The following is a 101,099-nucleotide window of genomic DNA, read 5'->3' on the forward strand; positions in this document are numbered from 1 at the left end:
AGTCCTTGAACTCGCCACCGAAACGCTCCGCGCCCACCTTGGTCAGCGCCGCCGTCAGCGTCGTCTTGCCGTGGTCCACGTGACCGATGGTGCCCACGTTCACGTGGGGCTTGGTGCGTTCGAACTTACCCTTAGCCATGGCTGCGTCTCGTTGGAGTTGCCCACCGGAGCGGGCGTGATTTTCGAAGATGGTGCTCACGAAAGGAATCGAACCTTCGACCTCCTCCTTACCAAGGAGGTGCTCTACCGACTGAGCTACGTGAGCAGATTTTGCAGCAGGACCTGTTGCGCAATGGTGGAGCGGGAGACGGGAATCGAACCCGCGCTAGTAGCTTGGAAGGCTACAGTTCTACCATTGAACTACTCCCGCACCGGGAGCCCTGCCTTGTTGCACCCTCGGCTGGTAAGGCCGACGGCTTGACTCTTCAACTTGTCGACTCCGCAAGCGGATTCGAATGGTGGAGGGAGGTGGATTCGAACCACCGAAGGCGTAAGCCAGCAGATTTACAGTCTGCCCCCGTTGGCCGCTTGGGTATCCCTCCAGTTTTCCAAGAGAGTTCATGCCGACCCCTCAAAGAGCCCGTTATTTTGGGCGTCACCTACCCGCTTGTCAACGGGCTCGGCCACATATTTTTCAAAAGCCTGTCGCCACGCTCCGCACCGGGCCCGATGCCATCAGACGTTGAAGCGGAAATGCAGGATGTCGCCTTCCTGCACGCGGTACTCCTTGCCTTCCAGCCGCAACCGGCCGGCATCGCGCGCGCCCGCTTCGCCACGATACTTGATGAAGTCCTCAAAGCCGATGGTTTCGGCACGGATGAAGCCCTTTTCGAAGTCGGTATGAATGACTGCCGCCGCCTGCGGCGCGGTGGCGCCCGCCTTCACAGTCCACGCACGCACCTCCTTCACCCCGGCGGTGAAATAGGTCTGCAGACCCAGCAGCTCGTAGGCCGCCCGGATCACCCGGTTCAGGCCCGGCTCCTCCAGCCCGAGATCGGCCAGGAAGACATCGCGGTCGGCATCCTCGAGCTGGCTCAACTCCTCCTCGATGGCCGCACACACCGGCACCACCTTGGCACCCTCGCCGCGTGCGCGGGCGCGCACGGCATCCAGGTGCGGGTTGCCTTCGAAGCCGTCTTCCAGCACGTTGGCCACGTACATCACCGGCTTGAGGGTGAGCAGGAACAGCTCGCGGATGGCCAGCTTTTCCTCATCGTCCAGCGCCACCGTGCGCGCAGCCTTGCCCTCGTCCAGCGCAGCGCGCAGCTTGCCCAGCGCCGCGATCTTCGCCTTGGCGTCCTTGTCCCCGCCCTTGGCCACGCGCTCGTAGCGGGCGATCGCCTTGTCCACCGACTCCAGGTCGGCCAGCGCCAACTCGGTGTCGATGGTCTCGATGTCGGCGATCGGGTCGATCCTGTTGTTGACGTGGATGACGTCGTCGTTTTCGAAACAGCGCACCACATGGCAGATCGCGTCGACCTCGCGGATATGGGCCAGGAACTTGTTGCCCAGGCCCTCGCCGCTGGCGGCACCGGCCACCAGCCCGGCGATGTCGACGAATTCGACCGCCGTGGGGATGCACTTCTGCGGCTTGACGATCTCCGCCAGCGCATTCAGGCGCGGATCCGGCACCGGCACCACGCCCACGTTCGGCTCGATGGTGCAGAACGGGAAGTTGGCCGCGGCGATGCCGGCCTTGGTCAGCGCGTTGAACAGGGTGGACTTGCCGACGTTCGGCAGTCCGACGATGCCGCATTTGATGCCCATGTCGCGTGTTGCTCCGTTGCCGCGCCGGCAGGCTGCCGGCACGATGAATTCATTGCGTGCGCGGGGTGTGCAGCCGCGTCATCGCATCCGGGAAATTGCCCTGCACTGCCAGCGGCAGCACGTCCTGCGCGGCCCCGACGGCCCGCAGGATCGCCTCTTCGTCGTCGCGCCCGGGTCGGCCCAGCACCCACGGCGTGACCTGATCCTTGTGACCGGGATGGCCGATGCCGATGCGCAAGCGGTGGAACTTGCCGTGTCCGAGCAAGCGGATGGTGTCGCGCAGGCCGTTCTGGCCGCCGTGGCCACCGTCGAACTTGAGCCGCGCCACGCCGGGCGCAAGATCCAGCTCGTCGTGGACCACCAGCATCTCCTCCGGCGCGATCTTGTAGTAGCGCAGCGCCGCCATGACGGACTTGCCCGAGGCATTCATGAACGTGGCCGGCCGCAGCAACCACACCGGCTGCCCGGCAATCACCAGCTTGGCGGTTTCGCCAAACAGCTTGCTCTCGAGCCCGAAACGCGCACCCGCATCCAGCGCCAGCGCGTCAATAAACCAGAACCCGGCGTTGTGCCGGGTTCTGGCGTATTCGGCACCGGGATTCCCCAGCCCGACGATGAGGCGAAGACCTGACATCGGCATGCTTCCAACCCCCAACCATCATCCCCGCACGGGCGGAGATGATGGCAAAGGCGGTTACTTCGCGTCCTTCTTGGCCGCCTTGGTGGCCGGCACTTCCGCCGTTGCCGGCGCGGCGGCATCCACCACCTCTTCCTTGCCGTGCTTGGCCACCACGACGGCGACGTCGTGTTCCTTGCCCAGCTTCAGTGCCGGGATTTCCACGCCGGCCGGCAGCGTCAGGCCGGACAGGTGCACCACGCCACCGATGGCCAGGTCGGACAGGTCGACTTCGATCGCCGCCGGCAGGTCCTTCGGCAAGCAGCTGATTTCGATTTCGGTCAGCTCGTGCATGATGACCACGCCACCGGTCTTGCCCGCCGGAGACTTGTCCTGGTTCTTGAAGTGCAACTGCACCTTGGTGCGCAGGGCTTGGTTGGCGTCCACGCGCTGGAAGTCCAGATGCATGATCAGCTGCTTGTACGGGTGGCGCTGCATGTCGCGCAGGAGCACCTGCTCGACCTTGCCGTCGACATCCAGGTTCAGCAGCGACGAGTAGAACCACTCGTGCTGGCTGGCCAGCCAGATGGCTTCATGCTCGATCTGGATGGCCTGCGGGGCGGCGTTTGCGCCGTAGACGATGGCCGGCAACTGGGCGGCACGACGCAGGCGGCGGCTCGCACCCTTCCCCTCGACGTTGCGGCCGGTGGCCTTGATGGTGTGTTCGGACATGGCAATGACTCACTTCTGTTGCGATGAAGCCGCCTCGCGGCGGCGAAAACACTCACCCGCGACCAGGTGAGTGGGGTGCGCCGCCGGCAAGCCGGCGGCGCGAATGTGGCATCAGTCGACGTACAGCGAACTGACCGACTCGCCGAACGCCATCCGGCGGATGGTTTCGGCCAGCAACTCGGCCACGCTGAGCTGGCGGATCTTGCCGCAGGCGCGCGCAGCCGGCGACAGCGCGATGGTGTCGGTGACCACCAGTTCGTCCAGCGACGACTTGTTGAGGTTGTCCAGTGCCGCACCCGACAGCACCGGGTGCACGCAATAGGCCACCACCTTCACCGCACCGCGCTCCTTCAGCGCATTGGCGGCCGCGCACAGGGTGCCGGCGGTATCGACGATGTCGTCCACCAGCACGCAGGTCTTGCCCTCGACGTCGCCGATGATGTTCATCACGGTGGCGACGTTGGCCTTCGGACGGCGCTTGTCGATGATGGCCAGTTCGGCGTCATCCAGCCGCTTGGCGATCGCGCGCGCGCGCACCACGCCACCGACGTCCGGCGACACCACGATCACGTTGTCGGTGCCATGCACGCGCCAGATGTCGGCCAGCAGTAGCGGCGAGGCATAGACGTTGTCGACGGGGATGTCGAAGAACCCCTGGATCTGGTCGGCGTGCAGGTCCACGGTGAGCACCCGGTCGGTGTCCACCGCGCTGAACATCTTGGCCGCCACCTTGGCGGTGATCGGCACGCGCGCCGAACGCGGGCGGCGATCCTGGCGGGCATAACCGAAATACGGCACCACCGCGGTGACGCTGGAGGCCGATGCGCGCTTGAGCGCGTCGATCAGCACCAGCAACTCCATGAAGTTCTCGGCACTCGGCGCGTTGGTGGGCTGGAGGACGAACACCTCCTGCCCGCGCACGCTCTCCTCGATCTCGACCTGCACCTCGCCGTCGGAGAAACGGCTGACCAGCGCCTTGCCCTGGCGCACGCCCAGTTCGCGGCAGACGGCATCGGCCAGCGCCCGGTTGGCATTGCCCGAAAACACCAGCATGTTGGAGTTGTCTTGCATCGCGATGGCCATGGTTGGGTGGCGGTGGACGCTGCGTGAACGCGCAGGGAATGGCAGGGGCGGAAGGATTCGAACCTACGCATGCCGGGATCAAAACCCGGTGCCTTAACCGCTTGGCGACGCCCCTAGGTGTAGTGCTCCACTGCCTCCAGCAGCGGCGACCTTTCCGCACCGCGTGCCAGCCAGGCATGGATGCCTGGCGGCAACGCCACCAGTGCCGCCTCGGCGGATTCGCGCGTGGCGAACTCCACGAAACAGCCACTGCCCGAACCCGTCAAACGCGGTTGGCCGATGCGCGACAGCGCCTTGAACACGGCCTCGATGGCCGGTTCGCGACGCCGCAGCACCGGCTCGAACGCATTGTCGCGCACGATCCCGGAAAGGAAGCCCGCTATTGTCACGGGCGCGGCATCCCGAGTCAAATCCGGGGACTGGAACATTGCCGCAGTGGCCGCATGGACCGGCGGCGACACCAGGACGTACCAGGCCGGCGGCAGCGCCAGTGGCTGCAACTGCTCGCCCACGCCTTCGGCCCAGGCATTGCGCCCGTGCACGAAGACCGGGACATCGGCCCCCAGGCGCACCCCCAGGCGGGCCAGCCGATCCCGCCCCAGGTGCAGCCCCCACAACCGATCCAGCGCCACCAGCACGGTCGCCGCATCGGACGATCCGCCACCGAATCCACCCCCCATCGGAATACGTTTTTCTATACCGATGTCAGCGCCTTGCGCCGTTTTTGCCTCCATTTGCAGAAGTTTCGCTGCCTTGATCAGCAAATCATCGGCCTCGGCCACGCCCATCGCACCCGCCCCTTGGCGGTGGATGCCGGCATCCTGGCGCAGCCGCACATGAACGGTATCGCCCCAGTCCAGCAGACGGAATACGGTTTGCAGCGCGTGGTAGCCGTCGGGGCGACGGCCGGTGATGCGCAGGAACAGGTTCAATTTGGCCGGTGCCGGCCATGCCTGCCACCCCTCGCCGGGGGGAAACGCTTGCGTCATTCCCGCCCCCAGCGGTCCACCACCAGCCGCACGCGGTCATCACCCCGGCGCGCTTCCACCCGGGTCGGCAGCGACTGTCCACTGGCCGCATCCACGGCCCACCCGTCGTACTCCACGACCCAGCCCCCCTGCTCCAGCCGCACCGGCAACTGGTGCGGGCCGTAGGCCAGCACGGCCGGCCCGACGCTGGCCGGTGCCGCCACCGCCCGCAGCCAGCAGCCCAATGCCGCCAGCGGAATGTCCCAGCCGGTGGCGTCGCGCAGCAACCGGGTGGCGTCCGTGCCGCTGCGCGGCCCGCCCTCCAGCCCGGACAAGGTGGCTCCGGCGGCATCCACGTCCAGTTGCCACCCCTGCCGGGTCACCGGGGCGGTCAGCAGCAGGCGCAGGTGACCTGCCGCCTGCGCCCATTCCAGCCGCCCGCTGCCGCCCTCGCGGCCATTGGCCAACGCCACCCGTCCGGACAGCGCCCAGTCGGGGGCGGCGCAATCGCCTCCGGCCAGCCCTAGCGCCGTTGCACGGGCCTGCTGGGCCGCTGCGGCAGCCACCGGGTCGATTGTGGCGGGCGGCGGCAGGCTGGCGCACCCGGCCAGCAGCACCGACGCGATCGCCGCCAGCCTCGCACCGGTCACGCGCCGGTGTCCTGCAAGGCACGTTGCAGCGAGCGATTGCCCGGTTCGAGCTTGCGCGCTTCCTCGAAGTATCTGCGTGCCTCCTCCCGCTGCCCCAGCACCCACAGCACCTGGCCCAGATGGCTGGCGATGTCCGGGTCTTTTTGCTGGGCATAGGCACGCCGCAACTGTTCCAGCGCCGCGCGCGTCTTGCCCAGCCGGAACAGCACCCAGCCATAGCTGTCGATGATCGCCGCGTTGCCCGGCTCGGCCACGCGGGCGCGGTCGATCAGCTCCAGCGCCTCGCGATAACGGCGGGTGCGGTCGGCCAGGGTATAACCCAGCGCATTGAGTGCGGCCACGTTGTCGGGCGCAATCACCAGGATGCGGCGCAAATCGGCTTCGGCACGGGCGATGTCGTCGGTACGCTCCCACATCAGTGCGCGTGCGTAGAGCAGGTCGATGTTGTCGGGCTGTGCCGCCAGGCCGCGCGCGAAGGCATCGCGTTCGGCATCGACCTGCTTGTCCTTGGCATGCAACTCGGCCTCCAGCATGTAGGCATCGCGGCGCGCGTCCTCATCCAGTGCCGCATCGGCCTGCAACGCGCGCAATTCGGCATAGGCCTGCGGCGGCCGCCCCATGGCATGCAGGACATTGGCGCTGCGCAGGCGGGCAATGCCCTGGGCGCGCTGGCCGGGGGCGCTGGCGTACCAGGCCAGGGCCTCGTCGTAGCGCTCCAGCAATTCCGCCACCTGCCCCAGCAGCAGGCGTCGCACCGGGTTGGGATCGGTGGCGTCGCGCTTGAGTTCGGCGTACAGCGCGTCCAGTCCGGCCTTGTCGCCGGCCTTGTCCAACAAGGCCGCGCGCTGGGCGAAACTGGTTTCGTCCTGGGCACCGGTGGCCAGCACCTGCGCCGCCTTGCCGGTGTCGCCCAATGCTTCGTATTCGCCCGCCAGCGCCCAGCGCAAGGAGGGGGACAGCCGCGCCGGGGCTTCCAGCGGCGGCAGCACCGCACGCGCTTCATCCAGATTGCCCGCCTCACGCGACAGCTGCGCGCGCAGCAACGCCACCCGCGGCTCGCCGGGGAAACGCGCCACCACTTGCCGCATGATGCGTTCGACCACGTCCGGACGCTCCAGCCGCTGCGCCAGCCCGCCGAACCCCAGCCATGCCGGCAATTCGTCCGGCAGCGCACCGGCATCGATGAGCTCCCCCAGCATGTCGCCCACCAGTACCGGCTGCTTGCCCACCGCGCCCAGCAATGCAGCCAGACTGGCCTGCCAGCCACCCGTCCCCGCCAGCAGGGCTTGCAGCTCGCGCCGCGCCAGCCGTTTGTGGCCGCCACGCAACGCCAGGCTGGTGGCCACCATCTGCTGTTCCGGGGTGGCGACCGGTGCCAGTGCGTGCCAGACCGCCCAGGCGTCGCGGGCCAGTGCATCCTCATCCGCCAGCAGGGCGATGCGGGTGGCACGTGCGGCCAAGACCGGGTCGCGCGCGGCGCGCGCGGCGGCCAGATAGGCGCGTGCCGCATCCGGCAATTTCCCGCCTTGCAGGGCGAATTCGCCGGCCAGGCTGGCTTCCAGCGGGTCGACCGGGGGTGCGGCCGCGGCCGATCGCGTGGCTGCGGCCACGCTTCCGCCGATCGCCAAGGCCACCAGCAGGAGCAAGCTTCGCGACAGCAGATGCGGGTTGGGCATGGACAGACCGGTACAATGACGGGTTGGGCCCGCAGCTTAGCGCAGGCACCTGAACGATTCCGCCCCGCTTCCGCTGCCACCACGCATGAGCTTGCACGTCCTCGGCATCAACCACCAGACCGCGCCGGTTGCCCTGCGCGAGAAGGTGGCGTTCGGCCCGGAGGCACTGCCCCCCGCGCTGGCGGCACTGCGCGGGCTGCCCGGCGTGCACGAGGCGGTGCTGCTGTCCACCTGCAACCGCACCGAGCTGTACGCACATGCCGATGGCGACGGCCAGGCGCTGGCCGACTGGTTGGCCGCGCACCCCGAGGCCGGCCCCGACCTGCACGCCTACCTGTACCGCCACCACGATGCCGACACCGTGCGCCACCTGTTCCGGGTCGCCAGCGGGCTGGATTCGCTGGTGCTGGGCGAACCGCAGATCCTCGGCCAGGTGAAGCAGGCGTGGGCGGCCTCGCGCGCGGCCGGCACCCTGGGCGGCCCGCTGGACCGCCTGTTCCAGCAGGCCTTCACCACCGCCAAACGCGCCCGCACCGACACCCGCATCGGCGCCAACCCGGTGTCGGTGGCGTCCATCGCGGTGCGGCTGGCACAGGACAGCTTCGCCCGCCTGGACGCGTCCACCGTGCTGCTGATCGGTGCCGGTGAAACCATCGAACTGGCCGCGCGCCACTTGGTGGAAGCCCGCGTGCAACGGCTGCTGATCGCCAACCGCACCCTCGCCCACGCGCAGGAGCTGGCCAGCCGCCATGGCGGCATCGCGCTGCCGCTGGGTGAGCTGGACAAACACCTGGCCGAGGCCGACATCGTGATTTCCGCCACTGCCGCACGCACGCCGGTCCTGCACCGTCAGGAAGTCGAGCACGCACTGCGCGCGCGTCGGCACCGGCCCATGCTGCTGCTGGACCTGGCCGTCCCGCGCGACATCGCGCAAGACGTGTCCGGCCTGCGCGACGTGTTCCTCTACACCGTCGACGACCTGGAACGGGCGCTCGAAGACAACCGGCGCAGCCGCCGCGAGGCCGCGCAGCAGGCCGAGGCCATCATCGAACTGCAAACCGCACGCTTCGTCGAACACTGGCAGGCCAGTGGCCGCCAGCAGACGCTGCTGCAACTGCGCGCGCATGGCGAGACGGCGCGCATGGAGGCACTGGCCAAGGCCCGCCAGCAACTGGCCGCCGGGATGCCGGCCGAACAAGCGCTGGAACTGCTGGCGCACACGCTGACCAACCGCCTGCTGCACGCCCCCACGGTGGCGCTGCGCGAAGCCGCCCGCAGCGGCGACGCCGAGCTGGCACGCGCCGCCGAACGCCTGTTCCCGGGCCCCGATGCGGGCAACGACGGCCCATGACCCCCGCCCTGCGCCGCAAACTGGAAGCGCTGCTGGAGCGGCGCGAGGAAGTGGAGCGCCTGCTGGCCGATCCGGCGGTAGCCGCCGACCAGGCGCGCTTCCGCAATCTTTCGCGCGAATTCGCCAGCCTGCAGCCGGTGGCCGACGCGCTGGCCGCGGAGGCACAGGCCCGCGAGGACCTGGCTGCCGCGCAGGCGATGCGCGACGACCCGGAATTGCGCGAGCTGGCCGACGACGAGATCGAAACCGCCACTGCCCGCCTGGTCCAGCTGGAAGGCGAACTGCTGGCGCAGCTGGTACCGAAGGACGCGCGCGACGATGGCGGCCTGTATCTGGAAGTGCGCGCCGGCGCCGGCGGCGACGAGGCGGCGATCTTCGCCGGCGACCTGTTCCGCATGTACGCGCGCTACGCGGAAACGCGCGGCTGGCGGGTCGAGGTGGAGTCGGCCAATCCGGGCGAACACGGTGGCTACAAGGAAATCGTCGCCCGCATCGAAGGCGCTGGCGCCTACGCGCAGCTGAAGTACGAATCCGGCACCCACCGCGTGCAGCGGGTGCCCGCCACCGAGTCACAGGGCCGCATCCACACCTCGGCGGCGACGGTGGCGATCATCGCGCTGGAAAGCGACGGCGACACCGAGATCACCCTCAATCCCGCCGACCTGAAGGTGGACACCTTCCGCAGCTCCGGCGCCGGCGGCCAGCACGTCAACAAGACCGAATCGGCGATCCGCATCACCCACCTGCCCACCGGCGTGGTGGTGGAATCGCAGACCGAGCGCAGCCAGCACGCCAACCGCGACAAGGCGATGAAGCGCCTGCAGGCGATGCTGGTGGAAGCCGAGCTGGAAAAGCGCGCCGCCGCCACCGCCGCCGACCGCAAGCTGCAGGTGGGCAGTGGCGACCGCAGCCAGCGCATCCGCACCTACAACTTTCCGCAGGGCCGGATCACCGACCACCGCGTGGAAGGCCTGACCCTGTACGACCTGCCCCACATCCTCGAAGGCGACCTCGGCCCGCTGGTGCAACGCCTGCAGCAGGAGCAGCAGGCGGAAGCACTGGCTCGACTGGCGCGCGAGGCGTGATGCCCGCCGTCCCTTGCCGTTGCCCCGCACCGCCCTCGAGACACCCCAAGCCCACCTGCGTGGGCGTGCCGCACAAGGAGCTTCCATGACCCTGTCCATCACCCGCGCCGGCCCTGCCGAGCTGGACGCACTGAGCCAATTGTTCGATGCCTATCGCCAGTTCTACGGCCAGCCTTCGGATCTCGCCCGGGCACGCCAATGGCTGCGCGAGCGCTTGCGCTTCGGCGAATCGGTGGTGCTGGTGGCGCGTCGCGGGGTTGCCCTGATCGGCTTTGCCCAGCTGTACCCGATGTTTTCGTCGGTGCGTACCGCCAGGACGTGGATCCTGAACGATCTGTACGTGGATGCCGGCGCACGCCGCAGCGGCGTCGGCCATGCCCTGCTGGAGGCCGCCGCCGCCTTCGCCCGTGCCGACGGTGCCGCCGGCATCGCACTGGAAACCGCGCAGGACAACGCCGCCGCGCGCGCCCTGTACCGCGCCGCCGGCTGGCAGGAAGACACCAGCCAGTGGTATTCGTTGGCATTCTGAGGGGAGCGGCCAGCCAAGCCTCCCGGCCGCGGGCGCTTGGCCTGCCCGCAGCGTTCCGCAACCGATCTACACTCGACGTTCGTCCGCCCGCCAAGGAACGCCGATGTCCATCGCCACCACATTGCGCATGCTCAGCAAGGCCAGCGGCCTGTCGGTCGCCGACATCGCCACCGCGATCCCGCGTGCCGGCATCGGCACCGTCAATGCCTGGCTGAAGGGCGAAAAGGTCCCCGGAAAGGACCAGATCAACGCCCTGGCACGGACTTTCGGCGTGCCCGCAGGCGCGTTGCTGGCGGAAATCGCCACCACCCTCGACCCCGCCCGCAGCAAGGGTGAACACGAACTGCTGGCGGTCTATCGCAGCCTCAACAAGCGCCAGCAGGGCGCGCTGCTGGAAGTGGTACGCAGCATGCAGCCGCGGGCCGCCGGCAAATGAGCAAACTCAAACGCAGCGAATACGAAGCCCTGCTGCAACCGATGCAGGTGGAACTGGCGCTGGCGGCGCGCTGGGTGCAGCACACCGGGCAGCGCCTGCTGGTGATCGTCGAAGGCCGCGACACCGCCGGCAAGGGCGGTGCCATCGACGCCATCCGCGAGCACCTGAATCCGCGCCAGTGCCGGGTGGTGGCGCTGCCCAAACCCACCGAGCGCGAAGCCAGCCAGTGGTACTTCCAGCGCTACGTCACGCATTTGCCGGCGGCCGGCGAAATCGTGCTGTTCGACCGCAGTTGGTACAACCGCGCCGGTGTCGAGCAGGTCATGGGGTTCGCCAGCAAGTCGCAGGTGGAGGCCTTCCTGCATGCCACCCCGCAGTTCGAGAAGCAGTTGGTCGAAGATGGCATCCTGCTGTTCAAGTACTGGCTGTGCTGCGACCAGGAAAAACAGGAAAAGCGTTTCGCCGAGCGGCTGTCGGACCCGCTCAAGGGCTGGAAGCTCTCGCCCATCGACCTGGAGGCACGCAGTCGCTACCGCGCCTATACAGAGGCCCGCGAAGCGATGCTCAAGGCCACCCACACCCGCCACGCACCGTGGACGCTGGTGGATTTCAACGACCAGAAGCTGGGCCGGCTGACCCTGTTGCGCGACCTGCTGGACCGGTTGCCGGAAACGCGGGTGGAGGTGCCGGCCATCGCCTTCCCGCCGCTGTCGGCGGCACCGGCGAAAGAGCACTACGGCGTGCTGGAGCCGATCGAAGCCTTCAAGGTACCGGCGTCGCCGTAGCCGCCGGCCACGGCAGGCCGGCCTGCCGGGCCAGCGCTGCGTAACGCGGGTCCGCGCGGTAACGCAGCAGCAGCGCGTCATACAGCAGTGACTGCATGCCGGGGTCACGCGCCTGCCAGGCCCGGTCCAGCCACTGGAACATCGCATCCGGGTCGCCACGCAGCGCCTGCACCTGCGCAATCTGGAATACCCAGCCCTCGGCATGTTGGCCGATGCAATCTTGCAGACGCCGGTCGGCCTCGGCGCGGTCCGGCCCGATCTGCGCCGCCAGTGCCTGCGCGAAATCCTGCCACGGCCCGGGCGGCTCGGCATCGGCCGCCCGGCGTGCGGCCACCGCATCCTTGCGCAGCACTTCGATGATCGCCAGCAGGTGGTGGTTGTAGATGGCGCGCGGCTCCAGTTCGATGGCCTTGCCGATCGCCTGCCGCGCTTCGTCCAGCTTGCCCTGCGGCATCAGATAGGCCACCAGCCAGCGGTACCAGTTGGCATTCAAGGGGTCCAGCCTGAGTGCCTGGCGGGTCAGTTCCACCGCCTGCGGCAGGTCGCCCTGGCTGGCCCGCGCCACCCCGAGCTGGTAGAGCGCGTCGCCGTCTTCCGGTGCCAGCTCCACCGCCTTGCGCAGTTCCGCTTCACCGTTCTTCCAATCGAAATCACGCAGCATCAGCAACCAGCCGCGGGCGATGTGGGTGGCTGCCTGCCCGGGGGCCAGCCGGATCGCCTGCTGCACGGCGGCATCGGCGTCCTTGAAGGCAGCGGCGGCCTGCTGCCCGCTCAAGCCGCCGGACACCACATCGATCAGGGTGCGCGCCTTCATCGCATAGGCCAGGCCATAGCCGGGGTCGAGTTCGATGGCGCGGTCATACGACTGCAACGCCACTTCCGCGTCGGTGCTGGAGTGCGCTTGCAGGTAGGCGTTGTAGGCATCGAGGCTGCCGCTGGGCGGGCGGTCGGTCTGGCGCACGCGCGCGGGGGTGGGCTGCAGGCGCGCCTTCAGCGCCTCCGCCACCAACCCCACGATCTGGTCCTGCAACGCAAACAGATCCTTGTACGGGCGATCGAAACTGTCGGCCCACAGCGTGCTGCCATCGGCTGCACGGATCAGGCTGGCACGAATGCGCACGGTGTCACCGGCACGCTGCACGCTGCCTTCCAGCAGGTTGGCCACGCCGAGGCGGGCGGCGATGGCGGCATCGTCTTCACGGCTGTCGCGAAACAGGAAGGCCGACTTGCGGTTGATGACCCGCAAGCCTTCGATGCGGCTCAGGGCGATGATGAAGCCTTCCGACAGGCCATCGGAAAAATACTGCTGGTCCTTGTCGCCACTGCCGTTTTCGAACGGCAGCACGGCGATGGAATTGGCCGTTGCGGTGATCGCAGGCGCGGGCCGTGCCGGCTCACCCACCAGCCGATCGGTGAGCAGCAGCACCACCGCCACCACGAGGACGCCGATGATGGCCAGATCCACCTTGCGGTGGGATTGCCCGGCCTTGGCTTCCGCGGTGATTTCGCTCTCGCGCTTGAGCCCTTCCGAGGTGAGTTCGAAGAACCAGGAGAAGGCAAGCCAGAACGGGAAACCGATGGCGCTGGCGATCAGGAACCAGCGGGTCGCAGCCTCGGGTGCACCCAATTCCGGGCCCAGTTGGGCGATGCCTTGCGCCAGCGCCCACACCGCGCCGATGTAGAGCACCGCCGCGCGCAGCACGTTGCGCCGTTTCAGCTCTCCGATGAACTTGCCGATCATGCCGTGTCCGTTTGCATCCCCTGTGGCGATTCTGGCATGACATGCCTCGCGTCTTCCCGGAAGTCACGCAAACCGAACCGGGGGGCGGACACCGCACCCGCGTCAGCCCGGCTTCGGCCCGCCCAACCGGGCGATGTCGTCCTCCAGCATGCGGGCGGTCAGCGGGCCGCTGTACTTGCGCACCAGGCGGCCATCGGGGGCGATCAGCCAGGTGGCCGGCAGCACGTTCGGCGCACCGAAGTCCCGGGGCGGTTCGTACATGTCGATGCGGGCGACCGGATACGCCACCGGGTGCTGCTTGAGAAAAGCGCGCAACTCGTCGGGGCTGGCTTCGTCGTAGGCCAGCCCGATCACCGCGATGTGCTCGCGCATCGCCGCCAAGGCCGACAGCTCCGGCATTTCCTCGATGCACGGCCCGCACCAGGTGGCCCAATAATTGACCACCACCCATTTGCCGCGCAGATCGGTCAGGGCCAACGCCTTGCCTTCCAGCGTCCGTACTTGCAGCGTCGGCACAGCGCCTTCGGCAACCGGCCCTGCCGTTGCCGCTGCCGCCGCTGCGGGCGGGTTGCCGGTGGCCGGCGTCGGTGCCTGCTTGTCGCCCGGCCCGCAGGCCGCCAGCAGCAATGACAAGCACGGAACCATCAGACAGGCGCGCTTCCACATCATGCGTCCGGCACTCCCTCGAAAATCTTCTCCACACTCTGCTGCAACGGCTCGCGCAGCGGTGTGCGCAAGTTCGCCAGCACGGCTTGCGCGGCAAGGCCCAGCGGGTCGATGGCGGGTGCAGCCGCCTCGGCCAGCGGCACCCGCAGGTGGGCCGCCTCGTACAACTCCGCCAGCGGCACGTCATCCAGATCCCGCGCCAGCAACCACTCCCCGCTCTCGGCCCGCTGCAGCACGTTGATCTCGTCCATCCGTCCCAGCAGTTCCTGCAGCATGGTGTCGGTCAGGCCGGGTTCGAGTTGCAGCAGTTGCTCGCTGGACAGTCCCTCGCCGCGCGCGCGCGCGGCCCGGAAACGACCCAGCATCCGCAACAATCCGTACAGTTCCTGCCCGTGCGGCAGGCGCAGGTCGCGTGGCTGGTAGCGGAATGCCGACAACGAGGACGCGAACGACGCGCCGAACAGGATCGACACCCAGCTCAGGTAGATCCACAGCATCACGATCGGCAGCAGCGCCACGGCACCGTAGAGTTTCTGGTAGGAGTCGAAGCTGGACAGGTACAGCCCCAGCCCCCACTTCACCCCTTCGAACAGCAGCATCGACAACGCCGCACCGGCGAAGGCATGCCGCCAGGCCACGCTGCGGTGCGGCACCACCTTGAACACCGCAGCGAACGCCAGCAACTCGATCACCATCGGTGCCGCCCGCAGCAAGATCGCCTCCAGCCAGCGCCCCGGCAGGGTTTCGAAAATCGCCAGCGCGAAGAACCGGGTGGATAGCGCCAAGCTCGCCGCCGCCACCAGCGTGCCCAACGTCAACACCGTCCAGTAGACGAGGAAGCGACTGAGCTTGGGGCGCGCGGTGGGCACCCGCCAGATCCGGTTGAACACCGCTTCCACGCTGCGCAAAGTGAGCAGCAAGGACACCACCAGCGCCAGCGCACCGGCCACGGTCATCGACTGGGTCTTGCTGGAAAAATCGGTGAGGTAGCCGGACACCGCACGCGCCGCGCTGGGCACGAAGTTGGCGAAGATGTAGTCGGTGAGGCGCGCGCTCCAGGCATCGAACACCGGTGACACCGACAGCGCGCCGAACACCACCACCGACAGCGGCACCAGCGCGAAGGCGGTGGTGAAGGCCAGCGCACCGGCGGATTCGAACAGGCGGTCGCCCAGGTAGCGCTTGAGCACGAAGCGTCCGAAGCTGCCGAGGCGGGCGGGTTCGCACAGGCGCTCGCATCCGCGCCGGAAGGATTCCATGAGCTGCATCCTGGCAAGACTAACCGATGCCATGCGGGCACCGCATGCCCTATCCTGCGTCTTTCCCGAACAGCCCCGCGCCCATGCCGGAAATCCTTGTCCTGTACTACAGCCGCGGCGGCTCGGTGGCGCGGCTGGCCCGCCAGATCGCGCGCGGCATTGGCGAAGTGGAAGGCATGCAGGCCCGCCTGCGCACGCTGCCACCGGTCGCCGCCGTCACCCAGACCGCGCAGCCGCCGGAGCCGGAAGCCGGGGCGCCCTATGTCGAAAAGAGCGACCTGGCCGAATGCGCCGGCCTGCTGCTGGGCAGCCCCACCCGCTTCGGCAACATGGCCGCGCCGGTCAAGCATTTCCTCGACACCCTCGGTGCGGAATGGGCCAGCGGCACCCTGGTGGGCAAGCCGGCCGCCGTCTTCACGTCCACCGCGACGATGCACGGCGGGCAGGAATCCACCCTGCTGACGATGCTGGTGCCGCTGCTGCACCACGGCTGCGTGATCGCCGGCATCCCGTTCACCGAGCCCGCCCTCGGCACCACCCGCAGCGGCGGCACCCCGTACGGCGCCAGCCATGTCGCCGGTGCCCACGACCACCCGGAACCCAGCGACGACGAGACCCAGCTGGCCCGTGCGCTGGGGCGGCGCGTGGCCGATCTTGCCCGGCGCCTGCACCCATGACGCAGCGCTATCTGGCGGCCACCCTGTTCGCGCTGGCGGCACTGTTCTGCGGGTGGTCGTGGCAGCACACGCAGCCACTGGCGGGCTTGCTGGCGTTTGCCTTGCCGCCGGCCGTGTTGGGCCTGGGCGCACTGCGCCAGTGGCCGCGCATCGGCTTTTTCGCCGCCATTTTCGCCCTGTTGTGGTTCAGCCACGGGGTGATGCTGCTGTGGTCCGAACCGACCCTGCGCGGCTGGGCCGCCACGGAAACCATGCTGTCGCTGCTGGTGATCCACGCCACCTGCCTGCCCGGCTACCGCGCCCGCCGTGCCAGGCAACGGGGGCCAGGATGACGCAGGATCCGCGCATGGCCGGGCTGGCCCCGGAACTCATCGCCCAGGTGCACGCCGGTGCCCGCGCGCTGCGCGATGGCGATCCGCGGCGTGCGGAAAGATTGTTGCTGCAGGCCTGCGCGCAAGCCCCCGCCCATCCCGAACCGCTGCGCTACCTGGCCATCGTGCAACTGCAGACACGCCGCGTGCCGCAGGCGCTGGCGACCTTGCAGCAGGCCTTGCAGCGGGCCCCGACCGATGCCCAACTGCACAGCGACCTGGGCACCGCGCAGGCGGCCCACGGTGATCCGGAGGCGGCGATGGCCAGCTGGCGGCACGCACTCACGCTGGACCCGGGCCACGTCATGGCGTGGTTCAACCTGGGCCGCAACCACCAGTTGGCCGGCAACACCGAGGCCGCCATCGCCGCATTGCGCCAAGGCATCGCCCTGGCCCCGCAGGCGCTGCCGCCGAAGATCCTGCTGGGCGACGCGCTGGCGCACGCCGGCCGCTTCGAGGAGGCCGCCGCGCACTATCGGGCGGCACTGCGCCTGCACCCGGCCTGCGGTGACGCCTGGCGCGGGCTGTCCAACATCAAGACCGTGGCATTGGGCGACGCCGACGCCGATGCACTTCGCGCCCAACTGCAACGCCGCGACATCGCCGACAGCGACCGCGTGGCGATGGGCCACGCGCTGGGCAAACTGGAGGAAGACCACGGTCGGCACGAGGCTGCGTTCACCGCATTTGCCGCCGCCAACGCCCTGCAGCAACGGCTGACACCGTGGCGTGCCGAGGCCTTCGACACCTTCGTCGAACAGGCACTGCACGCCAGCCGAAGCCTGCCGACGCCACGGGACCCCGCACTGGGGCAGGAGGTCATCTTCATCGTCGGCCTGCCGCGCTCCGGCTCGACCCTGTTCGAACAGATCCTCGCCGCCCATCCCGAGGTGGAAGGGGCCAGCGAACTACCCGACCTCGGCAACGTGCTGCAGGAAGAGTCCCGCCGCCGTGGCCTGTCCTATCCGCAATGGGTCCCGCAGGCCAGCGCACAGGATTGGCACCGGCTCGGGCAGGCCTACCTGCAACGCACCGCGCACTGGCGCACGACGCGGCCGCGCAGCACCGACAAGCAACCGGACAACTGGAAACACGTCGGCATCCTGCGCGCGATGCTGCCGGGTGCCACCGTGATCGAAACCCGCCGCGACCCGCTGGAAACCGCGTGGTCCTGCTACAAGCAGCAGTTCTACAGCCAGCCGCATTTCGCCAACGACCTCGCCCACATCGCCTGCTACATGCGCGGCTGCGAGCGCGCGATGGAGACCTGGCGCGGGCAGGCCCCCGCACGCATCCACCTGCACCGCTACGAAGACCTGCTGGCCGCACCGGAGGCCCGCATCCGCCAACTGCTGGACGACTGCGGCCTGGCCTTCGATGCGGCCTGCCTGTCCGCGCATACCGCCACCCGCAGCGTGCGCACCGCCAGCGCCGCGCAGGTGCGGCAGCCCTTGCGCGCCCTGCCGGCGCGAGCCTTGGCCTATGGCGCGCTGCTGCAACCGTTATGCCTGCTGCTGGGGCTGCCCGCGCTCTGAACCCGGCCCCACGGGGGTGCCCTGCGCCGCGTTTTGACGGACAATGCCGGCATGGACACTCTGCTCATCGTCACCACCGGCGGCACCATCGACAAGATCTACTTCGACGACAAGTCGGACTACCAGATCGGCGAGCCGCAGATCGGCATGATCCTGCGCGAACTGGGGGTGACCTTCCAGTTCAACGTGATCCCGATCCTGCGCAAGGATTCGCTGCACATCACCGATGCCGACCGCGAACTGATCCGCGCCACCATTGCCGCCCAGCCCACCCGCCACGTGCTGGTGACCCACGGCACCGACTCGATGGTGGCCACCGGCAAGGTGCTGCAGAGCATCCCCGGCAAGACCATCGTGATGACCGGCGCGCTCAGCCCGGCGCGCTTCCGCGGCTCCGACGCCGAGTTCAACATCGGCTGCGCGATCGGTGCGGTGCAGTCGCTGCCGGAGGGCGTGTACATCGCCATGAACGGCCGCATCTGGAACCCGCTGATGGTGCGCAAGAACGTGGCTGCCAACCGTTTCGAAGCCATCGACTGACGCGCCCACCCGGAAGCCAGCCACGCCAACGGCGAAATCAGGATCTCCCCTATCTCGGGAGGAAAACAAAAAAAAAGACCCCGGCCGAAGCCGGGGTCGAGGTCTAGCAAGAAGCCGATCAGGTTCAGTTGGTGCCGTAGCTCAACGTGACGCCCGAGAAGGCCGAGTACGCGTTCACCTTGATGTAGTAGGTGGTGGCGGTGGTCGGGGTCAGGCTGCAGGACTCGGTGTTGCCGGTCTTGTAGGGACGGCAGGTGTAGCTGCTGGTGGTCGGCGCACTGCCGGCACGCACGTACAGGTCGGCATCACCGGTGCCACCGGCGATGCTGATCGTCGCGGTCTTGCCTGCCGCCACCGCCAACGAGTAGGTGCTGGACCAGCTGCCCTTGGCCACCGACGGCAGGTTCACCGTGGTGGTGCTGCCACCACCGCCACCACCGCCACCGGTGCTGTAGTCACCCAGCAGGCTGACGCCGGAGAACGCCGAGTAGGCCTTCATGCGCACGTAGTAGGTGCCCGCGGACGGCGCGGCGATCGTGCAGCTCTCGGCATTGCCGGACAGGTACGGACGGCAGTCGTAGGAGCTGTCGGTCGGGGTGCTGCCGAACTTCACGTACATGTCGGCATCGCCGGTACCGCCGGACATGGTGAACTTCAGGTTGGTCGAGCCCGAGGGCACGGCCAGCGTGTACACCACTTCGCCGCCGGTCGCGGCCGACAGGCCGGTCACGGTCACGCCCTTGGTCAGGGTGCCGCCGGTGCTGCCACCGCCGCCGCCGCCCGAGCACGACACGCCCACCGCGGTGAACGCGGAGGTCACGTCGGCCTTGGTGTAGCCCAGGTCGGTGGCCGCCGTTTCCACGCCGCAAGCGCCCTGGTTGAAGGTGCTGCTGGCGGTCCAGTAGTTGGCATTGGCGCGCGCGAACACCTGGAAGGCCTTCTTGGTATCCCAGCCGGTCTTCTTGGCCAGGGTGCAGAACGCCTTGTTGTACACGCCCGAGGTGTAGTGCACGTCCATGCTGCTGGTGTAGTTGGCGGCGTTGTCGATCGAGCCACCGTCCTGGGTCGGGTTGCACATGTAGCGCAGCGCGCCGGTGCCCTTGAAGATTTCCGCACCCACCAGGAAGTCATTGCTGCCGCGGCTGTAGAACTCGGCCGCTTCGCCGGCCATGTCGGAGAAGGCTTCGTTCATGCCGCCGGACATGCCGGAGTAGGTCAGGTTGGAATGCTGCTCGGTGAAGCCGTGCGAGATTTCATGGCCGGACACGTCGAGGCTGACCAGCGGATAGAACGTGCTGGCGCCATCGCCGTAGGTCATGGCGGTGCCATCCCAGTAGGCGTTCTCGTAACCGGTCTTGTAGTGCACCTTCATGACCAGCTGGAAGGTCAGCGGGTTCATGTTCATGTACGCGTTGTACATGTTGAAGATCACGCTGCCGAAGTAGTGCGCGTCATTCAGCGGCGAGTAGGCGCCGTTGATGGCCTTCACCGTGTTGCGCGGGCAGGTATAGGAGAACGCGGTGGTGCTGGTATTGGTGCTGGCGTTGTTCAGGTTGACCGTCTTCACCTGCGCGTTGTTCATGGTGCAGGTGCTGCCGCTCTGGGTGACGTCCAGATAGCCGTAGTTGGTGCCGTACTCGTACTGGCCGGTCTTCTGGTTGCCGCCGGGGCCGGTACCGACCAGCGCATGCTGGAGGTTCTCCCACTTCTTGATGACCTGGCCGCTGAGCGCGTCGATCATCACCACCGGACGGGTCGGGTTGCCACCCACCATCGAATCGGCATAGAAGGTCACCGCATAGGCCAGGTGGCCCTTGCCGGCGTCGTCGATGAAGATCACCAGGTCCGACTTCTCATTGCGGGTCTGCATGCCGGCCAGGCCGTTGCCCAGTGCCGCACGCTTGCCGGCCACCAGCGCCGCAGCGCGGTTCAGCTTGGGGGTGGTGGAGGCGATGTCCTGCTCCAGCCCGGACACCTTGGTGCCGAACATGCCGCGCACGTTGCCGGCGCCGTCTTCGCTGACCACGATGCCCTGGCCGTACACCGGAATGCCCTTCCAGGCCTGGTTGTAACGGTAGTTGCGCACGCCGCGGTCGGCGCGGCTGGCTTGCATCAGCAGGGTGTTGCTGGCATCGAGGCGCATGAACTGCTCATGGCGACGGTGCGCCATGCTGCCAGCGGTGCTGCCGGCGGTGAGGGACTGGTACTGCTGGCGCAGCTGCGAGATGTTGCTCTGGTGCAAATCGGCCCGGTTGGCCGCCTGCGCGCCGGTAGTGGCGAGCGCAAGCAGAATGGCGCTACCGAGAACGTGCGTGGTACGGAAACGAATCACTGGCATTACCCCTGGGTTGTTGGTTGAGGTGTCGCCCGGATGGCGACTGACGAACAACGGTACCGCCCGCCTGCCCGCCCCCGGCGTGGATCGCCGTGTGATTGCCGTGACAGACCTCGCCCGAAACTGAACCGTTCCGTAGCGATCGCGAACATTTGTCCTGTCCCCCATCGCCTGTCAAGAACCGATGGACATATCCACATAACCAAATTGCATGAATCGTTGCAAATGCAACTACAGCAAGCCTTTCCGGCGGAACAGGGGCGGCTGGCCAGGACCCGCGACGGGCGCGGCAAGTGTTCGGATGCTGAAAATTTCCGCAACGCAACATACGAATGCGCTGACAATTCACGTCAGTTTGTGACATTCGCGGGCTGGGCTTTTGGTCATGGCTCTGTGTCGGAGCGCACACGAGCACCGTGACTCGTGCCGGCGGGCCATGTGAACCGACTTCGGCAGGATGGCCGCAGGCGCACGCGATCCCGACGCGCCCGCCCGCGCCGGCAGGGTCAGAACATGCCGGTTTCCAGCCTGGCCACGTCGGACATCAGGCTCTGGTTCCACGGCGGGTCGAACACCAGTTCGATGTCGGTATCCACCACCGTCGGAATCTTGGTCAGCTTGCTGCGCACGTCGTCGATCAGGATGTCACCCATGCCGCAGCCCGGTGCCGTCAAGGTCATGCGCACGCGCACGCCACGCCCGCCACCTTCCGGCGCATAGAGCTCGGCCAGGTAGACCAGCCCGAGGTCGACGATGTTGACCGGGATCTCGGGGTCGAAGCAGGTGCGCAGCTGCTCCCACACCACCTGCTCGACATCGGCGTCGGTGGCGCCTTCGGGCAATGCCAGCGGCTCGGCCGGCTGCTTGCCGATGGCATCGCCATCCTCGCCGGCAATGCGCATCAGGTTGCCTTCGACGAACACCGTCCAGCTGCCACCCAGTGCCTGGGTGATGTAGCCCACCGTGCCAACCGGCAGGACGACTTCATCCCCTTGGGGAACGAGAACGGCATTGCAGTCGCGTTCGAAACGGACGGGTTCACTGCTGCGTGAATACATGGGCGGGGGCGGGGAAGGTCACTTAATCCGTACCATTCTAGTCCCAATCGCATTGCCCGTCTGCCACCGCAATGGGATCATCGCCGCTCCCTTGACTTCGATCAGCCCGACCGATGCCACTTCCCCCGGTTTCCAGGCCGCGCTGGTTCGCATTGCCCCTGCTTGCCCTTGGTGCCGCCGGCTTCGCGGCGGCCTGGATGCTGTTGGCGCTGCTGCTGGGCCGCCAATGCGCCTGGCTGGCCCCGCTGGCGGCGCTGGACATGGCGCTGCTGTTGAAGATCGGCAAATGGCCCGCCGGCACCACGCGCGCCGGCTGGGCGGTGGTGGCCACCGCGGGCGTCATTGCCGCGGCCAATTTCCTGATCGTGGCCGGGCAGGTCGGGCAGAACTTCGGCATCCGCCCGTGGGTGTCGGCCTTGCAGATCGGGCCGCATTACGCCTGGCTGCTGGCCACCCTGGCCACCGCCCGCGGCGACCTGGCCCTGTACGCCGTCGGCCTGCTGCTGGCGGCGTGGCTGGGCCTCAGTGGCCGCCGTCCAGCGCCTTCAGCTCGCTGACCAGCGCGTTCGCCATCTCGCTGCCGTCGCCGTACAGCATGCGGGTGTTGTCGGCGTAGAACAGCGCGTTTTCGATGCCGGCAAACCCGGTGCCCTTGCCTCGCTTGATGACGATGGTGTTCTTCGAATTGACCACATCAAGGATCGGCATGCCGTAGATCGGCGATGCCGGGTCGGTCTTGGCGACGGGGTTCACCACGTCGTTGGCGCCGATCACCAGCGATACATCGGTCTGCGCGAACTCGGGGTTGATGTCGTCCATGTCGGCGATCAGGTCATACGGCACGCCCGCCTCGGCCAGCAGCACGTTCATGTGCCCGGGCATGCGCCCGGCGACCGGGTGGATGGCGAATTTCACTTTCACCCCGCGTTCGATCAGGCGCTGGGTCAGCTCCCAGATCTTGTGCTGCGCCTGTGCCACCGCCAGGCCGTAGCCGGGCACGATCACCACGCGCTCGGCATAGGCCATCATCGCCGCCACGTCGGCGGCCTCGATCGGCTTCATTGCTCCACCGATGGCCTGCATCTGCGCCGAGCCGCCGCCGAAATCGGAGAACAGCACGTTGCCGATCTTGCGGTTCATCGCCTTCGCCATCAGCCGCGTGAGCAGCATGCCGGCCGCGCCGACCATGGTGCCGGCGATGATCAGCGCCTCGTTGCCCAGCACGTAGCCCTCGAACGCCACCGCCAGGCCGGTGAAGGCGTTGTACAGCGAGATCACCACCGGCATGTCGGCACCGCCGATGGGCAGCGTCATCAGCACGCCCAGCAGCAAGGCCAGCACGAAGAAGGCGAGGATCCACGGCAGCGACAGGGTGACCAGCGCCATCCCTCCGCAGGCCACCGCCGCCAGCGCCACCAATGCATTGAAATACTGCTGGCCGGGGAAGGTGTAGCGCTTGTCCATGCGGCCGTCGAGCTTGGCCCAGGCGATGGCGGAACCCGTCAGCGACACCGCGCCGATCAACGCGCCGGTCACCGCCAGCGGCAAGGCGACGTTGAGCTGCATCGTGGTGACATCGTTGGTGGTCGTCATCACGAACCCCACCACATCATGCGCGCCCGGCTTGCCGGCCAGCTTGACCAGCTCCACCGCACCGATCGCCGCCGCGCTGCCGCCGCCCATGCCGTTGAACAACGCCACCATCTGCGGCATGTCGGTGATCGCCACCTTCTTGCCCCAGACCCAGTTCAGGCCCACGCCAATGGCGATCGCCGCCACCATCAGCCCGATGTTGTGCAGCCCGGGCAGGAAGAAGGTGGCGAAAGTCGCGATCAGCATGCCCACGCCCGCCCATTGAATGCCGCTGCGCGCGGTCTTGGGGCTGGCCATGCGTTGCAGGCCCAGCAGGAACAGGGTGGCGGCAACGAAATAACTCAGTTTGACCAGCAGCGCGCTCATGCCGCGCCCCCGGGCTTCTTGGAGGCCTTGAACATCTCCAGCATCCGTTCGGTGACGACGTAGCCGCCGGCGGCATTGCCCGCGCCCAGCAGCACCGCGACGAAACCCAGCGCTTGCTCCAGCGGGGTTTGCGCTTCGCCCAGTACCACCATCGCACCGATCAGCACGATGCCATGGATGAAGTTGGAACCCGACATCAGTGGCGTGTGCAGGATCACCGGCACCCGCGAAATGATGACGTGGCCGGCGATCGCCGCCAGCATGAAGATATACAGCGCCACGAAACCGTCGCCCACGATGCCCCTCCCCGGTTGCCTGCCTGCATCATTAACACGGCTTGCGCGCGGATGCCATGTCAACCAAGGCGTGTGCCATGCGTTTTCCGCATGACCATCCCCATTCCGTCCGGCACGAGGCCTGCAACCCCATGCTGCTGCTGTCCACCGCTAAGCTTGGCCCGGTGAACACCGGACCGCGCCCGCAGGAAGCCCGCCCGCCGGCCACGCTGGAGGAATTCCTGCGCGGCATCGAGGCCCGCGCCTTCCGCTTCGCCGAACTGGGCCTGCGCCAGCGCGAGGACGCACTGGACGCGGTGCAGGAGGCGATGCTGAAGATGCTGGGGTATCACGCGCACCCGGCATCGGAATGGGGCCCGCTGTTCTGGAGCATCCTGCGCAACAAGATCACCGACATGCAGCGGCGCAGCCTGTTCCGCTTGCGCTGGCTGCTGCCGGGCAGCACCGGCAAGGACGGCGAGCCCATGGACTGGGCCGACGACGCACCCGATCCATCGCGCAGCCACGACGGCCGCGAAGCCTGGCAGCAAATCAGCGCCGCCCTGCGCGCACTGCCGGCACGCCAACGCGAAGCCTTCACCCTGCGCGTGCTGGAAGAACTCGACGTGGCCGACACCGCCCGCGTCATGGGGTGCAGCGAAGGCTCGGTGAAAACGCACTTGTCGCGCGCGCGCGAGGCGCTGCAAAAACAACTGGAGGACTTCCGATGAACGGGAACCCGGACAATTTCGATACCCGCATCCGCAGCCACCATGCCGCCGCACTGGCGCATGTGTCGCCGCAGGTGCAGGCGCAACTGGTGCAACGCCGCAATGCCGCCCTGCGCGGCCAGCCGCAGCGCCGCAGCCACGGCCTGCGCTATGCCGCCGCCAGCTTCGCCACCCTGGGGGCCCTGGCCATCGGTCTGCGCCTGTATTCGCCGTCCACCACGCCGACGGCCGTACCGGCAACCGGCCACGCAGCGTTGGCGGCAACGGCACCCGCAGCGGCCGCTGCGCGTTCCGTCCCCGCTCCAGCCACGAGCAGCAACCCGATGCTGGAAGAAGACCCTTCGTTCTACGCCTGGCTGGGCACGTCCGACGTGCGCCAGCTGGCAATGGAGTAACCCCCCATGACCCACCGCATTCCCCCCGTCCTGGGTCTGCTGGCCCTGCTGGCGCGGGCCCCCTGCGCCCGGGCGCAGGACGCCAAACCCGCAGCGCCGCTTCCCGCATGGGAACAACTCACCCCGGCACAACGCGATCTGCTGATCGCCCCCGTGCGCGACCGCTGGAATCGCGAGCCCGAGCGCCGGCAGAAATTCATGGAATACGCAAAGCGCTGGAAGGACATGCCGCCGCCGGACCGCGACCACGCCCGCCAAGGCATGGAGCGCTGGGAGGGAATGACTCCGGAGCAACGCGACCAAGCCCGCGCCGTCTTCCACGCCGTGCGCGGACTGGACAAGGCGGCCCGCCACGACTTCATGGAGAAATGGCGGCAGATGGGCCCGCAACAGCGCGCCGACTGGGCCAAGGCGCATCCGGCCCCGCCGCAACCCAACGGGTCGCCGCCGCATTGAGCATGGCTCAGCCGGGTGCCCGCTCCGGCCACACCGTCTTTGCCAGCAATTCGTCATTCCAGTCGAAGTGCAGGGCACCGTCCTTCAACAGCAGGCTGACGAAGTTGAAGACGTTGCGGGCATACATTTCGCTGGCGTGCTGCGCCCCCATGGAGGCCAGGTTCAGCGGGCCGGCGATGACCACGCCGCCGCTTTCCACGTGCTCGCCGGGCCGGGTCAGTGCGCAGTTGCCGCCGGTTTCGGCAGCCAGATCCACGAGCACGCTGCCGGGCTTCATGCCGGCCACCATCTCGGCACTGATGATCTTGGGTGCGGGCCGGCCCGGTACGGCGGCGGTGCAGACCACCACGTCGATCCCCTTGAGATGGTCGGCCAGCCGCTGCTGTTGCAGCGCGCGCTCCTCGTCGGTCAGCGCACGCGCATAGCCGCCTTCGCCAGCGGCACTGACGCCGAGGTCGAGGAACTTGCCACCCAGCGACTCGATCTGCTCGCGGGTTTCCGGACGCACGTCGAAGCCTTCCACCGCCGCACCCAGCCGCTTGGCTGTTGCGATGGCTTGCAGGCCTGCCACGCCGGCCCCCACGACCAGCACTTTCGAAGGCCGGATGGTACCGGCGGCGGTGGTCAGCATCGGGAAGAACCGCGGCGCCAGCTGCGCGGCGATCAACACCGCCTTGTAGCCGGCCATGCCGGCCTGCGAGCTGAGCACGTCCATCGCCTGCGCGCGGGTGGTGCGCGGCAGTCGCTCCAGCGGGAAGGCCTGGAGGCCACGGGCAGCAATCGCCTCGCCACGCTGCGCATCGGCCTGCGGATGCAGGCTGCCCACCAGCACCGCGCCCTGTTTCAGCGCGGCGATGGCCGCATTCGACGGCGGCTGCACGCAGACCACCAGGTCGGCATCGGCCAGTGCATTTTCGTCCAGCTGCGCACCTGCAGCGGCATAGGCGGCATCGGGGAAGTACGCGCCCGCACCGATGCCCGGCTGGATGCGCACGGTGGCACCCAACGCCACCAGCTTCTTGCAGGTTTCCGGGCTCAACGCCACCCGCCGCTCACCGGTCGCCGTCTCGCGTGCCACGCCCACGATCACCGCCATCGCGCATTCCCCGTGTCGATTCGATCCCTGCATCCTACCGCTACCATGGCCACTCCCCGCAATGACGTTCGCTGATGTTGACCCTCCAAGCCCTGCTGACCCGCCATTCCACCCCCACCCGCCAATTGGCTGCACCCGGCCCCGGCGATGCGCAATTGCTGGCAATGCTGCAAACCGCGGTGCACGTGCCCGACCACGGCAAGCGGGTGCCGTTTCGTTTCCTGCGCATCGCCGGCGATGCCCGCCAGCGGCTGGCCGATGCCGCCGAGGCCCGGTTGCGGGTGCTGGAGCCGGCCACCGGCGATGCCGTGATGGAGAAACTGCGCATCCGGTTCACCCTGCCCCCGGTCACCATCGCGGTCATTGCCAAGCTGGGCGATGACGAAAAAATCCCGGCGTCCGAGCGTTTCTCCAGTGCCTGCTGCGTGGCATTCCAGTTGCTGCTGGCCGCCCAGGCGGAAGGCTTCGGTGCGCAATGGTTGACCGGCTGGCCGGCCCATGACCGCGGGTTCCTTGAACACACGCTGGGGCTGACCAGCGACGAACAGCTGGTGGGCACGATTGCCATCGGCACCGCCACGCTGGCGGTGCCGGAGCGCGAGCGCCCGCAGGCAGGGGCATTGCTGGCGGATTGGCCGCCGACGCCATGACCGCACCCACCCTGCACCTGGTCGATGCCTCGCTGTACGTGTTCCGCGCCTGGCATTCGATGCCGGACGAATTCCACGACGCCGACGGCTGGCCCACCAACGCGGTCCACGGCTTCGCGCGCTTCCTGCTGGAACTTCTGGAACGCGAGCGCCCGCAGCACATCGCCATCGCCTTCGACGAGGCGCTGGACTCCTGCTTCCGCAACGCGCTGTATCCGGCCTACAAGGCCAACCGCGACCCCGCGCCGCCCGAACTCAAGCGCCAGTTCGCATGGTGCAAGGCGCTGTGCCAGGCACTGGGGCTGGCCACGCTGGCGCACGGCGATTACGAAGCCGACGACCTGATCGGCAGCGCGGCGCACCGCGCGCGGGGCCAGGGCTTCCGCAGCGTCATCGTGTCCGCCGACAAGGACCTCTCGCAGTTGCTGCAAACCCTCGACGAGCAGTACGACTACGCCAAACGCGAGCGCTGGGGCGCCGACGGCGTGAAGGCACGCCACGGCGTGCACGCGCATCAAATCGCCGACTATCTGGCGTTGACCGGCGATGCGGTGGACAACATCCCCGGCGTCACCGGCATCGGCCCGAAATCGGCGGCGGTGCTGCTGGCCCACTTCGGCACCCTGGATGCGCTGCTGGCCCGCATCGACGAGGTGCCCTACTTGCGCCTGCGCGGTGCCGCCACGCTGGCCACGCGCCTGCGCGAACAACGCGACGCCGCCCTGCTGTGGCGGCAGCTCACCACCATCGCGCTGGATGCACCGCTCCCGGAAGGCGATTTCCGCCGCCGCCCGGGCGATGCCGACGAATTGGCCGCGCTCGCCGAATGGGTGAACTTCGGGCCAATGACGCGCAAGCGGCTGGCCGACGCGGCGGGTTCATAGCCTGGCAATGGCGCCAGCCGGCGGGGGCACGTTCGCCGCTTGGGCTACGCATCCAGCTCCGATGCGCGGCCGCGCGCCATCCATGGCGCGCTCGAACGTACCCCTGCCGGCTGGCGCCATTGCTTCGATTTTCCTGATATGCGTCTGCGTTAGCATCGGCGCATGACCAACCTCAAACAGACCCTGTACGAAGGCCAGTGGCTGCGGCTGGTGAAGATCGGCCATTGGGAATCCTGCGAACGTACCCACGGCCAGGGCATGGCGGTGATCGTGATCGCGGTGACGCCGGCGGACGAGGTGCTGTTCGTCGAGCAATACCGCATCCCGCTGGGTGCACGCACCATCGAGATGCCGGCCGGACTGGTGGGCGACGACCACGCGCAGGACACCCTGATCGACGCCGCGCGCCGCGAGTTGATCGAGGAAACCGGCTGGTCGCCCGGCAAGGTGGAGGTGCTGCTCACCGGCCCCACCAGCTCCGGCATGAGCAACGAACGCATCGCCTTCGTGCGCGCCCGCGCGCTGACGCGCGTCGGCGCAGGCGGCGGCGTGGACGACGAAGACATCACCGTCCACGCGGTGCCGCGCGCACAGGCACCGGCGTGGCTGATGCAGAAGCAGGCCGAAGGCTTCGAACTGGATCTCAAGCTGTGGGCCGGGCTGTGGATGATCGACCACAACCCGGATGGCTCGCCGGCGGAATGAGCCGCGGGCCGGGAATCAGGCGAAGCGGTCGGATGCCCGCACCAGCGCATCCACGTTCTCCGCCTCGAAGGCGGAGTGGCCCGAGGTCGGGCTGACCATCAGCTCGGACGCCGGCCAGGCGGCGTGCAGGTCGAATGCATTCTGGACGGGGCAGACCACGTCGTAGCGGCCATGCACGATCACGCCGGGGATGTCGGCAATCTTGTGCGCGTCACGCAACAACTGGTCTTCCACCTCGAAAAAGCCGCCATTCACGAAGTAATGGTTTTCGATTCGCGCAAACGCCAGCGCGAACTCGGCATCGCCATGCGTGTCGGCGTAGTCCGCGGGAATCCGCAAATAACTGGTTCCCCCCTCCCAGATGCTCCAAGCCCGCGCCGCGTCCAGCCGCACCTGCGCATCTTCCGATGTCAGGCGGCGGTGATAGGCGGCGATCAGGTCGCCTCGCTCCGCTGCGGGGATCGCATCGAGATAGTGCTGCCACGCATCCGGGAACAGGCGTGACGCGCCTTCCTGATAGAACCATTCCAGCTCCCAGCGGCGCAGCATGAAAATGCCGCGCAGCACCAGCTCGGTGACCCGCTGCGGGTGGGCCTCGGCATAGGCCAGTGCCAAAGTGGAACCCCAGCTGCCACCCCAGACTTGCCAGCGCTCGATGCCCAGATGCCCGCGCAGCGTCTCGATGTCGGCCACGAGGTCCCATGTGGTGTTGTCCACCAAATCCGCATGCGGCGTGCTGCGGCCGGCTCCGCGTTGGTCGAACAGGATGATGCGGTACTTGGCCGGGTCATGGAAACGCCGCATGTTGGCGGTGCAGCCACCGCCCGGCCCCCCATGCAGCAACACCACCGGCTTGCCTTCGGGGTTGCCGCACTGCTCCCAGTACAGGGTGTGGCGGTCATCCACCTGCAAAGTGCCGGTCTGGTAGGGCGTGATTTCGGGGTACAACGTGCGCATGGCGGACATCCGTGCGATGTGGGAACACGCATTGTAGAGCGGAGCCTGCACCGCCGGCCCGCGCAGCGTTCTACGGACGACGCCCAAGGGTGATGCGCTCGCGGCCTTCGAGGTCACGCGCGGTGGCGGCATCGACGAAGCCGGCTTCCACCAGCAGCGCGCGCACCGCATCGCCCTGCTCCCAACCATGCTCCAGCAGCAGCCAGCCACCGGGGCACAGGCAGGCAGGCGCATCGCGCACGATGGTGCGAATGGCGTCCAGGCCGTCGGCACCACTGGACAATGCCGCCGCCGGCTCGAAACGCAAATCACCCTGGCTCAGATGCGGGTCGCCCTCGGCGATGTAGGGCGGGTTGCTGGCGATCAGGCCGAACACCTCGCCGGCCAGCGGTTGCAGCCAGCTTCCGCAGCGGAATTCAACGTTGCCCACGTGGTTGCGGCGGGCATTGGCACGCGCCACGTCCAACGCCTCCGGGCTGGCATCGGTGGCCACCACCTGCACCTGCGGGCGCTCCTTGGCCAAGGCCAGCGCGATGGCACCGCTGCCGGTGCCGAGGTCGGCGATGCGCAATGGTTGCCCCGCCGGCAGCCGTGCCAACGCCTGCTCCACCAGCAATTCGGTGTCCGGGCGCGGGATCAGGGTGGCGGGCCCGACCGCCAGGTCCAGTGTCCAGAAGCCGCGGCTGCCCACCAGGTAGGCCACCGGCTCACCCGCCTCGCGGCGGGCCAGCAAGGCCTCGAAGCACGCGGCGGCGGCGGCATCCACCGTGTCCGTGGCATGCGCGAACAGCCAGCTGCGCGACTTGCCCAGCGCGTGCGCCAGCAGCAGGTCGGCGTCGACGGGGTCGATCCGGGTACGGGCGCGGGCCGCCAAGGCGGCAACGGTGACGGCGGGGATTGGCATGGCGGGATGGTAGGCGTCGGTTTGCATTCCGCCAAACACGCCCTATCTCAATAGCTGGTTACTATCGATAGTATTTTTACAATCAATTTCCAGTATCCATTATCCCGACCTATGCTGGCCCCGTTCCAACCCCACCCGCATCTCTTCAGGAGGAAACCCCGTGTCCCTCATCAATACCCAGGTCCAACCGTTCAAGGCCAACGCATTCCACAACGGCAAGTTCATCGAAGTCACCGACGCCAGCCTGAAAGGCAAGTGGTCGGTGGTGATCTTCATGCCGGCCGCCTTCACCTTCAATTGCCCCACCGAAATCGAAGACGCCGCCGAGCATTACGCCGAATTCCAGAAGGCCGGCGCCGAGGTCTACATCGTCACCACCGATACCCATTTCAGCCACAAGGTGTGGCACGAAACCTCCCCGGCGGTGGGCAAGGCGCAGTTCCCGCTGGTCGGTGACCCCACCCACCAGCTGACCCGCGCCTTCGGCGTGCACATCGACGAGGAAGGCCTGGCCCTGCGCGGCACCTTCGTGATCAACCCCGACGGCGTGATCAAGACGATGGAAGTGCACGACAACGCGATTGCGCGTGACGTGTCGGAAACCGTGCGCAAGTTGCAGGCCGCGCAATACGTGGCCAACCACAGCGGCGAAGTGTGCCCCGCGAAGTGGAAGGAAGGCGCCAAGACCATCGCGCCGTCGCTGGACCTGGTCGGCAAGATCTGAGTTCCACCCTCCCCCCTCCCCCTCTCCCGCTTGCGGGAGAGGGGCCATGCCAGGAGTCCCCCATGTTGGATGCCACCCTCAAGACCCAGCTCGCCGCCTATCTGGAGAAGTTGCAGCAGCCGATCGAACTGGTCGCCTCGCTGGATGACTCCGAGGCCGCGCGCGAACTCGACGCACTGCTGGGCGAAATCGCCGCGCTGTCGCCGAAGATCACCCGCGCCAGCGGCGATGCTGCGCGCAAGCCCTCGTTCCTGATCCGCCGCGCCGGCAGCGACACCGCGGTGGCCTTCGCCGGGATTCCACTGGGCCATGAATTCACCTCGCTGGTGCTGGCCCTGCTGCAAGTGGGCGGCCACCCGGTGAAGATCGATGACGCGCTGGCCGCGCAGGTGCGCGCACTCGATGGCGATTTCGCTTTCGAAACCTACATGTCGCTGCACTGCCAAAGCTGCCCGGACACGGTGCAGGCGCTGAACGCGATGAGCGTGCTCAATCCACGCATCCGCCACATCGCCATCGACGGCGCGCTGTTCCAGTCCGAAGTGGAGGCCCGCGGGGTGATGTCGGTGCCGGCCGTGTATCTGAACGGAGCACCGTTCGACGGCGGTCGCATGAGCATCGAGCAGATCCTTGCCAAACTGGACACCGGCACCGCGGCGCGGGCGGCACAAGCGTTGAACGCGCGCGCCCCGTATGACGTGCTGATCGTCGGCGGCGGTCCGGCCGGCGCGGCGGCGGCGATCTACGCCGCACGCAAGGGCATCCGCACCGGCCTGCTGGCCGAGCGCTTCGGCGGCCAGGTGCTGGACACGCTGGCGATCGAAAACCTGCCATCCGTTGAATACACCGAAGGCCCGCGACTGGCCGCCCAGCTGGAAGCGCACGTACGCAGCTACGGCGTCGATGTCATCACCGCGCAACGCGCCACCGCACTGCACCCGGCGGCGCAGGAAGGCGGCATGGCCGCGCTGCAACTCGAAAGCGGCGCGATGCTGCACGCCAGAACCGTGATCCTCGCTCCCGGCGCACGCTGGCGCACCACCGGCGTGCCCGGCGAAGACGAACATCGCAACAAGGGCGTGGCGTTCTGCCCGCACTGCGATGGCCCGCTGTTCAAGGGCAAGCCGGTGGCGGTGATCGGCGGCGGCAACTCCGGCGTGGAAGCGGCAATCGACCTGGCCGGCATCGCCTCGCACGTCACCGTACTGGAGTTCGACGCCAGGCTGCGCGCCGACGACGTGCTGCAACGCAAACTGCGCAGCCTGCCCAACGTCGAAGTGCACGTGAACGCACTCACCACCGCGATGCGCGGCGACGGCAGCAAGCTGCACGCGCTGGACTACACCGACCGCAGCAGTGGCGAAGCCCGCAGCGTGCCACTGGCGGGCGTGTTCGTGCAGATCGGCTTGATGCCCAACACCGAATGGCTGAAGGGCGCGCTGGAACTCACCCCGCGCGGCGAAATCGTGACCGACCCGCGCGGCCAGACCAGCCTGCCCGGCGTGTTCGCCGCCGGCGACGCCACCACCCAGGCCTACAAGCAGATCGCCATCGCGATGGGGGCCGGCTCCACCGCCGCGCTGTCGGCGTTCGATTTCCTGATCCGCCATTCGGCCCCCGTCGAGGCCAAGGCCGCATGAACCTGCGTGACCTCAAATATCTGGTCGCCCTTGCCGACCTGCGCCATTTCGGCAAGGCGGCCGAAGCCTGCTTCGTCAGCCAGCCCACGCTGTCCACCCAGATCATGAAGCTCGAGGAGGAGCTGGGTGTAGCCCTGTTCGAACGCGCCCCGCGCAAGGTGATGCTGACCGCCGTCGGGCAGGACGTGGTGCAGCGCACACGCCGCATCCTGGCCGACGTGGAGGACATGAAGGAGGCCGCGCTCCGCAGCCGCGACCCGGCATCGGGCACGCTGCGGCTGGGCGTGTTCCCCACCCTGGCGCCATACCTGTTGCCGCATGTGGTCCCGGCCCTGCGCCAGCAGTTCCCGCAACTGGAACTGTTGCTGGTGGAGGAAAAAAGCGACGTGCTGCTGCAACGTCTGCACGAAGGCAAGCTGGATGCCGCCCTGCTGGCGCTGCCGATCCACGACGAGCAGTTGCATGCGCAGCCGTTGTTCGAGGAGCCCTTCCTGCTGGCAGCGCCCGCCGGCCACCCGCTGGCGCAGAAGAAGGTGCTCTCCGGCAGCGATCTCGACCACGAAACCCTGCTGCTGCTGGAAGACGGCCACTGCCTGCGCGATCAGGCGCTGGATGTGTGCCGCCTGTCCGGGGCACAGGAAAAATCCGGCTTCCGCGCCACCAGCCTGGAAACCCTGCGGCAGATGGTGGCCGCCGGCGTGGGCGTGACCTTGCTGCCGCAACTGGCCACCCACCCGTCCATCGCCCAGCCTGCGGGCATGGTGCTGGTGCCTTTCCACAGCCCCGCGCCCAGCCGCCGGATCGCGCTGGCATGGCGCAAATCCTCCGCCCGGGACAGCTTCCTCACCGCCATGGCCGCTGTGCTGGCCGAGTGCGCGCAGGCACAATTGGCCACCCCCTGATCCTGGAGTCCCATGCGCGGACACGGTGGCATCGTGCTGGCCTGTGCCGCCTGCCTGCTGCTGGCCTGGTGGCTGGCGCATCCACGCAGCACCCTGCCCACGCCTGCGCCGGGCCACGTGGCGGCCTGCCCGCTGCCACCGCGCGTACCGGCCGGCGCGCCACCGTTGCAGACCACCGTGCCCGCCGGCCTGGCGCTGCCCGCCATCGCCGACGCCACGCTGACGCCGCTGGCCGGCTTCAGCGTGACCGCGCGGGTACTGGGACGCGAAAACTACCGGTTCGATGCCGGCGCCACGTATTCGCCGATGGATCTGGCGCTGGGCTGGGGGCGGATGAACGACGATACGGTACTGTCGCGCCTGTCGATCAGCCAGGGCGGCCGCTGGTACCGCTACCGCTGGCAGCAGCAACCGCCGATTCCGGTGGACGAAATCGTGCGCAGCAGCGCCAACATGCACATGCTGCCGGCCGATGCCGACGTTGCCCGCGCGCTCGATCGCGTGCATGCGGGCGACCACGTGCGCATCGATGGCTGGCTGGTGCGCATCGACGCCCGCGACGGCTGGCACTGGGTCAGCTCGTTGCGCCGCGACGACAGCGGCGACGGGGCCTGCGAACTGGTGTTCGTCTGCGCGGTGGAGTCACCCTGAGCGGCGCGCAGGCCGCTTGCGAATGCGCCATGATGCGCCGATGAAACGCCTGCTGCCCCTGTTGCTGTGCCCCGCGCTGGCCGCCGCCGCGCCGGCCACCCCGCCCACGCGCGAAGTCTCGCTGGCCTTCGTCGGCGATGTCATGGTGGCCGAACGCCCCGGCGAGCTGATCGCCGCCGGAACCGACCCATTGGCCCCGTTCCAGCCGCTGCTGGACCGCCACGACCTGCGCATCGGCAATCTGGAGTGCGTGGTGGCCACCGGCGGCAACGCGCTGGCCAAGCCGTTCACCTTCCGCGCCAGCCCGCAGGTCCTGCCGGTGCTCAAGCGCCATTTCGACGCGCTGTCGCTGGCCAACAACCATTCCGGCGATTTCGGCAAGGCCGCCTTCGCCGAGCAATTGGGCCTGATGCGTGCCGCGCAACTGCCGTACTTCGGCGGCGGCCACGATCTGGCCGAAGCGCACGCGCCACTGATCCTGGAGCGCAACGGCCTGCGCATCGCCTTGCTGGCCTACGTGGAATTCAAGCCGCGCGCGTTCGAGGCCGGCGCCGGCACGCCCGGCGTGGCCTGGAGTGGCGAGGACGAGCAGGTGCTGCAGGACGTGATCGACGCCCGTCGCGTCCACCACGCCGACATCGTGATCCCGTTCATGCACTGGGGCTGGGAAGAAGAGCCGCAACCCAGCCCGCGCCTGCGCGCGTTTGCAAGACGCCTGATCGATGCCGGTGCCGACATGGTGGTGGGCGGGCATCCGCACGTCACCCAGGGTGCCGACATCTACAAGGGCAAGCCGATCATCTACAGCCTCGGCAACTTCCTGTTCAACAGCTTCGAGACCGAGGCCACCACCACCGGCTGGGTACTCTCGGCCGACATCGGCGCGGACGGCGTGCGCAGTTGGCGCACCTACGTGGCGCGGCTGGACAAGGACGGCGTGCCGCATCCCGCCTTCGCCGCCAGCAGCCCCTGCGGCCGCGCCGGCGACACCATCGTTCGCCAATGCACGGGGGCCCCATGAACCTGCACCATTCCGCCGCCGTGGCGGCCCTGCTGTGCATGGCCAGCGCCGCCCACGCCGACACCGCGCGCTGCCACGTCATCTACGGCGGCGAGGAATGGGTCGTCGACGCGCAGCCCACCGCGCAGCCCTACCGCGTGGCCAGCCGCAAGATCGGCCGTTATTTCGAATTCAAGCTGGTGTACGCCGATCTTCCGGATCAGGGCAAATTCGTGCGCACCTATGCTTATGGCACCAGCGGTGACACCCCGGTACTGATCCAGCAGGCCAGCTACCGCCCCCTGTTCGACCCGCGCGCCGACGGCTGGGGTTTCACCGGTTTCCAGTACGTCTACGAACCCAGCAAGGGCAGCGAGTTGCAGTACTGGTGCCAGTGGCTGCCGTGAGGACGGCTCAGGCCTCCTGCGCGGCATGGTCCTGCCGGCTTTTCATCCCGGCCACGAAGATCCCGGCCAGGCTGACCGCCAGCCCCGCCCACTGCCGCGGCGAGATGCTGATGTCGAGGAACACCACGTCGAGCAGGTAGGCCACGATCGGCTGCGCCAGCAGCAGCAGGCCGGCCAGCGCCACCGGCAGCACGCCCATCGCGCGCGAGATCAGCACCCAGCTCAGGCAGTGGCCGACCGCCGCCAGCGCCAGCAGCACGCCCCAGCTGCGCCACGACGGCGGCGCGAACGCCTCGCCCTCGGCCCAGCCGATCAACCCCAGGCACAGCGCGCTGCCGAACGCGGCGTAGCACAGCACCTGCTCCACCGGCACCCGCGCGCGGCCAATGCCGGCCTCCGCCTGCGAACGCTTGATGCCGACGTTGTAGGCGGCGTAGCACACGCCCGCGCCCAGCCCCAGCCACACCCCCCAGCGGTACTGCGCCGGCAAGGTGGCCCAGTCGGCGCCCAGCAGCAGCCACAGGCCGAAGAACGCCAGCAGCACGCCGGCGACGAAGCGCGCGTGCAGCCGCTCGCCGAACAGCAGCACCCCAGCGATGGCCATGAAGAACACCTGCGCATTGGCCAGCAGGGTGGACAGCCCCGGCCCCACCAGCAGGATGCTCTTGTGCCACATCCACAGGTCGACCGCGAAGGCGACCACCGGCACCACCAGCCACCGCCACGCCTTGCGCGGCAGTGGCTGCCAGCCGTGGCGCGCGCTCACCAGCGCGGCCAGCAGCACGCCCGCCAGCAGCATCCGCCAGAACGCCACCACGGTCGGCGGCATCGCCGCCAGCCGCACCATCAGGCCGTTGCTGCCGATGATGGCGGCCCCCAGCAGCAATTCCAGGCCGGCCGCGCGCTGCGGATGCACGGCACTCATGCGGGCTGCGCACCGGCACATTCTTCATCGTCGTCGGCCAGCGCCTGCTCGCCCAGATGCAGTGCCAGCACCACATCGCGGGCCTGCGGCCAGGCGGCGTCGGGCACCATCACCCCCACCAGCCCGAACACACCCAGCTCGCCGATCCCGCCGGTCAGCGCCTCGCCACGCACGAATGCGGGAATGCCCTCGGCTTCCAGTGCCTGCTTCACCAGATGGGCATCGATCAGGTTTCCGGCTTGATAGACATCGCGCATGGCGCGCAGATTACGCCGCTTCGGCCCATCCGGGCAGGCTCGGCTAAACTTGCAGGCTACCCACGCCGCGCCAGACTCCCGTGTCCTCAGACCAGCCCACGCCCGCCGCCGACGCCCCCGTCCGCACCGACTTCATCCGCCAGATCGTCAAGGACGACCTCGCCTCCGGCAAGCACAGCGCGATCAAGACGCGCTTCCCGCCGGAACCCAACGGTTACCTGCACATCGGCCACGCCAAGGCGATCTGCCTGGACTTCGGCGTCGCGCAGGAGTTCGGCGGCGTCTGCAACCTGCGCCTGGACGACACCAATCCGGCGCGCGAAGACCCCGAATACGTGCGCGCCATCCAGGACGACGTGCGCTGGCTGGGCTTCGACTGGCACAGCCTGCGCCATGCCTCGGACTACTTCGGCGTGTACTACCTCGCCGCCGAGAAGCTGATCCGCGACGGCAAGGCCTTCGTCTGCGACCTGTCCGCCGAACAGGTGCGCGAATACCGCGGCAGCCTGGTCGAGCCGGGCCGCAATTCGCCGTTCCGCGAACGCAGCGTCGAGGAGAACCTGGACCTGTTCCGGCGCATGCGCGCGGGCGAGTTCCCGGACGGTGCGCGCACCCTGCGCGCGAAGATCGACATGGCCAGTGGCAACATCAACCTGCGCGACCCGGCGCTGTACCGGATCAAGCACGTGGAGCACCAGAACACCGGCAACGAATGGCCGATCTACCCGATGTACGACTTCGCCCACGCGCTGGGCGATGCCGTCGAGGGCATCACCCATTCGCTGTGCACGCTGGAGTTCGAGGATCATCGCCCGCTGTATGACTGGTGCGTGGACCACGTGGACCTGGCCGGCCACCCCGAGCTGCTGGAGCCGCTGCTGGCCAAGGGCCTGCCGAAGGAAGCCGGCAAGCCCCGCCAGATCGAATTCTCGCGGCTGAACTTCAACTACCTGGTGATGAGCAAGCGCAAGCTGATGGCGCTGGTCACCGACAGGCTGGTGGATGGCTGGGACGACCCGCGCATGCCCACCCTGCAGGGCATCCGCCGCCGCGGCTACACGCCGTCCGCGCTGAAGCTGATGGTGGAGCGCGTGGGCATCAGCAAGCAGAACTCGCTGCTGGACATCTCCATCCTCGAAGGCGCGCTGCGCGACGACCTCGATGCGCACGCGCCGCGGCGGATGGCGGTGATCGATCCGCTGAAGGTCGTGCTGACCAACCTCGACGCCGGCCATGAGGAGACGTTGACGTTCCCCAACCACCCGAAGGACGCGGCGCTGGGCGAGCGCGGCATCCCGTTCTCGCGCGAGCTGTGGATCGAGCGCGAGGACTTCGAGGAAGTGCCGCCGAAGGGTTTCAAGCGCCTCACCCTGGGCGGCGAAGTGCGCCTGCGCGGGGCCGGCATCGTCCGCTGCGATGAGGCCATCAAGGACGCCGATGGCCACGTGGTGGAACTGCGCTGCACGCTGGACCCGGAATCGCGTCCCGGCATGGAAGGCGCCAACCGCAAGGTCAAGGGCACCATCCACTGGGTCAGCGCGAAGCACGCGGTGGCGGCGGAAGTGCGCCTGTACGATCGCCTGTTCACCGTCGCCGATCCCGACAATGAAGAGAGCAGCGGCAAGACCTACGTCGATTACCTCAACCCCGATTCGCGCAAGGTGGTGACGGGTTACGTGGAGCCGGCGGCGGCGCAGGCGGCAAACGAGCAGGGGTTCCAGTTCGAGCGGCTGGGCTACTTCGTCGCCGACCGCTACGACCACAAGGCCGACGCGCCGGTGTTCAACCGCAGCGTGACCCTGCGCGACACCTGGGCGCAGAAGGCCTGACATGGCGATGCCGCTTCCCGCGCAGCTGCATATCACCCTGCCCATCTGGGTGCTGGAGCTGGACGTGGCCGGCCGCGACTTCTCCAGCGACGAAGCCAAGGTCGCCTTCGCCATCGAGCTGTCGAAATACAACGTCGAACGCCAGAGCGGCGGCCCGTTCGGCGCGGCGGTGTTCAGCCCGCAGCACCAGCTGATCGCGGTGGGCGTGAACCGGGTGGTGCGCCAGAGCTGCTCGCTGGCGCATGCGGAAACCATGGCCTACATGCTGGCGCAGCAGCGCCTGCAGCAGTTCCGCCTCAACGAACTCGGCGGCCCGGTCACCCTGGCCACCTCCGCGCAACCCTGCTGCCAGTGCTACGGCGCCACCATGTGGGCCGGCATCGACCGCCTGCTGATCGGTGCCCGCGCCGAGGACGTGGAAGCACTGACCGCCTTCGACGAAGGCCCGCTGCCGGCGGACTGGGTGGGCGAACTCCACAAGCGCGGGATCGAGGTGGTGCGCGACGTGCAGCGCGACGCCGCCTGCGCGGTGCTGAGGACCTACGGCGAACTGGGTGGACCGAATTATTGACGCGTTGCTGTGCTACTGCCGCCAGGGCTTCGAACCGGAGCTGGCCGGCGAACTGACCGAACGCGCCGCGCAGGCCGGCATCGCCGGCTACGCGCGCACCGAGCGCGACAGCGGCTACGTGGTGTTTTTCTGCGAAGACGGCGAAGCGCTGGATCGTGCGCTGCCGTTCGCACAATTGATCTTCGCGCGACAGAAGCTGCGCCTGCTGGCCGAACTGAGCGGGCTGGACCCGAGCGACCGCATCGCGCCGATGCTGGCAGCGCTGCAGGGCGGGCCGCGCTTCGGCGAGCTGGTCATGGAGCACCCCGATTCCGACGCCGGCAAGCCGCTGGCCGGCCTGGCGCGCAGCCTGGGCAACGCGCTGCGGCCGGCGCTGCGCAAGGCCAACCTGCTGACCCAGCAGGACAGCCGCCGGTTGCCGCGCCTGCATGTGTTCCTGGTGGCCGGGGATCATGCGTTCCTCGCCACCAGCCTGCCCGCCGACAGCGCACCGTGGCCGCTGGGCGTGCCGCGGCTGCGGATGCACAAGGACGCCCCGTCGCGCTCCGCGCTGAAGCTGGAGGAAGCGCTGCTGGTGCTGCTCACCGACGACGAACGCACGCGCCTGCTGAAGGAAGGCATGGTGGCCGCCGACCTGGGCGCGGCACCCGGCGGCTGGACGTGGGTGCTGACCCGCCACCGCCTGCGGGTGTCGGCCATCGACAACGGCCCGCTGCGCCAGCACGTACTGGACACCGGCATGGTGCAGCACCTGCGCGCCGACGGCTTTTCCTGGCAGCCGCCGCAGCCACTGGACTGGATGGTCTGCGACATGGTGGAACAGCCGCGCCGGGTGGCCGAGCGGATGGCGACCTGGTTCCGCGAAGGCTGGTGCCGGCACGCGATCTTCAACCTGAAATTGCCGATGAAGAAGCGCTGGCAGGAAACCCGGCTGTGCCTGGACCTGTTCGCGCAGCAGGCCGGCAAGCCGCTGACCATCCGTGCCAGGCAGCTCTACCACGACCGCGAGGAAATCACGGTCTTCGCCACCTCACGCACGTAGATACCGCCCACACGGGGCATGCGATGGCCGCACTCAGCGCCCCGCCGCGTGCCGCCACAGGGCACGGGTCAGTGGCGGCAGCTTGCCGGCCAACCCCAGCGCATGCCCGCGCAGCAGGGTCGGCAACAGGGCGTCGTTGCTGAAGACGCGATTGATGGCATCGAAGGCGTGCGCGCCCAGCGCATTGTCGCTGCGGCGGGTGCGTGCCCAGCGCGCCAGCCGCACCGGCGCTGCGATGTCGCCGCCCTTGGCCTGCGCGTCGCGCAGCAGTGCCCGCAGCGCGGAGACATCGCGCAGGCCGTGGTTCACACCCTGCCCAGCCAGCGGGTGCATCACGTGGGCAGCATCGCCGACCAGCAGCACGCGGCCTTCGACCTGCCGCTGCGCCAATTGCCGGCGCAACGGGAACGCCGCGCGCGGCGACTGCAACGTGAAGCCGCCCAGCTCGCCCCCGAAGGCCGCCGACAGCGCGCGCTCGAATTGCGCCGGCGGCGCGTCCAGCAGCCGCTGTGCCTCGGCATCCGGCAGCGTCCACACGATCGAACCGAGGCGGCCCCGCAGATCGGCATCACCATCGTCGTTGAACGGCAGCAGCGCCACCGGCCCGGTGGGCAGGAAGCGCTGCCAGCAGGTGTCGCGATGCGGCGCTTCGCTGGCGACGAAAGCCACCAGCCCGCGCTGGTGGTAGTCGTGCGACGGTGCCTCGATGCCGGCCAGCCGGCGCAGCGCGGAGTGGCCGCCGTCGGCGGCGATCGCCAGCCGCGCCTCCAGCACCCGCCCGTCATCCAGGCCCAGGCGCACGCCATCGGCGTCCTGCACCAGTGTGTCCACCTTGGCCGGGCAGTGCAGGCGCACGCCGGCCGCCGGGAGTGCGTTCCACAGCGCATCCACCAGCAGGCCGTTCTCGACGATCCAGCCCAGCTGCGCTTCGCCCAGTGCATCGGCATCGAAGCGCAGCGGCGCACCGCCGGCCGCATCCCGGACGCACATGCCGCGGTAGGGCTGCACGCGGGTGTCGGCAATCGCCTTCCACACGCCCAGCGCATCCAGCAGCTCGGCATTGTCGGGGGCGAAGGCGAACACCCGCAGGTCGCGCGCCGCGCGCTGCCACGGCGTCGGCGCGCGCTCCTCCACCAACGCGACGTGCAGGCCCTCGCGGGCGAGCATCAACGCACTGGCCGCGCCCACCACGCCCGCCCCCACCACCACCGCATCCAACCTGCCGCGCCGGCTCATGCCGCACCCCGGCACAGTGCCGGCACGTCGCCGCGATAGCCCATCGCGCCGCCCACCAGCCAGCCTTGCAGCCAGCCCAGGGCGTCGCCCGCCACCAGCCCGACGCTGCGCAGCGGGCGCACCAGCGGGGTGTCGTTGGCCGTCAACTTCGCCAGGCCGTCGGAGAACGCCAGCGTGCGTGCACGGTCGTCCACCCGCCGCAACGCATGCCGGCGCAACACGGCATCGTCGCCGGGGTCGGTACGGCCCTCGGCGATGCATTCGGCCAGCGTCAGCGCATCGCGCAGGCCGAGGTTGAAGCCCTGCGCACCCAGCGGATGGATGGCCTGCGCGGCGTTGCCCACCAGCACCGCACGCGGCGCGATCAGGCATTCCGCCACGCCGCCCTGCATCGGATAGCTGCTGCGCGGCCCCACGGCCTGCAAACGCCCGGCACGCCAGCCGAACACGTCCTGCACACGCGCCAGGAACGCCGCATCGTCGAGCGCGGCCACCGCCTCCGCATCTTCGCGCGGCACCCCGTGCACCAGACCGTAATGGCCGTCGCCGCGCGGCAGCAGCGCGGTCGGGCCGTGGTCGGTCAGGCGTTCGAAGGCGGTGCCGTCGGGCGCACGCTGCGCACGCAGGCGCGCGACGAACAAGGTCTGGCCGTAATCGTGCTCGCGCGTCGCGATGCCCAGTGCGTCGCGCACCGTGCTGCGGGCACCGTCGGCGGCCACCAACAGCCGCGTGCGCAGGGTGCGTTCGCCCGTGTCATCGGCGATGCGGAGCGCGCGCAGGCCATCGCTTCCCTCGCCCAGCCCGACGCAGCGCGCCGGGCGATAGCGCACGAGATGCCGGAGCTGCGCCAACCGCGCCTCCAGTGCTTCGCCGAAGTCGCGCGCCACCACCACCCGCCCGAATTCCGTCCGCCCGTAGCGGGCTGCCTCCAACTGCATGCGGCCGAAGTCGCCACTGCGGCTGACGTGGATGCGCCGGATCGGCCCGCTGGGCGCACGCATCAACGCCAGCACGCCCAGCGCGTCGAGGGCGTGGATCGTGGCCTCGGCAAAACTGAGGTTGCGCTGGTCGAACACCGGCGGCAACGCACCGGCGGGTGCTGCCTCGACCATTCCGACATCCAGCCCCAGCGCATCCAGCGCGATGGCAAGGCTGGCACCGACCAGACCGCCGCCGACGATCAGGACGTCGTGCGCGCGGTCGCTGCAAGAGGAGAGCGTGGACATTGCGCTATGCTAACGGCTCCGCAGTTCCCCTGTCCGAATGCCATGAATCGCCAAGCTTCGCTGCTCCCCGCCGGCCCGCTGCTGCTCACCCTGCTGATCTTCGCCGCCGCGCTGACGCGGGTGTTGCCGCATCCGCCGAATTTCTCGCCGATCGAGGCGGTGGCGCTGTTCGGCGGCGCCTATTTCGCCAAGCGGGGCTGGGCACTGCTGGTGCCGCTGGTGGCGATGTTCGCCTCCGACCTGGTGCTGGGCCTGGTCAATGGCGGCATCTACTGGAGCTACTTCGCCAGCGCCGGCTACCTGCTGGTGTATGCCAGCATCGCGCTGTCCACCGTGCTGGGCTTCGGCCTGCGTGGCAAGGTCGGCAGCACCCGCGTGCTGGGCTATTCGCTGGCCGGCTCGCTGCTGTTCTTCGTGCTGACCAATGCCGGCGTGTGGGCGTTCGGTGCGCTGTATACCCATGACGCCGCCGGACTGGCCGCATCCTTCGCCGCCGGCATCCCGTTCTTCCAGTGGACCGTGCTGGGCACCTTGTTCTACGCGGCGCTGCTGTTCGGCGGCTTCGAATTGCTGCGCCGGCACAATCCCGCGCTGCACGCACAGACGGTCTGATGGGCAACCGTCTCAGCAAGATCTACACCCGCACCGGCGACGATGGCAGCACCGGTCTCGGTGACGGGTCCCGCGTCGGCAAGGACTCCTTGCGGGTGGACGCCTACGGCACCGTCGACGAGGCCAATTCCTGCATCGGCGTGCTGCTGGCCAGCGAGATGCAGGAGGACGTGCGCGAGCTGCTGACACGCATCCAGCACCAGTTGTTCGACCTGGGTGGCGAGCTGTGCATTCCCGGCCACGCCGCCATCTTCGATGCCGACATCGACGCACTGGAGGCGCAGATCGACCACTACAACCGCGCGCTGCCGCCATTGAAGGAATTCATCCTGCCCGGCGGCGGCATTGCCGCGGCGCACTGCCATGTCGCCCGTACCGTGGTGCGCCGTGCCGAGCGCGCGGCGGTGGCACTGACGCGGCTGGAAGACGTGCGTCCACAGCCGGTGCGCTACCTGAACCGGCTGTCCGACCTGTTGTTCGTGCTGTGCCGCGTGCTGGCGCGCGCCAGCGGCCACGGCGAAGTGCTCTGGAAGCACGAACGCCGCAAGTAAGCGCCACAGGCAGGGGTTCGCCGTGATCCAGGTTTTCACCCACCCGGCCTGCCTTGCCCATGACACCGGCCCCGGGCACGTGGAACGCCCGGCGCGCCTGAGCACCGTGCTGCACGCACTGGAAGCGGCGTTCCCCGACATCGACTGGCAACAGGCCCCCCGCGCCAGCCGCGGCCAGTTGCTGCGCGTGCATGCGGAAGAGTTGCTCGCCACGGTGCTGGAATCTTCGCCGCAGGGCCTGATCCAGCTGGACCCCGACACCGTGCTGTCCCCCGGTTCCGCCGAAGCCGCCCTGCGTGCCGCCGGTGCCGGCGTTGCCGCCGTGGATGCCGTGCTGGGCGGGGGCACCTGCCGCGCGTTCTGCGCGGTGCGCCCACCCGGGCACCATGCCACCAGCGATGCGGCGATGGGGTTCTGCCTGTTCAACAACATCGCCATTGCTGCCCGCCACGCGCTCGACAAGCACGGGCTGGAGCGGGTGGCGATCGTCGATTTCGACGTCCATCACGGCAATGGCACGCAGGCCATCTTCGCCAGCGAGCCGCGCGTGCTGTTCGCCAGCTCGCACCAGTGGCCACTGTATCCGGGCAGTGGCGCGCACAATGAAACCGGCTGCGGCAACGTGTTCAACGCCCCGCTGCCGGACGGCTGCAGTGGCGAGATGTTCCGCGACGCCTGGCAGGAGGGGCTGTTGCCGGCGGTGGACGCGTTCCGACCGCAATTGCTGCTGGTGTCGGCGGGGTTCGACGGTCACCGCCGCGACCCGCTGGCCGGCATGCAGCTGGAAGCCGGGGATTACGCCTGGATCACCCGCGCACTGGTGCAGATGGCCAACCGCCATTGCGATGGCCGGGTGGTGTCCCTGCTGGAAGGCGGCTACGACCTGGCCGCGCTGGCGGACGGTTGCGTGGCGCACATCGACGCGCTGCGCCTGTAACACCCCCGGCGTCAGCCACCCGGGTTTGCCGCTGCCAGCCGCTTCCGGCAAGCTAACCGCCCGATTCGCTTTCCCGGAATGCCCGTGCGCCCCGTCCTGCGCCTGCTCCCCCTGTCCCTGTGCATCGCGCTGAGCCTGCCCGCGCGCGCCGCCGATGGCGACCCGCCGCAGAACTGGGGCCTGTGCCCGGTGGGCGACGTGGTGCCGCCCTTCGCCGATGCCGCGCTGGCACCGGAAGGCCTGCATCTGGACAAGTCCAAGGCCCCCATCGACCTCGAGGGCGACGACGTCAGCGGCACCGAGGCCAACCCGGTGTTCAAGGGCAACGTCACCATGCACCGCGACAACCAGTTCATGGCCGCCGACCAGCTCACCTTCGACAAGGCCGCCGGCCGCTATGTCGCCGAGGGCAGCGTCCGCTACCAGGCGCAGGGGCTGCGCCTGCGCGCGGCGCGCGCAGAGGGCGACCAGAATTCCGACACCCATTCGATGCAGGATCTGGAATACCAGCTGCTGTCGCGCCGCGGCAACGGCAAGGCGCACAGCCTGAATCTGGCGGGCCAGTCCGGCAGCCTGCGCGGCGCCAGCTATTCCACCTGCCCGCCGGAAGCGCGGCACTGGGAGCTGGATGCCCCGCGCATCGACATGGACAGCGAGCACGGCCGCGCCGTGGCCTACGGTGCCACCTTGCGGGTCGGCAAGGTCCCGGTGCTGTTCATGCCGGTGTTGATGTTCCCGACCGACGAACGCCGCCGCAGTGGCCTGATGTTCCCCTCGTTCTCCAACTCCGGGCGCAACGGCCTCGACCTGCGCCAGCCGATCTACCTGAATCTCGCCCCCAATTACGACGCCACCCTCAGCCCGCGCTGGATGAGTGCGCGCGGCGTCCAGCTGGGCGGCGAATTCCGCTACCTCAACGCCGGTGGCCAGGGCACGCTGGAAGCCGCGTGGATGGACCACGACCGCCTGCGCGACCGCGCGCGCAGCCAGTTCGCCTTCATCGGCACGCAGACAGTCGGCAGCCACTGGCAATTCCGCGCCAACCTGAACTGGATCAGCGACCCGCGCTATTACGAGGACTTCAACAGCAGCCTCGACGGCCTCTCGCAAGCCACCGCCTACAGCAGCGCCGGCCTGTACGGGCAAGGCCTCGACTGGAGCGCCGGCATCAGCGCCGACCACTGGCAGCTGGCCGATTACACGCTGTCCAGCGCCGCGCTGCCTTTCGACCGCCTGCCGCGGGCCTTCCTCGACTGGGAACGGGGGGCGGTCGGTGCACTGCGCTATGGCATCGCCGCCGAAACCGTGCGCTTCCACCACCCGTCCTACCCGGCCGGCGCACGCCTGGACCTGAAACCCTGGATCAGCCTCCCGCTGGAGGGTGACGCCTGGTTCCTGCGGCCCACGCTGGCCTACCGCCAGACCAGCTATGCGCTGGATCACGCGCTGGGGCAAACGCTGGGCAGCGACAGTCCTTCGCGCGGGCAGTCGATTTTCAGCCTCGATGCCGGCCTGTTCTTCGACCGCGACACCGTGGCCAAGGGCCAGGACTACCTGCAAACCATCGAGCCGCGGCTGTTCTATCTGAAGGTCCCCTATGCCGACCAGAACGGCATGCCGGTGTTCGACACCCAGCCACTGACGTTCAGCTGGAACCAGCTGTTCCGCGACAACCGCTACACCGGTGCCGACCGCCAGGCCGACGCCAACCAGCTCACGCTGGCCGTGAGCACCCGCATGATCCGCCAGGCCGACGGTTTCGAGCGTTTTTCCGCGAGCATCGGCCAAATCCGCTATTTCCAGGATTCCCGGGTGCGCCTGCCGTTCGAGCCGATCACCGAGCAAGGGCGCTCGGCCTGGGTGGTGGATGCCAATTACGCCCCCACCGACCGCTGGACCTTCGGCGCTTCCTACCAGCGCGACCCGAAATTCCGGCGCACCGACCTGGCCAGCGTGCGCGCCCGCTATCTGTTCCGGAACCAAGGCGTCTTCAACCTGTCCTACCGTTACCGCCGCTCGCTGCTGGAGCAGGTGGACCTGTCCTTCCTGTACCCGGTCAATGCCAGCTGGAGCCTGGTGGGCCGCCAGTACTACTCGCTGCGCGACAGCAAGACGCTGGAAAGCCTGGCCGGGGTACAGTGGGACAGCTGTTGTGTCGCGGTTCGGTTTGTCTTGCGCCGCTACGTGCAAAATCGCGTCGGCGACCTCGGCAACACCCTGATGTTCGAAATCGAGCTGAAGGGGCTGGGCTCGGCCGGCCAGGACACCCAGCGCGCCTTGCGCAGGTCCATCCTCGGCTACAATCGCGACGATCTTTATCTGGTGCCGCCGCAGACCGCAACGGGCCAGCCCTCCACGCCCGCCAACGCGAATACTCCTCCATGATGCCAAGCCCCCGTCTGCGTGCCCCCCGCCTCCTGCTGGCCACTTTGCTGCCGCTGCTCCTGCTTGCCGGCGGCGCGCAGGCGCAGGACGCGGCGCTGCAACCGGTCGACCGCGTCGCCGCGGTGGTCAACGAGGACGTGATCCTGCGCAGCGAGCTGGATCGCGCGGTCGCCAACATCCGCAGCCAGTACGCCGGCCACGAAGAGCAACTGCCGCCGCAGGACGTGCTGGAACGGCAGGTGCTGGAGCGCCTGGTGCTGCAACGCCTGCAACTGGCACGCGCCACCGACGCCGGCATCACCGCCACCGACCAGGACCTGGAGCACGCCGTGCAGGGCGTGGCCCAGCAAAACGGCATGGACGTCGACCAGCTGCGCGCGCGGCTGGCGCAGGATGGCATCACCTTCACCGATTTCCGCAACAACATCCGCGACGAAATCGTCACCCAGAAACTGCGCCAGAGCTTCGCCCAGGGCCGCATCAACGTCAGCGACAGCGAAGTGGATGCCGCCATGGCCAACACCGCCGCCAGCGCCCGTCAGCAATTCCACCTGGCCCACATCCTGGTGGCCACCCCGGATGGGGCCACGCCGGAGCAGATCGCCACCGCGCAGAAGAAAATCGAAGGCGTGAAGGGCCTGATCGACCGTGGCGAAATGACCTTCGCCGCCGCCGCCGTCCGCTATTCCGACAGCCCCAATGCGCTGGAAAGCGGCGACCTTGGCTGGCGCAGCGCGAATGAAATCCCGCCAGCCTTCGCCACCGCCATCCAGCAAATGCAGGACGGCCAGGTGCTCGGCCCGATCCGTGGCCCCAGCGGCTTCCAGCTGCTGCAATTGGTGGGTACCCGCACCCAAGCCGCCGGCAGCGGTGAAAAGGTCACCCAGTTCTCGGCCCGGCAGATCCTGGTCAAGGTCGACGACAAGACCGACGAAGCCGCCGCCAAGGCCAAGGCCGACACCCTGGCCGCACGCCTGGCCGGCGGCGCCGATTTCGCCAAGCTGGCCAGCGAGAGCTCCGACGATGCCGCCACCCGCCGCCGTGGTGGCGATCTGGGCTGGTTCGGCGCCGACACCTACGGCAGCACGTTCGGCATGCAGGTCGCCGCCTTGTCCGATGGCCAGACCTCCGCCCCGTTCCGCAGCGATGCCGGCTGGTTGATCGTGCAGCGCAGCGGCACCCGCGAGATCGCCGCCGGTGACGAGAACCTGCGTGCGCAGGTTCGGGAAACCATCGGCCGGCGCAAGCTGGAAGAAGAGTGGAACCGCTTCCTGCGCGAGATGCGTGGCGAAGCCTACGTGGACGTGCGCGATGCACAAGGCCGCTCCACCCGCCCGGCACTGCCCGAAACCCCGAAGGAGCACCGCCAGGTGACCCCCTCGCAGGAGCAACAGGGCACCAGTGCGGCCGGCACGTTCATGTCCGACGAGATGCACTGATCGCTTGATGCGCCCACGTCTCGCCCTGATCCCGGGGGAACCCGCCGGCATCGGCCCGGAACTGCTGGTGCACGCAGCCCAGCGCGACTGGGACGCGGAACTGGTGGTGCATGGTGATGCGGCCACGTTGCAGCGCGCCGCCACTGCCTTGGGCCTGCCACTGCATCTGCACCACCACGGCGAACCACCACGGCATCCACGCAGCCTGGCCATTGTCGAATACCCGCATCCGGTGGCCTGTGCCTTCGGGCAGCCCAATCCGGCCAATACCGCCTCGCTGATCAATGCGATCAGCCATGCGGCCCGCGCCTGCATCGACGGCGAGCTGGCAGGCCTGGTGACGGGCCCGGTGCACAAGGCGGTCATCAACGACGGCGGCATCACCTTCACCGGCACCACCGACCTGCTGGCCGAACAAGCCGGCTGCAAGGTGGTGATGATGCTGGCCAACCCGCGGATGCGGGTGGCCCTGCAGACCGTGCACCTGCCGTTGCGCGAGGTGGCGGACCGGATCACCCCGCAGGCGCTGACCCACACATTGCACACCGTGGCCACCGCGCTGCGCACACAGTTCGGCATCGCCCACCCGGTCATCGCCGTGCTCGGCCTGAACCCGCATGCCGGCGAGGACGGTCATCTGGGCCGCGAGGAATTGGACATCATCCTGCCCACCCTGGAACGCCTGCGTGCCGAGGGCATGCACCTGGTCGGCCCGCTGCCGGCCGATACCGCCTTCCTGCCCGACAAGCTGCGCGGCTTCGATGCGGTGCTGGCGATGTACCACGACCAGGGCCTGCCGGTACTCAAACACGCCGACTTCGCCAACGCAGTGAACATCACCCTCGGCCTGCCCTACCCGCGCGTGGCGGTGGACCATGGCACCGCGCTGGAACTGGCGGGCAAGGGCGTGGCCGATCCATCCAGCCTGTACGCCGCGATCCGCACCTGCACGCAACTGGCGGCGCGGCGCGCGGGCGCATGATGGGCACGATCGGCTTCGACGATTTCCTGAGGGTCGAGCTGCGCGTCGGCCGCATCCTCTCGGCGCAGCCGTTCGCGCAGGCGCGCAAGCCGGCCTACGTGCTGCAGGTCGATTTCGGCCCCGAACTCGGCGTGCGCAAGTCCAGTGCGCAGATCACCGTCCATTACACGCCCGAACAACTGGTCGGGCGGCTGGTGGTCGCCGTGGTCAATTTCCCCAAAAAGCAGATCGGTCCGCTGATGTCCGAATGCCTGGTCACCGGTTTCCACGACGCCGACGGCGCGGTGGCGCTGTGCGTGCCGGACCGCGACGTGCCGCTGGGAACCCGCCTGCTATGAGCACGCCCTTCACCGAGCCGGCCAAAAAGCATCTCGGCCAGAACTTCCTGCACGACCGCAGCGTGATCGACAAGATCGTGCAGGCCATCGCCCCGCAGCCGGGCGACGCCATCGTCGAGATCGGCCCGGGCCAGGGCGCACTGACCTTCCCGCTGCTGAAAAAACATGGCGAAGTCACCGCCATCGAGTTCGACCGCGACCTGCACGCGCCCCTGCAGGCCGCCGCGCGCGAACACGGCACGCTGCACCTGATCGAAGGCGACGTACTGGGCGTGGATTTCACCGCGCTGGCCGCGCAGCTGGCACCGGCCGACGGCAGGATCCGGCTGGCCGGCAACCTGCCCTACAACCTCAGTTCGCCGATCCTGTTCCACGCGCTGGAGCACGCCGCCGCGATCCGCGACATGCATTTCATGCTGCAAAAAGAGGTGGTGGAACGCATGGCCGCCGGCCCCGGCAACAAGGTGTATGGCCGGCTCAGCGTGATGTTGCAGGCGTATTGCACGGTGACGCCGCTGTTCGTGGTGCCGCCGGGTGCGTTCCGGCCGGCACCCAAGGTCGACTCCGCGGTGGTCCGGCTGCTGCCGAAACCCGCCGGGTGCATCGACGTGCAAGACCGCGTGCGCTTCGCCAACGTGGTGCGCGCCGCCTTCGGCCAGCGCCGCAAGACCCTGCGCAACGCCCTGCACGGGGTGGCCGGTACCGCCCTCATCGAGGCCGCCGGCCTGCGCCCGGACGCGCGTGCCGAGCAGGTGGACGTGGCCGGCTTCGTGCGCCTGGCCAATCTGCCCGCCGAAGATTGAACCCGCTGCTGCGGCAATGCGCCCGGCACGGCTAGAATGCACGCATGAGCAATACCGACTACCAATTCGACATCGCAGTGGATGCCCACTTCCTGGACGCCGAATCCGCGCCGGAGGAAGGCCGCTACGTGTTCGCATACACCATCCACATCCGCAACCAGGGCAAGGTGCCGGCCCGCGTGCTCGGCCGCCATTGGCTGATCACCGAAAGCGACGGCAAGGTCCGCGAGGTGGTGGGCGAAGGAGTGGTCGGCGAGCAACCGTGGCTGCGCCCCGGCGAAGGCTTCCAGTACACGTCGGGTGCGGTGCTGGAAACCGCCATCGGCACCATGCGTGGCAGCTACGACGTGCTGGCCGACGACGGCACCCGCTTCGCCGCTCCGATCCCGGCGTTCACGCTGTCGATCCCGCGCACCCTGCACTGACGGCGGTGACCTGAGATGGCCGTCTGGGCAATCGGCGACCTGCAAGGTTGCTTCGACGTCACCCGCCGCTTGCTGGACAAGATCAACTTCGATCCTGCGGCGGACAAGCTGTGGTTCTGCGGCGACCTGGTCAATCGCGGCGGACAGTCCGTGGACACCCTGCGGCTGGTGCATTCATTGCGCGAGCACTGCGAGGTGGTGCTGGGCAACCACGACCTGTCGCTGCTGGCGGTGGCCGAACGCACCCCGGACGAACAGCGCCGGGTCAACCCGGACCTGCAAGGCGTGCTGTTCGCCGCGGACGCGCCGGAACTGCTGGCGTGGCTGCGCGGGCGCAAGCTGGCGCACGTGGACCGCAAGCTGGGCTGGATGATGGTGCATGCCGGGCTGGCGCCGAAGTGGACCACCCAGCTGGCGGAAAAGCATGCGCGCGAAGTGGAAAGCCGTTTGCGTGGCGACAATTACCGCAAGCTGCTGAAGAACATGTACGGCGACGGCCCGGACTGGTCGCCCCGCCTCAACGGCCTGGAACGCGACCGCGCCATCATCAACATCTTCACCCGCATGCGCTATTGCAGCCCGCGCGGGCGCATCGCGTTCGAACACAAGGGTGCACCCGGCAGCCAGCCACCCGGCCTGTATCCGTGGTTCGCGGTGCCCGGCCACGCCCCGCGCGACCTGAAGATCGTCTGCGGGCACTGGAGCACGCTGGGGCTGTTCATCGGCCACGGCATCCATGCCATCGACACCGGCGCGGTGTGGAGCGGCAAGCTCACCGCCCTGCAACTGGATGCGGATGGCCTGCACATGGTGCAAGTCCCAGGTCGCGATGTACCGGCCCCCACGCCCAAGCCGCGCCCGGCCCGCCCGCACAAGCCGCACGGCAACACCCCCCCGGCCACGCCGCCGCGCACCGATCAGACGCGCTCGTAATCCACGAACACGAAGCCGCAGGCGTGGGTGGCATCGGCGGCATGCGCGATGCGTGCGGTTTCCCGCCAGTCGCCGGCGTCGAAGCGCGGAAAGAACGCATCCGCGCCAGCGACGACGGTGTCGACATGGGTCAGGTGCAGGTGGGTGGCCTGTGGCAGCGCCAGCGCATAGACCTCGCCGCCACCGATCACGCACAGCTCGTCGCATTCTTCCGTCGCCCGCGCCAAGGCCGCTGCCAGCGACGCCACCGCCTGCATCCCGGCGAACGGCACCTGCCCGCCACGGGTCAGCACCAGGTTGGTCCGCTTCGGCAGCGCACGGCCCAGCGACTGCGCGGTCTTGCGCCCCATCAGTACCGGCTTGCCCAAGGTCAGCGCCTTGAACCGCTTGAGGTCGTCAGGCAGGTGCCAGGGCAACGCGTTGCCGCGGCCGATGGCGTGATTGCGATCCAGTGCGGCGATCAGCGAAACGCGCATGGCCGGCTCACACCGCCACCGGCGCCTTGATTGCCGGCAGCGGGTCATAGCGCTCGATGGCGATGTCCTCGAAGCCGAAGCCGAAGATGTCTTTCACGTCGGGGTTGAGCTTCAGCGCCGGCAGCGCGCGCGGCGTGCGCGCGAGCTGCTCGCGCGCCTGCTCGAAGTGATTGGCATACAGGTGCGCATCGCCCAGCGTGTGCACGAAATCGCCCACGCCCAGCCCGCAGACCTGCGCCACCATGTGGGTCAGCAGCGCGTAGCTGGCGATGTTGAACGGCACGCCCAGGAAGATGTCGCCGCTGCGCTGGTACAGCTGGCAGCTCAGTTTCCCGTCCGCCACGTAGAACTGGAACAGGCTGTGGCAGGGCATCAGCGCCATTTTCGGCAGGTCGGCCACGTTCCACGCCGACACGATCAAACGGCGCGAGTCCGGATTGCGGCGGATCTCGTCCACCACCCAGCGGATCTGGTCGAAGGTTTCGCCATTGGCCCCTTCCCAGCTGCGCCACTGCTTGCCGTAGACCGGGCCGAGTTCGCCGTTTTCGTCGGCCCATTCGTCCCAGATCGACACCTTGTTGTCGTTCAGGTAGGCGATATTGGTGCTGCCCTGCAGGAACCACAGAAGCTCGTGGATGATCGAGCGCAGGTGCAGCTTCTTGGTGGTCACCAGCGGGAAGCCTTGCGCCAGGTCGAAGCGCATCTGCCAGCCGAACACGCTGCGGGTGCCGGTGCCGGTGCGATCGGCCTTCTGGGTGCCGTGCTCCAGCACGTGCCGCAGCAACTCCAGATATGGCCGCATCAGCGTGCTTCCGGGTGCAGCGTGGGCGCGCTGCGCGAGCGCCACAGCCAGAACAGCCCCAGCAGGACCAGCGGCACACTCAACACCTGCCCCATCGTCAGCCAGCCGAAGGCAAGGTAGCCCAGCTGCGCATCGGGTTCGCGCACGAATTCCACCAGGAAGCGGAAACAGCCGTACAGCAGCGCGAACAGGCCGGACACCGCGTAGCGCGGGCGCGGCACGCGCGAGAACCACACCAGCGCGCAGAACATCACCAGGCCCTCCAGGAACGCCTGGTACAGCTGCGACGGGTGGCGGGCGAATGCGTTCAACGCGCCGCTTTCGAAATACGTGCGCAAGGTGGCCGCATCCATCGACGCGAACGGTTCCGGCAATGCGCGCGGGAACACCACGCCGATGCGCTCGAACGCCGTCCCGACGGTGGGCTTGCCCCACAACTCGCCACCGATGAAGTTGCCCAGCCGGCCGAAACCGAGCCCGGCCGGCACCAGCGGCGCCATGAAATCGACGGTATCGAAGAAGTGCAGGCGCTGCCGGCGCGACCACCAAGCGATCGCCGCCAGCACCCCCAGCAGGCCGCCGTGGAAGCTCATCCCGCCCTCCCAGACCCGGAACAGCAACAGCGGGTCGTGGAGGAAGTTGCCGAGGTCGTAGAACAGCATGTAGCCCACGCGCCCGCCCAGCACCACGCCGAGCATGGCGTAGAACATCAGGTCGGAGAAGCCGTTGTCGTCCACCCCGGGCAAGCGACCGGCGCGCACCCGTCGCCGCCCCAGCCACCAGGCCACCGCGAACCCCAGCAGGTACATCAGCCCGTACCAATGGACTTTCAATGGCCCCAGCGTCACGGCGATGGGGTCGATCTGGTGCAGATAAGGCATGTGCATCCGGGTTCCTGCTCGAAAAACGGGGCTCACCAGTCGCCGGCGCCGGGCACCTTGTGCGCGGCCGCGCGACGCCGCATCAGCAGGTTCAGCCACTCCACCAGCACCGAGAACGCCATCGCGAAGTAGATGTAGGGCTTGGGCACGTGGACTTCGAGGCCGTCGAGGATCAACACCGCGCCGACCAGCAGGATGAAGGCCAGCGCCAGCATCTTCACGGTCGGGTTGGCATCGATGAACGCGCCCAGCGGATTGGCCGCCAGCAGCATGATGGCCACCGCCGCGAGGATGGCGAACACCATGATCGGAATGTGCTGGGCGATGCCCACCGCAGTGATGACCGAATCCAGCGAGAACACGATGTCGATCACCGCGATCTGCGCGATCACCGCCCAGAACACCGAGGACGCCTGGGTGGTGCGCGGGTCCTCGTCCTCGCCGCCGCTGATCAGGTCGCGGATTTCCAGCGCGCCCTTCACCAGCAGGAACGCCCCACCGAGGATCAGCACCAGGTCGCGGATCGAGATGCCCATCCCGCCGATCTCGAACAGGGTCTTCTCCATCCGCGCCAGATGCGCCAGTGCGACCAGCAGCAGGATGCGGGTGACGCAGGCCACCGCGATGCCCAGCTTGCGGGCCAGCGGCCGGTGGTGTTCCGGCAGGCGGCCCACCGCGATCGAAATGAACACCAGGTTGTCGATGCCCAGCACGATTTCCAGCGCGCTCAAGGTCACCAGGGTGAGCCATGCGTCGGGGGACGCCAGGAAACTCAGATCCATGTCGGTCTCGTCATGTCGCGCCGGCCGGCGCGGTTCAAAGCCAGCGCGGCAGCAGCAACACCGCCCACACCAGCACCACGTTCATCATCAACACGAACACCGCCGCCGACCCCATGTCCTTGGCACGTCCGGCCAGTTCGTGGTGTTCCGCGCCATAACGCTCGATCACGGCTTCCATCGAGGAGTTCATCAGCTCCATCGCCATCACCAGCAGGCAACTGCCGATCAGCAGCACGCGCTCCACGCCGGTCTGGCCCAATTGCCAGCCCACCGGCCCCAGCACGACGAACATGCACACTTCCAGCCGGAACGAGGACTCGTGCAGCCACGCCGCGCGCAGCCCCAGCATCGACCATTTGGCGGCGCGCAGGACGCCCGCGGGGCCGCGCGGCAGATGCCCGTACAGGTCAGCCACGGAGGTTTGCCCGGCAACAGGTGAACAGGACAATGAATCGGTCTGGCATCGGGCGGTATCGGGCCGAGGGAACGAACCGGCATTCTGCCACAGCCCCCCGGCCCGGCGCGTGCGCGCCCGCGCCCGCGCCGGGGGAGCCCATCATTGCGAGCGCAATGCCTCGATCGGGTCCAGCAGGCTGGCCTTGCGTGCCGGGTAATAGCCGAAGAACAGCCCCGTGCAGATCGAGAACGTGGCGGCCAGCAGCACCACCTTGGCGTCGAGCTGCACCGGCAGGCCGCCGAACTTGCCCACCAGCAGCGCCCCCACCACCCCGATCGCGATGCCAATGATGCCGCCAATCAGCGAAATCAGCATCGCCTCGGCGAGGAATTGCCGGCGCACGTCGCGCGGGCCCGCGCCCACCGCCATCCGCAGGCCGATCTCGCGGATGCGTTCGGTCACCGACACCAGCATGATGTTCATGATGCCGATGCCGCCGATGATCAGGCAAATGCCGGCCACCGCGCCCAGCAGCTTGGACATCAGGTTGGTGGTGGCGGTACGGGTGGCCACGATCTGGCTGATGTTGCGCACCGCGAAGTCGTCGTCGGCACCGGGTTCGATCTTGTGGCGCTGGCGCAGCAGGCCCTCGATTTCGCCCTGCGCGGCATCCAGGTTCCTGGCGTCGTCGACGCCCACCGCGATCGCCTGCACCGCGCTGGGCGGCATGCCCTGCGAGGTGGACAGCCGGCGACGCGCGGTTTCCAGTGGCACCACCACGAGGTCGTCCTGGTCCTGCCCGAAGCCGCCCTGTCCCTTGCTGCCCAGCACGCCGACCACGGTGAACGGCACCCGCCCCAGGCGCACGGTCTGGCCAATGCCGCTTTCGTCGCCGAACAGGTTCTTGCGCACGGTTTCGCCCAGCAGCACGGGCTTGGCACCGCCGCCGTAATCGCCGGCATCGAAGCCCTGCCCCTGCGCGATCCGCCAGTCGTTGATCGCGAACCAATCCGCCTGCACGCCTTGCCACTGGGTGGAGGCATTGTTCTCGGCGAACACCACCTGGGTGCCGCCACGCAAAGAACCGGCCACGTACTGCACTTCCGGCACTTCGCTGCGGATCGCCTCGACGTCGCCTTCGGTCAGCGACCAGCGGCTGCCCTGCGCCATCCGCGCGCCGCCCGGGCCCATGCCACCGGCGCTGCCGATGTCCAGCCGCTGCGAGCCCAGCCCCGACACCATCTTGTCGATTTCCGCCTGCGTGCCCTGCCCGATCGACACCATCACGATGACCGCCGCGATGCCGATGATCACGCCCAGCGAGGTCAGCGCACTGCGCATCCAGTTGCCGCGCAGCGCGAAAAACGCGGTGCGCAGGATGTCGGCGATGTTCATGCGGCCTCCGCTGCGGTCTGCGCGAACAACTCGCCATCGCGCATCACGAAGGTGCGATCGGCATGGGCCGCCACCTGTGCATCATGGGTGATCAGGATCACGGTATGGCCGTCGTCGCGCAGGCGCTTGAACAAGGTGAGGATTTCTTCGCCGGTCTTGCTGTCCAGTGCGCCGGTCGGTTCATCGGCCAGCAGGATCGGCGGGCTGTTGACCAGCGCACGCGCGATCGCCACGCGCTGTTGCTGGCCCCCGGACAACTCGTTGGGAAAATGGTCGGTGCGCCCGGCCAGGCCCACCGCTTCCAATGCCGCCAGCGCCCGCCGCCGCCGCTCAGCCGGCGGCACCTGCGCATAACCCATCGGCATCGCCACGTTGTCGGTGGCGTCCATCCGCGACAACAGATGGAAGCCCTGGAACACGAAGCCGATCTTGTCGCGCCGCAACTGCGCCAACTGCTCGGCATCCAGGGTGGCCACGTCCACGCCATCGCATTCGCAGCGACCGCTGGTGGGGGTGTCCAGGCACCCCAGCAGGTTCATCAGGGTGGATTTTCCGGAACCGGACGGCCCCATGATGGCGACGAATTCGCCACGCTCGATGCGCAGGTTCACGTTCTTCAGCGCCACCACCTCGGCCTCGGTGCCGGCGGCGTACACCTTGCCCAGTTGGTGGGCGAGGATCACCGGGACGGGGCCGGCCATCACTTGCTCTCCGAGGCCGCGCGCTCGCCGGAAATGAACAGGTCGCCGTCCTTGATGCCGCGCCCGGAGACTTCGGTGCTGGTGCCGTCGCTGACGCCGACCTTGATCATCACCGCCTCCGGCTTGCCGTTCACCAGCCGGTAGGCCACCACGCGCTTGGCGTTGACCTGCGCATCCACGCCGGCCACCCATTTGCCGCGCTGGTCGTCGTCCAGCGTGCTCACGAATGCGGCGAATTGCTGGTTCATGCGATCGCGCATGCGCGCGCGCATCTGCGCCAGCATCGCCGCATCGCCACCGCCGCCGCCCGGACCGCCAAAGCGCATGCCACCGCCGAACAGCCGGCTGCCGCCGTTTTGCTGCTGCTTGGCGGCCTCCTGCATCTTCGCCGCGCGCTCGGCCTGCTGGCGCTTCATGTCCTCCAGCGCGGCATCAAAGGCGGCCTGCTGCGCAGGCCGCAGCGCCAGCGTGCCCGCCAAGTGCTGCAGATCCTCGCCCATGCCCGCGCCGCGCCCGCCGTTGCCACCGCCCGCGGACGCACCTTCCGGCTTCATGTCGGCCAGCGGCGAGCCTTCCGCCGGCTTGTAGCGCAGCGCCGCATTGCCCACCTTGAGCACGCCGTCGCGCTTGCTGACCTCGATCTGGGCATTCACGGTCAGCCCCGGCAACAGGGTGCCGTCGGCGTTGTCGACGCTGACCACCACCGGGTAGGTCACCACGTTGTTGGTGGTGGTGGCCGCCATCCGCACCTGCTGCACCACGCCCTTGAACTGGCGATCCGGGAAGGCGTCGGCGGTGAAGCTCACGGTCTGCCCCAACTTGACCTGGCCGATGTCGGATTCATCCACCGCCAGCTCGATCTTCATCTTCGACAGATCCCTAGCAATCGTGAACAACACCGGTGCCGAGAAACTGGCGGCCACGGTCTGGCCGGGGTCGATCGACCGGGTCAGCACCACGCCATCGACCGGCGAAGTGATCACCGCACGGGCGATGTTGACCTGGGTGGTCTTCAACGCCGCCGATTGCTGGCGGATCTGGGCCTGCGCCGCAGCCACCTGCGCCTGCGCCTGGTCATGCGCGGCCCGCGACACATCCAGGTCGCTGCGGGCGATCAATTTCTGGCCAGCCAGTTCCTGCTTGCGCTGGAAGTCCAGCGTGGCATTGCGCAGGCTGGCCTGCGCCTGCGCCAGTTGCGCACGCGCGCTGGCGATCTGCGCATTGCCCTGCTCCAACTGGGCCTGGTAGGTGGACGGGTCGATGCGGGCCAGCACGTCGCCCTTCTTCACCGGCGAATTGAAATCCACCAGCACGTCGGTGACCTGGCCGGAAATCTGGCTGCCCACGGTGACGGTGGTGATGGCGCTGAGCGTGCCGGTGGCGGAAATCGCCACGCGGATGTCACCGCGCTGCACGGTTTCGGTGCGGTAGCCACTGTCGGCGGCGGCCTGGCTGCGTTTGTTCCAGTAATGCCAGCCGCCCCCCGCCAGCACCAGCACGGCCACGAGAACCCCCAGTTTGCGCAAGGGAAGGGAACGGACGGACGGGCGTGTCGGGCTCATGCGGCGAATGAATGGGGAAGGGTGACGGCAAGAACGCGCGACTGCGCATCGGGTTGACGACGGCCAGTCTGACGATGCGCGCAAGCGCCCGCAGCGCGCCATCAGTCCCGGAGCGAGGCCCCGAACTCGATGCCGGCGCAGGTTCCCTGCCCCGGGACACTTTGCAGCCGCAAACGCCAGCCGCAGCGCTGCCCCAGCCGATGGGCGATCGACAGGCCCAGGCCCGGGCCCAGCCCGGGGGTGGCCGCTTCGCCGCGGAAGAACGGCTCGCAGGCCCGCGCCAGCGTGGCCGCATCCATGCCGATGCCGGTATCCTCCACCTCCACCCGGTCCGCCAGCAGGCGTACCCGCACCACGCCCGCATCGGTGAAGCGCACGGCATTGGCCAGCAGGTTGCCCAGCATCACCCGCAGCACGCACGGCGGCGCCAGCAACACCGGGGCGGCCCGCCACTCCGTCTCCAGCCGCAACCGCTTGTGCTCCAGCAGGGGTTGCAGGCGCGCCAACGCGTGTTCCACCACTTCGCGCACCGGGAACACGTCCGTGTCGAGCGCGCATTGCTCCCCGCGTGCCAGCAACAGCAGTGCGTCGATGACCGCCTCCATGTCCGCCACGGCCGCCTGGATACGCTCGAGCGAGCGCCGCGATGCGTCGGAGAGGCCGTCATCGTGGGCGATCAGGTCGCTGGCCACCCGCACCACGGTCAATGGCGTGCGCAGCTCGTGGCTGGCATCGCGCATGAAATCACTGGCACGCGCGCCGTCGGGGTCGCTGGCGGACGGCGGCAGTTGGCAGGGGCCGGTCGAAGTCATGCGCGCAAGTCTTCCGCGGCAGCCTCAGGACGCCAGCTCGGCAAGGCGGTAGCCCGCCCCCTGCACGGTGTGCAGCAAGGGCCGGCCGAACGGCTTGTCCAGCACCTTGCGCAGGTTGTAGAGATGGCTGCGCAGGGTGTCCGAATCCGGCAGCGCATCGCCCCAGATCTCGTGTTCGATGTCCTGCCGGCTCACCACCTTCGGCGATTCCCGCATCAGGATCGCCAGCAAACGCAGCGCGATCGGGGACAACTGCAACTCGTGGCCGGCGCGACTGGCGCGCAACTGCGCGGGGTCCAGTTCCAGATCGCCCACCCGCAGGACCTCCCCGCCCACCTGCCGGCGTTCGCGGCGGATCAGCGCATGCAGCCGCGCCTCCAGCTCGCGGATGGCAAATGGCTTGGTGAGGTAATCGTCAGCCCCGGACGACAGCCCGGTCAGCTTGTCGTCCAGCGTGTCGCGCGCGGTCAGCATCAGGATGGGCGTGGCCTTGCGCGCCTCGCCGCGCAGGCGGCGGCACACTTCGATGCCATCCAGCCGCGGCAGCATCAGGTCCAGCACGATCGCGTCGTAGACATTCTCGGACGCCAGCCGGTAGCCATCCACGCCATCGGCGGCGTAGTCCACTTCGAAGCCGCGACCTTCCAGGTATTCACCCACCATCTCGGAAATGTTGCGGTTGTCTTCCACGATGAGCACCAGCCCCGCGTGATCGTGCTCGCGCATGCGTGCCTCGCTTCCCGTCTACCTGGCCAGACCATGCCGGAAACCCGGTTGATGCGGTGTGAAGGGCGCTACCCTTGACGCCCCGTGACGCCTCCCGCCCACACCCCGCCATGCCCTACGCCCGCCTGCTTGCCCCGCTGTTGTTGATCTGCTCCAACGTGTTCATGACCTTCGCCTGGTATGGCCACCTGAAACATCGCGACGTGGCACTTTACAAGGTCGTGCTGGTCAGCTGGGGCATCGCGTTCTTCGAATACTCCCTGATGGTGCCGGCCAACCGCATCGGCAGCGCCGTCTACAGCGCGCCGCAATTGAAGGGCATGCAGGAGGCCATCACCCTGCTGGTGTTCGCCGGGTTTTCCATCTGGTACCTGGGGCAACCGCTGAAGTGGAACCATTGGGCCGGCTTCGGACTCATCCTCGTTGCGGCGTGGCTGATCTTCCTGGAGTGATGCGCCGCGCCACGGGCCCGCGCTACGGTTTCTCGGCCCGCTTGGCCTGCACCCAATAGCGGTCCTGCACATCCAGCGGCTTGCCGGCCAGGCCGCCGTCGGCAGCGGCCAGCGCCTCCATCGCGCGGAAGCGGCGCTCGAACTTGGCGTTGGCGCGGCGCAGCGCGCTGCCCACGTCGACGTGCGCGTGCCGCGCCAGGTTGGCGCAGACGAACAACACGTCGCCCAGCTCGTCCTCCAGCCGGTCGCGCGCGGCGGCATCGCCCGGGTCGGCCGCCACTGCGTCGAATTCCACGCGCACCTCGTCGATCTCTTCCGCCAGCTTGTCCAGCACCGGCGCCGGGCCGGGCCAGTCGAAGCCGACCTTGGCCGCCTTGTGCTGCAGCTTCACCGCCCGCTGCCATTCCGGCAGGCCGCGCGCAATGCCGGCCAGCGCGGAGGTGTCGGCTTCGCCCTTGGCGGCGCGCTCGGCGCGCTTGATCGCATCCCAATGGCGCAGCACCTCGCCGCTGCCGTCGACATGCGTGTCGCCGAACACATGCGGATGCCGGCGCACCAGCTTGTCGCAGATCGCCGCCACCACGTCGCCGAACGCGAACGCACCGGCCTCCTCCGCCATCCGCGCATGGAACACCACTTGCAGCAGCAAGTCGCCCAGTTCGTCCTTCAGGTCGGCCAGGTCGCCGCGGTCGATGGCATCGGCGACTTCGTAGGCTTCCTCGATGGTGTAGGGCGCGATGGAGGCGAAGCTCTGCTGCAGATCCCACGGGCAGCCACCGTCCGGGTCGCGCAGCCTGGCCATGATGGCGAGCAATTCCGCGATGTCGCTCATGCCGGCAACCGCGCGCGCACGGCGACATCGCCCAACGCCACGAAATCGCCGTTGAGCAGGGTGTCGCGCTGGTTGTAGCGGAACGGCCGGCCCTGTGGATCGAGCACCGCGCCACCGGCGGCTTCCAGAATCGCCTGCCCGGCGGCGGTGTCCCACTCGCTGGTGGGGCCGAAGCGCGGATACAGGTCCAGCACGCCCTCGGCGATCCTGCAGAACTTCAGCGACGACCCGCAGCCCAGCACCAGGCAACCCGGCAACGCCGCGATCACCGCGTCGGTGCGCGCATCGCGATGCGAACGGCTGGCAGCCACGCGCAACGGGGTGGGCGCGGGAACGGCGGCGCGAATCGGCGTGTCCACGCGCCCGTCGCGCTTGAACGCGCCCTGCCCGGGCCGGCCGTGCCACAGCATCCCGGTCACCGGTTGCTGGATCACCCCGAAGGTCGCCACGCCGTCCTCGATCAGGGCGATGTTGACGGTGAACTCGCCGTTGCGCTTGACGAATTCGCGGGTGCCGTCGAGTGGATCCACCAACCAGAAGGTCCGCCATTGCCGACGTTGGGTGATGTCCAGTGCCTTCGACTCTTCCGACACCACCGGGATATCCGGCGTCAGTGTGGCCAGGCCGGCGACGATGCAGCGGTGCGCGGCGAGGTCGGCGGCGGTCAGCGGCGTATCGTCATCCTTGTGTTGCACCGCGAATTCGCTTTCGTACACCCGCAGGATCTCGGCGGCGGCTTGGCGCGCAATCGCAATCACGCCGTCACGCAGGGCATCAAGGTTCAGCATGGTGTTGCAGCCACTCCCGGGCGATGAACAAGGCCGCGATGGTGCGGCCTTCGGAAAAATCTTCCTGCAGGATCAGTTGCCCGAGGTCGGCCAGCTTCCACGGCACCAGTTCCAGCGGCTCCGGCTCGTCGCCCGGCAGCCGCTGCGGGTACAGGTTGCGCGCCAGCACCACGTGGGTCTGGTGGCTCATGTAGGTGGGTGCCAGGCTCAGGCTGCGCAGCACGTGCAGGTCGGACGCGCCGTAGCCGGCTTCTTCCATCAGCTCGCGGTTGGCGGCCTGCTCGGGGGTTTCGCCGGCATCCATCCTTCCCTTCACCAGCCCCAGTTCATAGCGGTGCACGCCGGCCGCGTATTCGCGCACCAGCAGCACGGTGTCGGCATCCAGCATCGGCACCACCGCCACCGCGCCATGCCCGCGCCCGTGCAGGCGCTCGTAGCGGCGGCGCTCGCCGTTGGAGAACTCGAGGTCGAGCGTCTCCATCCGGTACGGGCCGGCGTCGTGCTCGGTGATGCCGTGGATGACGGGCAGCGGATGGCTCATGCGCCCGCCCCGGCGATAATGGGCGGATGAAAGGACTTCACGATGCCCCCATGATAGCCGCCGCCAGCGACTGGCGCGCACGCGATCTGGCCGTGCTGTGGCACCCATGCACGCAGATGCGCGAACACCCCGATGCCTTGCCGCTGTTCCCCGTCGCGCATGGCGAAGGTGCGTGGCTGGTGGGGTTCGACGGCCGCCGCGTGCTGGACGGGGTCAGCAGTTGGTGGACCAACCTGCATGGCCATGCCGAACCGCGCATCGCCGAGGCCATCGGCCGGCAAGCGCGCACGTTGGAGCAGGTCATCCTGGCCGGGTTCTCGCACGCACCGGCGGTGGAACTGGCCGAACGCCTGCTGGCTTGCGCCCCGCAGCAGGCCGGGCGGCAGCCGCTGGCCAAGGTGTTCTATGCCGACAACGGTTCGTCCGGTGTGGAAGTCGCACTGAAGATGGCGTTCCACTGGTTCCACAACCGTGGCGACACCCGGCGCACGCGCTTCGTCACGCTGGCCAACAGCTACCACGGTGAAACGCTGGGGGCACTGTCGGTGGGCGACATCCCGCTGTACCGCCGGGTGTACGCCCCGCTGCTGCTGGACGTGTTGTTCGCCCCCTCGCCCGATGCATTCGGCAGCCGCGACGAGGCCGCGGCCATCGCCTGTGCGGAGCGTGCCGCCGATGCGCTGCAAGCCCTGCTGGACGCGCATCCCGGCGAAGTCTGCGCGATGATCGTCGAGCCGCTGGTGCAATGCGCCGGCGGCATGCGCATGCATCATCCGGCTTACCTGCGCCGCGTGCGCGAACTGTGCGATCTGCATGGCGTGTTCCTGATCGCCGATGAAATCGCGGTGGGCTTCGGCCGCACCGGCACGCTGTTCGCCTGCGAGCAGGCAGGCATCCAGCCGGATCTGCTGTGCCTGTCGAAAGGCCTCACCGGCGGCTTCCTGCCGCTGTGCGCGGTGCTGGCGACGCAGGCGATCTTTGATGGCTTCCTCGACGACTCGCGCGAGCGTGCATTCCTGCATTCGCACAGCTACAGCGGCAACCCGCTGGCCTGCGCGGCGGCGCTGGCCTCGCTGGACATCCTGCACGCCGACGACGTGATCGCCCGCAACCACCGGACCGCTGCCCGCATGGCCGCACTGGCCGCGCCTTTCGCGCAACATCCACAGGTGGCCGAAGTGCGCCAGACCGGCATGATCGTCGCCATCGAACTGCACCCGGAAACCGGCAGCGACGAGGACGGCCACGCGGTGGAAATCGCCGGCCGCCGCGGCCTGCGGCTGTACCGCAAAGCCTTGGAATTGGGCGTGCTGCTGCGCCCCCTGGGCGATGTGTTGTACTGGATGCCGCCCTATTGCATCGATGACGCGCAGCTCGACATGCTGGCCGGAGCCACCGCCACTGCGCTGGAGGAAGCCTCGCCATGCGCCTGACCCGCAGCTTCGTCGACCTGCCGTTGCACGCGGGCGACACCATCGTCCTGCCGGAAGGCACCGCCGCGCATCTGATTCGCGTGCTGCGCCTGCAGGTGGGCGATGCCTGCGTGCTGTTCAACGGCGACGGCTTCGATTACGACACCCGCATCGTCGTCGCCGGCAAGCGCGACGCACGCGCGGAGATCGTCGGCGCGCGCCGGGTCGACAACGAGTCGCCGCTGCGCATCACCTTGCTGCAGGGCATCGCGCGCGGCGAGAAGATGGATTGGATCCTGCAAAAGGCCACCGAACTGGGCGTTGCCCGTATCCTGCCGGTGGACAGCGAACGCAGCGAAGTGAAGCTGGACGCGCAGCGTGCCGCCAAGCGCCTTGCGCATTGGCGTGAAGTGGTGATTTCCGCCTGCGAGCAGAGCGGTCGCGCCAGTGTGCCCGAGGTGCTGGCACCGCAGTCGCTGGCGCAGGTTGCCGCGCTGCGCGAGGGCCGCGGCTTCCTCCTCGACCCGTTCGCCGACAGCACGCTGGCGTTGCTGCAAGGCGGCGAGTTGCGCGCCTGCACGCTGGCGATCGGCCCGGAAGGCGGCTGGTCGCCGCGCGACCGCGAACACCTGGTCGCCGCAGGCTACGAAGGGCTGCGGCTGGGGCCGCGCGTGCTGCGCACCGAAACCGCCGGCATCGCCGCGATCAGCGCACTCCAGGCACTGTGCGGCGACCTTGGCTAGACGTGGCTAGGCAGCCGCCGCCAGCGCTTCCTGCAAGCGCAACTCGAGCGCCGCCAGGTCCGGCACCACCGCCTCGTCTTCGTTGAGGCGCACACGGGCCAGTTCGCCCTCCGGCAGGTCCCCGCCGTCGTCCAGGGTGGCCAACGCGGCTTCGGTCACCGTCACCAGTCGCGGGAAGCCTTGGGTCAACATGGCGAAGTACGGACGCTTGACGTCACCGCCCAGCGCCTTGAGCACGATCACCTTGCTGCCCAGGCCGCCGGCTTCCTCGGCCAGGCCGGCGAAGCGGGCAAACGATACCAGCGGCAGCTGCCAGCCACGCCAGCGGATGCGCCCCAGCAGCCAGGCCGGGACATCGGACATCGGCTCCGGTTCCGCATAGGACAGCACTTCGGCAATGGTGGCATTGGGCAGCAGCAGGCGCGCCTGGGCCACCTGGATGAGCACGCCTCGGATGATGGGAGCGACGTCGGACATGGATTACCTCAAGCGTGCCAGCGTTCAAGCAATTGGAGACCCATCACCGCGAGGCTGCGCGATTCGCCGCCGCGCGCCACCAGCGCCTTGCTGGCGGCCGGGTCGAAACAGTTTTCCGGTGCCTGACCGTACACCAGCCCACCGCCCCAGCGCAGGGTCATGGCGACATCCAGCATGCCCGGGTCGGCGCCACTGAGCAGCAGCATGGCGCTGTCGCCGGCAGGCAGCGCGGCAAACCGCGGCTCCGCCGCGGTTTCGATAAAGACCAGTCCGGCAGGAGTCTCACCCACGTCCAGACCATCCGGCAGCACGTGCACGGCACCCTGCTGCAACGGCTCGCCGGCTTGCGCCAGCACCACCTGCATGGTGGTGGCGCGTTGCATTTGCCGCACCAGCTTGTCGTACTGCCCGCCCTCGATTTTCTGCCGCAACAGCACCGGGCGCGGGAAATTGGCCGGCAGCGCCGCCAGCAACTGGCGCACCGCATCCGGGCCACCGATGCCGGCCACCACCACCACGGCGCCTTCGCGCTGCCGTGGCGGATGCGCTGGAGCCTGTGGTACCTGCGGCATCGAGGCCACCTGCAAGGTCAGTTCCTGCATCTCGGCGTTGAAGTCGTGCCGACCCGCCCGCTCCGGCACCGCCGGCAGCACATCGCCGTGGCCGTACAGCTTGGCGGCCATGTGCCGCGCCCAGCGCGCCGCTTCCCAGCCATCGCGCCGCGCCGCCACGTCGGCATCATCGAACATGACCTCCAACGCGGGATCGGCAAGCAGGTCGTCGAACTTGCCCAGCGCGGTCTCCGCCACCGGGTCCAGCACCACCACCAGCGCATCGGGTGCCACCGCGCGCACGTCGTCGATGCTGGTGGTGAGTGGATCCAGCGAGGCCGCCACGTCGGCACCGGCCTCGCGCACCGCCACTTCGGTGCGATCGCGTGCGCCACCCGCACGCGCCAGAACCACCACACGCCGCCTGTTCATTGCAACAGCCCGGCGCCCACCGGCTCAAGCTGCAACAGCTCGAACACGTTCCGCATCAGTTCCACTTCCTGGTACGGCTTGCCCAGGTAGCGCTCGACACCCAGGTCCATCGCCCGCTGGCGGTGTTTTTCGCCGGTTCGCGAGGTGATCATGATGATCGGCACGTTGCGCAGGCGCGGATCGGCCTTCATCGCCGTGGCCAGCTCGTAACCGTCCATGCGCGGCATTTCGATGTCCAGCAGCATCAGGTCCGGGATGAGGTCGGCCATGCGTTCCAGCGCATCGAGGCCGTCCTTGGCGGTCGCCACTTCGAAACTGTGGCGCTCCAGCACACGGCCGGTGACCTTGCGCATGGTGACCGAGTCGTCCACCACCATGACCAGCGGCACCCGCCGATGTTCCACCGGCACATGAGCGACCGCCGTTTCCTCCAGCACCGCGGCGGCATGGCGACGCACCAGCGGCGGCACGTCGAGGATCACCACCACGCGACCATCACCCATGATGGTGGCACCGAAGATACCCGGCACCGAGGTTAATTGCGGACCGCCGGTCTTGACCACGATTTCGCGGCTGCCCACCACCTGGTCGATCGCCACCGCCGCCCGCAGCTCGCCTGCACGCACCAGCAGCAGCGGCATTTGCAGATGGCCTTCGGCCTTGGCCGGAGCGGTACCCACCAACGAGCCAAGGTCGTGCAGGGCGTAATCCTCGCCACCGTAGCGGTAGCTGCCCCCCCCCTTGGCGAGGTCTTCGCGGCTGATGCGGCCCACGCCGCGCACCGAGGCGATCGGTACCGCGAATTCGGTGTCGGCGATCTTGACGAACACCGCCTGCGTGACCGCCAGCGTCTGCGGCAGGCGCAAGGTGAAGGTGGTGCCTTCGCCGGGGCGGGAGGCGATGTCGATGGAGCCGCCCAGCTGGCGCACTTCACTGGCCACCACGTCCATGCCCACGCCGCGGCCGGCCAGGCGGCTGACGGTCTCGGCGGTGGAGAAGCCCGGCTGCATGATCAGCATGTCCAGCTCGGCATCGCTCAGGTGCGCCTCGGCCGCGAGCAACCCGCGCTCGATCCCGCGGGCGCGGATCGCGGCGCGGTTGAGGCCGGCACCGTCATCGGCGATCTGCAACACCACTTCCGACCCTTCGCGGCGCACCGCCACGCGGATGCTGCCTTCCGCCGGCTTGCCGGCGGCCACGCGGGCATCGGGTTGCTCCAGCCCGTGCGCGATGGCATTGCGCAGCATGTGCTCCAGCGGCGCGGTCATGCGCTCCAGCACGTTGCGGTCGAGTTCGCCCTGGGCACCGTCGAGCTTGAGTTGCGCCTGCTTGCCGGTTTCGCCGGCGGCCTGGCGCACCACGCGGCGCAGGCGCGGCACCAACGAGTCGAACGGCAGCATGCGCGTGCGCATGAGGCCTTCCTGCAACTCCGAGCTGACGCGCGACTGCTGGGTCAGCAGGGTTTCGTACTGGCGGGTCAGGTCTTCCATCGACCCGTGCAGGCTCTGCAAGTCGGCGGCCGACTCGGCCAGCGCGCGGGAGAGCTGTTGCAGGGTGCTGAAGCGATCCAGTTCCAGCGGATCGAAGGCCTCGTTGCCGGTGTCGCCTTCGCGCTGGAAGCGGGCGATGATCTGCGCTTCGGTTTCCGAATCCAGGCGGCGCAACTGGTCGCGCAGACGCAGGTTGGTCTGCTCCATTTCCTGCGCGGTGCTGCGGAACGCGGACAACTGCTGTTCCAGACGGGCGCGATAGATGGCGACTTCGCCCGCGTAGTTCACCAGACGGTCGAGCAGGTCGGCGCGGATGCGCACCTGCTCCTGCGGCGCGCGCACGCCGATGTCGTCGTCGTCGCCGATCCCGTCGTGCACCACGGGCGCGGTCAACGGCGGCAGTTCCGGTTTCTTCACCACCGGCGGCATGCCACCCGACACGGACGCCATGTCCACTGTCGTCGCGGCGGTGTCCGGCGCGGCATGCTCCACCCGCCTTGCCACCACCTCGCGCCGCTCGGCGCGGGCGTTGAACTCCTCGATCAATTGCTCCGGCATGCCGATCGCGCGGCGCGCGGCGATGCGGGTGATCATGCCGTGCAGGCGGTCGAAGCCGCGCTCCAGCAGCGGGATGCCATCCGCACCGAACTCCACCTTCTGTGCAGCCACCGCCTCCAGCAGCGACTCCATGGCATGGCCCAGCTCACCGGCCGGCATCATCCCGGCCATGCGCGCGCCACCCTTCAGGGTATGCAGGTCGCGCTGCAGTTCGACCACCAGTTCGTTGCTGTCCGGGGTTTCGCGCAGTTGCGCCAGCACGCCATCGGAGTGATCCAGCAGATCGCCGGCTTCCTCGACGAAGATGTCCACCAGTTCGAGATCGAGCTCGCCGGTATCCAGCGCCTCGTCCGGATCTTCGCTGGCCACCGCCGACGACTGCAACATCGCCAACGCGGCCAATTCGCGCGCCTTGGCGACGGCGGCGGCCTCGGCAGCGCGGCGTTCGGCCTCGATGCGTTCAGCTTCGGCACGCCGGGCAGCGGCACGCTCGGCCTCCAGACGCTCGGCTTCGGCACGTGCCGCCGCGATGCGTTCGGCTTCCTGGCGTTCCGCTTCGCGCCGTGCCGCTTCCGCTTGCTCGGCGGCCACGCGCTCGGCTTCCGCCTGTTCGGCGGCCAGACGCGCCGCTTCGGCCTGTTCAGCCGCCACGCGCTCGGCTTCCGCCTGTTCGGCCGCCACACGCTCGGCCTCCAGCAACGCCGCTTCCAGAGCGGCCTGCCGCGCGGCTTCGGCCTGTTCGGCTGCCACACGCTCGGCTTCGGCTTGTTCGGCCGCCAGACGCTCGGCTTCGGCCTGTTCGGCTGCCAGACGTTCGGCCTCGGCCTGTTCGGCTGCCACACGCTCGGCTTCGGCTTGTTCGGCCGCCAGACGCTCGGCTTCGGCCTGTTCGGCCGCCAGACGCTCGGCTTCGGCCTGTTCGGCCGCCAGACGTTCGGCTTCGGCCTGTTCGGCCGCCACACGCTCGGCCTCCAGCAACGCCGCTTCCAGAGCGGCCTGCCGCGCGGCTTCGGCCTGTTCGGCGGCCAGACGCTCGGCCTCGGCCTGTTCGGCCGCCAGACGTGCGGCTTCGGCCTGTTCGGCCGCCAGTCGTTCGGCTTCGGCCTGTTCGGCCGCCACACGCTCGGCTTCGGCCTGTTCGGCGGCCAGACGCTCGGCCTCGGCCTGTTCGGCGGCCAGACGTGCGGCTTCGGCCTGCTCGGCCGCCAGACGTTCGGCTTCGGCCTGTTCGGCCGCCAGTCGTTCGGCTTCGGCCTGTTCGGCAGCCCGGCGTGCAGCTTCGGCCTGTTCGGCCGCCAGACGCTCGGCTTCGGCCTGTTCGGCCGCCAGACGCTCGGCTTCGGCCTGTTCGGCAGCCCGGCGTGCAGCTTCGGCCTGTTCGGCCGCCAGACGCTCGGCTTCGGCCTGTTCGGCCGCCAGACGCTCGGCTTCGGCCTGTTCGGCAGCCCGGCGTGCAGCTTCGGCCTGTTCGGCCGCCAGACGCTCGGCTTCGGCCTGTTCGGCAGCCACACGTTCGGCTTCGGCCTGCTCGGCGGCCAGACGCTCGGCTTCGGCCTGCTCGGCGGCCAGACGCTCGGCTTCGGCCTCCGTCTCGTCGGGGAGCACGGGCTCCACCGGCAGATGGGCCTCCGGCAACGCATCGCGCAACGCCGACAACTTCGCCGCCAGTGCGACGTGCAACGGCACCAATGCCGGCACTGCTTGCAGGGCCAGGGTGGAAGCACGCACCGCGCTGGCCATTTCCGCCAACGCCGCGACACCATCGCCATCGGCGGGCGCACGTACCGCACGCAGACGCTTGATGAACCCTTCGGCCGGGGCGGTGAAGGCGGTGACCGAAGGCACTTCGGTCATTGCGAACGCGCCGTTGAGGGTGTGCACGGCACGCACCAGTGCATCGGTGATGGCGGCATCGCCCGCTTGCGCTTGCAGCAGCCACGCATCCACGGTTTCCAGATGCCCGCCCACCTCGGCCGTCAGGATTTCCAGCAGCACCGGATCGACATTGACCGCCACCGTGTCGGGGGCGGCAACCTCGGCGTGACTCACGGCGGCTGCCGGCACGGGGACATCCGGTTCAACCGGCGCGGCGGCCGGCATGGCCGCCAACAGCACGTCTTCACCCGCTGCCAGTCGGTCGGCCACCGCTTCCAGTGCCGGGATGTCGACCTGCACGCTGCCTTCGCCGCGCAGTGCCGCATGCAGCTGCGGCAACAGTTCGCGTGCGTTGCCAACGAACGCCACCACCGCATGGCTGGCCGGACGCGAGCCATCGAGCACGCGGTTGAGCATGTTTTCGACGTGCCAGGCGAATTCGCCCAGCACCTTGGCACCGACGAGGCGGCCACTGCCCTTGAGGGTGTGGAACACGCGCCGCAACGGACGCAGCTTCTCGGCATCGTCCGGTGCCAGCTTCCACGCCGGCAGCAACTGGTCGATGTTGGCGATCTCGTCCTGGAATTCCTCCAGGAAAATTTCGCGGATTTCGTCGTCGATTTCCTCGCCTGCCGACACGAAGCCGGCATCCACCGCCCCCGCGGCACGCGGGATGGCCACGGCTGCCGCCGCAGGCAGGGCGGTGCCCGCAGTTTCATCGGCGGGTTCGTCGGCCGGCTCGTCGGCCGGCGCATTGGCGGCCGCATCGACCGGTGCGTCGGCGGCAGGCATCTCCGTCACGGCGGCTGCCACGGCGGCCCCAGTCTCGGGAGCCGCCGGCACGTCGACTGCGGCGGGTGCCGCCGCGCTGGCTTGCGGAATCGGCCAGTAATGCAGGGCTTCGAGGCTCGCTCGCGCCTTGTCCAGCAAGTCCAGGCGCTGGCCCAGTGGGTCATGCAGGGACTCGAGGTAGTACTCCATGCTGGCCAGTGCGTCGGCCAACGTGTCGAGTTGGCGACCGCCCGGCACCTGCTTGCGCCCGATCAGCTCCGCCTTGCTGTACTGCTGCAACGCATCCAGGTACTCCGCCGGCTGCGGCAATTCGAGGATGCGCAACGCACCCGCGACTTCGGTCAGCAGGCGCGGCACCGGCTCCAGCGCGGCATGGTCCCAATTGGTTTCCACGAAGGCCACGAAGGCACTGCGCACTTCGCTGAAATTGCTCACCGCGGCACGGGTCAGCGCGCCCATGACCTTGCGCGATTCCTGCGCCAACAGGTCGCCGGCATCGCTGCCGGCATCGAAGCTGCCCAGCCGCGTCACTTGATCGTCAAGCGAGTGGTCGATGTAGATCAGTGCGCTGGCCACGTCCAGCAGGTCGCCCTCGCTGAAGGGGCGCGCGCCGCTGGCGATGGCATGCAGCAGCTTGCGCTGCTCCTGCACCACCAGCCGGGCGCTGTCCAGGCCCAGCATGCCCAGGGTTTCACCGATGCGATCGAGTGCTTCGACCTGCGGTGCCAACTCCTGCGGATTGCCCTGGCTGCCGCGCAGGTGCAAATCCAGCGCGTCCTTCACCTTCAGCAGGTCTTCCTTGATCGCGGCCGCGACGGTATCGAGCAGGGCGCGGTTGCGCCCGGCCAGGCTGCCGCGCGCATGTTCGATTTCCGCTTCGGTCGGTGCCACCAGCAGGCTGGGCAGGGCGTCCTGCGCAAGCGGCTCGGCACCGCGCGCGGCGCGCAGCTCGTTGATCAGCGGCAGCAGCACGATGGGGATGTCGCGGTGCCCGCCCTGCAGGCGTTCAAGGTAATCGGGTAGTTGCACCAAACCGCGCATCAGCGCCGCCAGCACGTCATTCTGGGCGGGAGCGGTGCCGTCGTGGATGGCGGCCGCCAACGCTTCCATTTCTCCGGCCACCATCGCCGGGGCCTGCAATTCGAGCATCCGCAAGGTGCCTTGCACCTGGTGCAGGTGGCTCATGCAGGTAGCCATTGGCATGGCCTCCGCCGGCGTTTCGGCGAAGGCTTCAAGCTCGATCCGCGCCTGCCGCAGGGCTTCGTCGATCTCGGGCTTGACCCAACCCAGCGCGGTATGGTCGATGGCGTCCCGCAGGGCCGTCGTCATGTCGAGGCTCCGTCAAGGCCCTGCGATGCGGGGCTGGCCTGGAGGGTGTTGTTCATCCCGATCCCTGTCTTCGCCCGGCGTCAGGCAGGCAGCTTGAAGTCGGCGACCGAGCGACGCAGGTCGGCGGCCAGCTGGGCCAGATTGCCGATCGACTCGGCGGTCTGGCTGGCACCCTGCGAGGTCTGCGCGGTGATCGACTGGATGGTGTTCATGGCCTGGGTGATGTTGGTGGCCGCGGTGGACTGCTCCTGCGCCGCCACCGAGATGCCCTCAATCAGGCCCGACAGGTCGGACGACACCTTTTCGATCTCGCCCAGCGCGGTACCCGCGTCCTCGGCCAGGCGCGCACCGGCGACCACTTCCGAGGTCGTTTGCTCCATCGAGCTGACCGCTTCGTTGGTATCGGCCTGAATGGTCTGCACCAGCGATTCGATGCGCTTGGTGGCGCCGGAAGAGCGTTCCGCGAGGCGTTGCACTTCGTCGGCCACCACCGCGAACCCGCGACCCGCCTCACCTGCGGATGCCGCCTGGATGGCCGCGTTCAGCGCCAGGATGTTGGTCTGTTCGGAAATGTCGTTGATCAGTTCCACGATCGAGCCGATTTCCTGCGAGCTTTCACCCAGCCGCTTGATGCGCTTGGAGGTTTCCTGGATCTGGTCGCGGATGCTGTCCATGCCGGCGATGGTCTGGCGCACCACGCCGGCGCCGTTGGTTGCGATCTGCACCGAGCGCCGCGCCACCTCGGCCGAATCGGCGGAGTTGCGCGACACCTGGTTAATGCTGGTGGCGATTTCGTTGATGCGGTTGGTGGCGGAGTTGATTTCCTGCGCCTGGTGTTCGGCGGCATCGGCCAGATGCATGGCGGTGGCCTGGGTTTCCTGCGCGCTGGACGCCACCTGCACCGAGGTGTCGTTGATGGTGGCCACCAGGGTGCGCAGCTGCTCCACCGCGAAGTTGATCGAGTCCGCGATCGCGCCGGTCATGTCCTCGGTCACGGTCGCCTTCACGGTCAGGTCGCCTTCCGCGAGCGAACCCATTTCGTCCAGCAGGCGCATGATCGCCTCCTGGTTGCGGTCGTTCAGTTCCTTGGTGGTCTGGTAGCGGATGCGCTGGGCGCGGCCCAGTGCCCACAGCAGGCCGACGATGGAGAACAGCGCCACCGCACCCGACAGGATGCTGACCCAGACGCCGCCGATGACGCTGGTGTCCTTCAGTGAGCCGAACGAGGTGAACGCCGCGAACAGGCTTTCACTGTCGCCCAGCAGCTTGTCGGAGCCGGTGGCCAGCGCCGCCGCCGACGCCTGCGCACCGATCAGCTTGCGCGAATCGCCGACGATGGCGTCGAGATCCTTCTTCATGCCCTGCCACAGGGTATTGGCCTGGCTGAGAGCGCCGACGGCACCGGCGGCACTGACCTTGGCGATGTCGGGGCTGCCGTTGATCAGCACATTCATCTGCCGATCGAACATCGCGGCGTCGCGGCCCAGTGCATCGGCGGCCACTTGCGCGCCATCGCCGCCGGCGCGGAGTTCGGCGATGCGGCGCGCCATCGACGAGGATGTCGTCACCTGGTTCAGCGCGGTGAACACCTGCGCCGAGGTGGCACCACCCGACACCAGGCCGCGCAGCACTTCGTTCAGCTGTGCCTGCAACTGCGGCACCTTGTTGGTGAAGCTGTCGGCGTGGCCGGCCAGCGCCAGCACCACTTGCTGCGAACCCAGCACTTCGTCGGCGCGCTTGCCCAGCGGCGCCCAGGTACCGGACACCGTGGTGATCGGCCGCGACACGTCGGCAGAGTCGCCGAAGCGGTCGTTCAGCCATTTGATGTCCGCATCGATTTCGCCCTTGGTCGCCTTGAACGCCTCGAATGCCTGCCCGTTGCCGTCGATGGCTTCGCGGCCCTGGTTGGCCAGGCGCTGCGAGTTGAGCTGCAGGCGTGACGCCGCGGTACTGGCACCGCCGAGGCGCGAGGCCTTGGTGGTGGCGTACAAGGTGTTGCCGGCGAAGACGACCAGCGAACCGATCAGCATCCAGATCCAGAAGTTGGTGCTGAGATTGCGGCCCTTGCCGGCGGCGGAATCCATCAAATTGCTCATGTTGCGACCTCGGCTTGCTTGGGAGTCCGCGGGTTAGGCGGCGGCTTGGCGGAATTCGGGGGTACGGGCCAGGCGCTCGAGGCTGAACACGCCCCAGTCCTGGTCGTTCATGCGGTAGGCGCGATCGACGAAATGTGCATAGCGCCCTTCGGTCAGCGCACTGGCGTCGATGCCCTGGGCTTCGATGAAACTGCGCTGGCCGTACAGCTCATCGATGGTGATGGCGACGTCGCCACCCGGCTGGCGCACCACCAGCACGCGCTGGCGCTCGTGCAGCACGGTACGCTCGCCTTCCAGGAACTGCTTGAGATCCACGACCGGCAACAGGCTGCCACGGATGTTGGCCACGCCCAGCAGCCAAGGCAATGCCCCCGGCACGTGGGTCAGTGCCGGCAGCGGCAGGATTTCAACCACCTCGTTGAACCCCGAGGCCAGCCGGTGGCTGCCCACCCGATACGCCACGCCGCGCCACAGGCCGGGGGCGTCGAGCTGCTCGGGCAGGCCGGCGACGTGCGCCAGGCTGCGCTGCTCGTAGTCGGCCAGCACCAGGAACGGCGCGCGCGGATCGCGCGGATGCAGCGGCGCGATGCGGACACCGGAGTGCTGTGCGGCGACGGCCGGAGCCTCTGCTTCCGCGGTTGCTGCCGCCGGGGCGACGCCTGCAGCGGCGTCCATCGCATCGGCATCGGCATCAACTTCCGTTGCATCGCCCGCTGCCGCGACGGCTTCCTCGGCATCCACCGCTGCCGCGCCTGCGGCGGCGGCATCGACGGCCACCGGCATGGCCGGTTGCGGACGCCCCTTTGGTTTGTGCTTGCCACGCTTGGCCATGCGGTCAGTGCCCGATCAATGCGTTGATCCGCGCCACCAGGTCACTCTCGCGCGGCGGTTTGGCGATGTAGTCCTTGGCACCCTGGCGCATGCCCCAGACGCGGTCGGTTTCCTGCCCCTTGGTGCTGATGATGAGCACCGGGATGTGGCTGGTTTCGGCATCGCGGGTCAACGCGCGGGTGGCCTGGAAGCCGTTCATGCCGGGCAGGATGATGTCCATCAGCACCAGGTCCGGCTTGTCGCGCTTGCAGCTGGCGATGCCGTCCTCGGCACTGCCGGAGGTGGTGACCTGATGGCCGTTGCGTTCCAGCAACTGCACCATGACCGCGGCTTCGGTCGGCGAATCCTCGATCAGCAGAATGCGTGCCATGAGTGCCCTACCCCCCGGTCAGGCGTTGACGTACGTGCGGATGGCGCCAAGCAACTCTTCACGGGTGAAGGGCTTGGTCAGGTATTGCTCGGAGCCGACGATACGGCCTCGGGCCTTGTCGAACAAACCGTCCTTCGACGAAAGCATGATCACCGGCACGTTTTTGTACGTCTGGTTGTTCTTGATCAGCGCGCAGGTCTGGTAGCCGTCCAGCCGCGGCATCATGATGTCGACGAAGATGATCTGCGGGTTGTGGTCGGCGATCTTCGACAAGGCCTCGAACCCGTCGGTGGCGGTGGCCACTTCGCAGCCCTCGCGCACAAGCAGGGTCTCCGCCGTGCGCCGGATCGTCCTGGAATCATCGATGACCATCACCCTCAAACCCTTGAGGCTGCCGTCGGTGCCGTCCTGCTGCGCCATGTAATCCCCTTGCGCCAATGCCAACCGCCGCGTCTGCGCGCGTTGCGGACTGTCTATATCCCAGCCCGTGGCCGACGTGTCAAGCATCATGTGGCCGCCGGGGCTGCGCCGCGCCGCCTGCTACCATCCCGCCACCCCCCACGGGACGCACCCATGTCGCACCTTCCAGCCCTTGATGTGGTGGTGGTGATGGACCCCATCGGCTCCATCAAGACCGCCAAGGACTCCACCTTCGCCATGCTGCTGGAAGCCCAGCGGCGCGGGCATCGCCTGCACTATGTCCGCCCCGGCGGGCTGGCGGTGCGCGACGGCCGCGCCGTCGCCACCGTGGCACCGCTGGCAGTCCGCGAGGCGCAGGGCGACCACTACACGCTGGGCGACTGGGGCACGCTCGAGTTCGGCCCCGGACAGGCCGTGCTGATGCGCACCGACCCGCCGGTGGATGCCGCCTATCTGCACGACACCCAGATCCTCGGGCTGGCGCAAGCGCAGGGCGCGCTGGTGGTGAACGACCCGCAGGGCCTGCGCGACTTCAACGAGAAGCTGGCGGCGCTGCTGTTCCCGCAATGCTGCCCGCCCACCCTGGTCAGCCGCGATGCCGCCGCGCTCAAGGCCTTCGTCCAGGCGCAGGGCGAGGCGGTGCTGAAGCCGCTGGACGGCATGGGCGGACGCTCGATCTTCCGCGCCCGCGCCGGGGAAGCGAACCTGAACGTGATCCTGGAGACACTGACCGAAGGCGGCCGCCACCTCGCCATCGCCCAGCGCTACCTGCCGGAGATCGTGGACGGCGACAAGCGCATCCTGCTGGTCGACGGCGAGCCGGTCGATTACTGCCTCGCCCGCATCCCGCAGGGCGACGAGTTCCGCGGCAACCTGGCCGCCGGCGGCCGCGGCGAGGGCCGCCCGCTGAGCGCGCGCGACCGCTGGATCGCGGCGCAGGTCGGGCCGGAGATGAAGCGGCGCGGCATGCTGTTCGTCGGCCTCGACGTGATCGGCGACTCCCTCACCGAAGTCAACGTCACCAGCCCCACCTGCATCCGCGAGCTGGACGCGCAATTCGGCCTGAACATCGCCGGCCGCCTGTTCGACTGCATCGAATCTCGCCTTCACGCCGGATGACGACCGTCGCACCCGCTCCGGCCACGCCGGCGCCGCCCCGGATCGGCGACAGCGAACGGTTGCGCGCCACGGTGGTGCTGTCGCTGCTGTTGCACGCCGCAGTCATCCTCGGCATCGGTTTCACCCTGGAAGACGCCGCGCCGCTGGTACCCACCCTCGACGTGATCCAGACCCGCACGCAGACGCCGCTGACGCCGGCGCAGGCCGACTTCCTGGCCCAGGCCAACAACCAAGGGGGCGGCGAACACGACACGTCCAACCGCCCCGGTGCCCCGCAGGCCGGCCCGCTGCCGCAACCGAAAGACGGGCTGGCACCGCGCCCCTTGCACGCCCAGACGCCCGCCCCCAGCCCGCCGCCGCAGACCCGGGTGGTGAGTGCAACGCGCGCGGACACCGCCGTGCCACTGCCGTCGGCGCGCCCCGATGCCCGCCCGGAGCCGTTGCCGCCGGGGCGCGAGAAAATCGATCACGACATCGAAATGGCGCGGTTGGCGGCGGAAATCCAGCTGCGCTCGGCCGAATACGCCAAACGCCCGAAGCGCAAGTTCGTCTCCGCCAGCACCAAGGAATACGCCTGGGCGCAGTACCTGCGCGGCTGGGTGGACCGGGTGGAGCGCGTGGGCAACCTGAACTACCCGGACGAAGCCCGCCGCCGCCATATCGGCGGGTTGGTGGTGATCAGCGTGGGGGTACGCCGCGACGGCAGCGTGGAGAGCATCCGCATCGTGCAATCCAGCCATATCCCGATGCTGGATGACGCCGCCGAGCGCATCGTGCGGCTGTCGGCACCGTTCGCGCCCCTGCCGAAGACGGTGGATGACCCGGACATCCTGCACGTCACCCGCACCTGGCAATTCATGCCGGGGGGCGAACTGATCGACCGCTGAAGCGGCCCCGCGCTACCGATACAGGCAGTCGACCAGCTTGTCCTCGCTCTGCGCCAGTGCCCCCACCGCTTTCTCCCAGCCCGAGGCTTTCTGCGAGATGGGTCCGCCCTGCGCGTTCGCATCGGTACCACCGTCCTGGGTTTCGGTCAGGTCGGTCTGCACGAACTGGAAGTAACCATTGCCGGCCTCCATCCGCAGCTGGCTGCGCGCGGTGAACGACGCGAACCGGGCGCGGTAGTTCACTTGCAGGCTGCCCTGCAGGCTGCCCTGTGCCGGATCGGCGGTACCCGCCGTTGCCCCGGCCACGGTGGCCAGGCAGGCCTGTGCCTGGTTCACCAACTGCTCGGCGGAGCGGTTGATGCTGTAGCGGGAACTGGCCATGCGCAGGATCGGTCGCGCCTCCTGCTCGGCATCCACCTGCAGGGTGCGCCCGTTGAAGGGCACGTCCTCCGCCAGTGCCGGCAGCACGGCCAGCAGCATCACCCACGTCAACATCCGGACTTTCACGTTTCCCCCTGCGGCAACGTCCATGCATTGAGCATAGCCAAAAGCGGGATGCCGTGCGGGGCGCTCAGGCGCGGCGAGCCTGCTGCTGTGCCAGCGTGAGGGCCACGTCGTTGCGCAGGTAGGCCGGCTCCACCCGTTCCGGGGCAAGCCCTTCACCACCGGCAAGCGCCAGTGCCGCCAGTTGCGCCACGTCTGCCGCATGCGGCAGCGCCTGTGCATCCACCGCCGCCAGGCGCTGGCCGAAACGCGCCGGCAGCGCATTGTCCGCCGCGCCAAAGCCGGTCCCCACGCCGTGCCAGCCGTCGCCATCGGGCAGCTCCGCAAGCTCGGGCCGCACCACCACTTCAGTGGACAAGGCGCGGACACCCGCGCCCGCGCGGGCAAACCGCCCCAGGTAGACCTCGCCCATGCGGGCGTCGATCGCGGCAATGCAGCGCTCGCCCGCACCGCGCATCGCCAGCGCCGCCAGGGTGGACACCGGCACCAGCGGCAGGTCCAGTGCCAGCGCGATGCCCTGTCCCACCGCGATCGCCAGGCGGACGCCGGTGAAGGCGCCGGGGCCGCGCCCGACGGCAACGGCGTCGAGCTGCCGACGGGTGATGCCGGCCTCCGCCAGCAGCGCCTCCGCCCACGGCAGGGCCAGTTCGGTATGCCGGCGCGGGGCGAGTTCGAAGCGCTCCAGCACCCGCCCATCGACGGACACGGCAACCGAACAGGCTTCGGTGGAAGTCTCGAATGCAAGCAGTCTCATGGCTTCAATTATCCGCGAAGAATGCCTGCACGGCCTTCACGTCGCGTACCCGCGGCAACGGCGGCAGTGAATCGAGGAAGGTCTTGCCGTAGGACTTGCCCAGCAGGCGCGGGTCGCACAGCACCAGCACGCCGCGGTCGGTTTCGGTGCGGATCAGGCGGCCTGCGCCCTGTTTGAGCGCGATCACCGCCTGTGGCACCTGTTCGTCGCGGAACGGGTTGCCGCCAGCGCGCCGAATCGCGTCCAACCGCGCCTCGAACACCGGGTCGTCAGGGGCAGCGAATGGCAGCTTGTCGATCACCACCACCGACAGCGCATCGCCGGCCACGTCCACCCCTTCGCGGAAGCTGGCGGTGCCCAGCAGCACGCCGTTGCCGGACTCGCGGAACCGTTGCAGCAGCACGTGGCGCGGCTCGCTGCCCTGCACGAACAGCGGCCACGGCGCATCGCGCAGCGCGTCGGCGGCCTCGCGCAGCGCGCGGTGCGAAGCGAACAGCAGGAACGCTCGCCCGCCGGACGCCTCCAGCACCGGCCGCACGGCGTCCAGTACCGCCTGGCCGAATGCGCGATTGGCCGGCTCCGGCAGGTGGGGCGGCAGGTAGCACAAGGCCTGGCGGTCCCAGTCGAACGGGCTGGGTTCGATCAACTCGCGCGCATGCGTGATCCCCAGCCGCTGCGCCATGTGTTCGAATTTGCCGGCCACCGCCAGCGTGGCGGAAGTGAACACCCACGCGGCATTGGATTGCTCACGATGGGCGCGCAGCGGAGCCGAAACATCCAAGGGCGTGCGTTGAAAGCGAAAGCCGCGTGGGGTGAGTTCGTACCAGTGCACCGAAAGGGAAACGGGGTCAGGTTCACTTTCCGACACAGTTTTTGCCGATGCCCGGCAAACGTCATCGGGAACTGAACCTGACCCCGTTTCCTTCTCGCCCAACCAGCGCTGCAACCGCCCCAGCTGGTCATGCGCACGCACGTGGCAGGCATCGAGGCCCGGCGCGGCCTGCCGCAAGGGGGCCAAGACGTCCTGCAAGTCTTGCAGAGACTGCAGCACGGCACGCAGGGCCGGTTCCACATCCACTTCATCCAGCGCCCGCCAGGCGGTGCCGCGCAGCGGCAGGTTGTCCATCGCCGCACGCAGTGCGCGGGTGGCGGCTTCCAGCGCGCGCGCCGGCTCCTGCACTGCGGCCAGCGCGCCCGGCACGTCCTTGCACTCGGACACCGCATCGCGCGCCAGTTCCACCAGTGGACGGGCACCCAGCCCTTCGCCGAAGAACTGCGCGGCCAGCTCCGGCAGCTGGTGGGCCTCGTCGACGATGAACGCCTGCGCGCCCGGCAGGATCTCGCCGAAGCCTTCCTGCTTCAGGGCCAGGTCGGCCAGCAGCAGGTGGTGGTTGACCACCACCAGGTCGGCCACCTGTGCACGCTGGCGCGCCTGCACCACGAAGCAGTCGCTCCAGAACGGGCACTCGGTTCCCAGGCAGTTGTCGGCGGTGGAGGTGACCAGCGGCAGCAGCGGCGAATCCTCCGCCAGCGATTCCATCTCCGCCATGTCGCCGCTGCGGGTACGGCCGCTCCAGGCAACGATCCGCTGGAACTGGCTGGCCTGCTCGCGGGTGGTGAACCGTGGTTCGCCCTTGGCCTGCTCCAGCCGGTAGCGGCACAGGTAGTTGGCGCGCCCCTTCAGCAACGCGGTCTTCAGGCCCACGCCCAGCGCCTCGCGCACGCGTGGCAGGTCACGCAGATAGAGCTGGTCCTGCAACGCACGGGTGCCGGTGGAGACAATCGTCTTCATCCCCGACAGCAGCGCCGGCACCAGATAGGCGAAGGTCTTGCCGGTGCCGGTACCGGCTTCGGCCAGCAGCACCTCGCGCTGTTCGAACGCATCCGCCACCGCCACCGCCAGCCGCTGCTGCGCCGGGCGCGGGCGGAAACCGGGCAGGGCTTGCGCCAGCGCGGCACCCTCCATCAGTGCCGCTGCGCTGGCCTGCCCAAGCCGTGACCGGGCGGGCTGCGCGGCATTCACGGCGTGGGCCGCGCCGGTGGCGGCGGGGCCGCTGCCGGCGGGGCCGGCCTGGCCGGATCGCCACCGCCGAAAAAGTTGCGGATGGCATCGCCGGCGCGTGCCAGCGGACCGTCCGCCGCCTCGCCGTCCGCCGGCGGCAGGGGGTTGCCGAACTCGTCCAGTTCCTGCGGCGGGGTGTATTGGCACGCCTGGTAACCCGGGGCATGGCCGGCGACGAACGGGAAGCGGCGCGCACCGGGGCAATCATCGTCGGTGCTTTGGCCGTCCAGTACCCAGCGCCAGTCCACGCCCGCGCCGGACAGCCGCAGCGGGGCACTGGGCTGGTGGGCAAAGATCTCCGCCCAGACCCGCATGCCGCCGGTTGCACCGTACAAGCCGGTGGGCTGGTTCTGGTCATTGCCTACCCACACCACCGCCAGGTGGTCGCCGGTATAGCCGGCAAACCAGCTGTCGCGGCTGTCGTTGCTGGTGCCGGTCTTGCCCGCCGGGGCCAGCCGGCCCAGGCCGCCGCGCAGCAGCGCGCGCGCGGTGCCGGCGGTCACCACGTATTGCAGGGCGCTGCCCACCAGCCGCGCAGCCACGGCATCCCCCGGCTGCGCCGGTGGCGCATCGCTGTCATAGCGCTTGATGGTGCGGCCTTGCGCGTCCAGCACGCCACGCACCGCATGCAGCGGCTGGATTTCGCCACCCGAGGCCAGGAACTGGTAGAGCTGGGCCATGGCGTAGGGGCTCTGGTCCACCGCCCCCAGGATCAAAGAGGGCTGCGGCGCAGCCTCGATGCCGGCCAGCGAACGGATCAGGCCCGCCAGCCGCTGCGGCTGCACCGCCATCCCCAAGCGGACCGTGGCGATGTTGTAGCTCTGCGCCAGCGCATCCATCAGGTGCACGTCGCCATGGCTGCGGCCATCGGAATTGCCCGGATGCCAGGTGCGCCCCTGGCCCAGGCCGATGTCCACCGGGGCATCGCTGATGGTGCTGGCCAGCGACCACTTCTCCGGTTGCGCCAGCGCCAGCAGGTAGACGAACGGCTTGAGCAGCGAGCCGACCGGCCGGCGCGCATCGATCGCACGATTGAACCCGGGCTCGGTGTAATCGCGGCTGCCGACCACCGCCAGCACGTCGCCATCGTGCACGTCGGTCATCACCAGCCCCGCTTCCAGCGGCGGCCGGCCCTTGGTGCCCAGGGCTTGCAGGGTACGCGTCACCGCCGCCTCGGCCCGTGCCTGCGACGAGGGCGACATCCCGGTCATCACCGCCAGCCCGGCACCGGACAATTTGTCCGCCGGGTAGTCCCGCGCCAACTGCTTGCGCACCAGGTCGACATAGGCGGGAAAGCGATTGGCGGCGAGATTGCCCGCATTGGCGGTGACACCCAATGGCGCGGCGAGTGCGCGCTGGTATTCCCTGGCGTCGATCAGATGCGTTTGCAGCATCTGCGCCAGCACGAAGTTGCGACGCCCGGTGGCGCGGTCCGGATTGCGCCGCGGGTTGTACCAGCTCGGCCCCTTGACCATGCCGATCAACAGCGCCACCTGCTCGGTCGACAAGTCCTTGAGGTCGCGCCCGAACCAGAATTCGGAAGCGGCGGCCACACCGCGAATGGATTGCGCGCCGCGCTGGCCAAGATCCACCTGGTTGAGATAGGCCTCGAGGATGGTGCGCTTGTCGTAGCGTGCCTCCAGCAGCAGCGCGAACAGGATCTCCTTGAACTTGCGCGAGAAGGTCTGTTCCTTGCCGATGCCCAGCAAGCCGCTGCGCGCCAATTGCTGGGTGAGCGTGCTGGCGCCTTGGCGGGTGTCGCCGCCGGACTTCACGTTGACGAAGGCGGCGCGCAGCATGCCGCTGAAATCGATGCCGATGTGGTGGTTGAAATCGCGGTCTTCCACCGCCTGCAAGCCGGTCACCAGCAGTTCCGGCACCTCGTCGATGCGCACCAGCCGGCGCTCTTCCTGGTTCTGCCCGTACAGCGTGGCGATCCGCGCCGGGTCCAGCCGCGCACTGCGCAACGCGCGGCGGCCGGCGACATCGCGGATGCCCGCCACCTCGCTGCCCGCCAGCACGACATCCAGCGCCATCGGTGCCACCCGCCCGTCGACGTCGGCATAACCGCGGCTGGAAATCCGCCAGCGCCCGCCCGCGTGCGCATAGCTGCCGGCACGCTGGCCGTCGCCGGCGCGATAGCCGGCGGCCTCCAGTTCGAATTGCAGGGTCGGCGCGTCCATCGCCAGCCCCGTGCGCAACACCAGCGGACGCGCGTAGACGCGGGTGGGCACCTGCCAGCGCAGCTGGCCGAAACGCTCGCCGACTTCGTGATTCAGGTACAGCAGATAGGGGATGAGGAAGCCCAGCAGCAATGCGCTGGCCGCCAGCCCCCAGACCAGCAGGCGTCGCCGCCAACCGTCACCGCCGGAACCACCCGCATCGCCGTCATCGTCGTCGCGCAATTCGTCTTCTTCGTCTTGGATGCGGGGCATGGTCGGGTGTTGGCGGCTGGATGCGACAATGGAAACACGGCGAGTCTAGCGCAGCCATCGTGGCGGCCGCGTCGGCATTTCCCCCATCTTGCGCAGGAGTTCAGCCGCATGCCGGTTCCCGGGGACGCGGGCTTTTGGTGGCGACGCATCGGCCGCTGGTGGCAGCGCGTCCAGGCCAGCCTGCGCACGCGCGGGATGGCCGCCAGCGCGCGCCTGCTGTGGCAACGACTGCGGCCGTCCACCCTGCCGCCCCGGCTGTCCCTGTACGCGCCGCCCGCCAGCGCCTTCGCGCCATTCGCGCTGCCCACCGCGACGGCACCGCGCGCCAGCATCGTGATCCCCGTGCACGGCGCGCTTGCGCATACGCTGGCCTGCCTGCGCGCGTTGGCCGCCCATCCGCCCGCCACGCCTTTCGAAGTGATCGTGGTGGATGACGGCTCCCCCGACGCCAGCCTGCAAACCCTGCAACACATCGCCGGCCTGCGACTGCACGCGCGTGCCTGCAATGGCGGCTTCATCGCCGCCTGCAATGATGGTGCGGCCCTGGCGCGTGGCGAATTCCTCGCCTTCCTCAACAACGACACCGTGCCGCAACCCGGCTGGCTGGACGCACTGCTGGCCACCTTCGACCAGCATCCCGGCACCGGGCTGGCAGGGGCGCGGCTGGTGTATCCGGATGGCCGCTTGCAGGAAGCCGGCGGGGTGGTGTTCGCCGACGGCAGCGGCTGGAATTACGGCCGCTTCGACGACCCCGCGCATTGCCGGTACGCCTACCTGCGCGATGCCGACTATCTCAGCGGTGCCGCCATCGCCATTCCCGCCGCACTGTTCCGGCAACTGGGCGGGTTCGATGCGCGCTACGCGCCGGCCTATTACGAAGACACCGACCTGGCATTCAAGGTGCGCGCGGCCGGCCACCGCGTGCTGTACCAACCGGCCAGCGTGGTGGTGCACGCCGAGGGCGTCACCGCCGGCACCGATACCGGCAGCGGGCCGAAGGCCGCGCAGGTGCGCAATCGCGCGATTTTCGCGGAGGTCTGGGCGGAACCGCTGCGCCGGCACCTGCCGGCCGGCACCCCGCCCACCCCCGCGCTGCTGCATCGCCGGCAGCGCCAAGTGTTGCTGGTCGATGCCAACACGCCCCGCCCGGACCGGGATTCCGGTTCGTTGCGGCTGTTCAACCTGATCCGGCTGTTGCGCGACGAGGGCGCGCACGTGGTGTTCGTGCCCGCCAACCTGCGCGCCGATGGCGACGCCACGCACGCGTTGCAGGCGCTGGGCGTGGAGTGTTGGCATGCCCCCGACGCCACCCGCCTGCCCGCCTGGCTGCGCGCACACGGGCCGCGCTTCCAGGTCGCGATGGCGTGCCGGCACTACGTGGCCGCCGAGGTCTTCCCGTTGTTGCGGGCATGCGCACCGCAAGCACGCAGGCTGTTCGATACCGTGGACCTGCATCACCTGCGCGAACAGCGCGCCGCGCACCTGGCCGGCGATGCCGCGGCGCTGCGGGCGGCGGCCCGCACCCGCACGCACGAGCTGGCGGTGATGGCGCAGGCCGATGCCACCGTGGTGGTCAGTGCCGAGGAGCAGGCGCTGCTGTTGCAGGCGCAGCCGCAGGCGCGGGTGGAAGTGCTTTCCAACCTGCATCGGCTGGCAGCGCCGGGGCCCGGGTTTCCGGCGCGTCGCGACCTGCTGTTCGTCGGCGGCTTCCGCCATCCACCGAACGTGGATGCGGCATGCTGGTTCGCCACCGAGGTCTTCCCGCTGATCCGCGCCCGTGCGCCCGGCATGCGCCTGCATTGCATCGGTGCGGATGCGCCGCCGGCGGTGGCGGCGCTGGCGGCGATCCCCGGCATCACCGTGCATGGCCACGTGCCCAACCTGCAACCGTGGCTCGACGGTTGCCGCGTCTCGGTGGCACCGCTGCGCTACGGTGCCGGCGTGAAGGGCAAGGTCAACCAGGCGATGGCGCACGGCCTGCCGGTGGTGGCCACGCCGTGTGCGGCCGAGGGCATGCACCTGCGTGATGGCGACGACGTGCTGGTGGCGGATACCGCCGCGGCATTCGCGCACGCGGTGCTGCGCCTGCATGACGACGCCGCGCTGTGGCAGCGCCTTGCGGAAGGCGGGCGTGCCAACGTGGCCCGGTATTTTTCCGAGGATGCGGCACGCGCCGTGGTGCGCGCACTGTTCCTCGATTGAGGCAGGGTTTCAGCGCACGGGTGGTTGTGCCGGCGCTTGTGCCGGCGCTTGTGCCGGCGCTTGTGCCGGTGCTTGCGTACGCGCCAGCCGCTCCGCCAGCACGTCGATGCCGGGTACCGCGGCATCGATGTCGCGCGCACGCTGCAAGGCTTCGCGCGCGCCACGCACGTCCCCGCCACCAAGCCGGTCGTCGCCCACCGCCAGCCAGCGGGCTGCCAGGCGACGCCGCGCCGCCAACACGCCGGCATCGTCCGGCGACAGCTGCCGCCACGCGTCCAGGCACTCGCGCGCGCGCCCGAGGCTGTTGTCGCGCAACGCCGTCGCATGGCACTGCCGCGCCGCTGCCAGCATCGCGCGAGTAGCCGCCTGCACGCGCGGGTCGCGCGGTGCCAACGCCCGGGCCGCGCGCAGGGCATCCCATGCGCTGGCACCCGGCGGTGTCAGCCAATGCCCTTGCGCCTGCGCCCGCGCGGCCCGCTTCAACAGCTTCGGCACCGATGACCGGCCGCTTCGCACGGTGGCCTGCGGCAGCTGCATGGCACCCTGCCGGGCACGCCGCAGGTGCGCATCCACCTGCTGCACGCGATCGGCGGCGACACCGGCGGCACTGGCCGCCGCCAGCCATTGCTGCGCGGCATCGAAACGAAAATCCGCAACCGCCGCATCGGCGGCGCGCAGCAAGGCATCCCCCAGCGGTGCGCCGCACACGCCCGACGGCGGCGGCAGCTCCAGTTCACCCAGCTGCTGGCAGGCCTGCGCCGCCGCTTCCACCCGCCCGCGCGCCAGCTGCTGGCGGATGCCACGCTCCTGCGCCTCCAGCGCGCGCGCCACCCCGGCGTGCAGCGCGGGCAAGCCGGGATACCCGGGATCGAACGCCTCCGCGCGCCGCAGCAAGCCCACCGCCTGCGCCAGATCCCCGCGCGCCAAGGCCGCCGGAGCCGGCCGCAACAGTCCTTCCAGCGCATCCTCGCGGCCTTCCAGTGCGGGCTGGTTGCGCGGTTGCGCCTGCAGGACCTGCTGGTAGAGCGGCAGCGCCGCCGCCTCGCCGTCGTCGAAATGCCCGGCCAGCAACGCCGCGTGCGCCCGCACCAGCAACGCGCCGACACCCGTTGCCCGCGCCTGCGCCGCGCGCAACTTGGCGTCCAGCGGCGCGATGCGCACCTGCGGCGCTTGCAGCTCGCGCGCCAATTGCAGTGCAGCCTGTGCCTGCACGTAATCCCCCGCCTGCAAGCGTGCCTCGGCACGCGCCAGCGCCACCGCCGCCACCCGCGCCAGGCCGTCGCGTGCTTCCAGTTGATCGGGTTGCAGGGCCAATGCGGCTTCGAACAATTCCCGCGCGCCACTGCCGTCGGCAGCCGTCAGCTTGCCGGCCAGCAACGCGCTTTCGCCGCGTTGGCGCAGCGCGTCGTAACGCGGGTCAGGCCACAGCCAGCGGCCCAACGGGTCGCGCAGCAGCACCGCCAGCAGCACCACCAGCAGCGCGGCCCCGGCCCCTGCTTGCAGCCCACGCCGCAGCCGCAGCGGCAGGCCGTGCCAGCGCGTGCGCAAGGCTTGCCCACCGGCGCGGCGGTTCATGCGCGACGCGCGGTGGCCACGCCGGGCAGTGCTTCCAGCCGTGCCAGCAGCAGGCCCAGTTGTTCGAAATCGGCAATCCGCGCCTGCAAGCGCACGCGCACGCCGTTGCGGGTTTGTTCCGACTGCATGCTCAGCACATGCACCCCCACCTGCGCCACCAGGGTGGTGATGTCTTTCAGCAGCCACTTGCGGTCGATGCCGTCGATCTGGATGGCCACTTGCTGGCCGCTGCGGCGTGCGCCCCATTCCACCGGCAGCACCCGCGCCGGCTCCTTGCCGGCCAACCGCAGAAAAGCGGCGCAATCTGGCCGGTGCACACTCACCCCGCGGCTGCGGGTGAGGTAGCCCACGATGGTCTCGCCGGGCAAGGGCTGGCAACAACGCGCCACCTGCACCAGCAGGTTATCCACGCCCTGCACCGTCACCGTGCCCGCGCCGGGCGAAGCCGGGGCCGCAGCCTTCGCCGGCAAGGCCGGCAGCGCCGGGGGCTCGGGTTCCTGCGTGGCTTTTTCGAGTTCCAGCAGGGCACGCCCCACCTGGGTGGGGCCGACATCGCCCAACGCCACCAACACCAGCAAATCGTCTTCGGTTTGCGCGTTGAACTTGCCCAGCACCGGTGCCAAGTCCGCGTGCAGCAGACCCATCCGGCGCAGGTCGCGGTCCAGCAGCTCGCGGCCGTCTTTCAGGTTTTGCGCACGGTCGAGTTTGTTGAACCACGCCCGCACCTTGTCGCGCGAGCGGCTGCTGGCCAGGAAGCCACTGCTGGGCTGCAGCCAGTCACGGCGCGGTTCGGCCACTTTCCCGGTGAGGATTTCCACCCGCTCGCCGGTTTTCAATGCGTGGGTCAAGGGCACGATGCGGCCATCGACCTTCGCGCCTCGGCAGCGGTGGCCCACCATGCTGTGGATGGCATAGGCGAAGTCCAGCACGGTGCCGCCCTGCGGCAGGTCGATCACCTCGCCTTTCGGCGTGAGGGCATACACGCGGTCTTCGACCAGGTCGCTGTCGATGCCCTGCAACGGCGCGGCCTCGCCCTCGCCTGCCGCCTCGGCGGCTTGCTCCAGCAATTTGCGCATCCATGCGATGCGCTTGTCCATGGCCGCACCGCCGGCACTGCTGCCCTCCTTGTAGCGCCAATGCGCGGCCACGCCCAATTCCGACTGCGCGTGCATGTCGCGGGTGCGGATTTGCACCTCCACGGTCTTGCCCTCGGGGCCGATGACCGCCGTGTGCAGCGATCGATACCCATTGGGCTTGGGCCGCGCCACGTAGTCGTCGAATTCGCTGGGGATGGGCACCCACAGCGCATGCACCAAACCCAACACGGCGTAGCAGGTGGGCACGTCGTCCACCAGTACGCGCAGTGCGCGCAGGTCGTACAACTCTTCGATGGGCAGCGCCTTGCGCTGCATCTTTTTCCAGATGCTGTAGATGTGCTTGGGGCGGCCGGCGATGTCGGCCTCGATGCCGTTGGCTGCAACCATCTCGCGCAGTTGCGCCTTGACCTGTTCGATATAGCGTTCGCGCCCGCTGCGGTTGTCGTCCAGCGATTGCGCGATGCGCAAATAGTCGTCGGTTTGCAGGGCACGAAACGCGAGGTCTTCCAGCTCCCACTTCAATTGCCAGATGCCCAGCCGGTTGGCCAGCGGCGCATGGATGTCGCGGGTCATCTTCGCCAGCGCGTGCTGCTCGTCCAGCGGCAGCCGCCACGCCGCGCGCATGCGCGAGAGTTGCCGCGCCAACACAATGGGGATCACCCGCAAATCACGCACCAAGGCCAGCAACAGCCGGCGCATGCCTTCCGGGTTGCGGCCACCGCCGTGGCTGCGATGCAGCGCCCACACCCGGCTGGAAGCACGCTGGCCTTCCAGCAGCACATGCAATCGCTCGGGCACCGCCAGCTTGGCGGCCTGCGCAAGAGCCTCGATGTCCACCAGCGCATCCAGCAAGGTGGCGGCCAGCACTTCGCTATCGGCATTGAGCGATGCCAAGATGGCCAGGGTATCGGCCAGCACGTCGGCACGGTCGCGCATCGGTGCGCCAGCCTCGGCATGCTCGCGCCACAACGCTGCCAGCGCCGGTGGCAATGCGTCTTTCGGCAACCGCGCCAGGGCGTCGGTGCAGGTGATGGTGTCGATTCCCTTGGGCATGGGCTTACAGTAGCCGCACACGGCCGCAGCGGCCAGCATTGCGCCCCTCGCCCCATGCATCAACACGCAAGTGCTTGATCCGGCGTTACCCTAGACCGCCTCTCCTTCGCGCCATCGCCTCCCTGCATGCCCTTCGAGACCGAGCTGACGTCCGCGCGCAAGCATGTACGCTCGTTCACCTCCGCAGTGCGCGAGGTGTTTCGCACCCGTCATGATGCCTTCCTGGTGCTGGCCCTGCTGGTGGGCTTGCTGGCGGGCGGCCTGTCGCTGCTGCAGGGCGCGCTGGCCCACGGCCTGCAAGCATGGTGGTATGGCTTGTCGGATGGTGACGACCGGCTCAGCTCGCTGCCACATCTGGCACCGTGGAAATTGCTGGCGCTGCCCTTGTTCGGGCTGCCGATCGGCTTGATCAGCCTGGCCGCACGCGCACGCAAACGGCAATTGGTGGACGCGGTGGAAGCCAATGCCCTGCACGGCGGGCGGATGTCGATGCGCGACAACCTGATCGTGGCCACCCAGACCATCCTCTCCAATGGCTGCGGTGCCTCGGTGGGGCTGGAGGCGGCGTATGCGCAGATGGGAGCCGGGGCCGGCTCGCAATTGGGCCGCATCCTGCGCCTGCGCCGTGCCGACATCCGCATCCTGGTGGGAACCGGGGCAGCGGCAGCCATTGCGGCAGCGTTCGATGCGCCACTGGCAGGCGCGTTCTATGGCTTCGAAATCGTCATCGGCGCCTACACCCCGGCGGCGCTGGCCCCGGTTGCGGTGGCGGTGCTGGGCGCGGTGGCCGTGCGTGCGGCTGCCGGCGCGCAGCTGGCGATGCTGCCGCCCCCCACCGACATCGGCCTGGAATTCCGCGATTACGCGCTGTACATCCTGCTGGGCGTGGCCAGTGCATTGGCGGGAGTGGCGATCATGCGGCTGGTGACCTTGATCGAACAGGGAGTGGAACGCACCGGCCTGCCGCGCTGGCTGCGGCCCGCCATTGGCGGCCTGCTGCTGATTCCACTGGCGATGCTGACCCCGCAGGTGCTGTCGTCCGGCCACGGTGCACAACACCTGGACTTGACCGCGAACGAGCCCTTGCGCTGGCTGGCATTGCTGCTGTTGCTCAAGAGCCTGGCCTCGGCCATTTCGCTGGGTTTTGGCTTTCGCGGCGGCTTGTTTTTCGCTTCGCTGTTCACCGGCTCGCTGCTGGGCGCGGTGGTGGCCAAATTGCTGGGGCTGGCCTTCGGTCATCCACCACTGGACGTCACCGGCGCGGCGCTGATCGGCATGGCGGCCCTGGCGGCATCGATCGTCGGTGCACCGATGACGATGGCGATGCTGGTGCTGGAAGGCACCCACGATTTCGCGCTGACCAGTGCGGCCATCGCCGCCGTGCTGGTATCCAGCGCGATGACCCGGCAGATTTTCGGTTTCTCGTTCTCCACCTGGCGTTTCCACCTGCGGGGTGCCGAGATCAAGAGTGCGCGTGATGTCGGCTGGGTCCGCAACCTCACCGCCGGGGTGATGATGCGGCGCGGGCCGATCACCTTGCCGGCGGCGATGAGCGTGGCCGAGGTGCGCCAGCGCCTGCCATTGGGCGCCACCACCCGCATCGTGCTGGTGGATGCCGCTGGCGGCTACGCCGGCATCGTGGTCCTGGCCGACATCTATGCCGACCGCGTCAAGCCGCAATCGCTGGTTGCGGAGCATGCGCAAAGCCGCGACCTGGCACTGGCGGAAGATGCCGATGCGCTTGCCATCATGCGCCAATTCGACCGCAGCCAAAGCGACGAACTGGCCGTGGTGGACGAACATCGCCGGGTACTGGGCGTGCTGTCCGAACGCTTCGTACGCAAGCGTTATGCGGAAGAGCTGGAACGCAGCCAGCGCGAACTGCTCGGCGAACGCACCGACGACTGACGCGCCCTCAGCGCAAGCCCAGCCGCGCCACCCGCGCGGCCAGCCGCTTCGGCGACACGCCTCCCTTCGCGCCCAATTCCTGCGCGAACAGTTGCACGCGCAGTTCCTCCAGCTCCCAGCGCAATGCGATGGCTTCCGGGTCGGCGGGATCGGCGGCAGCCAGCACGGCAGTGAACGGCGCCAGTTCCAGCATCCGCTGCTGGTCGCGCACCGGATCGCGTTGGGCGCGTTCGGCACGCAGCGAGAGCGCCTTCAACCAGCGCGGATAGTCCGCCAGTGCAGTGGCCGACGTGTTGCGCAAAAAGCCCGGTGCAGCCAGCGCGTCGAGCTGTGCCTGCATGTCATCGAGGTTGGCGCGTGCCCAGCCGATCAGTTTCGATTCCAGCTTGGCGCGTACTTCGGCCACCAGCGACAGGATGGCTTCCGCCTGCCTGAGCCGCGCCATCGCCTCGCCGAACAGCGCCTTGCCGATGGCCTCCGCCCGCCGTGAAAAAGCTTCGGCATCACGCACCTCCAACAGGCCTGTTTCCGTCAGTGCGGCGAATGCCCCCTCGACCAGATCCGCACGCAGGCGGTCGCGGGAAAGGGGGTCGGAGTCACTTTTCCATCCCTGCTTCACGGCCTTGCCCCCGTGGCGAAGGAAAAGTGACTCTGACCCCCTTTCCTCCTTGCGCGGCGCATTCGATTCGATCGCCGCGTACAGCAGCGACAGCTTGGGCTGGATCGGCAGTTGCTTGCGCGCCTGCTTGCATTTGTCGGCCAGCGCAATGGCCAATAACCGACGCACGCCCTGCGGGTGCAGGCGTTCGGCCACCTCGCGCTGCGCGTGCAAAGCCAGCGACACCGTGCTGCCATCGTCTTGCAAGGCCGGGTACGCCGGCACGCCGCCGGCACCGGGCACAGACAACGGCACCGGCGTATGTGGGAACGTGGCCATGCCCGCCTGCGCCATGCCTTGCGCCGCGAGGCGGGCGAACGCCTGCGCCGCGCGTTCGCCGAAGCGGTTGCGCAGGTCATCGAGATCACGTGATTCGGCGAGAACCGCCTTGCCATCCAGCAGGCGCAGGTTGGCGCGCAGATGCGGCTCGATGGCGGCGGCATCGAACTCCAGCGCGGAGACCTCCACGCCGGAGAGCTTCTTCAGGAACTTCGCCAGCGCGCCTTCGATGCTGTCCGCGTCCGGTTGCGCGAATGCTTCCGCGAAGGCGCGGGCGAAATCCGGTGCCGGCACGAAGTTGCGCCGCAGCGCCTTCGGCAATGCGCGGATCAGCGCGGTCGCCTTGTTCTCCACGAAACCCGGTGCCAGCCACGACAGCCTTGCCGCGTCCAGCGCATTGAGCAGGTGCAGCGGCACCGCCACGGTCATGCCGTCGTCCACCGCGCCCGGCTCGAAGCGGTACTGCACCGCCAGCCGCGCATCGCCCAAGGGCAAACAGGCCGGGAAGCGTGCGGCATCGCTCTGGTCGGCCACCAGCAGGTCGTCGCGGCTCCACTCCAGCGCAGCCTTTTCAGCCTTCGACAATTTTCCGTACCAGGCATCCAGCGCCTGCGTGTTGTGCACATGCGCCGGCAGCCGGTCCAGATACCAGCGCGCCTGCCAGTCTTCGTCCACCACCAGCCCCACGCGGCGCTGTTTGGCTTCTTCTTGCTGCGCCAATTCCAGCGTGCGCAGATTGCGCGCCAGAAAAGCGCTGCGGGTATTGATCTCGCCGGTCAGCAGCGCCTCGCGCACGAAGATCGCGCGGCTCTCCTCGGGAAACAGCGCGCCGTAGTGCACCGGCTTCTTCGGTGCCAAAACCAGCCCGAACAGCGAGATCTGCTCGCTGCCCAGCACCCGCCCCTGCGCACGCGACCAGTGCGGGTCGTGCTGGCGGCGCGACAGCAGATGCGGCAGCTCGGCGATCGCCCAGTCCGGCTCGATCGCGGCATTGGTCAGCGCCCACACTTTTTCGGTGTCCAGCAGATTGGCGGTGAGCACCCACGGCGGCGGCTTCGACGCCAGCTTCGAGCCGGGAAACAGCGCGAATTTGCGGCCGCGCGGGCCGTCGTACAGGCCCTTGTCGCCGCGGTGGCCGATCTGGGTGGGCAGGCCGGCCAGCAGGGCGCGGTGGAGGGCGGCGTAGGAAACGGGGTCAGGTTCAGTTTTCGCAGGAAGTGAACCTGACCCCGTTTCCTCGCACAGCAGCTTCAGCTGCCGGTGCAGCTCCCACCATTCGCGCAGGCGCAGGAAGCCGAGGAAGTGCTTGTCGGCCCATTTGCGCAGCTGCGACTGGGTCAGCTCGGCGTGTGCGTCGTGGTAGGCCTGCCACAGCTTGAGGATGCCGATGAATTCGGACTTCGTATCCGCGAACTGCGCGTGCGCGGCATCGGCGGCGGCGCGGGCATCGGCCGGGCGTTCGCGCGGATCCTGCACGCCGAGGAAGCTGGCGATCACCAGCATTTCGGTCTGCACGCCGTGCGCGCGCGCGGCCACCAGCATGCGCGCCAGCTTGACGTCGATCGGCAGCTTGGCCATCGCCCGCCCGGTCGCGGTGAGCTTGCGCTGGGCGTCGATCGCGCCCAGCTCGCCCAACTGCTGCCAGCCGTCGGCGATCGCGCGCGAATCGGGTGGCTCGAGGAAGGGAAACTGCTCGATCTCGCCCAGCCCCAAGGCCAGCATCCGCAAGATCACCCCGGCCAGCGCGGCGCGACGGATTTCCGGATCGGTGAATTCGGCGCGTGCGGCGAAATCGGCTTCCGAATACAGCCGAAAGCAGGTGCCCGGCGCGATCCGCCCGCAGCGGCCGGCGCGCTGGTTGGCGCTGGCCTGCGAAATGTCTTCGATATGCAGGCGGTCGAGCTTCTGGCGCGGGCTGTAGCGCTTGACCCGCGCCACGCCGGGATCGACCACGTAGTGGATGCGCGGCACCGTCAGCGAGGTTTCCGCCACGTTGGTAGCCAGCACGATGCGCCGCTGCGAGCCTGGGTGGAACACCCGGTCCTGATCCTTGGTCGACAGCCGTGCGTACAGCGGCAGCACCTCGGTGTGCCGGTATTTGCGTGCCTCCAGCGCGCGGTGCACGTCGCGGATCTCGCGCTCGCCGGGCAGGAAGATCAGCACGTCGCCGATGGACTTCTCGCGCTGGATCTCGTCGCAGGCGGCGACGATGCCGTCGACGATCGTGCGCTCGCCCGCTCCTTCCAACGATTCCGCCGCCATCCTTGGCGAAACCTCGCCACCTTCGGATCGCCCTGCCCGGCCATCCGTGGCCGGGCGTTCGCCGGCGCGGCGGACAAGTTGTCCGCCGGCACGCGCCGGCTCACCCAGCGGGCGGTAGCGCATCTCCACCGGGTAGCCGCGCCCTTCCACGCTGACCACCGGCGCGCCGCCGAAATGCTCGGCAAAGCGCGCCGTATCAATCGTGGCCGAGGTGACGATCAGCTTGAGGTCGGGCCGGCGCGGCAGCAGCTGCTTGAGGTAGCCGAGCAGGAAATCGATGTTGAGGCTGCGCTCGTGCGCCTCGTCGATGATGAGGGTGTCGTACTTCGACAACCAGCGGTCGTTCTGGATTTCCGCCAGCAGGATGCCGTCGGTCATGAACTTCACCGCGGTCTGCTCGCTCACCGCATCGTTGAAGCGCACCTGGAACCCAACCGCGCCGCCCAGCGGCACCTGCAACTCTTCGGCCACCCGCCGCGCCACCGAGCGCGCCGCCAGTCGACGCGGCTGGGTGCAGCCGATCATCCCGGCCGCGCCGCGCCCGGCGGCCAGGCACAGTTTGGGCAATTGCGTGGTCTTGCCGCTGCCGGTTTCGCCGGCGATCACCACCACCTGGTGTTTGCGGATCAGCGTCACGATCTCGTCGGCGTGCGCGGCGATCGGCAGCGTCTCGTCCACGCGCGCGGCCGGCAACGCCGCGACACGGCGCGCGCGCATTGCCAGCGAGGCGTCCAGTGCCTGCATGAACGCGGTCTGCAACGCGGCATCGGCAGGTTTGGCATCCCAACGCTTCCACAGCCCCAGCAAGCGCCCGCGATCGCGGGTCAAGGCAGCGTCGATGCGCTTGCGCGCCGACCGGGGCGACGGCGCGGTGGCGGACTGGGCGGTTGGCGCAATAGGTTCCATCGATCCTGCAAACAGTGAATGTCGATTTCAAGCCGACGTTGGGAAGGCGTATTGTCGCCGCAAGCCCCTTTTCCCGTGCAGCAGGAGTTGGTCATGGCCAAGCAGAAAGCGTCCCCCGCTACCGGCAAATCCCGGCCGGCCGAGGCGGCCCCCGGCATCGACATCGGCATTGGCAAGCGCGATCGCGAGCACATCGCTCACGGCCTGTCGCGCTTCCTGGCCGACAGCTACACCCTGTACCTGACCACCCACAGCTTCCACTGGAACGTGACCGGGCCGATGTTCAACACCCTGCACGTCATGTTCGAAGTGCAATACACCGAACAATGGACCGCGCTGGACGCCATCGCCGAACGCATCCGTGCGCTGGGCTTCAAGGCCCCGGGCAGTTATGCCGAATTCGCCGCGCTGGCCACGCTGGGCGAGCCGCCGGCCGCGCAGGACAGTTCCGACTGGCGCGCCATGGTCACCCATCTGGTGGCCGGCAACGAAGCGGTCTGCCGCTGTGCGCGCAAGGTGCTGAAGACTGCGGATGCCGCCGGCGACGACCCCACCGCCGACCTGCTCACCCAGCGCCTGCAAACCCACGAGAAATACGCGTGGATGTTGCGCTCGTTGCTGGAGTGAAGCCAGCCGGCAACGGCCTCAGCGCACGATCTCGTCCAGCTTCTCCAGTGCCGCATCGTCCAGGTCTTTCTCGCCGCTGCGGTGCGCCACCACCACCGCAGTGGCCAGGTCGCCGGTGACGTTGAGCGAGGTGCGGCACATGTCGAGGAAGGTGTTGACGCCGATGATGATGCCGATGCCGGCCGGGTCGATGCCGATGATGCCGCAGATCATCGCGATCACCGGCAGCGAACCGGACGGGATGCCGGCCGTGCCGATGCCGCCCAGGATGCACAGCACCAGCACCATCAGTTGCTGGGTCAGGGGCAGGTGCAGGCCGTAGACCTGCGCCAGGAACAGCACGGTGATGCCCTCGAACAGCGCGGTACCGTGGTGGTTGGCGGAGGCACCCACCGTCAGCACGAACCGCGAGACCTTGCGCGGCAGCTTCAGGTTCTCTTCCGCCACCCGCAACGTGACCGGCAGGGTGGCGGTGGACGACGCGGTGGCAAACGCGGTCAGGGTGGCTTCCTGGGTTTCACGGAAGAAGGTGCGCGGCGACATCTTGCCCATCAGCCGCAGCCACAGCGGAATCACCACGAACCCATGGATGCCCAGCGCCACCAGCACCGTCACCACGAACCACACCAGGCTGCGGATCACGTCCCAGCCCAGCTGGAAGGTCAGGTTGAACATGAACGCCGCCACCGCGTACGGGGCCAGGCGGATGAACAGCCCGATCAGGTGCATGCAGATTTCGAACAACCCATGCATCGCGTTCTTGAACGCCTGCGTGCCGGCGGTCGGCTTCATCACCAGGCCGATGCCGATCATCAGCGCGAAGAACACGATGCCGAGCTTCTGCTTGTCGTCCGCCATCGCGCCGACGATGTTGTGCGGCACGATGTTGACCAGCAGATCCATCAGCCGCAGCTCGTTGCCCTTGCTGACGATCTCGCCGGCCTTGAGGGTGTTGCCGCTGAGGATTTTCTGCACCAACGCGGCATCCATGTGCATGCCGGGTTGGAACAGGTTGACGCAGAGCAGCCCCACGCCCACCGCCGCAGCGGTCACGGTGGCGGTGTAGATCAGGGTTTTCCAGCCCAGTCGCCCCAATGCGGCGATGTCGCCCAGCTCCGCCACGCCCAGCACCAGTGCCGAGAAAATCAGCGGCACCACCAGCATGAACAGCAGGTTGAGGAAGATCTGCCCGAACGGCTTGGTGGCGTAGTCGATCACGCCATGGATCCACGCGGCATCCGTGGCATAGGCATGGGCGGCCAGTCCCAACAGGGTGCCCAGCACGAAGCCGATCAACACCTTGTAGTGCAGCGGCAGGCCTTTGGCGGGCGGCGTGGGAGTGGTGTCGAGAGTGTGCATGCGTGGCTCGCGGGGCGGGCGAAACCGGCAGCTTAACAAAGCTTGTCGCCTAGTCCGGATACAACGGCGGCAGCAGGGATTTGCCGCCCTGGTGCGTCCGCCGCCAACGCGCGCCGCCGGAAAACGCCTTGCGCAGGGCCTGCAAAGCCTCCTGTGGATCGCCTTGTCCCCAGCGTGCCGCCTGCATCTGTCGCACCGCATCGGCTTGCGCGGCGTCCGGCAGACGCCGGCACACCGCCTCCATGTCATCACCCGGCACCCTGGCCGCGTGTGCCAGGGCCTGGGCGATGTCGGTCAACCCCCCGGCGCGCAGTGCCTCTGCCAGGGTCGGGCCTGCGGTAGGTGCAAGCCGACGCGCGCTCACCGCCCGTCGACGCCCTCCCCACGCCAGCCACGCCACCGGCAGGATCACCGCCCATGCCAGCCATCCCCATGCCCAGTCTCCCCATGCCTGCCGGCGCGGCGGAATCGGCACGGCCCGCTTCGGCACGGTTGCCAGCGTGGCCGGCGCCGGGCCGCCAACGGGGACGGCACCCGGCACGACCTGGAGTTGCAACGGCGGCAATTCCGCCACGCGCGCGGCTTGCAGGTCCGCGTTCCACCACCGCACGCGCGGCCCCGGGATCAGCATCTGCCCGGCATGCCCCGGCACCAGCGCGAAGCGGCGGCGCACGGTGGCGCGCGGACGTCCGTTGACGAAGCCCTCCTCCACCTGCGGCGGTTCGGGAAACACCTGCACGCCGGCCGTCGCCGGCCATTCCAGCGCAGGCATCTGCGCGGGCGTGGCGCCATCGGCCACGGCCTCGACATCCACCGTGGCCGCCTGCCCGACCCATGCTTGCCGCGGTTGCTGCAGGTAGCGCAGGGTGAAGGCGTGCAGCGGCAACCATGGCGTTGGTGCACCTGCCGGAACCGGCAACACCTGCAAGGCGCGGGCGGGCGCGGCGGCGGCCACCGGGCGCGTATCCTCCATGAACAAGCCACCCGCCGCGGTGTTGGCAAGCAATCCGTTCAGGCGCGCGCCCGCCAGCAGCAGCGGGCCGCTGCGTTCCGGAACCAGCAGATAGCGCCGCTCCACCACGTTGTAGCGACGCCCGCCCAGCAGGCGCGGATACGTGATGTCTTCGCCCACCCGTTGCAGGCTGGCATGCGCCGGTGCCTCCAGATCCAGCTGACCGGACAGCAGCGGCACCGCGTAGTGCAACCGCACGGTCACCCCCACCGATTGCTGCACGTACGGGCGGCTGGCATCCACGTCGGTTTCCACGAACACATCCGCATCCGCGCTGGCGGGTGCCACCGCCGCCGCATGCACCACCAGTCGCAGGGGCCGCGTCATTGCGCCACCCACCCGCAGCGCCGGCACCTCGAAGATCCCCGGCCCGCGCGGCCGCAGGCCCACCGCGAACACCGTGCTGGACTGGCCATGGCCGTTTTCCCAGACGGTGTTGCGTCGCACGCTTTGCCCACCGATGTCGAACTGCACGCGCAATGGCGCATCGTCGATGGCCTCCACGCGTTGGTCGGTGGCGATGTTGAGCGCCACCACCTCGCCCACGGTGATCTCGGCACGATCCAGCCATGCCCGCGTCTGCGCGCCGGCCGGCCACGCGACCACCACCAGCAACAGGCACAGCAGCCAGCGGGTGATGCCGCGACTCATCGCGCCTCTCCCGCTTGCCGGCGGCGTGCTTCCAGCTGGAAGCGCGCGCGCAGCAATGCCCCGGGGTCATCGGGTACCCGTTGCAGCCACGCCTGATTGGCCAACCGGCGTTCGCGCTGCGCCGCCGTTTCCTGCCGCGGAACAGACACCGGCGGCGTGGGGGCGGCGGCTGGTGGTGGCAATGACGAGTGCAGTGCCTGCTGCATGCGACGCCGCTGCGCGGCATCGGCCTGCGCCTGCTGCTCCGCTGCCGGCGGCTGGGTGGGCCGTGCGGGCATCGATGCGGGGTTGCCCTGCCCGGATCGTTGCTGCTGGCTCTGCTGCTGGCTCTGCTGCTGGCTCTGCTGCTGGCTCTGCTGCTGGCTCTGCTGCTGGCTCTGCTGCTGGCTCTGCTGCTGGCTCTGCTGCTGGCTCTGCTGCTGGTTCTGCTGCTGGTTCTGCTGCTGGTTCTGCTGCTGGTTCTGCTGCTGGTTCTGCTGCTGGTTCTGCTGCTGGTTCTGCTGCTGGTTCTGCTGCTGGTTCTGCTGCTGGTTCTGCTG

Annotated in this window: 94 protein-coding genes, 4 tRNA genes and 1 pseudogene; 43 read left to right on the forward strand and 56 right to left on the reverse strand. The window is 68.7% G+C overall.

Annotated elements, in window-relative coordinates:
• From ACE3OK_RS09200 to ACE3OK_RS09255, 12 genes are all read right to left on the reverse strand, one after another.
• Positions 1–139, reverse strand: a 139-nt coding sequence (locus ACE3OK_RS09200; protein ID WP_374249324.1) for a GTP-binding protein, incomplete at its 3' end; no start/stop codon positions are given.
• 50 nt (positions 140–189) lie between these two features.
• Positions 190–265, reverse strand: a tRNA-Thr gene (locus tag ACE3OK_RS09205).
• A 31-nt stretch (positions 266–296) separates the two neighbouring features.
• Positions 297–370 (reverse strand) — tRNA-Gly (locus tag ACE3OK_RS09210).
• Positions 371–456: 86 nt separating this feature from the next.
• Positions 457–542, reverse strand: a tRNA-Tyr gene (locus ACE3OK_RS09215).
• 133 nt (positions 543–675) lie between these two features.
• Positions 676–1,767: a redox-regulated ATPase YchF gene (gene ychF, locus ACE3OK_RS09220; RefSeq protein WP_374249242.1), complete on the reverse strand. Its 1,092-nt coding sequence runs from the start codon at positions 1,765–1,767 to the stop codon at positions 676–678.
• Between the two features lie 49 nt (positions 1,768–1,816).
• Complete coding sequence (pth, locus tag ACE3OK_RS09225; RefSeq protein WP_374249243.1) at positions 1,817–2,401, reverse strand: aminoacyl-tRNA hydrolase; 585 nt, start codon at positions 2,399–2,401, stop codon at positions 1,817–1,819.
• 60 nt (positions 2,402–2,461) lie between these two features.
• Positions 2,462–3,115: a 50S ribosomal protein L25/general stress protein Ctc gene (locus tag ACE3OK_RS09230; protein WP_374249244.1), complete on the reverse strand. Its 654-nt coding sequence runs from the start codon at positions 3,113–3,115 to the stop codon at positions 2,462–2,464.
• 111 nt (positions 3,116–3,226) lie between these two features.
• Entirely contained in the window at positions 3,227–4,186 is a 960-nt protein-coding gene (locus ACE3OK_RS09235) for a ribose-phosphate diphosphokinase (protein WP_374249325.1), read from the reverse strand.
• Between the two features lie 51 nt (positions 4,187–4,237).
• Positions 4,238–4,313, reverse strand: a tRNA-Gln gene (locus ACE3OK_RS09240).
• Positions 4,312–5,187 carry a 4-(cytidine 5'-diphospho)-2-C-methyl-D-erythritol kinase gene (gene ispE / locus ACE3OK_RS09245; RefSeq protein WP_374249245.1) on the reverse strand — a complete coding sequence of 292 codons (876 nt, stop codon included), beginning with the start codon at positions 5,185–5,187 and terminating at the stop codon, positions 4,312–4,314. Before ispE ends, ACE3OK_RS09240 begins: the two co-directional genes overlap by 2 nt.
• Positions 5,184–5,816, reverse strand: a complete 633-nt coding sequence (lolB, locus tag ACE3OK_RS09250) for a lipoprotein insertase outer membrane protein LolB (protein WP_374249246.1) — start codon at positions 5,814–5,816, stop codon at positions 5,184–5,186. Before lolB ends, ispE begins: the two co-directional genes overlap by 4 nt.
• On the reverse strand, positions 5,813–7,492 hold the full coding sequence (locus ACE3OK_RS09255; RefSeq protein WP_374249247.1) for a tetratricopeptide repeat protein: 1,680 nt from the start codon (positions 7,490–7,492) through the stop codon (positions 5,813–5,815). The genes lolB and ACE3OK_RS09255 overlap by 4 nt, the downstream gene beginning before the upstream one ends.
• An 85-nt stretch (positions 7,493–7,577) precedes the next feature.
• Between ACE3OK_RS09255 and hemA the strand changes: the two genes are divergently transcribed.
• The 5 genes from hemA to ppk2 all read left to right on the forward strand — a co-directional run bounded on the left by hemA (position 7,578) and on the right by ppk2 (position 11,678).
• The gene (hemA, locus tag ACE3OK_RS09260; RefSeq protein WP_374249248.1) at positions 7,578–8,843 is read left to right on the forward strand and encodes a glutamyl-tRNA reductase; all 1,266 of its coding nucleotides are present in this window, start codon (positions 7,578–7,580) and stop codon (positions 8,841–8,843) included.
• A complete protein-coding gene (gene prfA, locus ACE3OK_RS09265) occupies positions 8,840–9,928 on the forward strand; it encodes a peptide chain release factor 1 (RefSeq protein ID WP_374249249.1) in 1,089 nt (362 codons plus the stop codon). The genes hemA and prfA overlap by 4 nt, the downstream gene beginning before the upstream one ends.
• 85 nt (positions 9,929–10,013) lie before the next feature.
• On the forward strand, positions 10,014–10,457 hold the full coding sequence (locus ACE3OK_RS09270) for an N-acetyltransferase family protein (protein ID WP_374249250.1): 444 nt from the start codon (positions 10,014–10,016) through the stop codon (positions 10,455–10,457).
• A 103-nt stretch (positions 10,458–10,560) separates the two neighbouring features.
• Positions 10,561–10,893, forward strand: a complete 333-nt coding sequence (locus tag ACE3OK_RS09275; protein WP_374249251.1) for a helix-turn-helix domain-containing protein — start codon at positions 10,561–10,563, stop codon at positions 10,891–10,893.
• The gene (ppk2, locus tag ACE3OK_RS09280; RefSeq protein ID WP_374249252.1) at positions 10,890–11,678 is read left to right on the forward strand and encodes a polyphosphate kinase 2; all 789 of its coding nucleotides are present in this window, start codon (positions 10,890–10,892) and stop codon (positions 11,676–11,678) included. The genes ACE3OK_RS09275 and ppk2 overlap by 4 nt, the downstream gene beginning before the upstream one ends.
• Here the strand turns inward: ppk2 and ACE3OK_RS09285 are convergent.
• From ACE3OK_RS09285 to ACE3OK_RS09295, 3 genes are all read right to left on the reverse strand, one after another.
• Positions 11,656–13,419, reverse strand: coding sequence for a tetratricopeptide repeat protein (locus ACE3OK_RS09285; protein WP_374249253.1), 1,764 nt, complete (start codon positions 13,417–13,419; stop codon positions 11,656–11,658). The genes ppk2 and ACE3OK_RS09285 overlap by 23 nt on opposite strands.
• 102 nt (positions 13,420–13,521) lie before the next feature.
• Positions 13,522–14,052 (reverse strand): TlpA family protein disulfide reductase, encoded by a 531-nt coding sequence (locus tag ACE3OK_RS09290; RefSeq protein WP_374249254.1) that lies wholly within the window; start codon positions 14,050–14,052, stop codon positions 13,522–13,524.
• A gap of 32 nt (positions 14,053–14,084) precedes the next feature.
• Entirely contained in the window at positions 14,085–15,353 is a 1,269-nt protein-coding gene (locus ACE3OK_RS09295) for a YihY family inner membrane protein (protein WP_374249326.1), read from the reverse strand.
• Positions 15,354–15,427: 74 nt separating this feature from the next.
• Here ACE3OK_RS09295 and wrbA point away from each other — a divergent pair, with 74 nt between their 5' ends.
• Genes wrbA through ACE3OK_RS09315 form a run of 4 tightly spaced genes read left to right on the forward strand, consistent with a single transcriptional unit; the run spans position 15,428 to position 18,467 of the window.
• A complete protein-coding gene (gene wrbA, locus ACE3OK_RS09300) occupies positions 15,428–16,021 on the forward strand; it encodes an NAD(P)H:quinone oxidoreductase (RefSeq protein ID WP_374249255.1) in 594 nt (197 codons plus the stop codon).
• Positions 16,018–16,353: a DUF2069 domain-containing protein gene (locus ACE3OK_RS09305; RefSeq protein ID WP_374249256.1), complete on the forward strand. Its 336-nt coding sequence runs from the start codon at positions 16,018–16,020 to the stop codon at positions 16,351–16,353. Before wrbA ends, ACE3OK_RS09305 begins: the two co-directional genes overlap by 4 nt.
• Positions 16,350–17,927, forward strand: coding sequence for a sulfotransferase (locus ACE3OK_RS09310; protein ID WP_374249257.1), 1,578 nt, complete (start codon positions 16,350–16,352; stop codon positions 17,925–17,927). The genes ACE3OK_RS09305 and ACE3OK_RS09310 overlap by 4 nt, the downstream gene beginning before the upstream one ends.
• Before the next feature lie 51 nt (positions 17,928–17,978).
• The gene (locus ACE3OK_RS09315) at positions 17,979–18,467 is read left to right on the forward strand and encodes an asparaginase domain-containing protein (RefSeq protein WP_374249258.1); all 489 of its coding nucleotides are present in this window, start codon (positions 17,979–17,981) and stop codon (positions 18,465–18,467) included.
• Positions 18,468–18,591: 124 nt separating this feature from the next.
• Here ACE3OK_RS09315 and ACE3OK_RS09320 read toward each other — a convergent pair whose 3' ends face one another.
• Positions 18,592–20,805, reverse strand: coding sequence for a M4 family metallopeptidase (locus tag ACE3OK_RS09320; protein WP_374249259.1), 2,214 nt, complete (start codon positions 20,803–20,805; stop codon positions 18,592–18,594).
• Positions 20,806–21,308: 503 nt separating this feature from the next.
• A complete protein-coding gene (gene sufT, locus ACE3OK_RS09325; RefSeq protein WP_374249260.1) occupies positions 21,309–21,860 on the reverse strand; it encodes a putative Fe-S cluster assembly protein SufT in 552 nt (183 codons plus the stop codon).
• A gap of 152 nt (positions 21,861–22,012) precedes the next feature.
• On the opposite strand from sufT, the gene ACE3OK_RS09330 reads away from it, so the two are divergent.
• Positions 22,013–22,417: a hypothetical protein gene (locus ACE3OK_RS09330; RefSeq protein ID WP_374249261.1), complete on the forward strand. Its 405-nt coding sequence runs from the start codon at positions 22,013–22,015 to the stop codon at positions 22,415–22,417.
• Here ACE3OK_RS09330 and ACE3OK_RS09335 read toward each other — a convergent pair.
• A complete protein-coding gene (locus ACE3OK_RS09335; RefSeq protein ID WP_374249262.1) occupies positions 22,383–23,819 on the reverse strand; it encodes an NAD(P)(+) transhydrogenase (Re/Si-specific) subunit beta in 1,437 nt (478 codons plus the stop codon). The genes ACE3OK_RS09330 and ACE3OK_RS09335 overlap by 35 nt on opposite strands.
• Complete coding sequence (locus ACE3OK_RS09340; protein ID WP_374249263.1) at positions 23,816–24,115, reverse strand: NAD(P) transhydrogenase subunit alpha; 300 nt, start codon at positions 24,113–24,115, stop codon at positions 23,816–23,818. Before ACE3OK_RS09340 ends, ACE3OK_RS09335 begins: the two co-directional genes overlap by 4 nt.
• Before the next feature lie 131 nt (positions 24,116–24,246).
• Here ACE3OK_RS09340 and ACE3OK_RS09345 point away from each other — a divergent pair, with 131 nt between their 5' ends.
• The 3 genes from ACE3OK_RS09345 to ACE3OK_RS09355 are packed head-to-tail and all read left to right on the forward strand — an operon-like array spanning position 24,247 to position 25,676.
• Positions 24,247–24,825 carry an RNA polymerase sigma factor gene (locus tag ACE3OK_RS09345; protein WP_374249327.1) on the forward strand — a complete coding sequence of 193 codons (579 nt, stop codon included), beginning with the start codon at positions 24,247–24,249 and terminating at the stop codon, positions 24,823–24,825.
• On the forward strand, positions 24,822–25,220 hold the full coding sequence (locus tag ACE3OK_RS09350) for a hypothetical protein (RefSeq protein WP_374249264.1): 399 nt from the start codon (positions 24,822–24,824) through the stop codon (positions 25,218–25,220). The genes ACE3OK_RS09345 and ACE3OK_RS09350 overlap by 4 nt, the downstream gene beginning before the upstream one ends.
• Before the next feature lie 6 nt (positions 25,221–25,226).
• Entirely contained in the window at positions 25,227–25,676 is a 450-nt protein-coding gene (locus tag ACE3OK_RS09355; RefSeq protein ID WP_374249265.1) for a DUF3106 domain-containing protein, read from the forward strand.
• A 7-nt stretch (positions 25,677–25,683) separates the two neighbouring features.
• Here the strand turns inward: ACE3OK_RS09355 and ACE3OK_RS09360 are convergent, their stop codons facing one another.
• Complete coding sequence (locus tag ACE3OK_RS09360; protein ID WP_374249266.1) at positions 25,684–26,772, reverse strand: NAD(P) transhydrogenase subunit alpha; 1,089 nt, start codon at positions 26,770–26,772, stop codon at positions 25,684–25,686.
• A gap of 74 nt (positions 26,773–26,846) precedes the next feature.
• Between ACE3OK_RS09360 and ACE3OK_RS09365 the strand changes: the two genes are divergently transcribed.
• The 3 genes from ACE3OK_RS09365 (at position 26,847) to ACE3OK_RS09375 (ending at position 29,011) form a co-directional block, all read left to right on the forward strand.
• On the forward strand, positions 26,847–27,422 hold the full coding sequence (locus tag ACE3OK_RS09365) for a nitroreductase (protein ID WP_374249267.1): 576 nt from the start codon (positions 26,847–26,849) through the stop codon (positions 27,420–27,422).
• Positions 27,419–28,306 carry a 5'-3' exonuclease H3TH domain-containing protein gene (locus ACE3OK_RS09370; protein WP_374249268.1) on the forward strand — a complete coding sequence of 296 codons (888 nt, stop codon included), beginning with the start codon at positions 27,419–27,421 and terminating at the stop codon, positions 28,304–28,306. The genes ACE3OK_RS09365 and ACE3OK_RS09370 overlap by 4 nt, the downstream gene beginning before the upstream one ends.
• A gap of 162 nt (positions 28,307–28,468) precedes the next feature.
• Positions 28,469–29,011 carry an NUDIX hydrolase gene (locus ACE3OK_RS09375; protein WP_374249269.1) on the forward strand — a complete coding sequence of 181 codons (543 nt, stop codon included), beginning with the start codon at positions 28,469–28,471 and terminating at the stop codon, positions 29,009–29,011.
• Between the two features lie 15 nt (positions 29,012–29,026).
• Here ACE3OK_RS09375 and pip read toward each other — a convergent pair whose 3' ends face one another.
• Both pip and prmC read right to left on the reverse strand, forming a co-directional pair.
• Positions 29,027–29,968 (reverse strand): prolyl aminopeptidase, encoded by a 942-nt coding sequence (gene pip / locus ACE3OK_RS09380; RefSeq protein ID WP_374249270.1) that lies wholly within the window; start codon positions 29,966–29,968, stop codon positions 29,027–29,029.
• 70 nt (positions 29,969–30,038) lie between these two features.
• The gene (gene prmC, locus ACE3OK_RS09385; protein WP_374249271.1) at positions 30,039–30,872 is read right to left on the reverse strand and encodes a peptide chain release factor N(5)-glutamine methyltransferase; all 834 of its coding nucleotides are present in this window, start codon (positions 30,870–30,872) and stop codon (positions 30,039–30,041) included.
• 160 nt (positions 30,873–31,032) lie between these two features.
• Between prmC and ahpC the strand changes: the two genes are divergently transcribed.
• The 6 genes from ahpC to ACE3OK_RS09415 all read left to right on the forward strand — a co-directional run bounded on the left by ahpC (position 31,033) and on the right by ACE3OK_RS09415 (position 36,196).
• On the forward strand, positions 31,033–31,596 hold the full coding sequence (gene ahpC, locus ACE3OK_RS09390; RefSeq protein ID WP_374249272.1) for an alkyl hydroperoxide reductase subunit C: 564 nt from the start codon (positions 31,033–31,035) through the stop codon (positions 31,594–31,596).
• A gap of 62 nt (positions 31,597–31,658) precedes the next feature.
• The gene (ahpF, locus tag ACE3OK_RS09395; protein WP_374249273.1) at positions 31,659–33,236 is read left to right on the forward strand and encodes an alkyl hydroperoxide reductase subunit F; all 1,578 of its coding nucleotides are present in this window, start codon (positions 31,659–31,661) and stop codon (positions 33,234–33,236) included.
• Complete coding sequence (locus ACE3OK_RS09400; protein WP_374249274.1) at positions 33,233–34,138, forward strand: LysR substrate-binding domain-containing protein; 906 nt, start codon at positions 33,233–33,235, stop codon at positions 34,136–34,138. Before ahpF ends, ACE3OK_RS09400 begins: the two co-directional genes overlap by 4 nt.
• Positions 34,139–34,150: 12 nt before the next feature.
• Complete coding sequence (locus tag ACE3OK_RS09405; RefSeq protein ID WP_374249275.1) at positions 34,151–34,789, forward strand: hypothetical protein; 639 nt, start codon at positions 34,151–34,153, stop codon at positions 34,787–34,789.
• 40 nt (positions 34,790–34,829) lie between these two features.
• Entirely contained in the window at positions 34,830–35,810 is a 981-nt protein-coding gene (locus ACE3OK_RS09410; protein ID WP_374249276.1) for a CapA family protein, read from the forward strand.
• Positions 35,807–36,196: a hypothetical protein gene (locus ACE3OK_RS09415; RefSeq protein WP_374249277.1), complete on the forward strand. Its 390-nt coding sequence runs from the start codon at positions 35,807–35,809 to the stop codon at positions 36,194–36,196. The genes ACE3OK_RS09410 and ACE3OK_RS09415 overlap by 4 nt, the downstream gene beginning before the upstream one ends.
• Positions 36,197–36,203: 7 nt before the next feature.
• Here the strand turns inward: ACE3OK_RS09415 and ACE3OK_RS09420 are convergent, their stop codons facing one another.
• Together ACE3OK_RS09420 and ACE3OK_RS09425 are read right to left on the reverse strand one after the other, a co-directional pair.
• Complete coding sequence (locus tag ACE3OK_RS09420; protein ID WP_374249278.1) at positions 36,204–37,121, reverse strand: DMT family transporter; 918 nt, start codon at positions 37,119–37,121, stop codon at positions 36,204–36,206.
• Entirely contained in the window at positions 37,118–37,378 is a 261-nt protein-coding gene (locus ACE3OK_RS09425; RefSeq protein WP_374249279.1) for a DUF2007 domain-containing protein, read from the reverse strand. The genes ACE3OK_RS09420 and ACE3OK_RS09425 overlap by 4 nt, the downstream gene beginning before the upstream one ends.
• 80 nt (positions 37,379–37,458) lie before the next feature.
• On the opposite strand from ACE3OK_RS09425, the gene ACE3OK_RS09430 reads away from it, so the two are divergent.
• The 3 genes from ACE3OK_RS09430 to rlmM are packed head-to-tail and all read left to right on the forward strand — an operon-like array spanning position 37,459 to position 40,820.
• Positions 37,459–39,207, forward strand: a complete 1,749-nt coding sequence (locus ACE3OK_RS09430; protein WP_374249280.1) for a glutamine--tRNA ligase/YqeY domain fusion protein — start codon at positions 37,459–37,461, stop codon at positions 39,205–39,207.
• Positions 39,208–39,214: 7 nt separating this feature from the next.
• A complete protein-coding gene (locus tag ACE3OK_RS09435) occupies positions 39,215–39,778 on the forward strand; it encodes a nucleoside deaminase (RefSeq protein WP_374249328.1) in 564 nt (187 codons plus the stop codon).
• Entirely contained in the window at positions 39,774–40,820 is a 1,047-nt protein-coding gene (rlmM, locus tag ACE3OK_RS09440) for a 23S rRNA (cytidine(2498)-2'-O)-methyltransferase RlmM (protein WP_374249329.1), read from the forward strand. Before ACE3OK_RS09435 ends, rlmM begins: the two co-directional genes overlap by 5 nt.
• A 33-nt stretch (positions 40,821–40,853) precedes the next feature.
• On the opposite strand, the gene ACE3OK_RS09445 is transcribed toward rlmM, so the two are convergent.
• On the reverse strand, positions 40,854–42,056 hold the full coding sequence (locus tag ACE3OK_RS09445) for an FAD-dependent oxidoreductase (protein ID WP_374249281.1): 1,203 nt from the start codon (positions 42,054–42,056) through the stop codon (positions 40,854–40,856).
• Positions 42,053–43,282, reverse strand: coding sequence for a 2-octaprenyl-6-methoxyphenyl hydroxylase (gene ubiH / locus ACE3OK_RS09450; protein WP_374249282.1), 1,230 nt, complete (start codon positions 43,280–43,282; stop codon positions 42,053–42,055). The genes ACE3OK_RS09445 and ubiH overlap by 4 nt, the downstream gene beginning before the upstream one ends.
• 42 nt (positions 43,283–43,324) lie before the next feature.
• Here ubiH and ACE3OK_RS09455 point away from each other — a divergent pair, with 42 nt between their 5' ends.
• The 10 genes from ACE3OK_RS09455 (at position 43,325) to ACE3OK_RS09500 (ending at position 52,687) form a co-directional block, all read left to right on the forward strand.
• Positions 43,325–43,894, forward strand: coding sequence for a DUF6580 family putative transport protein (locus ACE3OK_RS09455; protein ID WP_374249283.1), 570 nt, complete (start codon positions 43,325–43,327; stop codon positions 43,892–43,894).
• A complete protein-coding gene (locus tag ACE3OK_RS09460; RefSeq protein WP_374249284.1) occupies positions 43,894–44,445 on the forward strand; it encodes a cob(I)yrinic acid a,c-diamide adenosyltransferase in 552 nt (183 codons plus the stop codon). The genes ACE3OK_RS09455 and ACE3OK_RS09460 overlap by 1 nt, the downstream gene beginning before the upstream one ends.
• A 25-nt stretch (positions 44,446–44,470) precedes the next feature.
• The gene (locus ACE3OK_RS09465; RefSeq protein ID WP_374249330.1) at positions 44,471–45,382 is read left to right on the forward strand and encodes a histone deacetylase family protein; all 912 of its coding nucleotides are present in this window, start codon (positions 44,471–44,473) and stop codon (positions 45,380–45,382) included.
• A gap of 84 nt (positions 45,383–45,466) precedes the next feature.
• Positions 45,467–47,767: an LPS assembly protein LptD gene (gene lptD, locus ACE3OK_RS09470; RefSeq protein ID WP_374249285.1), complete on the forward strand. Its 2,301-nt coding sequence runs from the start codon at positions 45,467–45,469 to the stop codon at positions 47,765–47,767.
• The gene (locus tag ACE3OK_RS09475) at positions 47,767–49,206 is read left to right on the forward strand and encodes a peptidylprolyl isomerase (protein ID WP_374249331.1); all 1,440 of its coding nucleotides are present in this window, start codon (positions 47,767–47,769) and stop codon (positions 49,204–49,206) included. The genes lptD and ACE3OK_RS09475 overlap by 1 nt, the downstream gene beginning before the upstream one ends.
• Before the next feature lie 4 nt (positions 49,207–49,210).
• Entirely contained in the window at positions 49,211–50,188 is a 978-nt protein-coding gene (gene pdxA, locus ACE3OK_RS09480) for a 4-hydroxythreonine-4-phosphate dehydrogenase PdxA (protein WP_374249286.1), read from the forward strand.
• On the forward strand, positions 50,188–50,526 hold the full coding sequence (locus ACE3OK_RS09485; RefSeq protein ID WP_374249332.1) for a tRNA-binding protein: 339 nt from the start codon (positions 50,188–50,190) through the stop codon (positions 50,524–50,526). The genes pdxA and ACE3OK_RS09485 overlap by 1 nt, the downstream gene beginning before the upstream one ends.
• The gene (gene rsmA / locus ACE3OK_RS09490; protein WP_374249287.1) at positions 50,523–51,329 is read left to right on the forward strand and encodes a 16S rRNA (adenine(1518)-N(6)/adenine(1519)-N(6))-dimethyltransferase RsmA; all 807 of its coding nucleotides are present in this window, start codon (positions 50,523–50,525) and stop codon (positions 51,327–51,329) included. Before ACE3OK_RS09485 ends, rsmA begins: the two co-directional genes overlap by 4 nt.
• A 44-nt stretch (positions 51,330–51,373) precedes the next feature.
• Positions 51,374–51,754 carry a Co2+/Mg2+ efflux protein ApaG gene (apaG, locus tag ACE3OK_RS09495; RefSeq protein WP_374249288.1) on the forward strand — a complete coding sequence of 127 codons (381 nt, stop codon included), beginning with the start codon at positions 51,374–51,376 and terminating at the stop codon, positions 51,752–51,754.
• Between the two features lie 15 nt (positions 51,755–51,769).
• On the forward strand, positions 51,770–52,687 hold the full coding sequence (locus tag ACE3OK_RS09500) for a symmetrical bis(5'-nucleosyl)-tetraphosphatase (RefSeq protein ID WP_374249289.1): 918 nt from the start codon (positions 51,770–51,772) through the stop codon (positions 52,685–52,687).
• Here the strand turns inward: ACE3OK_RS09500 and ACE3OK_RS09505 are convergent.
• From ACE3OK_RS09505 to ACE3OK_RS09550, 10 genes are all read right to left on the reverse strand, one after another.
• On the reverse strand, positions 52,672–53,163 hold the full coding sequence (locus tag ACE3OK_RS09505) for a dihydrofolate reductase (RefSeq protein ID WP_374249290.1): 492 nt from the start codon (positions 53,161–53,163) through the stop codon (positions 52,672–52,674). The genes ACE3OK_RS09500 and ACE3OK_RS09505 overlap by 16 nt on opposite strands.
• A 7-nt stretch (positions 53,164–53,170) precedes the next feature.
• Positions 53,171–53,965 carry a thymidylate synthase gene (locus tag ACE3OK_RS09510; protein WP_374249291.1) on the reverse strand — a complete coding sequence of 265 codons (795 nt, stop codon included), beginning with the start codon at positions 53,963–53,965 and terminating at the stop codon, positions 53,171–53,173.
• Complete coding sequence (lgt, locus tag ACE3OK_RS09515; RefSeq protein WP_374249292.1) at positions 53,965–54,846, reverse strand: prolipoprotein diacylglyceryl transferase; 882 nt, start codon at positions 54,844–54,846, stop codon at positions 53,965–53,967. The genes ACE3OK_RS09510 and lgt overlap by 1 nt, the downstream gene beginning before the upstream one ends.
• A gap of 32 nt (positions 54,847–54,878) precedes the next feature.
• Positions 54,879–55,628 carry a TerC family protein gene (locus ACE3OK_RS09520; protein ID WP_374249293.1) on the reverse strand — a complete coding sequence of 250 codons (750 nt, stop codon included), beginning with the start codon at positions 55,626–55,628 and terminating at the stop codon, positions 54,879–54,881.
• Positions 55,629–55,662: 34 nt separating this feature from the next.
• A complete protein-coding gene (locus ACE3OK_RS09525) occupies positions 55,663–56,043 on the reverse strand; it encodes a diacylglycerol kinase (protein ID WP_374249294.1) in 381 nt (126 codons plus the stop codon).
• A 141-nt stretch (positions 56,044–56,184) separates the two neighbouring features.
• Positions 56,185–57,420, reverse strand: a complete 1,236-nt coding sequence (locus ACE3OK_RS09530) for an ABC transporter permease (RefSeq protein ID WP_374249295.1) — start codon at positions 57,418–57,420, stop codon at positions 56,185–56,187.
• A complete protein-coding gene (locus tag ACE3OK_RS09535) occupies positions 57,417–58,121 on the reverse strand; it encodes an ABC transporter ATP-binding protein (protein WP_374249296.1) in 705 nt (234 codons plus the stop codon). Before ACE3OK_RS09535 ends, ACE3OK_RS09530 begins: the two co-directional genes overlap by 4 nt.
• A complete protein-coding gene (locus ACE3OK_RS09540) occupies positions 58,121–59,683 on the reverse strand; it encodes an efflux RND transporter periplasmic adaptor subunit (RefSeq protein WP_374249297.1) in 1,563 nt (520 codons plus the stop codon). The genes ACE3OK_RS09535 and ACE3OK_RS09540 overlap by 1 nt, the downstream gene beginning before the upstream one ends.
• A 101-nt stretch (positions 59,684–59,784) precedes the next feature.
• Positions 59,785–60,495 (reverse strand): sensor histidine kinase, encoded by a 711-nt coding sequence (locus tag ACE3OK_RS09545; protein WP_374249298.1) that lies wholly within the window; start codon positions 60,493–60,495, stop codon positions 59,785–59,787.
• Between the two features lie 24 nt (positions 60,496–60,519).
• Positions 60,520–61,221, reverse strand: coding sequence for a response regulator transcription factor (locus ACE3OK_RS09550; protein ID WP_374249299.1), 702 nt, complete (start codon positions 61,219–61,221; stop codon positions 60,520–60,522).
• A 110-nt stretch (positions 61,222–61,331) separates the two neighbouring features.
• Between ACE3OK_RS09550 and ACE3OK_RS09555 the strand changes: the two genes are divergently transcribed.
• The gene (locus ACE3OK_RS09555) at positions 61,332–61,673 is read left to right on the forward strand and encodes a DMT family protein (RefSeq protein ID WP_374249300.1); all 342 of its coding nucleotides are present in this window, start codon (positions 61,332–61,334) and stop codon (positions 61,671–61,673) included.
• A 22-nt stretch (positions 61,674–61,695) separates the two neighbouring features.
• Here the strand turns inward: ACE3OK_RS09555 and mazG are convergent, their stop codons facing one another.
• Genes mazG through nudE form a run of 3 tightly spaced genes read right to left on the reverse strand, consistent with a single transcriptional unit; the run spans position 61,696 to position 63,834 of the window.
• Entirely contained in the window at positions 61,696–62,505 is an 810-nt protein-coding gene (mazG, locus tag ACE3OK_RS09560) for a nucleoside triphosphate pyrophosphohydrolase (protein ID WP_374249301.1), read from the reverse strand.
• A complete protein-coding gene (gene cysQ / locus ACE3OK_RS09565) occupies positions 62,502–63,293 on the reverse strand; it encodes a 3'(2'),5'-bisphosphate nucleotidase CysQ (protein ID WP_374249302.1) in 792 nt (263 codons plus the stop codon). Before cysQ ends, mazG begins: the two co-directional genes overlap by 4 nt.
• Complete coding sequence (nudE, locus tag ACE3OK_RS09570; RefSeq protein WP_374249303.1) at positions 63,280–63,834, reverse strand: ADP compounds hydrolase NudE; 555 nt, start codon at positions 63,832–63,834, stop codon at positions 63,280–63,282. Before nudE ends, cysQ begins: the two co-directional genes overlap by 14 nt.
• Before the next feature lie 50 nt (positions 63,835–63,884).
• On the opposite strand from nudE, the gene bioA reads away from it, so the two are divergent.
• Together bioA and ACE3OK_RS09580 are read left to right on the forward strand one after the other, a co-directional pair.
• Positions 63,885–65,267, forward strand: a complete 1,383-nt coding sequence (gene bioA / locus ACE3OK_RS09575; RefSeq protein WP_374249304.1) for an adenosylmethionine--8-amino-7-oxononanoate transaminase — start codon at positions 63,885–63,887, stop codon at positions 65,265–65,267.
• Entirely contained in the window at positions 65,258–65,989 is a 732-nt protein-coding gene (locus tag ACE3OK_RS09580; RefSeq protein ID WP_374249305.1) for a 16S rRNA (uracil(1498)-N(3))-methyltransferase, read from the forward strand. The genes bioA and ACE3OK_RS09580 overlap by 10 nt, the downstream gene beginning before the upstream one ends.
• A 6-nt stretch (positions 65,990–65,995) precedes the next feature.
• Here the strand turns inward: ACE3OK_RS09580 and ACE3OK_RS09585 are convergent, their stop codons facing one another.
• The 7 genes from ACE3OK_RS09585 to pilG all read right to left on the reverse strand — a co-directional run bounded on the left by ACE3OK_RS09585 (position 65,996) and on the right by pilG (position 77,210).
• Complete coding sequence (locus tag ACE3OK_RS09585; RefSeq protein WP_374249306.1) at positions 65,996–66,466, reverse strand: chemotaxis protein CheW; 471 nt, start codon at positions 66,464–66,466, stop codon at positions 65,996–65,998.
• An 8-nt stretch (positions 66,467–66,474) separates the two neighbouring features.
• Positions 66,475–67,449, reverse strand: a complete 975-nt coding sequence (locus ACE3OK_RS09590) for a chemotaxis protein CheB (protein ID WP_374249307.1) — start codon at positions 67,447–67,449, stop codon at positions 66,475–66,477.
• Complete coding sequence (locus ACE3OK_RS09595) at positions 67,446–73,493, reverse strand: Hpt domain-containing protein (RefSeq protein WP_374249308.1); 6,048 nt, start codon at positions 73,491–73,493, stop codon at positions 67,446–67,448. The genes ACE3OK_RS09590 and ACE3OK_RS09595 overlap by 4 nt, the downstream gene beginning before the upstream one ends.
• Positions 73,494–73,573: 80 nt before the next feature.
• Complete coding sequence (locus ACE3OK_RS09600) at positions 73,574–75,589, reverse strand: methyl-accepting chemotaxis protein (RefSeq protein WP_374249309.1); 2,016 nt, start codon at positions 75,587–75,589, stop codon at positions 73,574–73,576.
• Between the two features lie 33 nt (positions 75,590–75,622).
• Positions 75,623–76,168: a chemotaxis protein CheW gene (locus ACE3OK_RS09605; protein ID WP_374249333.1), complete on the reverse strand. Its 546-nt coding sequence runs from the start codon at positions 76,166–76,168 to the stop codon at positions 75,623–75,625.
• A gap of 256 nt (positions 76,169–76,424) precedes the next feature.
• A complete protein-coding gene (locus ACE3OK_RS09610; RefSeq protein ID WP_374249310.1) occupies positions 76,425–76,790 on the reverse strand; it encodes a response regulator transcription factor in 366 nt (121 codons plus the stop codon).
• Positions 76,791–76,808: 18 nt separating this feature from the next.
• Positions 76,809–77,210 carry a twitching motility response regulator PilG gene (gene pilG / locus ACE3OK_RS09615; RefSeq protein WP_374249334.1) on the reverse strand — a complete coding sequence of 134 codons (402 nt, stop codon included), beginning with the start codon at positions 77,208–77,210 and terminating at the stop codon, positions 76,809–76,811.
• Between the two features lie 153 nt (positions 77,211–77,363).
• Here pilG and gshB point away from each other — a divergent pair, with 153 nt between their 5' ends.
• Positions 77,364–78,329, forward strand: a complete 966-nt coding sequence (gene gshB, locus ACE3OK_RS09620; RefSeq protein WP_374249311.1) for a glutathione synthase — start codon at positions 77,364–77,366, stop codon at positions 78,327–78,329.
• Positions 78,326–79,216 (forward strand): TonB family protein, encoded by an 891-nt coding sequence (locus ACE3OK_RS09625; protein WP_374249312.1) that lies wholly within the window; start codon positions 78,326–78,328, stop codon positions 79,214–79,216. Before gshB ends, ACE3OK_RS09625 begins: the two co-directional genes overlap by 4 nt.
• A gap of 12 nt (positions 79,217–79,228) precedes the next feature.
• Here the strand turns inward: ACE3OK_RS09625 and ACE3OK_RS09630 are convergent, their stop codons facing one another.
• The 4 genes from ACE3OK_RS09630 to mrcB all read right to left on the reverse strand — a co-directional run bounded on the left by ACE3OK_RS09630 (position 79,229) and on the right by mrcB (position 84,971).
• A complete protein-coding gene (locus ACE3OK_RS09630) occupies positions 79,229–79,711 on the reverse strand; it encodes a hypothetical protein (RefSeq protein WP_374249313.1) in 483 nt (160 codons plus the stop codon).
• 76 nt (positions 79,712–79,787) lie between these two features.
• On the reverse strand, positions 79,788–80,474 hold the full coding sequence (gene tsaB, locus ACE3OK_RS09635) for a tRNA (adenosine(37)-N6)-threonylcarbamoyltransferase complex dimerization subunit type 1 TsaB (protein WP_374249314.1): 687 nt from the start codon (positions 80,472–80,474) through the stop codon (positions 79,788–79,790).
• Between the two features lie 4 nt (positions 80,475–80,478).
• Positions 80,479–82,440: an ATP-dependent DNA helicase gene (locus tag ACE3OK_RS09640; protein ID WP_374249335.1), complete on the reverse strand. Its 1,962-nt coding sequence runs from the start codon at positions 82,438–82,440 to the stop codon at positions 80,479–80,481.
• Between the two features lie 53 nt (positions 82,441–82,493).
• Positions 82,494–84,971 carry a penicillin-binding protein 1B gene (gene mrcB, locus ACE3OK_RS09645; protein WP_374249315.1) on the reverse strand — a complete coding sequence of 826 codons (2,478 nt, stop codon included), beginning with the start codon at positions 84,969–84,971 and terminating at the stop codon, positions 82,494–82,496.
• A 108-nt stretch (positions 84,972–85,079) separates the two neighbouring features.
• Here mrcB and ACE3OK_RS09650 point away from each other — a divergent pair, with 108 nt between their 5' ends.
• Positions 85,080–87,173, forward strand: coding sequence for a glycosyltransferase (locus ACE3OK_RS09650; RefSeq protein WP_374249316.1), 2,094 nt, complete (start codon positions 85,080–85,082; stop codon positions 87,171–87,173).
• 9 nt (positions 87,174–87,182) lie between these two features.
• Here the strand turns inward: ACE3OK_RS09650 and ACE3OK_RS09655 are convergent, their stop codons facing one another.
• Both ACE3OK_RS09655 and ACE3OK_RS09660 read right to left on the reverse strand, forming a co-directional pair.
• Positions 87,183–88,748, reverse strand: a complete 1,566-nt coding sequence (locus ACE3OK_RS09655; RefSeq protein ID WP_374249317.1) for a hypothetical protein — start codon at positions 88,746–88,748, stop codon at positions 87,183–87,185.
• A complete protein-coding gene (locus ACE3OK_RS09660) occupies positions 88,745–90,898 on the reverse strand; it encodes a bifunctional (p)ppGpp synthetase/guanosine-3',5'-bis(diphosphate) 3'-pyrophosphohydrolase (protein ID WP_374249318.1) in 2,154 nt (717 codons plus the stop codon). The genes ACE3OK_RS09655 and ACE3OK_RS09660 overlap by 4 nt, the downstream gene beginning before the upstream one ends.
• Positions 90,899–91,024: 126 nt before the next feature.
• Between ACE3OK_RS09660 and ACE3OK_RS09665 the strand changes: the two genes are divergently transcribed.
• On the forward strand, positions 91,025–92,806 hold the full coding sequence (locus ACE3OK_RS09665) for a chloride channel protein (RefSeq protein WP_374249319.1): 1,782 nt from the start codon (positions 91,025–91,027) through the stop codon (positions 92,804–92,806).
• A 7-nt stretch (positions 92,807–92,813) separates the two neighbouring features.
• Here the strand turns inward: ACE3OK_RS09665 and hrpA are convergent, their stop codons facing one another.
• Positions 92,814–96,911 carry an ATP-dependent RNA helicase HrpA gene (gene hrpA / locus ACE3OK_RS09670; RefSeq protein ID WP_374249320.1) on the reverse strand — a complete coding sequence of 1,366 codons (4,098 nt, stop codon included), beginning with the start codon at positions 96,909–96,911 and terminating at the stop codon, positions 92,814–92,816.
• Between the two features lie 93 nt (positions 96,912–97,004).
• Between hrpA and ACE3OK_RS09675 the strand changes: the two genes are divergently transcribed.
• Positions 97,005–97,538 carry a Dps family protein gene (locus ACE3OK_RS09675; RefSeq protein ID WP_374249321.1) on the forward strand — a complete coding sequence of 178 codons (534 nt, stop codon included), beginning with the start codon at positions 97,005–97,007 and terminating at the stop codon, positions 97,536–97,538.
• Between the two features lie 18 nt (positions 97,539–97,556).
• On the opposite strand, the gene ACE3OK_RS09680 is transcribed toward ACE3OK_RS09675, so the two are convergent.
• The 3 genes and pseudogenes from ACE3OK_RS09680 to ACE3OK_RS09690 all read right to left on the reverse strand — a co-directional run.
• Positions 97,557–98,897: a dicarboxylate/amino acid:cation symporter gene (locus ACE3OK_RS09680; RefSeq protein WP_374249322.1), complete on the reverse strand. Its 1,341-nt coding sequence runs from the start codon at positions 98,895–98,897 to the stop codon at positions 97,557–97,559.
• 49 nt (positions 98,898–98,946) lie between these two features.
• Positions 98,947–100,560: a BatD family protein gene (locus ACE3OK_RS09685; protein WP_374249323.1), complete on the reverse strand. Its 1,614-nt coding sequence runs from the start codon at positions 100,558–100,560 to the stop codon at positions 98,947–98,949.
• A pseudogene (locus ACE3OK_RS09690) lies at positions 100,557–101,099 on the reverse strand (hypothetical protein); the annotation flags it as partial. The gene ACE3OK_RS09685 and the pseudogene ACE3OK_RS09690, both read right to left, overlap by 4 nt.

The sequence above is a fragment of the Thermomonas sp. genome (assembly GCF_041905325.1).
Classification (GTDB): Bacteria; Pseudomonadota; Gammaproteobacteria; order Xanthomonadales; family Xanthomonadaceae; genus Thermomonas.

What these genes read in the sequence shown, in the direction of transcription:
- ACE3OK_RS09460 (WP_374249284.1), top strand. Translation starts at nt 43,894, where the DNA reads ATGGGCAACCGTCTCAGCAAGATCTACACCCGCACCGGCGACGATGGC.
- ACE3OK_RS09425 (WP_374249279.1), bottom strand. Translation starts at nt 37,378, where the DNA reads ATGCGCGATGTCTATCAAGCCGGAAACCTGATCGATGCCCATCTGGTG.
- ACE3OK_RS09650 (WP_374249316.1), top strand. Translation starts at nt 85,080, where the DNA reads ATGCCGGTTCCCGGGGACGCGGGCTTTTGGTGGCGACGCATCGGCCGC.
- ACE3OK_RS09255 (WP_374249247.1), bottom strand. Translation starts at nt 7,492, where the DNA reads ATGCCCAACCCGCATCTGCTGTCGCGAAGCTTGCTCCTGCTGGTGGCC.
- ACE3OK_RS09410 (WP_374249276.1), top strand. Translation starts at nt 34,830, where the DNA reads ATGAAACGCCTGCTGCCCCTGTTGCTGTGCCCCGCGCTGGCCGCCGCC.
- pip (WP_374249270.1), bottom strand. Translation starts at nt 29,968, where the DNA reads ATGCGCACGTTGTACCCCGAAATCACGCCCTACCAGACCGGCACTTTG.
- ACE3OK_RS09665 (WP_374249319.1), top strand. Translation starts at nt 91,025, where the DNA reads ATGCCCTTCGAGACCGAGCTGACGTCCGCGCGCAAGCATGTACGCTCG.
- ACE3OK_RS09415 (WP_374249277.1), top strand. Translation starts at nt 35,807, where the DNA reads ATGAACCTGCACCATTCCGCCGCCGTGGCGGCCCTGCTGTGCATGGCC.
- ACE3OK_RS09400 (WP_374249274.1), top strand. Translation starts at nt 33,233, where the DNA reads ATGAACCTGCGTGACCTCAAATATCTGGTCGCCCTTGCCGACCTGCGC.
- ppk2 (WP_374249252.1), top strand. Translation starts at nt 10,890, where the DNA reads ATGAGCAAACTCAAACGCAGCGAATACGAAGCCCTGCTGCAACCGATG.
- ACE3OK_RS09275 (WP_374249251.1), top strand. Translation starts at nt 10,561, where the DNA reads ATGTCCATCGCCACCACATTGCGCATGCTCAGCAAGGCCAGCGGCCTG.
- pilG (WP_374249334.1), bottom strand. Translation starts at nt 77,210, where the DNA reads ATGGCGCAGCAGGACGGCACCGACGGCAGCCTCAAGGGTTTGAGGGTG.
- ACE3OK_RS09420 (WP_374249278.1), bottom strand. Translation starts at nt 37,121, where the DNA reads ATGAGTGCCGTGCATCCGCAGCGCGCGGCCGGCCTGGAATTGCTGCTG.
- ychF (WP_374249242.1), bottom strand. Translation starts at nt 1,767, where the DNA reads ATGGGCATCAAATGCGGCATCGTCGGACTGCCGAACGTCGGCAAGTCC.
- ACE3OK_RS09550 (WP_374249299.1), bottom strand. Translation starts at nt 61,221, where the DNA reads ATGCGCGAGCACGATCACGCGGGGCTGGTGCTCATCGTGGAAGACAAC.
- ACE3OK_RS09655 (WP_374249317.1), bottom strand. Translation starts at nt 88,748, where the DNA reads ATGAACCGCCGCGCCGGTGGGCAAGCCTTGCGCACGCGCTGGCACGGC.
- ACE3OK_RS09235 (WP_374249325.1), bottom strand. Translation starts at nt 4,186, where the DNA reads ATGCAAGACAACTCCAACATGCTGGTGTTTTCGGGCAATGCCAACCGG.
- ACE3OK_RS09315 (WP_374249258.1), top strand. Translation starts at nt 17,979, where the DNA reads ATGGACACTCTGCTCATCGTCACCACCGGCGGCACCATCGACAAGATC.
- ACE3OK_RS09485 (WP_374249332.1), top strand. Translation starts at nt 50,188, where the DNA reads ATGGGCACGATCGGCTTCGACGATTTCCTGAGGGTCGAGCTGCGCGTC.
- ACE3OK_RS09685 (WP_374249323.1), bottom strand. Translation starts at nt 100,560, where the DNA reads ATGAGTCGCGGCATCACCCGCTGGCTGCTGTGCCTGTTGCTGGTGGTG.
- ACE3OK_RS09375 (WP_374249269.1), top strand. Translation starts at nt 28,469, where the DNA reads ATGACCAACCTCAAACAGACCCTGTACGAAGGCCAGTGGCTGCGGCTG.
- ACE3OK_RS09360 (WP_374249266.1), bottom strand. Translation starts at nt 26,772, where the DNA reads ATGGCGGTGATCGTGGGCGTGGCACGCGAGACGGCGACCGGTGAGCGG.
- nudE (WP_374249303.1), bottom strand. Translation starts at nt 63,834, where the DNA reads ATGAGCCATCCGCTGCCCGTCATCCACGGCATCACCGAGCACGACGCC.
- ACE3OK_RS09355 (WP_374249265.1), top strand. Translation starts at nt 25,227, where the DNA reads ATGACCCACCGCATTCCCCCCGTCCTGGGTCTGCTGGCCCTGCTGGCG.
- ACE3OK_RS09610 (WP_374249310.1), bottom strand. Translation starts at nt 76,790, where the DNA reads ATGGCACGCATTCTGCTGATCGAGGATTCGCCGACCGAAGCCGCGGTC.
- bioA (WP_374249304.1), top strand. Translation starts at nt 63,885, where the DNA reads ATGATAGCCGCCGCCAGCGACTGGCGCGCACGCGATCTGGCCGTGCTG.
- ACE3OK_RS09230 (WP_374249244.1), bottom strand. Translation starts at nt 3,115, where the DNA reads ATGTCCGAACACACCATCAAGGCCACCGGCCGCAACGTCGAGGGGAAG.
- mrcB (WP_374249315.1), bottom strand. Translation starts at nt 84,971, where the DNA reads ATGCCCCGCATCCAAGACGAAGAAGACGAATTGCGCGACGACGATGAC.
- apaG (WP_374249288.1), top strand. Translation starts at nt 51,374, where the DNA reads ATGAGCAATACCGACTACCAATTCGACATCGCAGTGGATGCCCACTTC.
- ACE3OK_RS09435 (WP_374249328.1), top strand. Translation starts at nt 39,215, where the DNA reads ATGCCGCTTCCCGCGCAGCTGCATATCACCCTGCCCATCTGGGTGCTG.
- ACE3OK_RS09535 (WP_374249296.1), bottom strand. Translation starts at nt 58,121, where the DNA reads ATGGCCGGCCCCGTCCCGGTGATCCTCGCCCACCAACTGGGCAAGGTG.
- ACE3OK_RS09530 (WP_374249295.1), bottom strand. Translation starts at nt 57,420, where the DNA reads ATGAACATCGCCGACATCCTGCGCACCGCGTTTTTCGCGCTGCGCGGC.
- ACE3OK_RS09545 (WP_374249298.1), bottom strand. Translation starts at nt 60,495, where the DNA reads ATGACTTCGACCGGCCCCTGCCAACTGCCGCCGTCCGCCAGCGACCCC.
- ahpF (WP_374249273.1), top strand. Translation starts at nt 31,659, where the DNA reads ATGTTGGATGCCACCCTCAAGACCCAGCTCGCCGCCTATCTGGAGAAG.
- prmC (WP_374249271.1), bottom strand. Translation starts at nt 30,872, where the DNA reads ATGCCAATCCCCGCCGTCACCGTTGCCGCCTTGGCGGCCCGCGCCCGT.
- cysQ (WP_374249302.1), bottom strand. Translation starts at nt 63,293, where the DNA reads ATGCTGAACCTTGATGCCCTGCGTGACGGCGTGATTGCGATTGCGCGC.
- ACE3OK_RS09505 (WP_374249290.1), bottom strand. Translation starts at nt 53,163, where the DNA reads ATGCGCGTTTCGCTGATCGCCGCACTGGATCGCAATCACGCCATCGGC.
- ACE3OK_RS09600 (WP_374249309.1), bottom strand. Translation starts at nt 75,589, where the DNA reads ATGAGCAATTTGATGGATTCCGCCGCCGGCAAGGGCCGCAATCTCAGC.
- ACE3OK_RS09405 (WP_374249275.1), top strand. Translation starts at nt 34,151, where the DNA reads ATGCGCGGACACGGTGGCATCGTGCTGGCCTGTGCCGCCTGCCTGCTG.
- ACE3OK_RS09500 (WP_374249289.1), top strand. Translation starts at nt 51,770, where the DNA reads ATGGCCGTCTGGGCAATCGGCGACCTGCAAGGTTGCTTCGACGTCACC.
- ACE3OK_RS09475 (WP_374249331.1), top strand. Translation starts at nt 47,767, where the DNA reads ATGCCAAGCCCCCGTCTGCGTGCCCCCCGCCTCCTGCTGGCCACTTTG.
- ACE3OK_RS09305 (WP_374249256.1), top strand. Translation starts at nt 16,018, where the DNA reads ATGACGCAGCGCTATCTGGCGGCCACCCTGTTCGCGCTGGCGGCACTG.
- hrpA (WP_374249320.1), bottom strand. Translation starts at nt 96,911, where the DNA reads ATGGAACCTATTGCGCCAACCGCCCAGTCCGCCACCGCGCCGTCGCCC.
- ACE3OK_RS09630 (WP_374249313.1), bottom strand. Translation starts at nt 79,711, where the DNA reads ATGTTGACGTGGGTGATGCTGCTGGCCGTGCTGCCGGCACTGGCGGAG.
- sufT (WP_374249260.1), bottom strand. Translation starts at nt 21,860, where the DNA reads ATGTATTCACGCAGCAGTGAACCCGTCCGTTTCGAACGCGACTGCAAT.
- ACE3OK_RS09345 (WP_374249327.1), top strand. Translation starts at nt 24,247, where the DNA reads ATGCTGCTGCTGTCCACCGCTAAGCTTGGCCCGGTGAACACCGGACCG.
- ACE3OK_RS09580 (WP_374249305.1), top strand. Translation starts at nt 65,258, where the DNA reads ATGCGCCTGACCCGCAGCTTCGTCGACCTGCCGTTGCACGCGGGCGAC.
- ispE (WP_374249245.1), bottom strand. Translation starts at nt 5,187, where the DNA reads ATGACGCAAGCGTTTCCCCCCGGCGAGGGGTGGCAGGCATGGCCGGCA.
- ACE3OK_RS09680 (WP_374249322.1), bottom strand. Translation starts at nt 98,897, where the DNA reads ATGCACACTCTCGACACCACTCCCACGCCGCCCGCCAAAGGCCTGCCG.
- ACE3OK_RS09365 (WP_374249267.1), top strand. Translation starts at nt 26,847, where the DNA reads ATGTTGACCCTCCAAGCCCTGCTGACCCGCCATTCCACCCCCACCCGC.
- ACE3OK_RS09320 (WP_374249259.1), bottom strand. Translation starts at nt 20,805, where the DNA reads ATGCCAGTGATTCGTTTCCGTACCACGCACGTTCTCGGTAGCGCCATT.
- lgt (WP_374249292.1), bottom strand. Translation starts at nt 54,846, where the DNA reads ATGCCTTATCTGCACCAGATCGACCCCATCGCCGTGACGCTGGGGCCA.
- ACE3OK_RS09555 (WP_374249300.1), top strand. Translation starts at nt 61,332, where the DNA reads ATGCCCTACGCCCGCCTGCTTGCCCCGCTGTTGTTGATCTGCTCCAAC.
- ACE3OK_RS09625 (WP_374249312.1), top strand. Translation starts at nt 78,326, where the DNA reads ATGACGACCGTCGCACCCGCTCCGGCCACGCCGGCGCCGCCCCGGATC.
- pth (WP_374249243.1), bottom strand. Translation starts at nt 2,401, where the DNA reads ATGTCAGGTCTTCGCCTCATCGTCGGGCTGGGGAATCCCGGTGCCGAA.
- ACE3OK_RS09540 (WP_374249297.1), bottom strand. Translation starts at nt 59,683, where the DNA reads ATGAGCCCGACACGCCCGTCCGTCCGTTCCCTTCCCTTGCGCAAACTG.
- ACE3OK_RS09350 (WP_374249264.1), top strand. Translation starts at nt 24,822, where the DNA reads ATGAACGGGAACCCGGACAATTTCGATACCCGCATCCGCAGCCACCAT.
- mazG (WP_374249301.1), bottom strand. Translation starts at nt 62,505, where the DNA reads ATGAGCGACATCGCGGAATTGCTCGCCATCATGGCCAGGCTGCGCGAC.
- ACE3OK_RS09310 (WP_374249257.1), top strand. Translation starts at nt 16,350, where the DNA reads ATGACGCAGGATCCGCGCATGGCCGGGCTGGCCCCGGAACTCATCGCC.
- ACE3OK_RS09520 (WP_374249293.1), bottom strand. Translation starts at nt 55,628, where the DNA reads ATGGATCTGAGTTTCCTGGCGTCCCCCGACGCATGGCTCACCCTGGTG.
- ACE3OK_RS09510 (WP_374249291.1), bottom strand. Translation starts at nt 53,965, where the DNA reads ATGCGGCCATATCTGGAGTTGCTGCGGCACGTGCTGGAGCACGGCACC.
- gshB (WP_374249311.1), top strand. Translation starts at nt 77,364, where the DNA reads ATGTCGCACCTTCCAGCCCTTGATGTGGTGGTGGTGATGGACCCCATC.
- ACE3OK_RS09675 (WP_374249321.1), top strand. Translation starts at nt 97,005, where the DNA reads ATGGCCAAGCAGAAAGCGTCCCCCGCTACCGGCAAATCCCGGCCGGCC.
- prfA (WP_374249249.1), top strand. Translation starts at nt 8,840, where the DNA reads ATGACCCCCGCCCTGCGCCGCAAACTGGAAGCGCTGCTGGAGCGGCGC.
- ACE3OK_RS09270 (WP_374249250.1), top strand. Translation starts at nt 10,014, where the DNA reads ATGACCCTGTCCATCACCCGCGCCGGCCCTGCCGAGCTGGACGCACTG.
- ACE3OK_RS09285 (WP_374249253.1), bottom strand. Translation starts at nt 13,419, where the DNA reads ATGATCGGCAAGTTCATCGGAGAGCTGAAACGGCGCAACGTGCTGCGC.
- wrbA (WP_374249255.1), top strand. Translation starts at nt 15,428, where the DNA reads ATGCCGGAAATCCTTGTCCTGTACTACAGCCGCGGCGGCTCGGTGGCG.
- ACE3OK_RS09335 (WP_374249262.1), bottom strand. Translation starts at nt 23,819, where the DNA reads ATGAGCGCGCTGCTGGTCAAACTGAGTTATTTCGTTGCCGCCACCCTG.
- ACE3OK_RS09660 (WP_374249318.1), bottom strand. Translation starts at nt 90,898, where the DNA reads ATGCCCAAGGGAATCGACACCATCACCTGCACCGACGCCCTGGCGCGG.
- ACE3OK_RS09595 (WP_374249308.1), bottom strand. Translation starts at nt 73,493, where the DNA reads ATGACGACGGCCCTGCGGGACGCCATCGACCATACCGCGCTGGGTTGG.
- ubiH (WP_374249282.1), bottom strand. Translation starts at nt 43,282, where the DNA reads ATGTCCACGCTCTCCTCTTGCAGCGACCGCGCGCACGACGTCCTGATC.
- ACE3OK_RS09640 (WP_374249335.1), bottom strand. Translation starts at nt 82,440, where the DNA reads ATGGAGGGTGCCGCGCTGGCGCAAGCCCTGCCCGGTTTCCGCCCGCGC.
- ACE3OK_RS09455 (WP_374249283.1), top strand. Translation starts at nt 43,325, where the DNA reads ATGAATCGCCAAGCTTCGCTGCTCCCCGCCGGCCCGCTGCTGCTCACC.
- ACE3OK_RS09445 (WP_374249281.1), bottom strand. Translation starts at nt 42,056, where the DNA reads ATGAGCCGGCGCGGCAGGTTGGATGCGGTGGTGGTGGGGGCGGGCGTG.
- ACE3OK_RS09590 (WP_374249307.1), bottom strand. Translation starts at nt 67,449, where the DNA reads ATGAACAGGCGGCGTGTGGTGGTTCTGGCGCGTGCGGGTGGCGCACGC.
- ACE3OK_RS09295 (WP_374249326.1), bottom strand. Translation starts at nt 15,353, where the DNA reads ATGCAGCTCATGGAATCCTTCCGGCGCGGATGCGAGCGCCTGTGCGAA.
- ACE3OK_RS09370 (WP_374249268.1), top strand. Translation starts at nt 27,419, where the DNA reads ATGACCGCACCCACCCTGCACCTGGTCGATGCCTCGCTGTACGTGTTC.
- tsaB (WP_374249314.1), bottom strand. Translation starts at nt 80,474, where the DNA reads ATGAGACTGCTTGCATTCGAGACTTCCACCGAAGCCTGTTCGGTTGCC.
- hemA (WP_374249248.1), top strand. Translation starts at nt 7,578, where the DNA reads ATGAGCTTGCACGTCCTCGGCATCAACCACCAGACCGCGCCGGTTGCC.
- rsmA (WP_374249287.1), top strand. Translation starts at nt 50,523, where the DNA reads ATGAGCACGCCCTTCACCGAGCCGGCCAAAAAGCATCTCGGCCAGAAC.
- ACE3OK_RS09585 (WP_374249306.1), bottom strand. Translation starts at nt 66,466, where the DNA reads ATGTCCGACGTCGCTCCCATCATCCGAGGCGTGCTCATCCAGGTGGCC.